This is a genomic window from Sphingopyxis sp. YR583 (assembly GCF_900108295.1).
Classification (GTDB): Bacteria; Pseudomonadota; Alphaproteobacteria; order Sphingomonadales; family Sphingomonadaceae; genus Sphingopyxis.
This window is the reverse complement of sequence record NZ_FNWK01000005.1, coordinates 1-108178: the sequence shown is the minus strand read 5'-3', so window position 1 is coordinate 108178 and position 108178 is coordinate 1. Positions and strand designations below refer to the sequence as shown.

Here is a 108178-nt window from a genome sequence, read left to right as displayed (position 1 = left end):
CGGACCTATGCGCACTTCCCGCACGAGCAATGGGACAGTGATTTCACCGCCATCGCCAGCGACGTAATCGTGCGGCTCGGGTCCATGGGCGTGCGCCTGATCGGCACCGACGCGGCATCGCTCGACCCCGAACAGTCGAAGACGCTCGATGCGCATCAGGCGGTGAAGGCGGCCGATATGCGGATATTGGAGGGCCTCGTGCTCGATGACGTGCCGCCCGGGCGCTACGAACTCGTCGCGCTGCCGCTCCGCATCGTGGGCGCCGACGCCAGCCCGGTGCGCGCCATCTTGAGGGAAATCGCATGACCGATACGCTTCTCGCCGCCGATGTGTCGGCGCTCGACGCCGCCGATCCGCTCGCGCCCTTTCGCGATCGTTTCCATCTCCGCGAAGGCCTGATCTATCTCGACGGCAATTCGCTGGGCGCCTTGCCCAAGGCCACGGGCGACCGGCTCGCCGCGGTGGTCGGCAGCGAATGGGGCGAGGGGCTGATCACGTCGTGGCTTGGCGCCGAATGGTCGACCGCGCCGCGGCGCATCGGCGACAAGATCGGACGGCTGATCGGCGCAAACCCGGGCGAGATCGTCGCAACCGATTCGACTTCGGTGAATATCTTCAAGGCATTGACGGCTGCTCTTTCCTTGCGGCGTGAACGGACGGTGATTCTGTCCGAGGCGACGAACTTCCCGACCGACGTTTATATGATGCAGGGGATCGAGGCGTTTTCGGGCGGGCGCGTCAAGGCGGTGACCGTCGCGCCCGATAAGGTCGTCGAGGCGCTGAACGAGGATGTCGCGGTGCTGCTGCTGACGCAGGTTCACTACAAGTCGGGCCGCGTCCGCGACATGGCCGCGATCACGAAGCGTGCGCACGACGTCGGTGCGCTCGTCGTCTGGGATCTCAGCCATAGCGCGGGGGCGATCCCCGTGGACCTCAACGGCGCGAACGCCGATTTCGCGATCGGTTGCGGATATAAGTTCCTCAACGGCGGCCCGGGTGCGCCCGCCTATCTGTTCGCGGCATCGCGGCACCATGCCGCCACGCCGGTGCTGTCGGGCTGGTTTGGCCATGCGCGGCCTTTTTCCTTTGAGGAAGATTATGACCCCGCCGCCGGGATCGAGCGTTTCCAGTGCGGAACACCGCCGGTGCTCGGCCTCTCTGCGCTCGAAGTGGGTGTCGATCTCATCCTCGAAGCCGATATGGCCGAAATACGCCGCAAGTCGCTCGCGCTCGGCGATCTGTTTATCGAGCGGATGCAGCTTTTGTGCGACGCCTATGGCTTTGAACTGGTGAGCACGCAGGGTCATGCCGAGCGCGGCAGTCAGGTCGCCTACGCGCATCGCCAAGGCTATCAGATCGTGCAGGCGCTCAAGGAATTTGACGTCATCGCCGATTTCCGCGCGCCCGACATTTTGCGCTTCGGGCTGACCCCGCTTTACCTGCGCTATCAGGACATCGTCGAAACGGTCGAACGCCTCAAGGAAGTCTGCGCGACGCGCGCATGGGACAAGCCGCAATATCACCAGCGGGCGGCGGTGACATGAGCGACGTGTCGGCTCCCGTCCTGCCCAAATCGCGCGTCGCCGCCGTACAGGCCGCGCCGGTCTTCCTCGATACCGCGCGAACCGTCGACAAGGCGTACTCGCTGATCGCCGAGGCGGCGGGCAATGGCGCACAGCTTGTCGCCTTTCCCGAAGTGTTCGTGTCCGCCTATCCCTATTGGAACTGGCTGATGACCCCGATCGAGGGCGCCGAATGGCACGAACGCCTCTATCGCGCGTCGCTCCGCATCGACGGCCCCGAGGTCGCGGCGCTGCGCAATGCCGCGCGCGACCACGCCTGCACCGTCGTAATCGGCATCAACGAACGCGACACCGTAAGCGTCGGCACGCTCTACAACACCAACCTAATCCTCGGCGCCGACGGCAGCCTGCTCGGGCGCCACCGCAAGCTGGTGCCGACATGGGCGGAGAAGCTGACGTGGGCGGGGGGCGACGGCAGCTCAATCCGCGTATATGACACGCCCGTCGGGCCGCTCGGTACGCTCGCGTGCGGCGAGAATACCAACACGCTCGCGCGCTTCGCCTTGCTCTCACAGGGGGAACTGGTCCACGTCGCCAATTATATCGCGCTGCCCGTCGCGCCGGCGTCGTACAACATGGCCGAAGCGATCAAGATCCGCGCCACGGCGCACAGCTTCGAAGGCAAAGTCTTCACCATCGTCGCCTGCTCTGCGGTGAGCCCCGAAATCATCGACGCAATGAGCGCCGACCGTCCGCACAACCGCGAGCTGCTGTCGCGCCCGAACAGCGCTTGGTCAGGCGTCATCGACCCGCATGGCAATCTGGTGGGCGAGGCGCTGATCGACGACGAGGGCATCGTTTATGCCGATATCGACCTTGGCGAGTGCATCCGCCCCAAGCTGATGCACGACATCATCGGCGGCTATAACCGCTTCGATATCTTCAACCTGACGGTCGACCGGACTCCCCGCGCGTCGGCCCTGTTCGTCGATGCGCAGCAGCCCGTTGATCCTGACGAGGAGACGCCGTCATGACAGGCAATACGACCATCGACCCGCGCGACGATGTGCTCGGCCGCGCGCGCGTGACCGATACGCCCGAACTCGAAGCCTTTTATCAGGAGCTTGCAGGTCGCAATGCAGGTGCCTTCTGGAAACGTGCGAATGCGATCGAGCCGTGGGAGCCCGAGACGCGCTATCGCCCGACGCTCTGGCGCTACGCCGAGATGCGCGACATGTGCCTGCGCGCGCTCGACCTGGTGAAGCCCGAGGAAGCCGGGCGCCGTGTCGTCACCCTGCTCAACGACAGCGACGCGGGGCGCGAGAATGTCGCGGTGTGCGGCTGGCTGTTCAGCGGCATGCAGGCGATGCGCCCCGGCGAGATCACCCCCGCGCACAAGCATACCGCGTCGGCGCACCGCTTCATCATGGAGGGCAAGGGCGCGTATACCGTTGTCGATGGCCATCACATCACGCTCGGCGCCAACGATTATGTGCTGACCCCGAACGGCGCCTGGCATGACCATGGCGTCGGCGCCGACGGTGAGGTGTCGATCTGGCAGGACGGGCTCGACATTCCGCTGATGAACAGCCTCGAGACCAATTTTTACGCGGTCTACGACCAGCCCGCGCAGACGGCCGCCTTTCCTGCCGACGATCTGCCGCTAAGCTACGGCGGCGCGGCGCTGCGGCCCGAGGGCGTGGCGGCGTGGGAGAAGCCCTATTCGCCGGTGATGGTCTATCGCTGGGAAGCGACGCGCGATGCGCTCTGGAACCTCGCCAAGGTGTCGGACGGCACGCCGTTCGACGGGCATATGGTGCGCTATTCGAACCCACTGACCGGCGGCTGGGCGCTTCAGACGATGGGCGCGCATATGCAGATGCTGAAGCCGGGGTTTCGGGGGCAGGCGCACCGCCACACCGGCAATGTCGTCTATAATGTCGCGGGCGGACGCGGTTATTCGATCATCGGCGGCGAGCGCTTCGACTGGGGCACGCACGACATTTTCTGCGTGCCCGCATGGGTCTGGCACGAGCATGTCAATCTCGACCCGTCCGAAGAGGCTTTCCTCTTCTCGTTCAACGATTTCCCCGTGATGGAGGCGCTCGGCGTCCGGATCGAGGAGCCCTATTCCGAAAATGGCGGCCACCAGTCCGCCTGAGCAGACAGGATAATCCATGCGCTTTGTGACGTATCGCACGGTCGAGACCGAACCGCGGCTCGGCCTTCTCCACGACGGGCTTGTGATTGACGTCGAATATTTCGGCGACGCGATCGGGCATGACATGCCCTCGACGATGCTCGATTTCATCGATCTCGGGCCGATCGCGGTCCGTTTCCTGCAGGAAGCCGTTGCGGCGGCGACCACCGCCGATCTGATCGGCACTTCGCTGCCCGCGGGCAATGTCAGCCTGCTCGCGCCGATCCCGCGTCCGCGCAAGAATATCTTCGGTATCGGTCTCAACTATACCGAGCATGTCGCTGAATCAGCACGCTCACTCGACACGTCGAACGAACTGCCGCAGCAGCCGGTGATCTTCTCGAAGCCGCCGACGGCCGTGGTCGCTTGGAACGATCCGATCCGCCACAATGCGAAGGTGACGCAGCAGCTCGACTGGGAAACCGAACTGGCGGTGATCATCGGCAGCACCGCGCGCCATGTCGCCGAGGCTGACGCGCTGAACCATGTGTTCGGTTACACCGTCATTAACGACGTGTCGGCGCGCGATTGCCGCCGCGCCGGGCAGTGGATCGTGTCCAAGGGTCAGGACAGCTTCGCCCCGATGGGGCCGTGCATCGTCACCGCCGATGAAATCGGCGATCCGCACAATCTCAACATCCTGACGCATATAAACGGGGTCGAGAAGCAGAACAGCAACACCCGATTCATGTTGTTCAATATCAACCAGTTGATCGCCGATATTTCCAGCGTGATGACGCTCGAACCCGGCGACATCATCGCGACGGGAACGCCCGCGGGCGTCGGCGCTGGCCGCACGCCGCAAGAATTCATGTGGCCGGGCGATGTCGTCGAATGCACCGTCGAGGGCATTGGCACGCTGCGTAACCCGATCATCGCGGTCTGACTCCTTCGCCGGGATGGCGACCCAAACTTATGCAGGATGCTACATGACCAGACCGATCCGCATCGGGCAGATCGTGCCCAGTTCGAACGTCACGATGGAAACCGAGATTCCAGCGCTGCTTCGCGTCCGCGAAACCATCGCGCCCGAACGCTTCACCTTCCACTCGTCGCGGATGCGGATGAAGAAGGTGACGAAGGAAGAGCTTGCGGCGATGGACGCCGATTCCGACCGCTGCGCGCTCGAACTGTCCGACGCCGCTGTCGACGTGCTCGGCTACGCCTGCCTCGTCGCGATCATGAGCATGGGCGAGGGCTATCACCGCGTGTCCGAGGCGCGGCTGCATCAGCGCACGGTCGAAAATGGCCGCGCGGCGCCTGTCGTGACCAGCGCCGGCGCGCTGGTCGAGGGGCTGGCCGTGCTGCAAGCTAGGCGCATCGCACTCGTCGCGCCCTATATGAAGCCGCTGACGCAGATGGTCGTGTCTTACATCCAGAATGAAGGTATCGAGGTAAGCGACTGGCTTGCCCTAGAAATTCCTGACAATCTGGAGGTTGCGGCGCAGGACCCGGCGAACCTGCTCGAACATTATAAGCGCCTCGACCTGACCGGCACCGACGCGCTTGTTCTGTCGGCATGCGTGCAGATGCCGTCGCTGCCCTCGGTGCAGAAGATTGAGGATGCGATCGGCTTGCCCGTCGTGTCGGCGGCGATCTGTACCGCCCACCAAATGCTCACGCGGCTGGGATTGTCGACCGAGGTTCCGGGCGCCGGAGCCTTGCTGTCGGGCCGTTACTGATCGGTCGCAGCGGGCGGTGCGATCGCTGCTGCCGCGGCGACATCGTGCGTCACATTGGCGACGGTGCGGAACATGTCGGGAATAACGTCGATCGCGAGCAGGATCGGTAACAGTTCGAGCGGCGCGCCGAGCGCGATCGCGGTCGGCGCGACCGACGCATAGAAGCTGATCTGCCCGGGCATCCCGAGAATCGCGAGCGACGACAGCACCGCGAGCGGCAAGGCCACCGCCAGCTGCAGAGGCGAGACTTCGACCCCCGCCATCCACGCGAGCGACAGTGCCATCATCACCGTGTTCGACGGCGCGGTGATCTTGAACGTCGCGACCGCATCGACAGGATGGCCGCGGCATTGCGTTCCTCAATCCCCACGCGCTCGGCACTCACCATCATCGCGGGCAGCGTCGCGATCGACGATTGGGTGCTCGCGGCGATGGCCTGTGCGGGCGCCATCGCGCGTGCGAACCGCCCGAGCGGCACGCCCCCGGCGAAGCGCGCAATGGCATAGCCGAGGACGATCAGCACCAGCGTCACGGCGATCGAGATCGCGAGATATTGGGCGAGGATCGCGAGCACCGCAGTCCCGACGGTCGCACCGATCACCAGCGCGAGCGCGAAGATGCCGAGTGGCGCAATGCGCAGCACCCAGCCGACGACGACGATCATCGCATCGGCGAGCCCGCGCAGCGGTTGGAGGATGGCTTCGGCGCGGTCGCTGTCGATCTTGCCGACCGCAAGGCCGAGGACGACCGCGAAGATGACGAGCGGCAACACCGCGCCTTCGGCCGCTGACGCGACGACGTTGGTCGGGATCATCGCGCGCAGCGTCTCGGCTGCGCCGGGCACCGCGGGCGCCGGCGGCGCGGGGAAGAGAGTACGCAGCGCAGCGATATCCGCGGGCACGATCGCGACTGCGCCGAGTAGCGGCGGGACCATCAAGGCACCAATGACCGCCGAGACGATCAGCAGCCCGATCAGCACGAGCGGCAGTCGCCGTCCCAGCCGTGCGGCCTCATGATGGTCTCCCATGCCGAGGCTAGCAACGCCGGTCGCGACGAGTGCGAAGATCAGCGGGACGATTGTCATGCGCAACCCGTCGAGCCAGATACCGCCAATCAGTTGCGCGGCCTCGACAACAGGCGAGGAGGCCGCAACGAACGTGCCGATCGTGAAACCGACGACAAGCGCGACGATCATCCACCCCGATCCGGGCATTCGCGTGACCCAGCTCCGTGCGCGCGAAATCACCATGAGTCGAAATCCCCCTGACCCGAGCAGGCCGATGCATGCCGGGGCGGTCAAAGCCTTTGCTGTATCCCGCTTGAGGGGCGTCAGTGCGCCTGCGGCACGCCCAGTTCGGCGAGCAAAGTGTCGCGCAGCGCGTCGAATTCCTCGCCGCCTGCACGGCGCGGGTGCGGCAGGCGGACGCGCGTATCGTATCCGATCCGCCCTTCCTTGAGCACGAGGATACGGTCGGCGAGCAGGATCGCCTCCTCGACATCGTGCGTGACGAGCAAGGTCGCGGGGCCGTGCGCCTGACACAGCTCGCCGATCAGCCGCTGCATCTTGAGCCGCGTCAGCGCATCGAGCGCCGCAAAGGGCTCGTCGAGCAGCACCAGGCGCGGCTCGCGCACCAATGCCCGAGCGAGCGCGGCGCGCTGCGCCTCGCCGCCCGACAAGGTCGCGGGCCAGGCATCGGTGCGATGATCGAGCCCGACCTCGGCGAGCGCCGCCTCGGCACGCTCGCGCGATGCGTCCTTGCCCGACAGGCCGATTACGACATTCTTCCACACAGACTTCGACTGGACGAGGCGCGGTTCCTGAAAAACCACGGTGCGGGCTTCCGGCACCCAGGCTTCGCCTTCATCGGGGGCATCGAGCCCGGCGAGGATGCGCAGCAGGGTTGTCTTGCCGCTGCCCGACGCGCCGAGCAGCGCGACGAACTCGCCGCTGTGGATCGTCAGGTCCAGGCTGTCCAGGACATTGGTGCCGGTGAAATTGCGGCTGACATCGCGAACCTCGACCGCGACCGGGCGGTGCGAAAAGTCGGGCGCGGCCACGCGCTCGGCGGCGGCGAAGTCGATCGAAAGAACGGTGGACATCGATAAATCTCCTATCGGATGGCGACGCCCGCGCGCCACGGCATGAACAGCCGTTCGAGCGAGCGGACGATCAGGTCGGCGCTGAGGCCGAGCACGGCGTAGATGGCGATGCAGATCAGGATCACGTCGACCTGCTGGTACATTTGCGCGCTATTGAGCAGGTAACCGAGTCCTGCCGAGGCGTTGATCTGTTCGGCGGCGATCAGCACGAGCACCGAGACGCCGAGCGCGAAGCGGAGCCCCGTGAAAATTTGCGGCAGCGCGAGCGGCAGGACGACCTCGAGGATCAGGCGGCGTCCGCCCAGCCCGAAGCTGCGCATCGCCTCGATAACCTTGCGGTCGACGTTGCGCACCCCGGCATATGTGTTGAGATACATCGGGAACATCGTCGCGAGCGCGATGAGGAGAAGCTTGGGCGCTTCGCCGATCCCGAACCAGACGATGAACAAGGGGACGAGCGCGAGAAAGGGGACGGTGCGCAGCATCTGGAGCAAAGCGTCGAACACTTCCTCGCCGAGCTTCGACAGGCCCGCGATCGTCCCGAGGATCAACCCGAAGACGATGCCGACCGCGCCGCCGACGAGCGCGCGGGTCAGCGAGGTTCCTATCTGCGACGGGAGCCCTTGTTCGGTCCAGAGCTGCTGCCATCCCGTAACGAGCCCGGCGGGCGAGGGGAGGATCGACGGATCGATCCACCCTGCGCTCGTCGAGATCGCCCAGATCGCGATGATGAGCAGTGGGCCCGTCGCGCGGCGCGCGAAGGAGAAGCGCTCGGAGCGATTGCCAGCCTGACGGACGACCGGCTGGACGAGCCGGCCGGGATCGCCCGCGAGGGCAATGGGCGTCGGCGCGCTCACTTCGCCGCCTCCTGGGCCGCGACGATATCGTCGTAACGTTTGTCGAAGATCTGTGATGCGTCGAGCTTCTTGCGGATGAGCCCTTCTTTGAAGAACAGATCGGCCTCGTCCTGATGCGCCGCGACGATCGCCTCGCTGATCGGCGCATAGCCGGCGGGCGCGCGCAGGATGATCTTTTCGGCGATCTTTGCATCGACATTATAGCGTTTGGCGAGCGCGGGGGCGGCCTTGGCGGGGTTCTCGCGCTGCCAGCGCGTTGCACGGGCCGCGCGGGCGACAAGGTCGCCGATTGCCTTTGCCTTTGCCGGATCGGCGAGCGCGGCGTCCGACGCGACGAGGTAGAAGAGGCCCGGTGTATTGGGCGGCGTCCCGCTTGCGAGAACGCGCACCTTCCCGGCGTCGAGCGCCTGCGTCAGATAGGGCTCACCGATGGTGATCGCGTCGGCCGATCCCTTGTCGAGCAGCCCGGTGCCGAAACCCGTTGCCTGCACCGACTTGATGTCCTTCAGCGACAGGCCCTGCTTGTCGAGCAGGCGCGCGACGAAATAATGGAGAACCGTGCCCTTCATGAACGACACCGACTTGCCCTTCAGGTCGGCGATGCTGCGGATCGGCGAGTCGGGCTTGACGACGAGGGCGTAGGGCGAGCCGCCGCTGTCGACGGCCTTGTTCACAGCGACCACCTTTACCGGGCTGCCCGCCGCCTGCGCGAAGATCAGCGGCGTTTCGGCCATCCAGCCGACATCGAGCGATCCGCCCGTCTGCGCCGCGATGATCGGTGGCCCGCCGACGAAATTGGCCCATTCGATCTTGTAATCGGTGGGCTGGCCTTCGCCAGAGACGTCGAGCGACGATTTGAGCGCGTGAAGCTGGTCGCCGATCTTGATCGTCGTGCCGCTGTCGGGCGCGCCGCCGCACGCCGCGAGCGAGAGGAAGGCGCCGGCTGCGAGCGTGCGCAGCGGGGTGAGGGAGAGTGTCATGGGTTCGCCTGTCGTTCTGGGTCAGGCAGGAATGGTTTTGGAACGATGCCCTGGGGCTCGCTCGGAACTGGTTCGAAGAATGTGCATCGTATCGCCTCATTGCATGAGGGGAACACGATACCTGGCGCTGTCGCCTGAGCATCGCGCGCTTTAGCTGTTGTTAACGCGGAGCAAGCTGCTTCCCGGTCAAAAGCCGCGGACCCCTGTATATGCTCACCGGACGGGGGCAGACCGGAAACTCAACTTTATCGGTAGAGTTGGTGGCGTCAAGCGTAGTTTCGCTTTCATCGCCAAAAGCGCCGCTCGGTTCGAACGGGTTGTCGTAGGGCGGCATAAGCTTTCGTTGCGGCCACCCGAAAAGCGTCATTATGGCACTTAATCCCGGCGGTATCGCACCGTAAATTATGTAAAATGCGAAAGCATCGCTGCCTAATGACCAGACGGGCCGCCCACGCTTTCGTATTTTTCAACCGGCGCGACGTTAACTATGATCCGCACCCTGATTGAATTACGGGCCTGATTCAAGTAATGCGACAAGGTGGGGATTGTGTATTTTGCAGTATAGATAGGAAGTTATGCTTCCGTTCCGTGCTGCTTCGATAGGGTATATGACATGAACCAACGTCCCCTCTCCAATCCGGTAGAGGAACAGCACAGCGGAGCCGACGGCGATCGTCGTGGCGGTGATCGCTATCGCACGGTCTGGCGGATCGCCAAGATCGTCCGCAACGGCGACGCGGGGCTGTGGCGGGTACGCAATATTTCGGACAAGGGCATGATGCTCGCGGCCGACGTGCCGATCAGCGTCGGCGAAAAGCTGGAGATTTCGCTGTCGGATACGGTTGTGATCCGCGGTGAAGTCGTGTGGTCCGACGCGGGCCGCTGCGGTGTGTCTTTCGACAAGGAAGTCGACGTCGCCGATGTGCTGAAGCAACTGGCGGCCGAACAGCGCGGGACGGGCTATCGCCAGCCGCGCCTGCCGGTCAGCACCAAGGCGCAGGCGATCAACGATGAGGGCACAAGCCAGATCGAACTCGTCGACCTGTCGCAGAACGGCGCCGGTTTCATCCACGACGGGCATCTGGAGGTCGGCAAGGAATTCGATCTCGTGCTCGCCGGCGGGGTCAAGCGCCGCGCGATCGTTCGCTGGTCGCGCGCCGGGCGTGGCGGTCTGTGGTTGACGCAGCCGCTCGACCGCGCCGACCTCGAGAGCATCCACCGCTTCGAAGGCTGAGGCTCAAGCCGCGCCGCGGACGATCTTGGCCCAGGGGTTGAGGTCGGGTTCGGCGATCTTGGTCAACCGGTTATGGTCGCGATGCCGGAACAGTTCGTCGCGGCCCTTCACCATGAGCATTGTGTCGGAGACATAGCTCCACGATCCATCGTCGTGAAAATCGATCGTCAATTCGTAGCTGTCGGTCCGAAAGGCGAGATCGAGGAAGCTTGTCGAGCAGATGCCATATTCGGTCTGCCCACGCTCCGCCTTGACGGCGAGTTGCCTCGCGTTGGGTTCGGCATGGCCCGACGCGATCGCGATCTGGGCGCGCGGGATCGCCAAAGTCTGGATGATCAGCCCGGTCGACACTTCGTAAAGCCAGTAACCCACCTGATCGTGGAAGGTTATGTCTTCCTCGCGGGTGTTGACCTGCTGATGATAGCGCAGGCCATAGAATAGTTGCGGGCCGTTCGCCTGCGGGTCGATCGGCTGCATCTCGATCCGCTCGTAATATTTGCGCGTTTCGGGGCCGTCGGCCTTCGGATTGACGTCGACCCCGCGTTCGCCTTCCCATATCCCCGCAAGCCGCGCGAGTGGGCCCAGATTGGCGAGCGTTTCAGGATCGACATCCTCGGGCTCGGTGAAAATGTCCTCGGGTAATTCCATCGCTTGCTCCCTTTGCTGGCGATCAGATGTCTTCGACCAGCCGCCCGTAGAGCTGCGGCCGGCGATCGCGGAAGAAGCCCATGCCGGCGCGGTGCTTCGCGGCGCGGTCGAGGTCGATCGTCTCGATCAGCGCACCCGTCTCCGCGGCGCCGAACGCCTGCGTCATGTCGCCCCATTCGTCGGTGATGAAGCTGTGGCCATAGAAATTGGCATCACCCTCAGCCCCTATGCGGTTCGCGGCGATCACCGGCATGCAGTTCGACACGGCATGGCCGTGCATCGCGCGGCGCCACATGCGGCTGGTGTCGAGATCGGCGTCATAGGGTTCGCTGCCGATCGCGGTCGGATAGAAGAGCAGCTCGGCACCCATCAGCGCCATCGCGCGCGCACATTCGGGATACCATTGGTCCCAGCAGACGCCGACGCCGATGCGCGTCCCAAAGACGTCCCAGACCTTGAAGCCGGTGTTGCCGGGGCGGAAATAATATTTCTCTTCATACCCCGGACCGTCGGGAATGTGACTCTTGCGATACGTGCCCATGATCGCGCCGTCGGGGCCGATCATCGCGAGCGTGTTGTAATAATGGTGCCCGTCGCGCTCGAAGAAGCTGGTCGGGATAGCGACCTTCAGCTTTGCGGCGAGCGCCTGCATCGCGATAACGCTGGGGTGTTCCGCGGTCGGCCGTGCCGTCGCAAACAGCGCTTCTTCTTCGACCTGACAGAAATAGGGGCCTTCGAAGAGTTCGGGGGGCAGGACGATCTGCGCGCCTTTTGCCGCCGCTTCCTCGACGAGCGCGGTAACGGCGTCGATATTGGGCTGGACGTGGCCGGGCAGGGGAAGCTGCAACGCGGCGACGGTGATGGTGCGGGTCATGGGCGGGTCCGTGGTGAGCTTAGAATCGAGCCGGAATATAAGGGGCTTCGTGCCCGATACTAGGCCGGAAGCTGCTGGCTTGAGCAGTGGAAGCTGCCGCCGCCGACAATGATGCCGCGCGCGGGCACGCCGACCGCGCGGCGATCGGGGAAAAGCGCGGAGAGCGTTTCGACCGCGGCCTGATCGTTGGGAACGCCATAGGTCGGCACCGCCACGGTGCTGTTGCCGATATAGAAATTCATATAGCTCGCCGCCGCGATCTCGCCGTCGATCTCCACGCGGCCGGGCGAGGGGAGGTCGACGATCTCGATCCCGCCGAACGCTGCGGCGCGGGCGCGGGCATCGGCATAGATATGCGCATTGGGGTCATCCGATCCCGCCGCGACGGGCAGCGCGAGGCGCCCTTCGCCGACGAAGCGCGCGAGATTGTCGACATGGCCGTCGGTGTGATCGCCGACCAGCCCGTTACCAAGCCACAAAATCCGGTCGATCCCAAGCGACTGGTGCAGCCGCGCCGCGATATCCTCGTGCGTCAGTGCCGGATTGCGGTTCGTGTTGAGCAGGCATTCCTCGGTGGTCACGCACAGGCCGGTGCCGTCGACGTCGATGCCGCCGCCCTCGAGCACCCAGTCTAGGTGCTGCGTCGGCAGGTTCGCGTGCGCGGCGAGGATCGCCCCGACCTCACGGTCGCCGGGCATCACAAACTTGTTGCCCCACCAGTTGAAGTCGAAATTGCGCGCCTCGCGCCGGGTGCCGGCGCCGACGATGATCGGGCCTGTGTCGCGCAGCCAGATATCGCCGAAGGGAACGACGAACAATTGCACGCCCTCATCGACGAGCGTCTCGGCAATGTCGGCATTGTCATGGTCGCGAACGAGAAGATGCACCTTTTCGCCACGCCCACCGTCGTGGACGGCGTTGGCGAAGGCTGCGATATCGCGCCGCGCGGCATCGATCTGGCCCGACCATTCGTCCACCATATGTGGAAAACCGATCCAGACGGCGTCGTGGGGTGCCCATTCGGCGGGCATGCGGTGGGTCATCGCGTGATAGTCCTTTGCGTCGATGCCCGTGACATCGATCAACTCGTCCAGAACGCAGCAATCCAGAATGACTACTGCCATTCTGGATTGCCGGAACATGATGCTCCCCGCAACTGCGGAGGAGCGGTTGTCGTCGTTACTTGCCGGCGCGCGACTTGTCGCGGGCGGCACGAAATTCGTCGCCCTCAACCCAGTTCGGCCATGCGTCGGTCATCGCGAGCATGCGGCCCGCGGCGTAATAGAGGCGGAGGTCGGACATCATGCCGCCCCAGTTGGTGATCGCCTCATATTCATCGCCCGGCGCGTGATAGCGGTTCTTTTCATAGTCTTCGGCCGCCTTCTTGCCGGCTTCGACGCCGCCTTCGACCAGCTCGTCGCCGCTGCCGAAGTTGAACATCGGCACACCGAGCTTCGCGAAGCTGAAATGATCCGACCGATAATAGAAGCCCTTTTCGGGGGTCGGTTCGGCCTTGATCGTGCGGCCCTCCATCTTCGCGAGCTTTTCGACATAGGCGTCGAGCTCTGACTTGCCGCCACCGACGACGACGATATCCTTTGCCGGGCCGATCGCGTTCAGCGCGTCCATGTTCACGCCGCCGACGGTCTGCGCGAGCGGGAAGATCGGGTTTTCGGCGTAATATTTCGAACCGAGCAGGCCCGATTCCTCTGCCGTCACGGCAAGGAAGACGATGCTGCGATCGGGCGCGCCCGCCTTGTGGAACGCCTGCGCCAGCGTCACGAGACCGGCGATGCCGCTCGCATTGTCGACCGCGCCGTTACAGATGTCGTCGCCCGCGACCGGCGTGCAGCGGCCAAGGTGATCCCAATGGCCGGTATAGAGCACATATTCGTCGGGACGCTTGGCGCCCGGCAGCACACCGATGACGTTGCGCGACATTTTCTTCGCGATTTCATTGTCGAAGCCGAAGTTCGCCTTCACGCCCGTGAGCGCGACGGGCTTGAAGCCCTTCTTGCCCGCGGCGGCGCGCAGCTTGTCGAAATCCTGTCCGGCGCTCGCGAAGAGTTCCTTGGCCTTCGGAAGCTGGATCCAGCCGTTGGCGACGGTCTGGTCGGCGCCGCCATTTTTGCTTTCGGCAAGATATTGGGTGCCTGTGTTGCTCGATTCGACGACGTTCCAGCCATAGGCGGCGGGTTCGGTGTCGTGGACGATCAGCACGGCGGCAGCGCCCTGGCGCGCGGCTTCCTCATATTTATACGACCAGCGCCCGTAATAGGTCATCGCGCGGCCGTTGAATTCGCCCTTGGCTTCCTTGGTCTGCCAGTCGGGATCGTTGACGAGGACGACGACGGTCTTCCCCTTCACATCGAGCCCGGCATAGTCGTTCCAGCCCTTTTCGGGGGCATTGATGCCGTAACCGACGAAGACGACGTCGCTGTCCTTGACTTCGGTCTTCGGCTGGACGCGCCAGCTGAACGCGACATAGTCTTTGGCATATTGCGCGGTGACCGGCGTCTTGCCGCCGGTGAAGCTGATCGGGGTCGCGTTTTTCGCGGTAATCTCGACCAGCGGCACGTCCTGCGTCCACTTGCCGTTGTTCCCGGGCTTCAGCCCCGCTTCCTCATATTTCTTGATGATATAGGCGACGGTCTTCTCCTCGCCCGCTGTGCCAGGTGCGCGGCCTTCATAGGCGTCCGACGACAATTCCTTCGTCACTTCCTGCAGCGTCGCGAGCGACAGCTCGGGGATCTGGACATCAGGGATTGCGACGGCGGATGTCGCTGCCTTATCGGAGCTGTTGCACGCGGCAACGGTCAAAAGCACCGCAAGGGCTGCGGTTGTTCGGGGGAAACGAAGCATGGAAGTTCCTCGGATTTTCGTATTCGACCGCGGGCTTGTGCCAGCCGCGCCGGGTCGATGCAAGAAGAGGAGCCTTCCGCGCCGCCGCCGTTTGAAACCGCTTGTAAATTTCCCCGCGATGCGCAGTCTGATCGGCATTGCTCTTCCGGGGGGAACAGAATGATTTCAATGAAGTGGACGGGAGCCGGCGTATCGGCGCTGGCGCTTGCAGGCGTGCTGCCGATCGGTGCCCTGCATGCGCAGCAGGCCGACAATGCGGCGCGCTTCGGCGCGCTCGAATCGATCCTCGATGTCAGCCTTTCGCCTGATGGCAATCGCCTTGCATTCATCGAGCAAGGTGGGGGCGCGACGCGCAGCCTCTATATCGTCGATACCGCCGACGGAGCCAAACCCCGTAATATCCTGTCGAGCGACGGCAAGGAGAGCGGCAATCTCAGTTGGTGCGGATGGGTGACCAGCACCCGCCTTGCCTGTCAGACCTTCATTCGCGACGAAGTTAATGGCGAGATTCTCGGGGCGACCAATATCATCGCCATCGACGCCGATGGCGGCAATTTGCGCCTGCTCAGCAAGCGCCGCAGTCATCGGTCGCTCTACGCCGATTTTCGTGGGGGCAGTGTCGTCGACTGGTCGTCGACCGCCAATGGCTCGCTGTTGATGACGCGAAGCTATGTTCCCGAAAGCAGTATGAACACGCGCATCGCCGAACGCGACGAAGGTCTTGGCGTCGATCGCGTCGATACGATCAAGACGACGGCCCGCCGCGTCGTGACGCCCAACCGCGACGCGATTTCCTATCTGTCGGACGGGCAGGGCAACGTCCGGATCATGGCGACACAGGGCTATTTGAGCAGCACCGGGCAATTCGATCCGAAGATACGTTTCTTCTTCCGTCCAAAGGAGGGCGGTTCCTGGCAGTTGCTTTCGCAGACCGATGTCGTTGCCGGGGATGGTTTCGAACCGGCGGCGGTCGATGCTGCGACGAACCGCGTCTACGGATTCGGCAAGGTCGACGGCCGCAAGGCGGTGATCGCCATGGCGCTGGACGGCAGCGGCGCGACGAGCACGATCTACGCACATCCCGAAGTCGACGTCGACGAGATCATGCGAATAGGCCGCAACGGCCGGATTGTCGGCGTGTCCTTTGCGACTGATCAGCGCAAAGCCGTGATAACCGACGCGCCGCTGGCGAAGATGACCGGCGCGTTATCGAAGGCGCTCGGCGGCAAGCCGGTCGTCGTCACGGACGCGTCGGCCGACGAGAGCCGCTATCTCATCCGTACCGAATCCGACACCGATCCCGGCGCCTATTTTCTTTATACGCCGAAGGCGAAGGAACTGCGCCCGCTCCTCTTCTCGCGCGACCAATTATCGGGAACGACCCTGTCGCCGGTGAAGGCGATCACTTATCCGGCGGCCGACGGGACAATGGTTCCCGGATATCTGACGCTTCCCCCGGGGCGCAGCGACGCAAAGGGGCTCCCCGCCATTGTGATGCCGCATGGCGGACCTTCGGCGCGCGACGAATGGGGTTTCGACTGGCTGGCGCAATATTTCGCCCAGACCGGCTATGCCGTGTTGCAGCCCAATTATCGCGGATCTTCGGGCTATGGCGATGCATGGTACCAGAACAACGGCTTCCAGTCGTGGAAGACCGCGATGGGCGATATCACCGACGGCGGGCGCTGGCTGACCGCGAGCGAGGGCGCCGACCTGGGCAAGCTTTCGATCGTCGGCTGGTCCTATGGCGGATATGCGGCGCTGCAATCCGGCGTCATCGCGCCCGACCTGTTCAAGGCGATCGTCGCGATCGCGCCGGTGACCGATCTGCAGCAGCTCAAGGTCGAGGCCAGTCGCGAAGGTTCGGGCCGGATCAACGCCAGGTTCATCGGCGCGGGACCGCATATCCGCGAAGGGTCACCCGCGCAAAATGCGGGCGCGATCAAGGCACCTGTGCTGATGTTCCACGGCACGTTCGACCAGAATGTCGATGTCGCTCAGGCGCGAACGATGCGCCGGGCGCTGGAAAGTTCGGGGAAGCGCGTTGAACTCGTCGAATATCCCGAACTCGCGCACAGCCTCGAAACCGGTGAGGCGCGAACCGATATGCTGCGCAAGATTTCGGCATTCCTGCCGCATTGAATGAAAAGGGGCGGCCCGTTGCCGGACCGCCCCTTTTTTGAATTCGATAGCGAGCTCGATCAGCGCGAATAGAATTCGACGACCAGGTTCGGTTCCATCTTCACCGGATAGGGCACTTCGTCGAGCGTCGGAACGCGGACATAGGTCGACTTGGTGCCGTCGACGGCCAGATATTCGGGCAGGTCGCGCTCGGGCAGGCTCTGCGCTTCGGCAACCAGCGCCATTTCCTGCGCCTTCTTGCCGAGGGTGATTTCGTCGCCCGGCTTCACGAGGCGGCTCGCGACGTTGCACTTCACGCCGTTCACATAGACGTGGCCGTGGCTGACGAGCTGGCGTGCCGAGAAGATCGTCGGGGTGAACTTCGAGCGGTAGACGACGGCGTCGAGGCGGCGCTCGAGCAGGCCGATCAGGTTCTGACCGGTGTCGCCCTTCATGCGCGACGCTTCGAAATAGTTCTTCTTGAACTGCTTTTCGGTGATGTCGCCGTAATAGCCCTTGAGCTTCTGCTTCGCGCGGAGCTGGATGCCGAAGTCCGACATCTTGCCCTTGCGGCGCTGACCGTGCTGGCCGGGGCCATATTCGCGGCGGTTGACCGGGCTCTTCGGGCGACCCCAGATGTTTTCGCCCATCCGGCGGTCGAGTTTATACTTGGCGCTCTGGCGCTTCGACATATGTCGTCTCCAATATGCTGTGTGCCGAAGGATTTCGGCGTGTCCCGGGTCGCACCATATGGAGATTTCCATATGCGACCGCCGCTTCACCGGGGTGCGGGGTCCATTGCGAAGGCGCGCGGTTAGACGGGCCGCCGCGTAAAGTCAAGTATCGAGCCACCCGCTCGACAGCGGCGAAAAAGCCGCTAAAGGCAGCGCGCATGACGTCCGCCAAAACTCCCGAACAGTGCGAAACGATGATCGATGTCCGCGCCGGGGTCGACGAGGTCGATCGCGCGCTCGTCGCGCTGCTCGTCCGCCGTTTCGGCTATATGGATGCCGCTGCGCGCATCAAGCCCGATCGCGGCGCCGTCCGCGACGAGGCGCGCAAGGCGCAGGTTCTCGAAAATGTCGCGCAGGAAGCGATTGCGGCGGGGCTGGAGCCCGACCGGCTGCGCGCGGTGTGGAACGAGCTGGTCGAGCAATCGATCGCCTATGAAGCGGTCCGCTGGGACCGCCTGCGCGCCGAAATCTGACCGGCTGAGGATATGGCGGCGTTATCGCTGCCTCGGTGTCCGGCCGAGCGACGTGATGATCCCATGCATCATCCTGATATCGTTATGCGACCAGCCCGTCTTGGTCAGTGCGGTGCGCAGGGTGCGGAGCGTCATTTCGCGCCGTTCGGGCGGAAAGAAATAGCCACTTTTGTCGAGATCGCGCACCAAGTGGCCGATAAATTCCTCGAGTTCGGCATGCGGTGCGGGCGGATCGAGCGGCACTTCGGGCGGGCTCGCGAGGACAACCCCTTTTGACCATTCATAGGCGAGCAGGATCACCGCCTGCGCAAGGTTCAGCGACGCAAATTCGGGATTGATCGGCACGGTCACGATCTTGTGCGCCAGCGTCACATCGTCGGTTTCGAGCCCCGACCGTTCGGGACCGAAGATATAGGCCGAGCGGCCCGCGCTGGCGTGAACCTCGCGCGCGGCTGCCTCGGGCGTAAGGACCGGCTTGGTCACGCCGCGCTTGCGCACCGTGGTCGCATAGATCGTCGTGCAATCGGCGACGGCGTCGGCCAGCGTGTCGAAAACGCGCGCTTCCGCCAGCACGACGTCGGCTCCCGACGCCGCCGGACCCGCGTCGGGATTGGGCCAGCCGTCGCGCGGGGCGACAAGGCGCAATTCGGTCAGCCCGAAGTTGAGCATCGCGCGCGCGGCCTTACCGATATTCTCGCCAAGCTGCGGGCGGACAAGGATGATGATGGGCTTTTGCATAGCGGGACTCTGGATGACCGTCGGCCGCGTCAGTGCGAATTGCGCGTTTGAGGTGCGCGGGTCCGCTCGTAATCCTTGCGAGCCTCCTCTTTTTCCGCTTCCCATTGCACGCGCGTCCGGCACACCCGCTTCGAACGGGCGGGCGAACCCGTGACGGCCGATTTGGTGCAGATCAGCTTCTCTTTCGGCGCAGGTGGCGTTTCGTTTGTTTCTCCGGGCGCCGCGATCGGAGTGGCGGCCGAAATCATCAGCGCAAAAAGATGAACGATCATGAAAAACTCCCGCCCTCGTAAGCGAATGCAGCAAGGCTCAAGAGCCAGTCTAAATTTGGGCCGCGCCTAGCGCAATATGAGGCGTGGTGGAACAATCCTGTCCCAAAGGATATCGTGTCCGACAGGTCGGGCCTAGCCGTTGCCGAGATCGCCAACCTGGCTCGCGAACTCCTCGAAATCTTTGGCTTCGGTAAAGTCGCGATAGACGCTGGCAAAGCGGATATAGGCGACGTTGTCGAAGCCTTTGAGAGCTTCCATCACCATTGCGCCGATTTGCTGCGCGTGGACTTCGCTTTCGCCCGAGGTTTCGAGCTGGCGCTGGATGCCCGAGACCAGTCGTTCGATCCGCGCACCGTCGATCGGCCGCTTGCGGCACGCGATCTGGACGCTGCGCATCAATTTCTCGCGGTCGAAGGGTTCGCGACCGCCATCGGCCTTGAGCACCGCAACCTCGCGCAGCTGGATGCGCTCGAAGGTCGTGAAGCGCGCGCCGCAATCCTCGCACTGGCGTCTGCGGCGAATCGCCGCGCCGTCCTCGGTCGGACGGCTGTCCTTCACCTGGCTGTCTTCATGTCCGCAATAGGGGCAGCGCATCGGTTAGCGTTTCACCCTGGAATATAGTGCGATCGCGGCCCCGGCGAACAGGCCGACCGGCCAGGAAACGACAGGCAGCACGGCGCCGGCGATCGCCCCGACAACGCCGCCGGTCAGAACAGGGCGCGTCGAGGGGTGGGCCATGCCTTGCTTGCCCATCGCCTTGACCTCTTCAATCGTCACCTCCACCAGCGTCGGTTCCTCGGGGTGCTGCCGCGCCATCGCCTTATCCCTGATAAATGGGGAAGCGTTCGCAGAGCGCGCGAACGCGGCCACGGACATTCGCCTCGACATCGGCGTCGCCATGCTCGCCCTTGTCGCGCAGCGCCTCGAGCACGTCGGCGACCATGTCGCCGATTTCCTCGAATTCGGCGACGCCGAAGCCGCGCGTCGTGCCGGCGGGCGATCCGACGCGGATGCCGCTGGTCTTGACCGGCGGAAGCGGATCGAAGGGAACGCCATTCTTGTTGCAGGTGATCGCGCTGCGCTCGAGCGCCTCATCGGCGTCGCGGCCGGTGATGCCGAGCGGGCGAAGGTCGATGAGTGCAAGGTGCGTGTCGGTGCCGCCCGCGACGACGTCGGCGCCGCGCGCCTTCAGCCGGTTCGCGAGCGCCTGCGCATTGGCGATCGTCGCCTTGGCGTAATCCTTGAACTCGGGGCGCAGCGCTTCGCCGAACGCCACGGCCTTGGCGGCGATGACGTGCATCAGCGGGCCGCCCTGCAGGCCCGGGAAGACCGCCGAATTGATGCGCTTCGCGATCGCCTCGTCATTGGTCAGGATCATGCCGCCACGCGGGCCGCGCAGCGTCTTGTGCGTCGTCGTGGTGACGACATGCGCATGTTCCATCGGCGAGGGGTGCGCGCCGCCGGCGACTAGGCCTGCGAAATGCGCCATGTCGACCATCAGCAATGCGCCGACGTCATCGGCGATCGCACGGAAGCGCGCGAAGTCGAGCGTGCGCGGATACGCCGAACCGCCCGCGATGATCAGGGTCGGACGATGCTCTTTCGCCAGCGCCTCGACCTGGTCGAAATCGACGAGATGATCGTCAGGGCGCACGCCATATTGCACGGCATTATACCATTTGCCCGACATCGCGGGCGCCGCGCCGTGGGTCAGGTGCCCGCCGGCGTCGAGGCTCATGCCCATGATCGTCGCGCCGGGCTTGGTCAGGGCGAGCATGACCGCGCCGTTCGCCTGCGCGCCCGAGTGCGGCTGGACATTGGCATAGCCGCACTCGAAGAGCTGCTTGGCGCGGTCGATCGCGAGCGTCTCGACCTCGTCCGACGGCGCACAGCCCTGATAATAACGGCGACCGGGATAACCCTCGGCATATTTGTTGGTGAAGACGCTGCCTTGCGCCTCAAGTACCGCCTTCGAGACGATATTCTCCGACGCGATCAGTTCGATCTGATGTTGCTCGCGGTCGAGTTCATGCTTCATCGCCGCAGCGACGGCGGGGTCGACCTTGTCGACGCCGTCGGTGAAATAGCCGGCCGATTTGATGGGCTTGTCGAGCGTTTCGGTGGTCATCGGCTGGTCTCCAGTTGAGGCGGATTCGAAAGCTTGTCGACGCGGCGCGCGTGGCGATCGCCGGCAAAGTCGGTGGTCAGGAAGGCGTCGAGGCAAGCCTTCGCCATGTCGATGCCGGTCAGGCGCGCGCCCATCGCAATGACGTTGGCGTCATTATGCTCGCGCGACAGCTTCGCTGACAGCGGTTCGGAAACGAGCGCGCAGCGCGCGGCGGGGTTGCGGTTGACCGAGATCGAAATGCCGATGCCCGATCCGCACAGCGCAACACCCTTTTCGGCGCGGCCGTCGGCGATCGCTTCGCCGAGCCGGTAGCCATAATCGGGATAGTCGACGCTTTCGGGGCCGTTGGTGCCGAGATCCTCGACCTCGTGCCCTTGTTCGCGCAGCCAGTCGGCAAGCACGGCTTTCAGCTCGTAAGCGGCGTGGTCGGAGGCGATGGCGATGCGCATGGTGCGGCTCCCGCGGGGTCTAAGGGAATCGATGTCGGCCCTTTAGGCGAAGCCGCACGGATTGGCCATAAGCGAGGTGGCAAATTTGTGACGGCCCCGATAAAGCCGCCTCATGTCCGACACGATCATCTCCATCCTGATGCTGACCGGTGTGCTTTTGACCGGCGGCGCCGTCATCGTTTTTCGCAAGGGCGACCGTCGCCGCGCGCTGCTGATGTTCGTGGCTGCGCTGGTGATGTTCGCCAATGTGACGATCTGGCTGGTGCCGATAAAATAATCCTCCCCATCGCGCCGCGACAGGGAGGAGGGTTTCGTCAGCGGATCGGCGAATCGGGCGCGAGCCGCATATCCAGATAGTTATCCAGCGACTTCATCAACTGGTCGAGTTCATGCTCGAAGAAGTGGTTGGCGCGCGGGATTTCGTCGTGATGGATCGTGATGCCCTTTTGGGTGCGCAGCTTGTCGACCAGCTTCTGCACCGCGCTCGGCGGCACGATCTCGTCCTGTCCGCCCGCGACGATGATGCCCGACGAGGGGCAGGGCGCGAGGAAGCTGAAGTCGTACATGTTCGCCGGTGGCGCGACCGATAGGAAGCCGCGGATTTCGGGGCGACGCATCAAAAGCTGCATTCCGATCCACGCGCCGAAGCTGAAGCCCGCGACCCAGGTGGTCTGCGCCTCGGGATGGATCGACTGGACCCAGTCGAGCGCCGATGCGGCATCGGAGAGTTCGCCGATACCATTGTCGAACGTGCCCTGGCTGCGGCCGACGCCGCGAAAGTTGAAGCGCAGCACTGCAAAGCCACGCGCGACGAAGCTCTTGTACATCGCCTGCGTGATGCGGTCGTTCATCGTGCCGCCGCCCTGCGGGTGCGGGTGAAGGATCAGCGCGAGCGGCGCGCGCGGGCGCGGCGGGGGCGAGAAACGGCCTTCGATGCGGCCCTCGGGGCCGGGGAAAATAACGTCGGGCATCAAAGCACCTTCCATGTTTCGTGAGCTTGCCAGTGATTCGCCGAGGGGCGGGGTGGCGGAGCGAAGATGGCGCCTATATAGAAAATAGGTATCAACATGCAACTTTTGCGAATCGTTCGCAATAAGGACTCTCTCGTTCGATGATTTACCTCGATTATCAAGCCTCTACGCCGCTTGCTCCCGAAGCGCGCGAGGCGATGCTGCGCTGGCTTGCGGACGATGGCTTCGCCAATCCGTCGAGCACGCACAAAGCTGGCCGCGCCGCCGCAGCCGCCGTAGAGGTCGCGCGCGATCAGGTCGTGGCGCTGTTGCCGAAGGGCGGGCGCGTCTTCTTTACGTCGGGCGCGACCGAGGCGCTCAACTGGGCTTTGCTGCGCGGGGCCGAGGCGATGCCGGGCGGCGTCGCGGGGCTCAGCATCGAACATGCGGCAGCGCTGCAATGCCTCGAGCGGCTGAACGCGCATATCCTGCCGGTCGACGGCGAAGGGCTGGCGCTGGCGCCCGACGATGCGCTGATCCCCGACGGTGGAATCGTCGCGACGATGCTCGTGAACAACGAGGTCGGGACGATCCAGCCGGTCGCCGATTTCGCCGCCGCCGCGCATGCGAAGAACAGCCTGCTGCTCTGCGATGCGGTGCAGGGCTATGGCCGCGTCGCCATCCCCGAGGGCGCCGACCTGATAGCCGTCTCGGCGCACAAGATCCATGGTCCCAAGGGCATTGGCGCGCTGTGGGTGAAGGACGGTGTCGACCTGCCGCCGCTGATGTTCGGCGGCGCACAGGAGCAGGGGATGCGTTCGGGCACCGTATCACCCGCGCTCTGCGCCGGTTTCGGTGCCGCCGCCGCACTCGCGGCCGACCGGTTCGATGCCGACGCCGAGCATGTCGACCGGCTCTGGTCGCTCGCGCTCGACATGCTGCCCGAATGGACGATCAATGGCGATGCGGGCTCCCGCTACCATGGCAATCTCAACGTCCGGCGCGAGGGGGTGAACGGCCTTCGCCTGATGTCCGACGCCCGCGAAGTCGCCTTTTCGCTCGGCAGCGCGTGCGGCAGCGGGTCGGGCAAGGTCAGCCATGTACTGCGCGCGATGGGCGTCAGCGAAGCCGATGCGCGCGCCTCGATCCGGCTCGGCTGGGGGCGATATACCAGCGAGCAGCAGGTACGCGGCGGGCTTCAGGCGATCAGGGACGCCGCGCGTTTGCAGGGGGTGGACTGATGCGCGTCACCTTCGTCCACGCCGACGGCAAGCAGCGCACCGAGGCCGAAGCCGTGCCGGGTTCGATCCTGCTCGATGTCGCGCAGGCGCATATGATGCCGCTCGAGGGGACGTGCGAGGGGCAGATGGCCTGTTCGACCTGTCATGTCATCGTCGCAAAAGAGGATTTCGACCGTCTGCCGCCCGCGAGCGAGATGGAGGAGGATATGCTCGACCTCGCCGCCGGGGTGCGCCGGACGAGCCGCCTGTCGTGCCAGATCGTGCTGACGCCTGATCTCGAAGGCCTCACCGTTCACATCCCGGCGGAAAGCCGCAACATGCAGGGGCCGCGCTGATGCGGGCGGTTCTCGCAGGCGTCGCGATGGTCGCGCTTGCGGGTTGTGCGGCCACGTCCGGCGAACCGTTGGGCGATTCGGTGATCACGGCGAAGGCGATCCGCGACCTCGAACGGCGCAGCGGCGGCCGGCTGGGTATCGCCGTGGTCGATGGCGGGGGGAGGCTGGTGTCGGCCGGTCGCGGTCACGAACGCTTTGCGATGTGCTCGACTTTCAAGCTCCTGCTTGCGGGACAGCTACTCGAACGCGCCGCGAAAGGCGTATCGCTACGCACGCCACTTGCGTTTACCCGCGCCGATCTTGTTTCCTATTCGCCGGGCACCGAAAGGCTGCTCGGGCCTGACGGCAGGGGAGAACAACGGCTCGGTCTCGCGGCGCGCGATGCCGTTGTGCTCAGCGACAACACCGCAGCGAACCTGATTTTGACGCAGATCGGTGGCCCGTCTGCTTTCACCGCCGCGCTGCGCCGTGCAGGCGACAGCGTGACGCGGCTCGACCGCAACGAACCCGAACTCAACGAAAATGCGCTCGGCGACGAGCGCGATACCACCAGCCCGATCGCGATGGCGACAAGCGCCGCATCCTATGTCTACGGAAATCGGCTGCAGCCTGAATATCGCAAGCAATTGCGCGGCTGGATGATCGAAAGCCAGACGGGGCTCAAGCGAATCCGTGCGGGCTTGCCGCAAGGCTGGATCGCCGGCGACAAGACCGGGTCGTGCGGCAACGCGTATAATGACGTCGCCTTTGTCGAGACGCCGGGCGGCAGGAAATATGTGATCGCCGTCTATCTCGACCGCCCCGCCGTCAAGGGCGATGCAGCCAGCGCGATCATCGCCGAAGCGACGCGAATTACTGTGACCGACCTGCCCGACTGAGCAGGCCGCTTGCATTTCGCTGCATCCGCCGCCATATGCGCCGCGGAAGTCGGGCGGACGTGGTCTTCGCCAACCCGGTCAGGTCCGGAAGGAAGCAGCCGCAACGAATTCGCCGCGGGTCGTTCCGGCTTCCACCTTCACCACATTTCGAACGAATGGGCATTCCCGTTCTTGCGCCGGTACTCCGGGCGAATGCGCCGGATCGCGCGAAGGCGCGTGTAGGGCAGCCGGGTTGCAAATTTGCCAAGCTCGAACGCCGCTTCCGTATCACCCAACCGCGCGGCGCGGCGCAGCCAGCGCCGATAGCCTTGCAGATCATTTGCCGCGAAACAGTTCATTGCCATATGCTGGGCCGCGTTCGCGTTGCCGCTTCGCCAGGCTTTCCGATACCAGTAAGCCGACGATGCGGGGTGATTGCCGCGCATCTTTTCGACCGTGAAGTCGCATGCCAACAGCACTTGTCCATGGCCGTAATTCCGGATCGCGAGCGCACGGAATATGGGCGCACAAAAACCATTCCGCAGCCCCGCCTGAATATGCACGGCGCGGTCGTACAGGCGGTCGAGTTTGTCCGTGTCGCGAAACATCGGGCTAAGGTGCATCTTGCTTTCGACAAAGGCAAGCCGAGCCCCTAAGACGGGGCCATGAGCGATTCCGCCGACGACGAACCGACGATGCTGGGTATGGACCTGCCGGAGACGCCTGCTCCCCCCGCGTCGAGCGGCCCGTACCGCGTCCTGGCCCGCAAATATCGCCCGCAAACCTTCGCCGAGTTGATCGGACAGGACGCGATGGTGAAGACGCTGGGCAACGCCATCGCGCGCGACCGGCTGGCGCACGCCTTTCTGATGACCGGGGTGCGCGGGGTCGGCAAGACCTCGACCGCACGCCTGATCGCGAAGGCGCTCAACTGCATCGGGCCCGACGGGCAGGGCGGGCCGACGATCGATCCCTGCGGCGTGTGCGAACCGTGCCGCGCGATCACCGAGGGCCGCCACATCGACGTGATCGAGATGGACGCCGCATCGAACACCGGCGTCGACGATGTGCGCGAGATTATCGAGGCGGTGCGCTATGCTGCCGTGTCGGCGCGCTACAAGATCTACATCATCGACGAAGTGCATATGTTGTCGCGTAACGCCTTCAACGCGCTTCTGAAAACGCTCGAAGAACCGCCGCCGCACGTCAAATTCCTGTTCGCGACCACCGAAGTGAACAAGGTGCCGGTGACGGTGCTGTCGCGTTGCCAGCGCTTCGATCTCCGCCGCATCACCCCCGACATGCTGTTCGCGCATTTCAGCGCGATCCTGCAGAAAGAGGGCGTCGAGGGCGAGGCGCCGGCGATCTGGCTGATTGCCAATGCCGCCGAGGGTTCGGTGCGCGACGGTCTCTCGATTCTCGACCAGGCGATCGCGCACGCCGACCTTGATGGCGGCGGCCGGATTGGCGCCGATCAGGTGCGGACGATGCTGGGGCTGTCGGATCGCACAGCGATTACGCAGTTGATGGCGACGATCCTCGACGGCGACGCGGGTGGCGCGATCGATCTGGCGCGTGCCCAATATGCGCTCGGCATCGAACCCGTCGCGATGGTGCGCGGGCTGATGGACCTGACGCACGCGATTACGCTCGCCAAGGTCTCGCGCCACGACGATCCCGCACTTGCCGCATCGGATCGCGAACGAATCGGCGACTGGGCGCAAAAGCTTGGCTTCGCGCCCTTGAACCGCCTCTGGCAGCTCTTGCTCAAGGGGCATGACGAGGTGCTGCGCGCGAACAATCCGCTCGAACATCTCGAGATGCTGCTGCTGCGCGTCATCTACGCCGCATCGATGCCCGACCCCGGCGAACTGGCGAAGTTGCTCGAAAAGGGTGTGGTGCCGGTGACGCCGATGGTCGCACCCGCCGCTCCGGCTGGCGAAACGGCCATGGCCTCGTCACCCGATGCTGCTGCGGAGGCGCCTGTCGCCGAGACGCCGGCTTCGGCGTTGACGGTTGCGCAGATCCACCAGCTTCTCGAAAGCTCGGGTAATCATCAGCTTGCACGGCAAGTTTATGACGACGTCAGGCTGATCGAGCTCGAACCGGGGCTGCTGGTCTATGCGCCGGCCCCCGCGCTAGACGGCGATTTTGCGCGGCGGCTCGGCGAAGCGCTGCTGGGCCAGACCGGCAGCCGCTGGCAGGTTCGCGCGGGCGAGGGGGACGCGCGCCCGAGCCTTGGACAGGTGCGCCAGGCGAAGCTCGACGATAATGATGCGCGAATCCGCGAATTGCCCGTCGTAAAGGCCGCTTTGGCCGCTTTTCCCGACGCGAGGCTTGTCGAGGACGACGACAATCGCCATAGGTCGAACCCATGAAATCGATCGAAGAAATGATGAAGGCGGCTCAGGAAGCCGCCGCGACCGTTCAGGCCCAGATGCAGGAGGCGCAAGCGAAGCTCGACAGCGTCGAGGTCGAAGGCGTCTCGGGCGGCGGACTGGTGAAGATCACCGCGACCGCGAAAGGCCGGATCAAGGCGATCCATATCGACGACAGCCTGATGGTTCCCTCGGACAAGCAGATGCTCGAAGACCTGCTCGCCGCCGCGTTCAACGATGCGCGCGAAAAGGCCGATGCGGCGAGCAACGAGGAAATGGGCAAGATGACGAGCGGCCTGCCGCTCCCTCCGGGTTTCAAGCTGCCGTTCTGAGCCGGCCCCGACACCGGTCAGGGCCGCGCTGTTCAGCGCAGCGACATTGAATGCGTGCGAAGTTACGCCATATTATTAGCGATGAACCACCTATAAGAAGGGCGGTGCGCCCGGTCGCGGGGCCCGTCCAGGAGCCGTAATGACGCAATCTTATCCCCTTCTTCCGCTGCGTGACATCGTCGTTTTTCCGCACATGATCGTGCCTCTCTTTGTCGGACGCGACCGCTCGGTCGCCGCGCTCGAAGCCGCGATGGAATCCGACAAGGAAATCTTTCTCGTCGCCCAGCTCGATCCGGGTGAAGACGATCCGCAGCGCGACGATCTCTATGACGTCGGCGTGATCGCCACCGTTCTCCAGCTTCTGAAACTGCCCGACGGCACCGTCCGCGTGCTCGTCGAAGGCAAGGAGCGCGCCAAGCTGCTCGGCCTGACCACCGAAGACAAGGCCGTGATGGCGAGCGTGAAGCCGGTTGGCGACACGATCGATGACAGCGTCGATACCGCCGCGCTGATGCGCTCGGTCGTCGACCAGTTCGAAAATTACGCCAAGCTCAACAAGAAGATGCCCGCCGAAACCGCGGTGCAGCTGTCGCAGATTGAGGACGCCTCGCGCCTCGCCGACTCGGTTGCGGGCAATCTCAACATTAAGGTGTCCGACAAGCAGTCCCTGCTCGTCGAGGATGCGCCGTCGAAGCGGCTCGAAATGGTCTTCGCCTTCATGGAAGGCGAGCTTGGCGTGTTGCAGGTCGAAAAGAAGATCCGCGGCCGCGTGAAGCGCCAGATGGAAAAGAGCCAGCGCGAATATTATCTGAACGAACAGCTCAAGGCGATCCAGCGCGAGCTGGGCAACGACAATGGCGAGGGCGGTGACGATCTCGCCGAGCTTCAGCTCAAGATCGACGGCCTCAAAATGTCGAAGGAGGCCAAGGCCAAGGCGAACGCCGAGCTCAAGAAGCTGCGCGCGATGGCGCCGATGTCCGCCGAAGCGACGGTGGTTCGCAACTATCTCGATACGCTGATCGGCCTGCCGTGGGGCAAGAAGTCGAAGCTGAAAAAGGATATTGCCAAGGCGCAGTCCGTTCTGGACGACGACCATTATGCACTCGAAAAGGTCAAGGACCGGATCGTCGAATATCTGGCGGTGCAGGCGCGCACCAACAAGTTGAAGGGGCCGATCCTCTGTCTCGTCGGCCCTCCGGGCGTCGGCAAGACCTCGCTCGGCCGCTCGATCGCGAAGGCGACGGGTCGCGAATTCGTGCGCCAGTCGCTGGGCGGCGTGCGCGACGAGGCCGAAATTCGCGGCCACCGCCGCACCTATATCGGCTCGCTGCCGGGCAAGATCGTGACGAACCTCAAAAAGGCCGGCACGATGAACCCGCTGTTCCTGCTCGACGAGATCGACAAGCTGGGCCAGGATTTCCGCGGCGATCCGGCATCGGCGCTGCTCGAGGTGCTCGACCCCGAACAGAATGGCAAGTTCCAGGACCATTATCTGGAGGTCGATGTCGACCTTAGCGACGTGATGTTCGTGACCACCGCGAACTCGCTCAACCTGCCGCAGCCCTTGCTCGACCGCATGGAGATCATCCGCCTCGAAGGTTACACCGAGGACGAAAAGGTCGAGATTGCCAAGCTGCATCTGATCGCGAAGCAGGTCGAGGCGCACGGGCTGAAGGCCGGTGAATTCGAGCTGACCGAAGACGGGCTGCGCGATCTTATCCGCTATTACACCCGCGAAGCCGGCGTTCGCACGCTCGAGCGCGAGATTGCGCGTCTGGCGCGCAAGGCGCTGCGCCGCATTCTCGAGGGCAAGGCGACCAGCGTCACTGTAACGCCGGACAACCTCTCCGAGTTCGCGGGTGTCCGTAAGTTCCGCCACGGCATGGGCGATCTCGAGGATCAGGTCGGTGCCGTCACGGGCCTGGCGTGGACCGAGGTCGGCGGCGAATTGCTGACGATCGAAGCCGTCACCGCGTCGGGCAAGGGGCAGGTCCGCACCACCGGCAAGCTCGGCGAAGTGATGACCGAATCGGTGCAGGCGGCGCTGTCATTCGTGAAGGCGCGCGCGCCGGCCTATGGCATCAAGCCCAGCCTGTTCGCGCGCAAGGACATCCACATCCATCTGCCCGAAGGCGCGGTGCCGAAGGATGGTCCGTCGGCGGGCGTCGGCATGGTGACCGCGATGATTTCGACGCTGACCGGGATTGCGGTGCGCCGCGATGTCGCGATGACCGGCGAAGTCACACTGCGCGGCCGTGTTCTTGCGATCGGCGGTCTCAAGGAAAAGCTGCTCGCGGCGCTGCGCGGCGGCATCAAGACGGTGCTGATCCCGGAAGAAAACGAGAAAGACCTCGTTGAAATTCCGGCGAATATCACGAGCGGGCTGAAGATCATTCCGGTCAGCCATGTCGATGAAGTGCTTGCCGTGGCGCTCGTGTCCCCGGTCGTTCCGATCGAATGGACCGAGGCCGACGAGCTTGCCGCTTCGCCGCCGGTTCCCGCCGGAAGCGACCCCGAAACGACGATTCGGCACTGAGTCGGACCCGCTTCGCGATAAAACGCCCCAAATTCGTCGCAAAATCGACGTTTTGGGGCGTTTTTCGCCCTTTTTTGCTTTGACAAGCCGGGGTCAAACATCGTTAGTGACGCGCCATGGCTTCGGGCCATGAGAATCATGAAACCAACCAATTGCAGGGGTTCCTTAGGCATGAACAAACAAGACCTGATCGCCGCCGTCGCTGACTCGAGCGGCCTGACCAAGGGTGACGCGAGCAAGGCTGTCGAGGCCGTGTTCGACGCAATCACCGGTTCGCTGAAGAAGGGCGGCGAAGTCCGTCTCGTTGGCTTCGGCACCTTCGCGGTCAGCAAGCGCAAGGCATCGACCGGTCGCAACCCGCGCACCGGCGAAACGATGACCATCGCGGCGTCGAACCAGCCGAAGTTCAAGGCCGGCAAGGCCCTCAAGGACGCCGTCAACTAAGTTGACAGGCACCTTCTGGTGAATACATCTCGGGCCGTGGCGCAAGCTGCGGCCCGTTTTGTATCTGCCAGATGGAATCTGCGGTTTGTGCGTGAAGAGTGAGCAAATGCCCGTTGCAATCACCGTCGCAGCGGCTATGGACGTCCGACTTTCGGACGCCGGGTTTCCGGCATGCACCGATCGGGCGCGTAGCTCAGCGGTAGAGCACACCCTTCACACGGGTGGGGTCACAGGTTCAATCCCTGTCGCGCCCACCATGGTCCCGGCCATGGCGGAAACCGGAACCGGGGATGACCCGGCCATTCATCGCATATTCAATGCCTTCGCGTTAGAGAAGCGGCCATGATCCGTATCCTGACCCTTTCCCTCGCTTCCGCGCTGCTGATATCGGCAGGCTCGCCCGCCGTCGCGCGCGGCGATCGCGACCAGGACAATCTGCGCGAAGCGGCGGCGCAGGGGCAAGTCATCCCGCTCAACCGATTGATCGCCGATGTCCGTTCGCGGGCGCCTTATAATGAGATGACCTATCTCGGCGGTCCGCAATTCGATGCGGGACGGATGATCTACGCCCTGAAATTCATGGACGGCAGCCAGGTCGTCGTCGTCTATGTCGATGCCCGCACCGGCCGGATCGTGGGACGCAAACCCTGAGATTTTGCCCGCAACGACATTTTGCGATGATCGTTCGGAATTGATACACAGTCGATATATGCGGCCGACATCGTGCGGCACGCAAAGGAAAGGCGCCTGAATGCGGATTTTGATTGTCGAAGACGAACCCACGCTGGGCCCGCAGCTGAAGGCGACGCTGGAAGGGGCCGGCTATGCCGTCGATCTCGCGACCGATGGCGAAGACGGCCATTTCCTCGGCTCGACCGAAAATTATGACGCGGCGATCCTCGATCTTGGGCTACCCGAGATCGACGGATTGACGGTGCTCGACCGCTGGCGGCGCGAAAAGCGCAACTTTCCCGTGCTCGTGCTGACCGCGCGTGACAGCTGGTCGGATAAGGTGGCGGGTCTCGACGCCGGCGCCGACGACTATCTTGCCAAACCGTTTCAGACCGAGGAACTGATTGCCCGCCTGCGCGCGTTGATCCGCCGCGCGGCGGGTAACGCATCGAGCGAGCTGATTGCGGGTCCGGTGCGGCTCGACACACGCTCGGGCCGCGTCACGCTCGATGGCGCGCCGGTGAAGCTGACCGCGCAGGAATATAAATTGCTGTCGTACCTGCTCCACCACAAGGGCAAGGTCGTGTCGCGCACCGAACTGATCGAGCATATTTATGATCAGGATTTCGATCGGGATTCGAACACGATCGAGGTGTTCGTGACGCGCATCCGCAAAAAGCTGGGCGCCGATATCATCACGACGATCCGCGGGCTCGGCTACCAACTCGACGATCCGCAGGGCTGATCCGTGGCGGAGGCCGACGCCCCGGCCGTTGTCGCGGAGACCGGCGCCGACAAGCCGCAAGCGCTGACCAGCCGGATCACCGGCTCGCTCGCGCGGCGCATGATCGCGATCGCGGCGCTATGGATATCTGTGCTGCTGATCGGCGGTGGTTTCGCGCTCGACCGGGTGCTGACCGGTGCGATCACGCGCAACTTCGATTCAGGCCTCGAATATGTGCTGATCGCGATGATCCGTTCGTCCGAAATCGGCCCCGACGGCGAGGTGCGACTGGTCGAACCGCTTGGCGACCAGCGCTTTCTGGAACCTTATAGCGGTCTCTATTGGCAGATCAGTGGCGGCAATCAGGAGCCCTATCGATCGCGTTCCTTGTGGGAGCGCACGCTGAAGGCGCCGGTGCCGCATATCGATAACGATATCCACACCTATGACAGCAACCAGTTTCCCGAAGAGGAACTGCGCGTGCTCGAACGCAATGTCATCCTGCCGGGCAGCAAGACCAATTGGCGGTTCCAGATCGCCCAGTCGCGAGAAGCGCTCGACACGCAGAACCGCGCGGTGCGGGCAACGTTGATCCCCAGCCTCGCCTTGCTCGGGCTCGGGCTCATCATCCTTGCGGCTTTACAGACCTTTTACGGTCTATGGCCGCTGCGGCATATCCGCCGTGCGATCGCCGCGATGCGCGGCGGGCAGAACCGGCGGGTCGATGCGCCGCTGCCGCTGGAAGTGCAGCCGATGGTCGACGAGCTTAACGCGCTTCTCGCGCATAATGAGAAGCAGGCCGAAGAGGCGCGGCTCCATGCCGGCAATCTCGCGCATGCGCTCAAGACGCCGCTCACCGTTCTCGTCAACAGCGCGACGAGTTCGACATCGGAGCTGGCCGAAACCGTGCGGCGCGAAGCTGCGACGATGCAGCGGCAGGTCGACCATCATCTCGCGCGCGCACGCGCGGTCGGGCGGCGCGGCGCCGCGCAGGCAAGGGCGGTTGTCTGGGATAGCGTCCACAGCGTGTCGCGCGCCGTCGCCGCGCTTTATCCCGACGCAAGGCTCGATGCCGAGGGCGACAAGACGCTGATCGTGCGCGTCGAGCGGCAGGATCTCGACGAACTCGTCGGGAATTTGCTCGAAAATGCCGCCAAATACGGCGGCGGCAGCGTCTTTGTGACGGTGCAGCGTGACGGAAATATGGCCGAAATCATCGTCGAGGATGATGGCACGGGTATCTCGCCCGACGACCGCATTCGCGTGATCGATCGCGGCGTGCGTCTCGACAGCGGCAAGCCAGGAACGGGCCTTGGCCTCGCCATCGTGCGCGATGTCGCGGAGATTTACGGGGGTAGCGTCACGCTTGAAGAGAGCGAGGATCTGGGTGGCCTGCTGGTGCGGCTGCGGCTACCGGCGGGATAGTCCGGTCATTTGACCGGCGCTTCCGGCTCGGCTTTGCCTGCATCCCCTGTATAGCCTGGTCCGACAAATGTCAGCTTGGCCAAGGCGGGCTCTTTCGCCATCGCCTTTGCCAAGGCGATTAGGCCTCGTCGCGAATTGACTCCGCAATATCGGGTGCTCCAGACGTCCATCAATGGGCCTTCGCGTCTGTTCGCGGCGGGGCATCGTCGTTGCAGGACATCGAAGGATTCGATCAGACTGTTGCTGGGCGGGCGAGCGAGCAAGAGATAGTCGCTGCCGGGCCGCATTCCCGACTGCAGAATCCACAGTTCGACTGGCTTGCCTGCGACACGTGTCGTTCCGATCTGGACAAAAAAGGAATAGCGGTAGCCGCTCTTTTCCAGCCGATCGCGATCCGCGGGACCGCTTTCGACAATTGCGCAATGAAAAACGCCATAATTGCCAAAGCGCATCCACTCCGAGGCGTCGTTTTCGTCCGCATCATTGCGCCTGAGCGTCCAGTCGCCGGTCGCGACGCGGCTTATGCAGCCGAAGCTGCCGTCGTCATCGGAAAAATGCTTGGGGATCAGATCATCTTCATAGCCATAGAGCGGCACGTCGGAATGGATCTGCTCGTCGTGCAGTTCGGGCAACTCGCGATCTTCATCGCCATTGGGTTGTGCGTTCCCGGCGACCGGAATCGATGTCGCAGCGAGAAGGATCGCGAGCCTCGCGACGAGTTGCTTTCGCGTCAAGTCGCAGTGACTTCCAGCCCGCGCTGGACCGCGGGGCGAGCGAGGCCGCGATCGAGCCATGCCTGGACATGGCCGAACCGGTCGAACCCGACGATCTCGCGCGCGTCGTAGAAGCCGATCAGGTTGCGGACCCACCCGAGCAGCGAGATATCGGCGATGCTGTATTCGCTACCCATCACCCAATCGCGCGTCGCGAGCCGCTCGTCGAGCACCCCAAGCAGGCGCGCCGATTCTGCCGCGTACCGATCGCGCGGACGCTTGTCCTCATATTCGCGGCCGGCGAATTTGTGGAAGAAACCGAGCTGGCCGAACATCGGGCCGACGCCGCCCATCTGCCACATCACCCATTGGATCGTCTCGTAACGCGCGTTCGGGTCGGTCGGGATGAACTGGCCGCTCTTGTCGGCAAGATAGATCAGGATCGCGCCCGATTCGAATAGGGCCAGCGGCTTTCCGTTCGGCCCGTTCGGATCATAGATCGCCGGAATCTTGCCATTGGGATTGAGCGCGAGGAAGGCCGGATCATGGCTTTCGTTCGCCATGATGTCGATTCGATGCGGTTCGTAAGCGAGGCCGGTTTCCTCAAGCATGATGCCCGCCTTCACGCCGTTCGGCGTCGGCGCGGAGAAAAGCTGGATGCGGTCGGGGTGCTGTGCCGGCCAGCGGACGAAGATCGGATGGTCGAGGCTCATGCTTCCTGCTCGCGCTTCGCCTGCTGATGGTGGCGGATCACCTCGTCGATGATGAAGCGCAGGAATTTCTCGGTGAAATCGGGGTCGAGATCGGCGTCGCGCGCCAGTTCGCGTAGCCGCCCGATCTGGCGCTCCTCGCGGCCGGGATCGGCGGGGGGAAGGCCATCGCGCGCCTTGAGTTCGCCGACTGCCTTGGTCACCTTGAACCGTTCGGCGAGCATGTAAACGAGCGCGGCGTCGATATTGTCGATGCTCTGGCGATAGCGGCTCAATTGGTCGTCCATGGGTCGGCGGCTCCTCTCTTCTCCGGCAGGCTTGGCACCGTCGAGGGGGCGGAAGCAAGCCGAAAGTCGTTGCAAAATTGCGACCACGGCGCCAAGGCTCGCCGCGTTATGACTGCGGAAATCCACCAGCTCCACGGCGACCGGCCACCCTCGCTCGACCCGATGATGGCGCTTGTCGCCGCGGATATGAACGAAGTGAATTCGGTCATTCTGGATCGCATGCAATCCGAAGTCCCGCTGATCCCCGAACTGGCGGGTCACCTGATCGCGGGCGGGGGCAAGCGGATGCGCCCGATGCTGACGCTCGCGTGCGGCAAGCTGCTCGACTATCCGGGTCGCCGCCATTGCAAGCTCGCCGCTGCAGTCGAGTTCATCCACACCGCGACCTTGCTCCACGACGATGTCGTCGACAAATCGGACCTGCGCCGCGGCCGCAAGACCGCGAACATCATCTGGGGCAACAGCGCCTCGGTGCTCGTCGGCGATTTCCTGTTCAGCCGCGCGTTCGAGGTGATGGTCGAGGACGGCTCGCTGAAAGTGCTGAAGATCCTCAGCCGCGCCTCGGCTGTGATTGCGGAGGGTGAGGTCAACCAGCTCTCGGCGCAGCGTCGGATCGAGACGAGCGAAGACCAGTATCTTGCGATCATCAACGCCAAGACCGCCGAGTTGTTCGCCGCCGCGTGCAAGATCGCCGCGGTCGTCGCCGAGCGCGATGAGGCGACCGAAGCCGCGCTCGATGCCTATGGCCGCAACCTCGGCATCGCGTTCCAGCTCGTCGACGATGCGATCGATTATGTTTCGGACGCCGAAACGATGGGCAAGGGTGTCGGCGACGATTTCCGCGACGGCAAGGTCACGCTGCCCGTCATCCTCGCTTACGCGCGCGGCAGCGCCGAGGAACGCGAGTTCTGGAAGCAGGCGATCGTCGGGCACCGCACGTCGGACGAGGATCTCGCCTATGCGACTTCGCTGCTCCACAAGCACGACACGATCGCCGATACGCTCGCGCGGGCGCGCCATTATGGCCAGCGTGCGGTAGATGCGATCGGCGGTTTCAGCGCCAGCCAGGCGAAGTCGGCGTTGACCGAAGCCGTCGCCTTCGCGGTCGCGCGCGCCTATTGAGGCGGGTATGGCGATGATGGGCCCCGCGGCGGACAGCCCCGACGCCTATATCGCCGCGCTGTCCGGCTGGCAGCGCGAACGTTGTGAAATGATGCGCACGGCGATCCAGCGTGCGGCCCCCTTTAGCGAGACGATCAAATGGACCAACCTTGTCTTCATGGCGAATGGTCCGTGCATCCTGATCCGCGCCGAGGAGCATCGTGTGCTGCTCGGCTTCTGGCGCGGCAAAAGGCTCCGTGAGGTGGAGCCCCGCATCAAGGCGAGCGGCAAATATGAGCTCGGCAATCTGGTCATGACCGAAGCCACCCAGGTGGCGGAAGAGACCGTCGAGAAACTCGCCGCAGAGGCCTTTCGACTGAATGCCGAACTGGGCAATCCGGCGGCGCGCAGCTGATGCAAGCCTTGCCGATAGATGCGGTGTTGCCCGATATCATGGCGGCGCTGGTGCTGAAGCCGAACGCCGTTGTCGTTGCGCCCCCGGGTGCGGGCAAGACGACGCGCGTCGCCCCCGCAATCCTCGATCAGCCGTGGTGCAAAGGCAATGTCTGGCTGCTCTCTCCGCGTCGGCTTGCGGCGCGTGGCGCTGCCGAGCGGATCGCCGAAGAGATGGGCGAAGCCGTCGGTGGGCGGGTCGGTTATGCGACACGGCTCGACAGCAAGCAGTCGCCCGCGACGCGGCTGCTCGTGATGACCCCGGGTCTGTTCCGTAACCGCATCCTCGCCGACCCCGAGCTCCAGGGCGTGTCGGCTGTGCTGTTCGACGAGGTCCATGAACGCAGCCTCGACGGCGATTTTGCGCTCGCGCTTGCTATCGACGCCCAGCAGGGGCTCCGCGACGACCTACGGCTTGTGGCGATGTCGGCGACGCTCGACGGCGCGCGCTTTGGTGCCTTGCTCGGCAATGCGCCGGTGGTGAGAAGCGAAGGCAAGATCTGGCCGCTCGACCTGCGTCACATCGGTCGCCGTGCCGAGGACCGACTGGAAGCATCGGTGCTCGCCGCCGTGCGTCAGGCGCTCGCCGACGAAGCCGAAGGTGACATGCTCGCCTTTCTGCCCGGTGCGGCCGACATCGAGCGCGCGGCTACGGCGGCGGAGGACGCGCGACTGCCGCTCGCGGTGCACCGCCTCCACGGCCAGATCGATCCGGCCTTGCAGCGCAAGGCGCTCGTCCGCGATGCCGATGGACGGCGCAAGCTGATCCTCGCGACGAGTATTGCCGAAACCAGCCTGACCATTGATGGCGTGCGTATCGTCATCGACGCCGGCCTGTCGCGCCGTCCGCGCTTCGACAAGGCTGCGGGCATCGCGCGGCTTGTCACCGAGCGGGCGAGCCAGGCATCGGCGACGCAGCGCGCGGGGCGTGCGGCGCGGCAGGGGCCGGGAGTGGCCTATCGCCTGTGGGAGGCTGCGGCGACTGCGGGGATGCCGCCGTTCGATCCGCCAGAGATACATGAAAATGACCTGATGCCCGTCGTGCTCGATTGCGCGAGCTGGGGTATCGTCGATCCGCGCCAGCTCGGCTGGCTCGACCCGCCGTCGCCCGTCGCGATCTCGGAAGCGAAAACGCGACTGCAGGCGATTGGTGCGCTGGCCGACGATGGCCGCATTACGGCGCATGGCAAGGCGCTGGCGGCGATCCCGTTGCCGGTTCCGCTCGCGCATATGCTTCTTGACGCGGCGCGTGCGGGTGAGGGCGAGACGGCCGGGCGGCTCGCGGTGCTGCTGACCGAGCCGGGGCTCGGCGGGCGCGGCGTCGATGTCGAAGCGCGGCTTGGGCGCTGGCTCGGGCAGCGGAACGAGCGCAGCGAGGGCGCGTGGCGCCTCGCACGGCGGCTGGCGACGATCGGCGAGAAGTTGGCGGCGGAAGCCAGCGATATCGAACCGCGTTCGATCGGCGGCTGGATCGCGACCGCCTGGCCCGACCGCGTCGCGCGACAACGCGCCGGGCAGCGCGGCGAATATCTGAGCGTCGGCGGGCGGGCCTATCGTATCGACCCGATCGATCCGCTCGCCGGCAGCGAATGGCTGGCGATCGCCGACGCGCAAGGCCATGCTGCGGGCGTGCGTATCCTCGCCGCGGCGCCGATCGATCAGGCCGAGGTCGAAGCGTTGTTCGCCGACCGCATCGTCGCCCATTCGGCGAGCAGTTACGATGGCGCCAACGACCGCGTCGACCATCGCCGCGAGCGACGGCTCGGCGCGATTGCGCTGACCAGGGGGCAGGCGGGGCGCAGTGAAAATGCCGAGGACGATATCGCGGTGCGCATGGCCGCGGTGCGGAGCAAGGGGCTGGGGCTGATCGGTTGGGGGCCGGCTGCGCAGGCCCTACGCCAGCGCGCCTCCTATGCCGGGATCGATGCGCTATCCACCGGCGCGCTCGCCGACAGCCTTGAGCTGTGGCTGGAACCTTTGCTTTCGGGATGTCGCGGATTGCGCGACATGGGTGATCGCAAGCTGGCAGACGCGCTGATGGCGCTGCTCGACTGGCCTGCACGGCAATTGCTCGAGAAGCATGCGCCAGCAGATTACACGACGCCGGTCGGTAGCCGGCACCCAATCGATTATGGTGCTGATGGCGGTCCGACGGTCAGCCTGCGCGTCCAGGAATTGTTCGGGCTTGCGCGCCATCCTACGATCGGCGATCCGCCGGTGCCCTTGGTGCTCGCGCTGACATCGCCGGCGCATCGGCCGATTCAAACGACGCGTGACCTCGTCTCCTTCTGGAGCGGGAGCTGGCATGACGTCGCGCGCGAGATGCGTGGGCGCTATCCCAAGCATAATTGGCCCGACGATCCGGCGAATGCGCGGCCGAGCCTGATGACGAAAGCGGCGCAGGCGCGGCGCGATGCGCAATAGGCCCCTTTTCGAGTGCGCCGGTTGACGCTAAGGCGGCCGCACAGGCCCCAGAACAGGACGACCCCGATGAAAGCGCGTATTTTCCAGAAGCCCAAGAATGCCATGCAGTCGGGGCGTGCCGGGACACAGCGCTGGGTACTCGAATATGCCCCGGCTGAAGCACGCAAGGCCGATCCGTTGATGGGCTGGGCGGGCAGCGGTGACACGCAGCGCCAGCTTCGCCTGGGTTTCGCGAGCCAGGAAGAGGCGGTTGCCTACGCAGAGCGCAATGGCATCGAGGTGGAGGTGACGGCGACGCCGGTACGGACGCTGAAGATTCAGGCCTACGCCGACAATTTCCGCTGATAAGAAGACGGCCCCGAAGGGCCGTCATATTCAGGCTTCGCTGTCCGGCTGCAACAGCTTGTGCAGGTGGACGACGACATATTTCATTTCGGCATCGTCCACCGTGCGCTGCGCGGCGCTGCGCCACGCCTTTTCGGCGGACTTGTAATCCGGATAGAGGCCGACGACGTCGAGATTATGGAGATCGACGAAATCGAGACCCTGCGGATCGGCGACGCGTCCGCCGAACACGAGATGCAATTTGCTCATGGTTGCTTTCCTTGCGGGTTAGCGCGGGGGAGGGGAGAAGCCGCGCCCCCTACCAGCGCTTGGCCCTTACGGCAAGTGTGGCTCAGTCTTCGTCCTTGCGGCCCTTTGGCAGCAACGAGCCGAGCAGCGCGCCGATCGCGACGGCGCCCGCGACCAAGGCCAGCGGCTGCTTTTCGGCGACATCTTTCAGCTTGCTGTTCGCGCGTTTCGCCTGCGCCTTGCCCTTTTCATAGGCCTCGCCAGCGGCTTCACGGGCGACGCCGGCCTGTTCGCTCGCCTTGGCGGCGAAATCTTCGGTGGCGGCGCGGGCGCGGCCATAGCCGTCCTGAATGCGCGCCTTCGCCGCCTCGGCGGTCAGGCGTGCGTTTTCGGCGGTTTTCTCCGCAAGTTCACTCGCTTTTGCACGCGTCTCGCGGGCGGTTTCACCGAACGGCTTCATCTTCTTCCTCCACTATTTCGATGTCATGTTCGTCCGCCGGTTCGTCGGCGCTACGGAAATGATCGGCGACATCAGCCGCCAGATCCTGAATTTTTTGCACCAGACGCGGTGCATGCTCCTTGATCGGTTCGCGAAGCAGCCAAGCGACGCCCGCCGCGGCCGCGATCGCGATCGGAAGGCGGTTGTTCCGAAACTGTTCCTGCACGGCATGCGCCGTGTCGTCGACGGCTTCGCCAATCCGGTACTTGCCGCGATCGACGAGTGCGCCGGGTCTGAATGCAGCGCGCGCGACGTCAAGCCGGCGATGCAGTTCGGAACGCTGCAGCATCGAGCGGCGCGCTGCGGCGATCAGGCGATTACGCGTCCGCGGCATCGTCGATCCCTTCGTTTGTGAGGTCGCGCCGAAGTGCGGTGCGAATGTCGCCATAGCTGCGCTGCGCGCGCCAGCCCGCGAAGGCTGCGACCGCAAGCAGAATGGCAACCACGATCAGCGTTGCAATAAAAGGCCCGACATGCGGCGCCAAGGCGAGGATCGCCCCGAAGGCCAATGCCAGCATGGCAATACCCAAAGCAGAGGCGGCAACTGCACCCCAGCCCGCCGTCCACGACGCGCCGTGAAGCGCGAGCTCCGTGCGTGCTTCGAGCAGTGCAAGCTCCGCCTTTGCCGTTGCCGAAAGATTGTCGACGACATCGCCGACGATCTTTTCGAGCGGGACGGGGGGCGGAGCAAGCGGACGTCCGTCGGGGGCGTAACCGTGACTTATGCCATCAAAGCTGCGCGCGTCGGACGTCGGCGGGGTATTCGGATCAGAAGATGCCAAGGTCCGGTCAATCGTTCGAATTGCCCTTGAGCATACGGGCAAGCACGAAGCCGATCACCGTGGCGGCGCCGACGGCGATTGCCGGGTTCTTTTTGACCATGTCGCGCGTCGATGCCGCGAGTTCGTCGAGATCCTTCTTGTCGAGCGTCGTGGCGAGGCCGGCGACGGTCGTTGCGGCTGAGCGGGCATAGTCGCCATATTGTTTGCCGAACTTGCTGTCGACGGTGCCGGCGCTGTCCTCGAGCAGCTTGGCGAGGCTGCCGACGGCTTCGGCCGCCTTGTCCTTGCCCTTGTTCGCGGCATCGCGCGCCTTAGTCGACGCCTGATTCTTCAACGTCGTCGCTTCCTGCTTCAGCGAGGCGGCCTTTTTCGATGCTTCGGATTTGATGGTGTCGCGCGTCGCGGCGATCTGGTCGCGGATCGGGTGATCCTTGGCGGCGGCCTTCACGGTTGCGGGCTTGCGTGCGGGCGCGGCCTTGGTTGCTGCGGCCTTCGCGGGGGCCTTGGGACGGGGAGCTGCGGCTTTCTTCGTCGCGGGAGTAGCGGCTTTGGCCATCATTTAGTCCTCTTCTGTCGTGTCGGGCGCCGCGCATGCGGTGGGCCTCTCTTGGTCCTGCAAGAATATATAGCAAGGCGAGCCGAATGGTTCCATCCCTCCGCAAAATTCCTATGCAGCGGTTGCACTGACGTCACCCTCCCGATAACAGGCGGGCGCCTTTCTCCACCGGCCGCTTCGAGGCCGCCAGCAGGACATATTCCATGACCGCCATCATCGACATCCACGGCCGCGAAATCCTCGACAGCCGGGGCAATCCCACCGTCGAAGTCGATGTGCTTCTGGAGGACGGCAGCTTCGGCCGCGCCGCGGTTCCCTCGGGTGCCTCGACCGGCGCGCACGAAGCCGTCGAACTCCGCGACGGCGACAAGTCGCGCTATCTCGGCAAGGGTGTCATCAAGGCGGTCGCCGCGGTGAACGGCGATATCGCTGAAACGCTGATCGGCCTCGATGCCGAGGACCAGCGCGAACTCGACCAGGCGATGATCGACCTCGACGGCACGCCGAACAAGAGCCGCCTTGGTGCCAATGCGATCCTTGGCGTCAGTCTCGCCGCCGCGAAGGCCGCGGCCGACGCGCGCGGCCTGCCGCTCTATCGCTATGTCGGCGGCGTCTCTGCTCGCACGCTTCCCGTCCCGATGATGAACATCATCAACGGCGGCGAACATGCCGACAATCCGATCGACGTGCAGGAATTCATGATCATGCCCGTCGGCGCCGGCAGCATCGCAGAAGCGGTGCGTTGGGGCAGCGAAATTTTCCACACGCTGAAGAAAGGTCTGTCTGCCAAGGGGCTGGCGACCGCCGTCGGTGACGAAGGTGGCTTCGCCCCGAACCTCGCCTCGACGCGCGCCGCATTGGACTTCATCGCCGCCTCGGTTGACCAGGCGGGTTTCAAGCTCGGCACCGACGTCGTGCTCGCGCTCGATTGCGCCGCGACCGAATTCTTCAAGAACGGCAAATATGAAATCAGCGGCGAGGGACTTTCGCTGAGCCCCGAGCAGATGGCCGAATATCTTGCCGCGCTCGTCAAGGATTACCCGATCAAGTCGATCGAGGACGGGATGAGCGAAGATGATTTTGTGGGCTGGAAGGCGCTCACCGACCTCGTCGGCGACAAATGCCAGCTCGTCGGCGACGATCTGTTCGTCACCAACCCGCTGCGCCTTGAACAGGGAATCAAGGACGGCCTCGCCAACTCGCTGCTCGTCAAGGTCAACCAGATCGGCTCGCTTTCGGAAACGCTCGACGCGGTCGATATGGCGCACCGCGCGCGCTACACCGCGGTCATGTCGCACCGTTCGGGTGAGACCGAGGATTCGACGATCGCCGACCTAGCGGTCGCAACCAACTGCGGCCAGATCAAGACCGGCAGCCTCGCGCGCTCGGATCGGCTTGCGAAGTACAACCAGTTGATCCGTATCGAGGAAGAACTGGGCGACATGGCGCGTTATCCGGGCGCGGCGATATTTGCATAACATAGATTAAGTTATACGCGAATTGTTTAGGTCGATGGGCTGGAACTTGCTACGCTGTGCGTGACGGTTGCGGTTTTCCACTAGATCGGCTTTTCGTGGTCCGGCTTTTTTACCCGCAGTCCCTCCGTTTCTTACGGTCAGCCGATCGAAACATGCCGAAAGTCTGGTCGCACCAGCTTCCGTCATCTAAGGTATTTGATATGCGGTCCTTTCACATCTTGCTCGAGGATGAGTGCTTGGGCGAACCCTCGCGCATCGACTTCCAGGCCGAAAGCCCGGATTTTGCATTGCAGATTGCACAGGGGCAGGCAGCGGGCCGCAGCATCGAGTTGTGGGAGGGCGCGATGCGGCTTGGTACATTCTGTAAATCGGCGCCGCACCTCTGGCGGCTGTCGTGATGCGGTGAACGGTTGAAAAGCGGTGTTTGGCGCCTTGACGCCGCGAATCAACTCTGATTCAAGGGCCGGAATGACGCAGCGCCACAAATTCCGCAAATCGATGCACCGGGCCGCCGGCCCGGCCATTGCGGTGATGGTGGTGCTGGCGATGATCGGTTACATCATCTTCGGTCCGACGGGTCTCTACGCGTGGGGCGATTACGGCCAGTCGGTTGAAAAGCAGCGCGTCATCCTCAGCGAGCTGACAAAGAAACAGACCGAGTTGCAGAACCGCGTCAACCTGCTCGATCGCCGCCGCGTCGATCCCGATCTCGCGGAGGAATATGTCCGTGAAAAGCTCGGCGCCTATCATCCCGACGAGGTGATCATTCCGATGGAGCCCGACGCAAAGCCTTGAGCTTTCGCTGCGGCTTCGCTGCACCCATGCTGCATACGTAAGTTGGACGCGCCCCCATCCATGGTGGGCGTTGCCAAGTGCGTCGCCGCTCTCCTATATGGCGGCTTGCCGTAACGGCTAAATGCAAAGGAACCCGTCTTGGCCAAAGCACCTGCGCGAACCTCCCCCGCGCCCAAAAAGACTGCATCCACTCCGGCCGCCGCGACCAACCGCGAGCAACCGCGCGAACCCGTCCCCTATGACGCGACGCCCGAAGAGCTGGAGAAATTCTATCGCGAGATGCTGCTCATCCGACGCTTCGAGGAAAAGGCGGGGCAGCTTTACGGCCTCGGCCTGATCGGCGGTTTCTGTCACCTTTATATCGGTCAGGAAGCCGTGGCGGTCGGCCTGCAGTCGGCGCTGGACGGCGACAAGGACAGCGTGATCACCGGTTATCGCGACCATGGCCACATGCTCGCTTACGGCATCGACCCCAAGGTCATCATGGCCGAACTGACGGGACGCCAAGCCGGCATCTCGAAGGGCAAGGGCGGCTCGATGCACATGTTCAGCGTCGAGCATAAATTCTATGGCGGTCATGGCATCGTCGGCGCGCAGGTGTCGCTCGGCACCGGGCTCGCCTTCGCGCACAAATATCGCGGCGACGGCGGCGTGGCGATGGCCTATTTCGGCGACGGCGCCGCGAACCAGGGCCAGGTGTACGAGAGCTTCAACATGGCCGAGCTGTGGAAGCTTCCGATCATCTTTGTGATCGAGAATAACCAATATGCGATGGGCACGTCGGTCAACCGTGCGTCGGCCGAGGACCAGCTTTATCGCCGCGGCGAAAGCTTCCGTATCCCCGGCATGCAGGTCGACGGCATGGACGTGCTCGCGGTGCGCGGTGCGGCCGAAGCGGCGCTCGAATGGGTGCGCGCGGGCAAGGGGCCGGTGCTGATGGAGCTCAAGACCTATCGCTATCGCGGCCATTCGATGTCCGACCCCGCCAAATATCGCAGCCGCGAGGAAGTGCAGGCGGTGCGCGACAAGAGCGACGCGATCGAACATCTGAAAAAGCTGATGACCGACGCCGGCATCAGCGAGGACAAGTTCAAGGATATCGACAAGGAAATCCGCCAGATCGTTGCGGATTCGGCCGACTTTGCGGAAAGCGCGCCCGAACCCGAACTTCATGAACTTTATACCGACGTGCTGGTGGAGCAATATTGAGATGGCCATCGAATTGAAAATGCCGGCGCTGTCGCCGACGATGGAAGAAGGCACGCTCGCCAAGTGGCTCGTCAAGGAAGGCGACGCGGTGAAGTCGGGCGACATTCTCGCCGAGATCGAGACCGACAAGGCGACGATGGAATTCGAAGCGATCGACGAGGGCACGATCGGCCAGATATTGGTCGCCGAGGGTACTGATAATGTGAAGGTCGGCACCGTAATCGCGACGATTACCGGTGAGGGTGAGGAAGCGGCCGCTCCGGTGTCGGCCGCCGCACCTGCCGCTGCGCCTGAACCGAAGGCCGAAGCACCGGCGCCAGCTCCGGCACCGGCGGCCGCACCGGTTGCGGCGCCCGCCGCCGCAGAGCGCGCGTCGGACCCTGCGATCCCGGAAGGCACCGCGATGGTCAAGCTGACCGTCCGTGAAGCGCTGCGCGACGCGATGGCGGAAGAAATGCGCAAGGACGACCGCGTCTTCGTGATGGGCGAGGAAGTCGCCGAATATCAGGGCGCGTACAAGGTCACGCAGGGCCTGCTCCAGGAATTCGGACCGCAGCGCGTCGTCGATACGCCGATCACCGAATATGGCTTTGCCGGTCTCGGTGCGGGCGCGGCGATGGGCGGTCTTCGCCCAGTCATCGAATTCATGACCTTCAACTTCGCGATGCAGGCGATCGACCACATCATCAATTCGGCGGCGAAGACCAACTATATGTCGGGCGGCCAGATGCGCTGTCCGATCGTGTTCCGCGGTCCGAACGGCGCCGCAGCGCGCGTCGGTGCGCAGCACAGCCAGAATTATGCGCCCTGGTACGCCAGCGTTCCCGGCCTGATCGTGATCGCGCCCTATGACGCGGCCGATGCCAAGGGGCTGCTGAAGGCCGCGATCCGCACCGAAGACCCCGTCGTCTTCCTCGAGAACGAACTGCTCTACGGCCGCAGCTTCGACGTGCCCGAAGTCGATGATTTCGTCCTGCCGATCGGCAAGGCGCGGATCATGCGTCAGGGCAGCGACGTGACGATCGTCAGCTATTCGATCGGCGTCGGGCTCGCGCTCGAAGCCGCCGACCAGTTGGCAGGCGAGGGCATCGACGCCGAGGTCATCGACCTTCGCACGATCCGCCCGCTCGACACTGCGACGGTACTCGCCAGCCTCAAAAAGACGAACCACCTCGTCATCGTCGAGGAAGGCTGGCCGACATGCTCGATCGCCAGCGAACTCGCGATGGTCGCGATGGAGCATGGCTTCGATGATCTCGATGCGCCGGTGATGCGCGTGTGCAACGAGGATGTGCCGCTGCCCTATGCGCACAATCTCGAAAAGGCCGCGTTGATCGATACCCCGCGCGTCGTCGCAGCCGTGAAGGCGGTCCGCAATCGCGCCTGACGACCAAGAGACGGCCTTCTATCCCGATATGCGCGATCCGCGCGTGCTGGTCTCCGTGCCGCACGCGCGGCGCGCCGCCATGTCGGCGTTGTGGGGATTTGCCGCGCGGCTGACCAAGCTGCTGCTCGATGCTCGCGAGCCGCTGATCGGGCAGATCAAGCTTGCCTGGTGGCGTGACATGGCGGCGATGATCGCGAGCGATCCGGCGTCATTGCCCAAGGGCGAACCGTTGTTGGCGGAGCTTCAGGCGACATGGGCGGGGCAGGGCGGTCTCGATACGCTCGTCGACGCCGCCGAAGCGATGCTGCTCGCCGAGACGGACGAGGAACGGCAAGCCGCGTCCGAAAGCTTTGGCGGGCAGCTTTTCACGCTGTCCGGCGGCGACGAAGCCGGCGGAAAACGCTGGGGTTTCGTTTGGGGCGCGGGTGTAGAGGAAGGTGAGCGCGAAGCGCGCGATCTTCTGGGCCATGCCAAGATTCTGGCCGCGCCGCCACGCCGCGGTTTTGTCGGAAACCGGTCGCTCCTGATGCTTGACCGCTGGGCCGCGGAGATTGCGGCGAACGACGGCGAACGGCACCTGCGCAGCGAAGGCCTGCTGCTGCTGCGCATCGGCCTTTTCGGCCGCTGACGACTAAAAATGCGTCGGGGGTGGAAATAGCACCTCCAAACAACTATCTTCGCCAGAACAAACGGGGTCGCAGGGGACAATGCGATGTTCAACGGGCTGGTCGCCTATCTCGATTCGATCAAGGCGCGCGACCCTGCGCCGCGGTCGCGTTGGGAAATTCTACTCTATCCGGGCCTGCTTGCGGTCGGGATGCACCGTATCGCGCATTGGCTTTTCGAGGCGCAGCTGTTTTTCCTCGCGCGCTTCGTCAATCATCTCTCGCGCTTCCTGACCGCGATCGACATCCATCCGGGCGCGACGATCGGCGAGCATCTGTTCATCGATCATGGTTTCGGCGTCGTGATCGGCGAAACCGCCGAGATTGGCGACAATGTCTCGATCTATCAGGGCGTGACGCTCGGCGGTACCGATCCCGCGAACGGTGTCGGCGGCAAGCGCCACCCGACGCTTGCCAATGATGTGATCGTCGGATCGGGCGCGCAGATCCTGGGGCCCGTCACCGTCAACGCGCGCGCGCGCGTCGGCGCGAACGCCGTGGTGACCAAGGATGTGCCCGAGGGTGCGGTGATGGTCGGCATCCCGGCGCGCTCGACCCTGCTCGACGCCACCGAATATGCGCGCGAGTTCGTGCCTTATGGTACGCCGTGCAGCGAAACCTTCGACCCCGCGACGCAGAAGATCGAACTGCTGCAATGCCAGCTTGATCAGATGCAGAAGCAGCTCAAGGCTCTGCTCGACGAACGCGAAATCGCCGAGGAACAGGCGCCGCGGCGCAAGGGGAGCCGGACCGGCGCCTGATGGGGACCGTGACACCCCTGCCGTTCGGAAATAACCGGGCGGTTCCGCAGCAGACCGGTTTCGAGCGTCCCGAGCTCATGCGTATCCTCGATCTCTACGGCCGCATGGTCGCGGCGGGACACTGGCGCGACTATGCGATGGATTTCCACCGCGACGCCGCGATCTTCTCGGCCTTTCGCCGCGCCGCCGAGCGCCCCGAATATCGCATAGAAAAACGCCCCGCCTTGCGGAGCCGGCAGGGCATGTGGGCCCTTGTCTCCGAAGCCGGGGCGATCCTGAAACGCGGGGACGAGCTTGCCAATGTGCTCGCCCCCGTCGAACGCAAACTTATGAAGCTGGTTGGAGACTGACGGTCCGCGTTGTCGCGGGCAGCTGGTTCGCGAGATTGTCGGGCAGGAAGCCCACGACCACCGCTCGGGCATTCTGCCAGAAGGCCGAGAGCAGCAGCAGCGCCGATCCGATCACGAACGCCGTCAGCGCGACATTGAGTTCGACCGCGCCAAAGGTGTTGAACAGCTGCGTCATCGCGAACAGCACATAGGCGAGCGCCGAGACGAGCAGGGCGCGGCGGTCGATCGCGAGCGCGATCAGGCCGAACAGGATGTAGACGCCGATCACCATCACCGCCGCGGCGCTGCCGATGTCGTCACCGCGCGTGACGCCGAGCAGATGGAAGATCGGATGCGCGATCATCGGCGCGGCGAGCAGGTGAAGCCAGAAGGCGACATCGCTGCGGCGCGTTTGGCGTACGCGGTCGCTACGGTCCCACCACATCGCAAGCGTGAAGACGCCGAGCCCCGCGATCAGCACCAGCGTCATCGGCAGCGTGCCGTCGGGGCCCGGGGCGCCGGTGATGGCGAGGACGAGTGCGACGGCCGTGGCTGCTAGCGCCGCGGTGCCGGCGGCGACGGTGATCGGCACCATGAAGCGTTTCCAATGGAGCCAGGTCGCGCCCGCGGTAACCGCGGCGATCGCGCCGGCGACGACGGCCAGCGTCGTCTCGCCCGGATTATGGCCGAAAATATCCTCGCCATGCTTGACGAGGAAGCCGATCATCGTTGCGCATACGCCGCCCGAAAAGGCCAGCACGAGTACGATGCTGGGCAGCGCCATACGGCGCTGACGGGTGAAATATTCGGCGAGGAGCCACGCCGAGCCGGCGACGAACGCTCCGCCGAGCGCGGGATGGATCGAAGCGCCGATCCAGCCGACCGCAACGAGCAGGATCACCGCGGCGATGCTGACGAAAATATCGTTGAAACCCGTGATCAGGCGGAATGATTCCTCATCCGCTCCAGGGGCGGCGCGCACCGATGCGATATGCGACCGGAAAGCCAGTGCGGCCTCCGGCGTCAATACCTTTGCATCGACCGCGGCTTGCAGGTCGCTTTCACTATACATCGGGGTCGTCCTTCTGTCCGATCCCCTTGCCCCAACGACCTATTATCCGAACTGTATTGGTGATGCAATACAATAAGTCAGGAAAATATATGCGATGCTGTCAGCTTTTCGCGCTGCGCGATTGTGATGCGATCGACCAGCCGTAGCGCCGAGGGATAGAGTATCAGGCTGACGACCGAACCCACGATGCCGAACATCGTCGCCAGTTGAGCGTCGTCGATCGTGTCGGCGCGCAGCGACAATCGGGTCGATATATTGTTGGCAATGTTCGAAACCAGCCAGGTCGCCCACCATATGGTGAGCAGACCGTTGCCGTGATCGAGGGCATCAGCCCGATGGCCGTGACTGGCGTTCCAGATCTGCCGCATCGCCTGAAACGGTTTCACGAGATTGGCGATGGGGATGAAGAACCAGCCAACCGACCAGCCCGGCGTATAGTCGAAACCGACAACTTCGGCCGCCGCGACATTGGCCGCGGCGCGGTAGATCCACATCGAAAAGAATATGATCGTCGCGATCGTGACCGCGACGCTCAACAGTGCGACGCTCGCGTATAGCTGCGCCGGGGGCGAAAGCTCGACTTCGTCGAGGCTGATGACCCCGCCATATTCGGCGATTTCGCCGACCATCACCGCGATAACGAGCACAAAACCTGCGATCAGCAGGGCTTTGACGAGTTTTGCCCGTTGTTGCAGCAGGTCGATGCCGCTGCCCAGATCCATTTCTGCCATACTCCATCCCCCGCACGGGAACGCCGCCCCGGCATTCCCATGCGGAAAGATGTATCAGGCTCAGCCCAGCGCCTGCAAGGCGCGCATGACGGCCATCGACTGCTCGCTGCCCGACTGCGGGACGGTTTCGCCGTTGCGGTCGATAATCTTCTCCCACGCTGCGGCGACCCCCTCCGGGGTGCGTTCGCCTTCGGGAAGCGCGACACCCGGGGTCATGGTGACATAAGCGGCGTGGAACGCGCCCGCGCCCGCGCCGACGATCATGTTGGTCGGTGCGTCTTCGCTGACCAGGTAGAGCGCGGCCGGCACGACATTCTCCGGCGTGAACTTTTCGAACAGCTCGGCAGGGAAAATGTCTTCGGTCATGCGCGTGCCCGCGACCGGAGCGATCGTGTTGCAGCGGATGTTATATTTCGCGCCTTCAAGATGCAGCGTCTTGGTCAGGCCGGCAAGGCCCAGCTTCGCCGCGCCATAGTTTGCCTGGCCGAAATTGCCATAGAGGCCGGTCGACGAGGCCGTCATCAGCAAGCGGCCATAGGCCTGTTCGCGCATCGTGTCCCACACTGCCTTGGTGACATTGGCGCTGCCGCTGACATGCACCTTCAGCACGAGGTCGAAATCGGCGGGCTCCATCTTGGCGAAGCTCTTGTCGCGCAGGATGCCGGCGTTGTTGATGACGATGTGGATGCCGCCCCATTCTTCCTTCGCCTTGGCGACCATTTCGACCATCTGCTCATATTCGGTCACGCTGCCGCCGTTCGACATCGCGGTGCCGCCCTCGGCGCGGATTTCCTCGACGACCTGCAGCGCCGCGTCCGAATGGCCGGTGCCGTCACGTGATCCGCCGAGGTCGTTGACAACGACCTTCGCGCCGCGGCGTGCGAGTTCGAGCGCATAGGCGCGGCCAAGGCCGCCGCCGGCGCCGGTAACAATTGCAACGCGTCCGTCAAACTTGATCGTCATGATGGTCTCCCGAAAGGGGCCGCACCCAAAGAAAGGTTGCCCGAAAAAACCGGACCGTCCTTAGCCGTTCGCGCTCGACTGGCAAGAGGGCGAAAAAAAACGGCAACCGAAACAAAAATGTCATGCAAATGACGTGCATCTGTCATCTAAGCGTCATAGCAGCGCCCTCAGATTGTAACCTTTCGCACCGGAGCAACTCTATGCGCCATGTCCTCACTGCCACCTTGCTGGCAACGTCGATGCTCAGCTTGCCAACCGCTGCGCATGCGCAGGCCATGACCGCCGAAGAGGCCGCGCAGCTTCGCGCCGAACTTGCCGCGCTGAAGGCGCAGGTGCAAATGCTCGAAACGCGGCTGGATGCCGCGACGGCGCAGCCGGCTCCCGCGCCGGTGCCGACACTCGTGCCGCCGTCGGTGACCGCCAAACCGGCGACCGAAATCAGCTGGAAGGGTGCGCCCGAGATCAAGACCGCCGACGGCTGGAGCTTCAAGCCGCGCGGGCGGATGCAGTTCGATGTGGCCAGTGTCGATGCGCCCACCGGCGTGCTGGGACCGCGTGGCGGTTTGACGACCGAAATCCGGCGCGTATTCCTGGGCGTCGATGGCAAGATTCCGGGCGGTTTTTCGTACCGCGTCGAGGCCGATTTCGCCGGTGGCTCGGCCGAACTGACCGACGTCTATTTGACTTATGGGCAAGGGCCGCTGTCGGTGACGGTGGGGCACATCAGGCATTTCACCTCGCTCGAAGATGTAACGAGCGACCTGTTCACCAGCTTTACCGAGCGTGCGGCCTTTGTCCCGGCCTTTGGTTTCGAACGCCGCGTCGGCCTGGGCGCGCAATATAAGGGCAAGCAGATTCTCGCGCAGGCGGGCGTGTTCGGCGACAATGCAAACGACCTGCTGGACGATGCGAACAACAGCGTGAGCGCTGACGGACGGCTGGTGTGGATGCCCAAATTCGGCGAAACCCAGCTGCATCTGGGCGGGTCGCTCCACATTCGCGATTTCAATGACCAGTCGCCCACCGCGCGCTACCGTGCCCGGCCCTATGTCCATACGACCGACGTGCGTCTGGTCGATACCGGCAACATCAGCGCCAAGGGCGAGCGCGGCTATGGGTTGGAGGCTGCGCTGGTCTCGGGCCCGTTCCATGCGTCGGGTGAGAGCTTCTGGCAGACGATGAAGCGTCCCGGCTTTGCCGACCCGACTTTCTTCGGCGGTTATGCGGAGGTCGGCATGGTGCTGACCCCCGGCGACAGCCGCAGTTACAGGGATGGCGCGTTCGACCGGCTAAAACCGTCGAAACCGATCACTGCCGGCGGGATCGGCGCGATCGAGATCAACGCGCGCTACGATCATCTCGATCTCAACGACGCCGGAATCGTCGGCGGTCAGCAAAGGGCGGCGCTGATTGGCCTCGTCTGGGCGCCGATCGACTATATCCGCATCATCGCCAATTACGGCAAATTGTGGATCGACGACGCGCGCATCCCGACTGTCACGGGCGATCGCAACTATACGGCGGATACGTTCGGCCTGCGGACGCAGATGGATTTCTGATTTATCAGTGAGTCTGTTTAGGGTGGGGGGCGGACGTTCCTTATTTCGTCATCCCGGGCTTGACCCGGGATCCGCCTTCCTCCCGCCTGACGTTGAAAAGATAAGGCAGGCCCCGGGTCAAGCCCGGGGTGACGAAGAGGGTGATGTCCGCAATCGGTCGTTTGCCGTCGTCTTGATCAGACGCTCTTGCCGGCATCCAGCGCATAGCCCGCCGAGCGCACCGTACGGATGATGTCACTCGTGCCGGGCAGGTTGATTGCCTTGCGCAGGCGGCGGATATGGACGTCGACCGTTCGCAGTTCGATGTCGCTGTCCTGGCCCCACACGCTGTCGAGCAATTGCCCGCGTGAGAAGACGCGGCCCGGATGCTCCATGAAATGGCGGAGCAGGCGGAATTCGGTCGGGCCCATGGCGACGATCTGGCTGTTGCGCACGACCTTGTGTGCGACCGAATCGAGTTCGATATCGGCATAGGTCAGCATCTCGCCGGCCAGCGCGGGGCGCAGGCGGCGTAGCACCGCTTGCACACGCGCGACCAGCTCGCGAGGGCTGAACGGCTTGGTGACATAATCGTCGGCGCCGGTTTCAAGGCCGCGGATGCGGTCCTCTTCCTCGCCGCGCGCGGTGAGCATGATGATCGGGACGTTCGCCGATTTGGGGTTGCGGCGCAGGCGCCGGCAGACCTCGATGCCGGGCAGGCTCTCGATCATCCAGTCGAGCAGGACGATATCGGGCACACGCTCCTCGACGAGGACGAGCGCCTGCTCGCCGTCGGGGGTCTGGCGGACCGAAAAGCCCTCGCGCGCGAAATGCCAGACGATGAGCTCGGCAATCGCCTCGTCATCCTCGATGAGCAACAGGTCGGGCTGCGGCATCAGCCTTGCTCCTGCTCCGCGGCGCCATCTTCGGGCTGTTCGCCGCGCTCGCGTTCTTCCATCCGCTCGCCGGTCACGACATAATAGACCATCTCGGCGATGTTGGTCGCATGGTCGCCCATGCGTTCGAGGTTCTTGGCGACGAACAGCAGGTGCGCGCTTTCCGAAATATATTTCGGATTTTCCATCATGAAGGTGACGAGCGTCCGGAAGATGCTGTTGTAGAAATCGTCGACATTCTTGTCGCGGACGGTGACGCGGATCGCGAGTTCGGCGTCGCGTGCAGCGAAGCTGTCGAGCGCGTCGTGGATCAGCTCGACGACGATGTTCGACATCGACATCAGAAGCGGGATCGCCTCGATCGACCGCGTCTGGTCCATCAGCGCGACGCGCTTGGCGATATTCTTGCCATAGTCGCCGATACGCTCGACGACCGACACGATCTTTAGCGCCGCGATCATTTCGCGCAGGTCGTCGGCCATCGGCGCACGGAGCGCGATGGTCTGGACCGCGAGCTGTTCGACCTCGGCTTCCAGCGCGTCGATTTTCTTGTCGTCGCGCACGACCTGTGCGGCGAGATCGAGGTCGCCCTTGTTGAGCGCGGTCATCGCCTGGAGCAGCGCCTGTTCGGCGCGGCCGCCCATTTCGCTGATCAGCCCGCGCAGGCGATTGAGGTCTTCGTCGAAAGCCTTGACCGTATGATCGTTGGTTAGTGCCATCACTCTTGTCCTTTTGCGCTGCGGATCAACCGTAGCGGCCAGTGATATAGTCCTTGGTGCGTTCCTGCTTCGGGTTGGTGAAGATGTCGGTCGTCTTTCCATATTCGACCAACGTCCCGAGGTGGAAAAAGGCGGTGCGCTGCGACACGCGGGCCGCCTGCTGCATATTGTGGGTAACGATCACGATCGCATATTTGCCGCGCAGTTCGTGGATCAATTCCTCGATCTTCGCCGTGGCGATCGGGTCGAGCGCCGAGCAGGGCTCGTCCATCAGGATCACTTCGGGGTCGACCGCGATCGCGCGCGCGATGCACAGGCGCTGCTGCTGGCCGCCCGACAGCGCGGTGCCGCTCTCGCCGAGGCGGTCCTTTACCTCGTCCCACAGGCCGGCGCGCACCAGCGCGCGCTCGACGATGACGTCGAGGTCGGCCTTCGACGGCGCGAGGCCGTGGATGCGCGGACCATAGCCGACATTGTCATAGATCGACTTGGGGAAGGGGTTCGGTTTCTGGAACACCATGCCGACGCGGGCGCGGAGCTGTACGACGTCCATCGACGGTGCGTAGATGTCCTCGCCGTCGAGTTCGATCTGCCCGGTGACGCGCGCGCTGGCGACCGTGTCGTTCATGCGGTTCAGCGAACGCAGGAAGGTCGACTTGCCGCAGCCCGACGGGCCGATGAAGGCGGTGACGAGGTCGGTGCCGACGTCGATCGACACGTCGTTGATCGCCTGTTTTTCGCCATAGAAGACGTTGACGCCGTGCGCCTTCATCTTGGGGTCGGCGATGGTAAGATCGTCTTGGGTCATTGGGGTCACCAGCGTTTTTCGAATTTGTTGCGAAGATAGATCGCAAAGGCGTTCATCGACAGCAGCACGATAAGCAGCACGATGATCGCGGCGGAGGTTTTCTCGACAAAGCCCCGGTCGACTTCGTCCGACCAGAGGAAAATCTGCATCGGCAGCACGGTCGAGGGCGAGCAGATGCCGCCCGGAACGTCGCCGATAAACGCGCGCATGCCGACGAGGAGCAAAGGCGCGGTCTCACCCAGCGCGCGCGCCATGCCGATGATCGTGCCGGTCAGGATGCCGGGCAGGGCGAGCGGCAGGACATGATGGAACACCACCTGCACCGGGCTGGCGCCGACGCCGAGCGCCGCGTCGCGGATCGACGGCGGCACCGACTTGATCGCGTTGCGGCTGGCGATCACGATCACCGGCATCGTCATCAGCGCCAAGGTCAGCCCGCCGACGAGCGGGCTCGCCTGACAGAGGCCGAACCAGTTGATGAACACCGCGAGCGCGAGCAGGCCGAAGATGATCGAGGGCACTGCGGCGAGGTTGTTGATCGACACTTCAATGAGGTCGGTCCAGCGGTTCTTCGGCGCATATTCTTCCAGATAAAGCGCCGCGAGCACGCCGGTCGGGAAGGCGATGAGGAAGGCGATGAAGATCGTCAGCACCGATCCCTTGAGCGCGCCCCATATGCCCGCGACCGCGGGGTCGGTGGCGTCGGCGTTCTTAAAGAAGGGCCAGTGAATGCCGGTCGACAGCTTGCCGTCCTTCTCCAGCGCGTCGACCTTTGCGCCGAGCGCGCCCTTGGCGCCTTCCTTGGCGGTGATGTCGACTTCGGACGAGGCGGGCAGCTCGAACACCGTCTTGCCGTTGAGCAATTCGGGATCGTCCTTGATCGCGCTGCGCACTTCCTTCCACGCATTCTCGCTGATCAGCTTCGATCCGTCGGTGCCCAGCGCCTCGTCGGCGGCAAAGGCAACGATGTCGGAGAGGCCGGCATTCGCGATGACCTGATCGGCGTCGGCATCGCCGAGGCGCGCCTTGTCAATCGTCAGCGGCATCGCCTTGAAATCGACTGGCACTTCGACATGCGTATACATGAAGCCGCGTGCGCCGTTGCCGACCATCACGAACAGCAGGAAAGCGAGGAAAGCGCCCGAGAGCAGCACCGCGCCCAGCCCCATCAGCTTGAAGCGGCGTTCGGCGGCGTAGCGCTTCGCGATGCGCGTCTGCATCACGGAGCCTTTCCAGTCGGTGGGGGCGGTCTGCCTATTCATAAGCTTCACGATACTTTTTGACGATGCGCAGCGCGACGATGTTGAGCAGCAGCGTAACGATGAAGAGGACGAGGCCGAGCGCGAAGGCCGCCAGCGTTTTCGCGCTGTCGAACTCCTGGTCGCCGGTGAGCAGTTTTACGATCTGCGCGGTCACCGTGGTGACGCTGGCAAAGGGGTTGGCGGTCATGTTCGCCGACAGGCCGGCGGCCATGACGACGATCATCGTCTCGCCGATCGCGCGGCTGACCGCGAGCAATATGCCGCCCATCACGCCGGGAAGCGCGGCGGGGATCAGCACCTGGCGGATCGTCTCGTTCGGCGTCGCGCCCAATGCGAGCGATCCGTCGCGCATCGCCTGCGGCACCGCGTTGATGCTGTCGTCGGCCATCGAGGAGACGAAGGGGATGATCATCACGCCCATCACGATACCCGCGGCGAGCGCGCTTTCGGTCGAGGCGTTGGGAATACCCAGCATCACCGCGAATTCGCGCAGCGCCGGGGCCACCGTCAGCGCGGCGAAATAGCCGTAGACGACCGTGGGCACGCCCGCGAGGATTTCGAGCAGCGGCTTCACCCATTTGCGCACCGTCGGCGCGGCATATTGGGTGAGGTAGACCGCGGTCATCATCCCGATCGGGATCGCGACGATCATCGCGATGATCGCGCCGATCAGGATCGTGCCCCAGAACAGCGGAATGCCGCCGAAGGTGTCGGGCTGCGGCGCGCCGCTGGTCGGAGCCCATTCGGTCCCGAACAGCAGTTCGGCCGGCGAGACGAGACGGAAGAAGCGGATCGATTCAAAGAGCAGCGACAGCACGATGCCGAATGTCGTGAGGATCGCGACGAGCGACGCGAGCAGCAGGAACAGCATCACGATCTTTTCGACCCGCGTGCGCGCTCGGAAATCGGGCTTGATCCGCGTGAAGGCGTAGAGTCCGCCCGCGAGCGCCAGCGCGAGCATCGCGGCGATGCCGATCCACGCATATTTGTGGCTGGCGTCGGCATAGGGCTTCACCAGCGGCGCCGCGGCGGGCAAGCGCACCGCGGCCTGCTTGCCCTCGGCGACGCTGCGCGCGTCCGACAGGATCGCGCCGCGCTCGAAGCCGAAAGAGGGGAGACCTTGCGCCGCCTCGGTCGCGAGCACCTGATTGGTGACCAGCGCGGGCGAGACCGACGACCAGACGGCCAGGAACAGCGCGGCGGGGGCGAAGAGCCACAGCGCGACGTACCAACCATGATATTGCGGGCGCGAATGGAGCTTTTCACCGGCGCGGCCGGCCAGCAGGTTTGACCGCGCGCGACCGGCGAGCCAGCCGATCAGCGCGAGACCCGCGATCAAAAGCAGAAGGGCGGCGGCGTTGAAGGTCACGTCGCTATTTCCGTCCTCAGAAAAATCAAAAAGGCGGCGGCCGGACCGGGCGAGCCCGCCCGGCCACCAGCGGGAGGAAACTTATTTGAGTTCGGCGCCGTTCAGCGCGGTCATCGCCTTGCCGTTCGACGCCGCGATGTCGGCAATCGCTTTCGGCGACACGATCAGGCCCTTGGCGTTCAGATAGCCGCCGTCACCCGCGCCCTTCAGGAACTCGGCGACATATTCGGCGAGGCCCGGGACGACGCCGACGTGCGCCTTCTTGATATAGATGAACAGCGGACGCGAGCCGGGGTAGCTGCCGTCGGCGATCGCGGCATAGGTGGGCGAAACGCCCTGCACCGGAACCGCCTTGATCTTGTCCTTGTTCGCATCGAGATAGCTGAAGCCGAAGATGCCGAGGCTGGTCGGGTTCTTGTCGAGCTTCGAGATAATGAGGTTATCATTCTCGCCCTGCTCGACATAATAGGGCGCGCCGCGCAGCGTGGTGCAGGTCGCTTCGTGCTTTTCCTTGTCGCTGTCCTTCAGCGCCTTCATCTCGGCATTGGCATCGCAACCCTTGCCAAGGATCAGTTCCTTGAACGCATCATAGGTACCGCTGGTCGACGGCGGGCCGAAGACCGAGATCGCCACGGCGGGGAGGGCCGGGTTCACGTCCTTCCAGGTCTTGGCGGTGTTCGGCTTGCCATAGGGGTTCGCCGCCAGCGCCTTGTAGACATCTTCTTCGGAGAGCTTGAAGCCCGGGCCACGCTGCGCTTCGCCCAGCGCGATGCCGTCAATGCCGATCTGGACTTCGACGATGTCCTTCACGCCATTTTTGACGCAGGTGTCATATTCCTTCTTCTTGATGCGACGCGAGGCGTTCGCGATGTCGGGCGTGTCGCCGCCGACGCCGCTGCAGAAACGTTCAAAGCCGCCGCCGGTGCCCGTGCTGTCGATCTTCGGCGTCTTGTTGCCCGTCGCTTCGGCGAACTTTTCGCCGACCGCGGTGGCAAAGGGATAGACGGTCGAAGAGCCGACCGCGCTGATATAATCGCGCGCGCCGCCGCCCGAAGATGCCTGATCCTGGCACGCGGAAAGCGCGAGCGCGCACGTCGCAGCGCCAGCAACAAGGGCAAATTTCTGGAACATCGGGTAATCCTGTCGGGGGTCGTTACCGAACCAAGCCGCCACCCCCGCGGCGACTCGCTGAGCCGCCAATGAGGGAGTTGTGTGACGTGTTTGTGACATTTCGTGTCACATAAGTGTCATGCTGCCCGCTCGTCTGAACCCGACATCTCGGTGTGGGCCATGCCTGCGCGGCGTGGCCGCCTTAAAGCTTGGGCAGGGTGACGCCCTTCTGGCCCATATATTTGCCCGCGCGGTCGGCGTAGCTCGTCTCGCACGGCTCGTTGCCCTGCAGGAACAGGAACTGGCAGGCGCCCTCATTGGCATAGATTTTGGCGGGCAGGGGTGTCGTGTTCGAAAATTCGAGCGTCACATGACCTTCCCAGCCGGGTTCGAGCGGCGTGACGTTCACGATGATGCCGCAACGGGCGTAGGTCGATTTGCCGAGGCAGATGACGAGCACGTCGCGCGGAATACGGAAATATTCGACCGTGCGCGCAAGCGCGAAGCTGTTCGGCGGGATGATGCAGACATCGGTTTCGCGGTCGACGAAATTCTTCGGATCGAAATCCTTGGGATCGACGATCGTCGAATCGACGTTGGTGAAAATCTTGAATTCGGGCGCGACGCGGGCGTCATAGCCGTAGGAGGACAGGCCATAGCTGATACAGCCGTCGCGGCGCTGTGCCTCCACGAACGGTTCGATCATGCCCTGCGTCTGGGCGGCTTCGCGAATCCAGCGATCGGAAAGAATAGCCATGGTGTCTCTTGTCGGTCCTGTGGGTGTTGCGCAAGCGGTCAGTCGATGAGGCCGAGGTCCTTGGGCCCGAAGGCCGCGGGGAGCAGTTCGCTGAGCTTATAGGTCTTCACCGCGCTGCCGTCGCCCGAGGCGCAATGGACGAGAATGTCGGTCTGCGACCGCTCGGCGGCCTCGTTGAGGATCTGGCGGCAACGGCCGCAGGGGTTGACCGGGTCAGAGCCGAGCAGCGCCTCGCCGTCGGGGCGCCCGCCGACGATGGCGACCTCGGCAAGCTCGCCGATCCAGCCCTCGTTCGCGATTTTCGCAACTGCGGCGGTCTCGGCGCAGAGGGTAAGGCCATAGCTCGCATTTTCGACATTGGCGCCGGTAACGACGTCGCCATTTTTCAGGAGCAGCGCGGCGCCGACATGGAAGCCTGAGTAGGGTGCATAGGCACGACCCGCCGCGTCGCGAGCAGCGTCGATCAAGGCATCACGTGTATCGGTCATCGCATCTCTCCTTGCGGGCGCAGCGCGTTCCAGCCGACGGTGCCCTCGGCGCCCGACAGGCGCACATAGTTATTGGCTTGCCACATCGTCCAAGGGTGCGCGCCATAATCGGGTTCGAAAAAGTCGCGGCGCAGCCAGGTCGTGCGCGCGATTCCCTGGGTTACCTTGTAATCACTCTCGAACGCCGGGCCGGGCGCGATCACGCTCTGCTTGCCCATATGCGCCTCGATCTGTGCCAGAAAGGTTGCGAGTTCGGAGAGCAAAAGCGCGCGCGTCGGGCGGTCGGGGCAGCGATCGTCGTAATCGAGCCAGACCACGGCGGGCAGCGCGTCGGCGCGGCGGGGAACATGGCGGATGAAGTTCGCGGCCTGATCGGTCGCGAGCTGGCAGAGGCTATAACGGTGGATCGCGCCCGCCTGCACGCCGGCCTCGCGTGCGGCCGCCATATTGCGCGCGAATTGGGGATCGACCGCCGAAGAGCCGTCGGTGCCCATAATATAAGCGAAATCGGCGCCCGCCGCCTTGATCGAGCCCCAATGCACATCGCCATTGTCCGCATCGATCGTGACACCCTGCGTCGGATAGAGGGCGCGGTCGGGAATCCAGCGGGCGGCCCACCATAATGCAAGGCCCGCGGTGAGCAGCAGCAGCACGATGGCGGCGCCGATCTTGCGCAAGGTGCGCGTAATCGCCGCGCCCCAGTCGCCGCCGGCTTTCCCCGGTTTCCTGCTTCTGATTGCCCCCGATGCCATCGTCAGCCCTTGATGTGGAGCACGCAGATCAGCGTGAACAGTCGTCGCGCGGTAGCGAAATCGACTGCGATCTTGCCGTCGAGCCGGTCCATCAGCATCTCTGCCGCTTCATTGTGCAGCCCGCGGCGCGCCATGTCGACGGTTTCGATCTGCTGCGCGGTCGAGGTCTTGATCGCCTGATAATATGAGTCGCAGATCGCGAAATAGTCACGGATCGGGCGACGGAAACGGCCGAGGCCAAGGATGATCGCCTCGAGCGGTGTGCCGTCTTCGCGGCTGATTTCAAAGATCAACCGCCCGTCCTCGACGCGCAGCATCAAACGGTACGGGCCGGCATAGCCATCGGCATGCCCCCGCTGCGGAACGAATTTATTGTCCTCGATCAGATCGAAGATCGCGACGCGGCGCTCCTGCTCGACGTCGGGATTGCGCCAGACGATCGAACCCTCGTCGAGTTCGATCGAAATGATCCGTTGTTTCGAGGGGTCTGCGTCGGCCATGCTGTCCGTGCTTCTACTTGGACGGGGGCGAAGGGCAAGAGGGCTGACGCGGCCCTCTCGCCGCTCGACCACCGGGATTAGAGACTTATCCCCAGAAGCACCCCCGACGCTGCCGATCAGCATATCCAAGCCCGTTGCACCTGCCGAGCGATCGGAGCATGAAGACATCAATGCCCGAACTAGCCCTTATCCCGACCGCCGTCCCCACTGGCGACGAGCGCCAGATGCCGCGTAATATCGAGGCCGAGGCCGCGTTTCTCGGAGCGATCCTGATCGACAACCGAGTCGTCGAGGATCTGCCCGTCGCACTGACGCCCGACCATTTCTTCGAACCGCTGCACGGCCGCATCTTTCAGCAGACGATGGCGCTGATCGAGCGCAACAGCATCGCGACCCCCGTGACGCTGAAACCCTATTTCGAGGCCGATGAAGCGATGAAGGCGGTCGGCGGGGTCGGCTATCTGGCGCAGCTCACCGGCAGCGGCGCAGGGCTGATCGGCGCGCGCGATTTTGCGCGGCAGATTTTCGACCTGGCGCTGCTACGCGAACTGGCCGGGGTTGGGCGCACGCTGGTCGACAATGCGCTCGACACCAGCGAACGCGTCGATCCGCAGGCACAGATCGAAGAGGCTGAAACCGCGCTCTATCGCGTCGCGGGCGGTGAGGCCGAGATGGGGTCGGTCAAAAGCTTCAATCAGGCCAGCCTGACGGCGCTGCAGGCGGCCGAGCGCGCGCTTAATTCGGGCGGTCATCTGTCGGGTATCACGACCGGCATCGCGAGCATGAACGCCAAGATCGGCGGCATGCACAATTCGGATTTGATGATCCTCGCGGGCCGACCGGGTATGGGCAAGACCTCGCTTGCCACCAATATTGCCTACAACGCCGCTGAACGCTGGCGGCGGGACGAGGATGACGGCATTCCGCCCGAGAAGAATATGGGCGCGAAAGTTGCCTTCTTCAGCCTCGAAATGTCCGCCGACCAGCTCGCGACGCGCGTGCTCGCCGAGCAATCGGGCGTTTCGGGTGAAGCGCTGCGCATGGGCAAGATCAGCAAGGAGCAGTTTCAGCAACTGAGCCGCGCGGCGCAGCAACTTCAAACGCTGCCGCTGTTCATCGATGACACGCCGGGGTTGACGATCGCGGGCCTGCGTACCCGCGCGCGGCGTCTGCAGCGCCGACACGGCATCGGCTTCATCATCGTCGACTATCTTCAGCTGTTGCAGGGCACTTCGAAAAGCGGCGACAATCGCGTGCAGGAAATTTCAGAAATTTCCCGCGGTTTGAAGACTCTGGCAAAGGAACTTCATGTTCCGGTGATGGCGCTGTCGCAGCTCAGCCGCGCGGTTGAAAGCCGCGAAGACAAAAGGCCGATGCTGTCCGATCTGCGTGAATCGGGATCGATCGAACAGGACGCCGATATGGTCATCTTCGTGTTTCGCGAGGATTATTATGTCGGTTCGCGCGAACCAAAGCGCCCGATCGAGGGCGACGATGTCAAAATCCATGCGCAGCACGAGGAATGGGCGGCCGAGATGGAACGAGTCTTCGGCCTGGCGGAAGTGATCATCGCAAAGTCACGCCATGGCTCGATCGGCAAGGTGCGCCTGCACTTCGAGGCGAAGACGACGAAATTCAGCGACCTTGCGGACGGCAGTCAGGCATTCGAAGATTATGAGTGACGACGCGGCCTAGAACGCCGGGTCGTTCGCCGGATCGTCGCCCAGCGGCGTCACTTCGGCGTGAATGCCGCATTCGGTCTTGTCCCAGCCGCGCCAGCGGCCCGAGCGCGGGTCTTCGCCCGGCTTGACCTTCGATGTGCATGGAGAACAGCCGATCGATGGATAGCCTTCGGCCTCCAGCGGATGCCGCGGCAAGTCGTGCGCCGCAAAATAGGCGTCGAGTTCTTCGCGTGTCCAATTGGCGAGCGGGTTGAATTTGAGGCGGCCGGTCGTGCCGTCGAGTTCGAAGCGGGCGAGTCCCTGACGTGTCGACGACTGGAAGCCCTTGCGCCCGGTGATCGAGGTGTCGAAATCGGCAAGCGCCTTTTCGAGCGGCTTCACCTTACGGATTTCGCAGCAACCATCGGGGTCGTACGACCAGCGCAATTCGGTCGCGTCCTTTTGCGCGAGGTCTTCGGCATCGGGCGTCAGGTTGACGATGTTGAGCTTCAGCTTCGCGGCGAGCGTATCGCGATAGGCGAGCGTTTCGGGGAAATGCTTGCCAGTGTCGAGGAACAGCACCGGCATGTCGGGCGCGGCGCGAGCGACGAGGTGCAGCAGCACCGCGCTTTCGGCGCCGAAGCTGGATACGATCGCGGTCTCGCCGAGCAGCCCCGCGCCGATCACGCTCGCGACAACCTCGGCGGCATCCTGACCGCGAAAGAGGTTGTTGAGGCGTATGACATCGGCCTGCGTGAAGCGCGGCGCGACATCGATCCGGTCGCGGGTGCGGTCCGCGCGCGAAGAAGAGGCCTTCAGATCAGCCATGCCTTAATTTCCAGATTGGCACCGCACCGTCGGCGGCGCCCTGATAATGTTCGGGCCAGCGCGTCAGCGCCGCTTCGACATCGGCCGGATTGAGCGCCTTTTCGGGCGCGAAGGTGTCGAAACCGCAGCGCTTCATATAGGCAATCTGGTCGACGAGGACGTCGCCCTGCGCGCGCAGTTCGCCGATATATCCCGCCTCGCGAAGGATACGCGCCGACGAATAGCCGCGGCCATCGCGGAATTTGGGAAAGGCGACTTCGATCAGCGCGAGCCGGTCGAGGTGCGGAATCAGCGCCCGCGCATCCTCGTCGGGTTCGAGCCGCACTGCGGTCGCGTTCGACTGCGACAGGAAGGCGTCGAGGGTGACCGCGGGTTCTTCGCCATCGGCGTGCAGATGCTCAACCATAGATAGCCTCCTTGAAGGGAGCCATGCCGATACGGCGGTAGGTGTCGACGAAACGCTCGCCTTCGGTCCGTTCGGCGAGATATTTGTCGGTGACGCGCTCGATCGCATCGACGACGCCATCCTCGTCGAAACCGGGACCGGTGATCGTGCCGAGGCTGACGTCCTCCGCGCCCGAGCCGCCGAGCGACAGCTGGTAATTTTCGGTGCCCTTACGATCGACGCCGAGGATGCCGATGTGGCCGGCGTGGTGATGCCCGCAGGCGTTGATGCAGCCCGAAATCTTGAGCTTGAGTTCGCCCAGTTCCTTCTGGCGGCCGAGGTCCGAGAAGCGCGTTGCGATCTTCTGTGCGACCGGGATCGAGCGCGCGTTGGCAAGGCTGCAATAATCGAGGCCGGGGCAGGCGATGATGTCGCTGATGAGGTCGAGGTTCGGCGTCGCGAGACCCGCGGCGTCGAGCGCCTGCCAGATAGCATAGAGATCGGCCTTGCGGACGTGCGGCAGCACGATGTTCTGCGCGTGGGTGACGCGGAGCTCGTCGTGGCTGTATTTCTCGCCAAGGTCGGCCATCAGGTCGATCTGCGCCGACGACGCATCGCCGGGGATGCCGCCGACGGGCTTCAGGCTGATGTTGACGATGGCATAACCGGGCGCCTTGTGCGCAGCGACATTCTGGTCGACCCAGACAGCGAAGTCGGGATCGCTGCGGTCGATGGCATCGGGTGCCGACGTGTCGAGTGCAGGCGGCGCGAATTGTGCCGCGATGCGGTCGAACTCGGCCTTCGGCGGGTCGATGCCCAGCGACTTCACATGCGCGAACTCTTCCTCGACTTGGCGGCGATATTCGTCGGCGCCCAGCTCGTGGATCAGGATCTTGATGCGCGCCTTATAGATATTGTCGCGGCGGCCGTAGCGATTGTAGACGCGCAAGCACGCCTCGGCATAGCTCAGCATATCCTCGAGAGGCACGAAATCCTTGATCAGCGGTGCGATCATCGGGGTGCGGCCCATGCCGCCGCCGACGTAGAAGGCGGCGCCATGGACGCCATCTCGTTCGACGATCTGAATGCCGATGTCGTGAAGGCGCATCGCGGCGCGATCTTCCTCGGCAGCGATCACCGCGATCTTGAACTTGCGCGGCAGATAGCTGAATTCGGGGTGGAAGCTCGACCATTGGCGGAGCAGTTCGGCCCACGGGCGCGGGTCGGTGATCTCGTCGGCGGCGGCGCCCGCCCACTGGTCCGAGCTGATGTTGCGGATGCAATTGCCGCTCGTCTGGATCGCATGCATCTCGACCGACGCGAGGTCGGCGAGGATCGCGGGCGCATCCTCGAGCTTGATCCAGTTATATTGAAGGTTCTGGCGCGTGGTGAAATGGCCGTAGTCGCGGTCATATTTGCGCGCGATATGCGCCAGCATCCGCATCTGACGGCTGTCGAGCGTGCCATAGGGCACCGCTACGCGCAGCATATAGGCGTGAAGCTGGAGATAGAGGCCGTTCATCAGCCGCAGCGGCTTGAACTGGTCCTCGGTGATTTCGCCCGCAAGGCGGCGGCGCACCTGATCCGAAAATTCGGCAACACGGGCGTCGACCATCTGCTGGTCATATTCGTCATATTTATACATGTCAGATCACCCAGTCGCCGGCCGCGGGATCGGCGGGTTTCAATGTCAGGTCGGGGCGCACGGTCGGGCCCAAGGCGCGGATGCGATCCTTGATATGCGCGGGGCGCGGGCCCTCGGCCGTCTGTTCGCCGGCGATGATATAGGGGGCGTTGACGCGCCGCGCGCCTTCCTCGGCGGCGAGGATCGCCTCACCATGTTCGCCGACGTCGGCGGCGTCCTCGATATGCAGCGACCAGTCGGCGCCGGTCCACCAGGTGACAAATCCTGTTTTCAGGTCATTGCCCGTGAGCAGTTTCATGTGAAGTCCCTTATTTGAGCCGCGACGCCCGGGGCGCCGAGGCAATCGAGCGCGTCTGCGCGCGCTGCTACCTTGCCGACGACGATCAGCGCCGGACTCGCTACTTTCTCGCGTGCGACGAGGTCGCCGAGATCGGTCAGAAGCGTGCGCAACATGCGCGCATCGGCGGTGGTGCCGCGTTCGACGACCGCTACCGGAAGGTCCGGCGAAACGCCGTCGGCGATCAGCTTGTCGGCGATGGCGCTGGCGGTCGCGAGGCCCATGTAAATGACGAGTGTGCGCCCATGTCCTGCGAGCCCCGACCAATCCTGATCGGTCAGATCCTTGCACTGCCCCGCGACGAAGCTGACTGCGCTCGCATCCTCACGGTGGGTGAGGGGGAGGCCGGCCTGCGCGGCGCAGCCGGCCGCGGCGGTGATGCCGGGAACGACCTCGCATGCAACGCCCGCTTCGCGCGCGGCATCGAGTTCTTCGCCGCCGCGGCCGAAAATGAACGGATCACCGCCTTTGAGGCGGACGACCTGCTTGCCCGCAAGCGTCTCGCGAACCAGCAATTCGTTGATCAGTTCCTGCTTCATCGTGTGGCGGCTGCGCTGCTTGGCGACGCTGATACGCTCGACGTGGGGCGGGATCAGCGCCAGCACACCGTCGCCGACGAGGCCGTCGTGCACGACGAGATCGGCGCTTTCGAGCAATCGCGCGGCGCGCAGTGTCAGGAGGTCTGAGTCACCCGGACCGGCACCGACGAGCCAGAGCTTGCCTGAAAGAAGCGAAATCTTTTCCATGATGCCGAACATGGTTTGCGCGCCCCGAAAGCGCAAAGCAGGCTTTATTGACGACGGTGAAGGTAAAATTGCTGCACCGTCATCCTCGCCAGTCCGGGCTTGATCCGGGGACCAATGGATGCCGGATCAAGTCCGGCATGACGCAATGCAGCTAAAGATACTTCTTTGTCACCAGTTGCGACCCTTCGGGATCGCGCAGGCCGACGCCGATCGAAGCACGCATCGTATCGCTTTCGGCCGATGCCACCGGATAGGCGCAATAATCGGCGGCATAGAAGGCGCTTGGTCGATGATTGCCCGAAAGCCCGATGCCGCCGAACGGTGCAGCCGAAGATGCTCCGTTGGTCGGCCGGTTCCAGTTGATGACACCGGCGCGCGCATTGGCCCAAAACTGGTCGTAAAGCTGCGGCGTCCCGCCGATCAGCGACGCCGACAGGCCGAAGGAGGTGTTGTTCGCCTCGGCAATTGCCGCCTCGAAGCTGTCGACACGAATGACCTGGAGCAGCGGGCCGAATAGCTCGATATCGGGCCGTTCGGGCATCGCGGTGACGTCGATGATGCCGGGCGTCAGGAAGGGGCGTCCCGCAATCGGCCGCGTCATGTGCCGGATCACCTTGCCGCCATTCGACATCAGGACGAGGAAGCTTTCGGTCAGGCCGTCGGCCGCCTCATTGTCGATGACGGGCCCCATGTAGGGCGCCGGGTCGGCATGGGGATGGTCGACGATCAGCCGGTTGGCGAGCTGGCAAATCTCGTCGATCAGCGCGTCGGCGAGATTGTCCCTGACGATCAGGCGGCGCGCATTGCTGCACCGCTGTCCGGCGCTGAGGAAGGCCGACTGGACGACGATGATCGCGGCAGTACGGATGTCGGCGGTGTCCCACACGACGATCGGGTTGTTGCCGCCCATTTCGAGCGCGAGCATCTTGCCCGGCTGGCCTGCGAACTGGCGATTGAGAGCCAGGCCGGTACGCGCCGAGCCGGTGAAAAGCAGTCCGTCGATGCCTTCGTGGCCTGCGAGCGCCTTGCCCGTTTCGGGGCCGCCGACGATGAGGCGAAGCACCTCTTGCGGTACGCCCGCGCTGTGAAAGAGTTCGACGAGCCGCGCGCCGACGGCGGGGGTCTTTTCGGACGGTTTGAACAGCACCGAATTCCCGGCGATCAGCGCCGGAACGATATGGCCATTGGGTAGATGGGCCGGGAAATTATAGGGGCCAAGCACCGCGAGCGCGCCATGCGGCTTGTGCCGAACCGCGTTGCGCAGCCCCATCGCACCCTCGATGCGGCGGTTGGGGGTTCGCTCGGCATAGGATTTGACCGAAATATCAACCTTGTTCGCAACCGATTCGACTTCAGTGCGCGCTTCCCAGAGCGGCTTGCCGGTTTCGTGTGCGATCAGATCCGCGAGCGCCTCGCCCTCGGCCTTCACACGGTCGACGAAGCGGCGGAGCGTTTCGGTGCGGAAAGTGACGGGTTTTGCGGCCCATTCGGGCCAGGCGCGGCGGGCAATCTCGACTTCGGCATCGACGTCGCTGACCGGTCCGCGCCAGAGCTCTTCGCCGGTTGCGGGTTCGAAGGAAATCAAGGGCTCGCTCATGGTCGTCCGCGTCTTATCGGTGAAAGCGGGCAGGGGCAACCTGCGCCGCGCCGGCGCCACGGATTGCTTGCGCCGCGCGGCGCGGTTGGCGATAGACGGATATGAGTCCCGCGCAGCAGATACGCGGAACGGAGCAAGGGGACGTGCCATATTGGTCCAGCAGGATGTAAAGCAGGACGGGCGCCGCGACTGGTCGGACCAATATTGGTGGTCGCACGACGGCGTCCGGCTGCATGCGCGCGTCTATGCCGGGCCCGAAGGAAGCGCCAAGGCGCCGCCGGTGCTGTGCATGCCCGGGCTTGCGCGCAATGCGCGCGATTTCGAAGCACTGGCGCCGCATGTGGCGCAATATCGCAAGGTTATCGTCATCGAGTTCCGCGGACGGGGCGAGAGTGCTTATGCCAAGGATCCGATGACCTATGTCCCGCTGACCTATGTGCAGGACGTGGTTGCGTTGCTCGACGAGTTAGAGATCGCGCAGTTTGCAGCGATCGGCACTTCGCTCGGCGGGCTGGTGGCGATGCTGATGGCGGCGACGATGCCGGGACGACTCGTCGGTGCGGTGCTCAACGACGTCGGACCCCAACTCGAAACGGCGGGGCTTGATCGCATTCGCGATTATATTGGCGCGGGCGGCAGTCAGCCGACCTGGATGCACGCGGCGCGCGCTTTTGCCGAGCTCAACGGCTCAGTCTATCCGGCCTATGGCATCCACGACTGGCTTCGACTGACCAAGCGCACACACAGGCTGACGCCCGAGGGGCGCATCGTCACCGATTATGACAAGCAGATCGCGGCGCCGCTGCGGGTACCGAATGGCGGCGATGCCGGGGTCGACCTGTGGCCCGCATATCGCGCGCTCGGCGACGTTCCGCTGCTGATCCTGCGCGGGGCGCTGTCCGACATATTATCCCGGCCGGCGGGTGAGAGAATGGTGGCTGAACTTTCAGGCGCGCGGCTGGTCGAGGTGCCCGGGGTCGGCCATGCGCCGACGATGGACGAGACCGAAGCACGCGCCGCTATCGACGCCTGGGTCGCGGAGCTTCCGCAAACGTGAGCGACGACGAGCCCGAGACACCCTGGCCCATTCGCATCCTGCACCTCCATTCGAGCTTCTCGCTCGGGGGGAAGGAGGCGCGCGCCGTCCGGTTGATGAACCTGATGGGCGACCGGGCGCATCACACGATCCTGTCGGCGATGCCCGAAGCGCTCGGCGCGCGCGATGCGATCGATCCCGGGATCAAAGTCGATTTCCCGAAAGATGCGCCGCCGCTGCACGGCAAGCCGGCGCCCGGACGCTATCGCGATCTGATGCGCTATATGCTGAATTTCGAGTTGGTGCTGAGCTATAATTGGGGCGCGATGGACGGGGTGATGGCCCATCGTCTCTACTGGAATCGTTGGTGGGACCAAATGCCGCCGAGCCTGATCCATCACGAGGATGGCTTTAACGAGGACGAGAGCGTCAAGCGCAACTGGAAGCGCAATCTGTTCCGCCGCGTCGCGCTCAAACATACTCTCGGTCTGGTGGTTCCCTCGACTTCGCTGCAGCGCATTGCAAAGGAAGAGTGGCGCGCCGATCGCGTTCACCTGATCCGCAACGGCATCGAGGTCGCGGCTTATGCGAGCGGGCCGAGCGTCCCGATCGCCGGCTTTGAGCGTCGCGAAGGCGAAGTCGTGATCGGCACCGTTGCCGGGCTGCGCAAGGTGAAGGATTTGCCGAGGCTGGTGCGCGCGGTTGCGACGCTGCCGCAAAATGTCCGGCTGGTGATCGTGGGCGACGGGCCCGAACGCGACGCGATCCGGGCCGAAGCGGCCGCGTGCGGTCTCGCCGACCGCCTTGTCATGCCCGGCTTCATGGCCGAACCCGCACGTTGGATCGGTCATTTCGACCTGCTCGCCCTGTCGTCGCGCAGCGAGCAGATGCCAATTGCGGTTGTCGAGGCGATGGCGGCAGGGCTGCCCGTCGTCAGCCCCGCTGTCGGCGACGTCGCCGCGATGGTGTCGGATGCGAACCGGCTCTATGTGGCTGCGGACGAGGCTGCTTTCCGCGCGGCGCTGGCGCAAATGACCGACAGCACCGCGCTGCGCGCCGAGGTTGGCGCGGCGAACCGGCGTGTCGCGGCCGAACGGTTCGACGAATCAAATATGGTCGCCGCCTATGAAAAGCTCTATGCTCGTGCGCTTAGCGGCTATGGGCCATTCAGCGGCGGATGGGTCGGCTCCGATTGACAAGAGGGCCGAATTTCCGCTTACGCAAGCGGCAACGGGGGCCGGTTCGCGGGCGCGAAGCGGCGGAGAGAGAGAAGGTTTAGAGTGTTCAAAGGTTTGAAGCCCATCCTTTACGGCGGGCGTGAAGTCTGGCCGCTGGTCGAAGGCGGTAAGGGCGTGTCGGCGACCAACCATATGTCGAGCGGCGCCTGGGCCGCGGCGGGCGGGATCGGCACCGTGTCGGCGGTAAACGCCGACAGCTATGACGCCGAAGGCAAGATCATTCCGCAAATCTATCGCGCGCTGACGCGCAAGGAACGCCACGAAGAGCTGATCCAGTACGGGATCGAAGGCGCGGTCGCGCAGGTCCAACGCGCCTATGACGTGTCGGGCGGCAAGGGTGCGATCAATATCAATGTGCTCTGGGAAATGGGCGGCGCGCAGCAAATTCTCGAAGGCGTGCTGGAACGGACCAAGGGCCTTGTCGCAGGCGTCACTTGCGGCGCGGGCATGCCGTACAAGCTGAGTGAAATCGCCGCGCGGCATAATGTGTTGTATTTGCCGATCATCAGCTCGGCGCGCGCTTTCCGCGCGCTATGGAAGCGCGCTTACAGCAAGGTTCCGCATTTGCTGGGCGCCGTGGTTTACGAAGATCCCTGGCTTGCCGGTGGCCATAACGGCCTATCGAACGCCGAGGATCCGCTGGTTCCGCAGGATCCCTATCCGCGTGTTGCCGCGGTTCGCGAAACGATGCGCGCCGAGGGGATCGCCGACGACGTGCCGATCGTGATGGCGGGCGGCGTCTGGTATCTCCGCGACTGGGAAAACTGGATCGACAATCCCGAACTCGGCCAGATCGCCTTCCAGTACGGCACGCGGCCGCTGCTGACCGAAGAAAGCCCGATCCCCCAGCAGTGGAAGGATCGTCTGCGCACCCTCGACGACGGCGACGTGCTGCTCCACCGCTTCTCGCCGACGGGTTTCTATTCGAGCGCGGTGCGCAACCCGTTCCTGTGCGACCTCGAAGCGCGCGCGGAGCGCCAGATTCCCTATTCGAAGCAGGAAGCGGGCGATCACATCGTCCAGCTCGACGTCGGGGTGAAGGGCAAGAATTTCTGGGTCACGCCGCACGATCGCGCCCGGGCGCGCGACTGGTTCGCCGAAGGCTATACCGAAGCGCTGAAGACCCCCGACAATACGGTGGTCTTCGTGACCGAGGCCGACAAGGCGATCATCCGCAAGGATCAGACCGACTGCATGGGCTGTCTGTCGCATTGCGGTTTTTCGTCGTGGAAGGACCATGACGATTACACCACCGGCTACCTCGCCGATCCGCGCAGTTTCTGTATCCAGAAAACCTTGCAGGACATCGCGCATGACGGCGACGTCGAACAAAATCTGATGTTTGCGGGCCATGCCGCGTTCAATTTCAAGACCGATCCCTTTTATTCGAACAACTTCACCCCAACGGTGAAGCAGCTCGTGGATCGGATTTTGACGGGGGATTGATCGCTTTAACGGGGTATGAATGGGGAGCGATGTTAGCTCGGCGAGCCGCGTACTTCGCTTGCCTGATGAGGATTTGATAGAGATCGTTTCGACGGAAAATTCGGGTGGTTTCGAATCTCACGTGTTCGAGGCCGCAAAGGCAGAGCTGGAACGTCGAGGCTTGCCGGAAACTGTTGCCGCCAGCATTGCAGAGGCGGCTCAAGGACGGCGGGAAGAACACAATGAACGCGCGACAGAGCCACTCAGCAATGCAGGGTGGGTCGCGTTTATTTTGTGTGGTCCGATATTGCTCGGGACGATCGCGGTCGTCATAATTTTTGCGTCGATTGGACAAACGCAAAAGGCGAAGGATGCGCTTGGAGCTATCTTCCTGTCTTTTGTCTTCTGGGCGCTGGTGGTGGCTGTTCTGACTTTCGTCTTTGGCTGATCCAGCCTCGGCTTAAGCCCACCCCTCCAGCACCTGATCAGGCGGACGGTGGCCGTCGCACCAGGCGCGGATATTGGCGATGACCTTTTCGCCCGACGCTTCGCGGCCCTCGATCGTTGCCGAGCCGAGGTGCGGGAGCAGCACGACATTGTCGAGCGCGAGCAGCGCGGGGTCGACTGCGGGTTCGTGGGTGTAGACGTCGAGCCCGGCGCCGGCGATGCGTCCGGTCTGAAGCGCCGCGACCAGCGCCTTTTCGTCGACGATCTCGCCGCGTGCGGTGTTGATGAGGTAAGCTGTCGGCTTCATCGCGCCGATGCGGGCGGCGTTGACCATCTCGTGCGTTTCGCTGGTGTGCGGGCAGTGGATCGTGACCACGTCGCTGATCCGCAGCAGCGTGTCGACGCTGGCGTGATAGCTTGCGCCCGATTCCTCCTCGAGCGCTTCGGGCAGGCGGCGGCGGTTGTGATAATGGATCGACAGGCCGAAGGCGCGGGCGCGGCGCGCTACCGCGAGGCCGATGCGGCCCATGCCGATGATGCCGAGCAATTTGCCGCCGACGCGGTGGCCGAGCATCGCGCTCGGCGCCCAGCCGGCCCATTGGCCCGAGCGCATGAGTTTCTCGCCCTCGGCAAGGCGGCGCGGGACGCTGAGGATCAGCGCCATCGTCATGTCGGCGGTATCTTCGGTGAATACGCCGGGCGTATTCGACACCATAATGCCTTTTGCCCGCGCGGCGGCGAGGTCGATATGATCGACGCCGGCACCGAAATTCGCGATCAGTTTCAGCCGGTCGCCCGCGGAGTTGATGATATCCGCATCGATTTCGTCGGTCACCGTCGGTACGAAGACGTCGCAGTCGGCTACGGCGGCCTTCAACTGGTCCCGGGTGAAGGCTTCGTCGCGTGCTGACAAAGAGACATCGAACAATTCGGCCATGCGGCCTTCGACATGCGGCATCAGTTGGCGGGTGACGATGACGCGCGGGCGTTTGGGACGGGATGAATCGGGCATGGCGCCGATAGAGCGCGCCGCGCAAGGACGGTCAAGAGCGTCCGCGATGAAAAAGGCTGGGGACGAACGCAGCCTTTTGCGCGGCGAACGGTTGAAATGCGGGTATGAGTTTGACAAGGCAGAGCAATGACCAGCCGCCATATCTTGATCGCCGCCGTGCTGATGGCCACCGTGGGACCGGCCGCCGCACAATCCGATGTCGAATTGCCTTATTGGGCGTCGATCAACGTCGACGAAGCGCGGATGCGCAAAGGGCCGTCGCCCGATGTCCCTGTGACGTGGGAATATCGGCGCAAGGACCTGCCGGTAAAGGTCGTCGCGCGCTTTGAAACCTGGCGCAAGATCGAAGACCCCGATGGCACGCAAGGCTGGATGGCGGCCCGGCTTCTTAGCCGGACGCGCACCGCGATCGTCACCGGCGAAATCCGTCCGATGCGTGAGGATGCGAGCGCGTCAGCGGCGGTTGCCTATCGCGCCGAGCCCGGCGTCGTCGGCCGGATCACCGATTGCAAGAACGGCTGGTGCCTGTTCGACGTCAAGGGTCGCAAGGGCTGGATCCAGACCGACCATATCTGGGGCGACTGATCGCGCTTCCAATATCGGCCGGTCCTGAATCCGCCGCTTGATCAGCTCTTTTTGGGCGTAACCGTCACGGCCATTTGGTCGGGCGCGGTGGCGGTGAAGCTGCCATCCGCGGCGACGGGCGACAGGCTCCAACACACTTCGGCCTCATCGCCGTCGGGGTCGAAACAGTCCTTGCCGTCCTTGTGCGTGAACTTGCCTTTATTGACGGTCTTGCCTGCCGCGTCGGTGTCGACATAGGTGCCATCGGCGTTGATGACCGTCGAAGCCATCGTCCCATCGGCCATTTTGACGTCATAGCTGCCCGGCGCGGTGCCCGGATTGGCTGCCGGGGCGGGGGCGGCCGTTTCGGTCGGCGCGGCGGCGGTATCCTTCGACTCTTGGGCTTTTTGCGAACAGGCTGACAGCGCGGTCAGCGCGGCAAGAAGAACGAGCTTTTTCATGTCGATTTCTCCCAACAGGAATGGGCGCAGGCTATGCTTTCCGCGCGTTTCCAGCAACGACAATCGCGCCACGAAAAAGGGCCGATGGTTGCCCATCGACCCTCTTTGAAACGAAAGGATATTATCGTTTAGCGGCGCCAGTTGAAGTGGTTGCGGTATACCTTCACCACCCGGCCGTTACGCTCGTTGACGAGCAGCAGGTCGTTATAGTGGCGGACGTAGGTCAGGTTGCGGCCCGCGCGCGGCACGCCCCAGCGGCTGTCCCATGCCGGGCGATAGCTGGGCGCATAATAGTTCGAACGTAGGGTCGAGCCGACGCGGAACGACTGATATTTGAACGGCGCGCGATAATTCTGGTAGCGCGTGTCGCGGCGCCAGTCGCGCTGGCTTTCGCGCAGATCCTGACGGGCATCGCGCACGTCGCGGCGGGCATCGCGAACGTCGCCGCGGTCGCCATAGCGTTGCGCATTCCGCAGGTCGCGCTGTTCCTCGCGCAATTCCTTGCGATCGTTGCGGATCTCGCGGTTCTGTGCCTGCGCGGCGGCCGGGATCATCATCGCGGCGATCAGGCCGGCGGTGAGAAATTTGCTCTTCATTGTGCCATTCCTTTTCAATCGGTCAGGGGGAGGGGATCTGCCCGATGACAAATATGGAATAGGCGATTCGATTTGAACGGAGCCGGAATGCGCCGTTTATTTTCAGGACATTAGTGTCGCAAATTGTCGCGGCTAGGCGACGAAACGGCGCCGTCTTGCGACGGCGCCGTGGAACTTTTCGAAAATGGGCGGTTCAGACCAGTTCGACCGCAACTGCCGTCGCTTCGCCGCCGCCGATGCACAGGCTCGCGATTCCGCGCGTCTTGCCGTGGCGCTGGAGCGCCGCGATCAGCGTGGTGATGATGCGCGTGCCGCTGGCGCCGATAGGGTGGCCGAGCGCGGTTGCGCCGCCATGGACGTTGATCTTCTCGTGCGGGATGCCGAGGTCGTGCATCGCAAACATCGCGACGCAGGCGAAGGCTTCATTGACTTCGAACAGGTCGACGTCGCCGATCGCCCAGCCGGTCTTCGCGAGCAGCTTGTTGATCGCCCCGACGGGCGCGACGGTGAAGTCCTTCGGTTCCTGTGCGTGCGCAGCGTGCGCGACGAGCTTAGCCACGGGCTTGGCGCCCTTGGCGTCGGCAACCGACTGGCGCGTCAGTACTACGGCGGCCGCGCCGTCCGAAATCGACGAGCTGGTCGCCGCGGTGATCGTGCCGTCCTTCGCGAAGGCGGGCTTCAGCGTCGGGATCTTGTCGGGCATGCCCTTGCCGGGGGCTTCGTCGGTGTCGACGACCACGTCGCCCTTGCGGCCCGAGATGGTGACCGGAGCGATTTCACTGGCGAAGGCGCCAGCAGCGATCGCGGCCTTGGCGCGGCTCAGCGATTCGATCGAATAATCGTCCTGCGACTGGCGGCTGAGCTGGTACGCATCGGCGGTATCCTGAGCAAAGGTGCCCATCGCGCGGCCGGCTTCATAGGCATCTTCCAGACCGTCGAGGAACATATGATCATAGGCGGTGTCGTGCCCGATGCGCGCGCCCGAGCGGTGCTTCTTCAGAAGGTACGGCGCGTTGGTCATCGACTCCATGCCGCCCGCGACGACCAGGTCGACGCTGCCCGCGGCGAGCGCTTCGGCGCCCATGATCACGGTCTGCATACCCGAACCGCACACCTTGTTGACGGTCGTCGCCTGCACCGACTTGGGCAGGCCCGCCTTGATCGCGGCCTGGCGCGCGGGTGCCTGGCCGAGGCCGGCGGGAAGCACGCAGCCCATATAGATGCGCTCGATGTCGTCGCCCGACACGCCGGCGCGCTCGACCGCTGCCTTGACCGCGGTCGCGCCGAGATCGGTCGCGCTCGCGTCCGACAGGCTACCCTGCATGCTGCCCATCGGGGTGCGCGCGTAGGAAAGGAAAACGACGGGATCGGTGGCGGTCATATCGAGAGACTCCGTAGGGGAAAGATACGTCGGCGGGTCGCTTAGCGTCTTTGCTGCACTTGCGAAAGGGGGCGTGCCTATTCGACGGTCGACGGCGGGCGGTCGCGCGGCCGCCTGGCCATGAGGCAGCCGATTAGGAAATCCTCAACAGTGGGTATCTAGAAGCGCGGGCGCAACAGGGAGGTCGGCTACCATGCTGAGAACATTGGTCTATGTGATTGCGGTTCTTGCGATGGCTGCCGCGGGCGTCATGGCCTTCCGCGAGCCACTGACCGTCGCGCTGATCGACCAGGTTGCACCCAAACCACCCGGGCTTTTGAAGAATGCATCGCTCGACGACCCCTATGCCGCGACCGAGTTCCACCGCGCCTTTCCCGAAGGAAGCGATGAGGCTGCCCTGCGCAAATGGCTGGTCGCCGAGAAATTCGAAATTACGGAAGGGGGCACCGAACGCCGGTCGGCGTTGCTCGAGATACTCGACAGCAAATGCGGAAAAGAGTTCAAGATAAATTGGTTCGTCAATTCCGACGGGACGATCCGCAATGTGCGGGCCTATGGCGGCGACGCGCTTTGCTTCTAGCGCCCGACTTGCCAGCCCGGGGATAACCATTGTGCCGCCAACGGAAGATCGATCGATCCGTTTCACCTTGCAACCCGACGCGCGGCATGATCAAACGTCGCCCGCACAGCTTTAGGGGAGATGGGTCATGGCTACCGCGATCAAGCAGGATATTGCCGGCGAAACGGCGCGCATGCACGAAGTGCTCGCGGCGCAGAAGGCGAGCTTTACCGCTGCCATGCCCGAAAGCCTGAGCGTCCGCACCGACCGCATCGACCGCGCGATCGCGCTGCTCGTCGATCATAGCGAGGACTTCGCAAAGGCGGTGAGCGAGGATTTCGGCCATCGCAGCCGCGAACAGACGCTGATGACCGACATCATGCCGTCGGTGAGCGCCCTGAAACACGCGAAAAAACATATGGCCGCGTGGTCGAAGGGCGAGAAGCGCAAGCCGACCTTCCCGCTCGGCCTGCTCGGCGCGAAGGCCGAAGTCGTGTACCAGCCGAAGGGTGTCGTAGGGGTGGTGAGCCCTTGGAATTTTCCCGTCGGAATGGTCTTTGTGCCGATGGCGGGCATTCTGGCAGCGGGCAACCGCGCGATGATCAAACCGTCGGAATTCACCGAAAATGTCTCGGCGCTGATGGCGCGGCTGGTGCCCGACTATTTCGACGAAAGCGAAATGGCGGTGTTCACGGGCGATTCCGACGTTGGCGTCGCGTTCTCGAAGCTTGCTTTCGACCATATGATCTTCACCGGCGCGACCAGCGTCGGCAAGCATATCATGCGTGCGGCGGCCGATAATCTCGTGCCTGTCACGCTCGAACTCGGGGGCAAGTCGCCCACCTTCATCGGACGCAGCGCAAACAAGGATCTCGTCGGCCAGCGCGTCGCGCTCGGTAAGATGATGAATGCGGGGCAGATCTGCCTCGCGCCCGACTATCTGCTCGTCGCCGAGGACCAGGAAGGCGCGGTGATCGACAGCGTAACCAAGGGCGCGACCGCGCTGTACCCGACGTTGCTGGCGAATGACGACTACACGTCGGTTGTGAACACGCGCAATTACGACCGGCTTCAGAGCTATCTCGCCGATGCACGCGAGAAGGGCGCCGAGGTGATCGAGGTCAATCCGGGCGGTGAGGATTTTGCAAGCTCGAACGGCCACAAGATGCCGCTCCACATCGTGCGCAACCCGACCGACGACATGAAAGTGATGCAGGAGGAAATCTTCGGCCCCATCCTGCCGGTGAAAACCTACAAGAGCATCGACGACGCGATCGATTATGTGAACGCGAACGACCGCCCGCTCGGCCTTTATTATTTCGGTCAGGACAAGAGCGAGGAAGATCGCGTGCTGACGCGGACGATCTCGGGCGGCGTCACGGTCAACGACGTGCTTTTCCATAACGCGATGGAGGATCTGCCCTTCGGCGGGGTCGGACCGTCGGGCATGGGCAATTATCACGGGGTCGACGGATTCCGCACCTTCAGCCATGCGCGCGCGGTCTATCGCCAGCCGAAGCTCGACGTTGCGGGATTGGCGGGCTTCAAGCCGCCCTATGGCAAGGCGACTGCAAAGACGCTGGCGAAAGAGCTCAAGAAATAGCTTGGCAAGATGCGGCGCTTCGCCCTAGGGGAAGCGCCGCGCTGTCCGGCGCCCCATGATCATGGGCCCCTGTGGTGAAATTGGTAGACGCGCTCGACTCAAAATCGAGTTCCGCAAGGAGTGCTGGTTCGAGTCCGGCCAGGGGCACCACTTTCCGTTCTCATGACGACCCACCGCCATCGACAAAACGGCGGAAATCTGCCATTTTCTCCTTGGTCTTGTCTTTTGACGTCCGAGAATATTTCACTCGATCTCAGTGGAAATGGGGCCACCGGATAGGGCGATGGCCCCAACATCAATTTCCGGTGGCCCCATTCATCTCCGAGATGTCGTGTCGATGATCCGACGCTGGCCAAGGCCTGCTTGCAGGAGTTGAGTCGATGTCTCTTACTGATGTTATGATCCGGTCGTTGAAGGCCAAAAGTAGACCCTACAGCCGGACCGACGGGAGGGGCCTTTATTTGGAAGTGCGACCGAGTGGGGCGAAGCTTTGGCGGTTTAAATATCGCTTTCTCGGAAAGACGAACCGGATCGCCTTGGGTGCTTATCCCGAAGCGCGGCTGGCGGAGGCGAGGCAACTGCGGGATGATGCGCGGCGAAAACTACGCGATGGCATCGACCCGCTTGCCGATCGCAAGCGCGATAAGCTCGTCGCGCAATTCAAGGCCGCAAACACCTTCGGTGATCTTGCGAAGGAATATATCGAAAAGACGGTTGCGGAGGGCCGCGCTGAGGCAACCACGACAAAAGCCATTTGGCTTTTGGATCAGCTCAAGCCCATTGCGGGCATGCCGGTAGCCGACATTAAACCGATCGAGATACTTGCAGCATTAAAGAGGATCGAGGCGCGCGGAAAGCACGAGACCGCGCGCCGCGCGCGATCATTCGCCAGCCGCATCTTTCGCTACGCTGTGGCAACGGGCAGGGGCGAGTCTGATCCAACTGCAGTCCTGCAGGGGGCACTAATTACGCCTCGCGTGACGCACCATGCGGCGTTGCTCGAACCTGGCGCGGTAGGGGGACTCCTCCGCGCGATCGACAGCTATCCCGGCAATGCCATCACCCGCCTCGCCTGCCAGATCGCGCCACATGTAATGGCGCGGCCGGGCGAACTGCGACAGGCGTTGTGGGGCGAGATCGACTTCGACAAAGCTGTTTGGACCGTGCCGCTGGAGCGCATGAAAATGCGGCGGCCCCATGCCGTGCCGTTATCGCGGCAGGTGCTTAACTACCTTAGGACTCTGTACGACCTGACCGGTCCCAAGGGTTTTGTCTTCCCCGCCTTCCACACCTCGCGTCGGCCCATGAGCGAGAACACGATGAACCAAGCCTTCCGTAGGATGGGATATGCCACGGGTGAAGTGACGGCGCACGGCCTCAGAACGACGGCTTCCACGCTGCTCAACGAAAGCGGAAAGTGGCATTCCGATGCGATCGAGCGTTCGCTCGCGCATGCCGATGCAAACGTGATCCGCGGAATTTACAATCGCGGACGCTATTGGGACGAGCGTGTCGCCATCCATCAGAAGGATGCGATGGCCAGGGCGGCAAGGGAACTCGACGGGGTTCGGCCCGACGGTGCGCGCGATCTTGGCGCCGCGATCGCGAGGGACCCGGCGCTCACCGCCGAGGCGGCGAGCGGCCGTACCGAGCGGGCGGTTCAGGCGATGCGCGCCGAGCGGGCGCTTCGCATCGATACGCAGGCCCGCGCCGACCGGTTCGTTGCCGAATGGCAGGGAGCCGCGAAACGGCTCCAGCAGCATAAACGCGCCCATGATCATGTCGGCGCTGAGCGGGCCGGCAAGCAGCTTGGGGATATGGCCAGGAGCCTGCACCGCGACCCGCAGCTCGAGTCGCTGCTCCAGAATCGCCGCGCCCAGCTCGGTCTGGACGCCATGAGCAAGAAACCGCTGTCTCAGGATCTCCAGCAGTGGCTCGTCCCCTCGCGTTCGCGCGGACTTGGACTTTAGGGTTGCCCCATGACACAGGACACACCCCCCGACATCCTCTCCGCCGATCAGGCGTTCGATGCGATGGGACAGCGGCTTGCCGGCCTGACGGCTTCCGTCGATGGCTTTGCCGCGCGCCAGCAGGAGCTCCATGCGCGCGACTATAGCCCGGAGCTTGGACGCATCCATGATCGCTGCGACGCGATCGCCAAGGAAATCGCGGCGATGAAAGATCGCCCGGCGCTGGCCCTGTCGCCGCAGTTGATCGCTGGTCAGATTGAGGCGGCGGGCAAGAGCGTGCGCCAGGATGACCACCGCGCATGGGACAATGCGCAGCAGCAGCTCGAGGCCGCGGCGCGCGGCATCACCGCGGTCACTGCATCGGCGAACAGCGCGCAGCAGCAGAAGTACTGGTTGGTTGTTGTCGCGATCGTAGCGGCCATCCCCAAGGCCGTAGGAGAAAGCCAACACTCATGCCCGCGCCTGCGCGGTCCGGCGAGGTCGTATTACTCCGGCCTTCGACTGATTCTATGACTCTCCACCGTCGGTCCCGGCATCTGCAATGTGCAAAGAATAGCCTTCCCGCCGCTTAGCCGCGACGATCGCACGGTTGGTGACCGCCGACAGGCTCCGGCGAAGCGCACTGGCACAAGCGTCCAAGGCGTTATCGGTAACGATAGATTCGCCCCAAATTTCGTCCAGCAGTTCGTCTCGACTTATTACGCCGCCGCGCGCCCGGGCGAGCGCCAACAGCATGGCGAAGCTGCGCCCCCCTAGCTCGATCGTTCTTCCATCCCATGTTGCGACGTCGACGTCGGCATCGATACGGAGCGGGCCGATCACGACGGGATCCGGCTTACGCAGCTGGTCGCGTGCGAGAAGGGCTTTCACTCTGGCTACCAGCTCAAGGAACGCAAATGGTTTGCCAAGATAGTCGTCCGCTCCGGCCGAGAAGCCGTCAAGCCTGTCATCGAGGCCGGTTCGAGCGGTCAGAACCAGGATGGGAATGCCGAGTTCCGCCTTGCGGATTGCACGGCAGAGATCGAGCCCGTCGCTGTCGGGTAACAGGAGATCGAGAATGATGGCATTGAAGCGACCGGAGGCTGCCAGGTTTTGCACCCGACTACCCACGCGTTCCCACTGTACGGAAAGGCCGCGAGCCCTGAGACCATGGCTGATAAAACGTCCGATGCCGACATCGTCTTCGACCAAGAGGACATTCACTATGCTCGCTCCAGCTTGATTGCGACCGTCACGGCGCAGCCATCGGGGCGGCGCCACGATCCGATGTTACGGGCAATGGCGCGACCGTTGTGCTGTTCGGCGACCCATCGTGTCATCGCGAGGCCCAAGCCGCTACCGCCACGCGCTTTACCAGCGTCGGTTTGATAATAGGCGTCGAAAAGCAACGGCAACTCATCGGGCATGACCCCTGGACCGTTGTCAGTCACGGTGATCTCGGCCATTCCGTTGTTCTCTGCAAGAGTAAGGGTCACTTGTCCGCCCATCGGAGAAAATTTCAGAGCGTTCTCTATCACTGCGAGAAGCGCCCTTTTCAGCCAGATGGCGTCGCCGACAACATCGACAGGGCTGTTAGGCATGGTTATCTGGATCGAAACGGAAACCGACGCGGCGAAAGAACTGGCATCCGCTACCGCGTCTTCTGCGATGGTGCGCAGATCAACACGTGCAGCGTCTAGGTGTAATTTTCCGTCGGATGCACGCGCGATACCAATCATCTCCTCGATTCGGTGATTAAGGAATTTCGCGGTCGCGTTGATGTGCTCGAGCGATTGACGGATCGCCTCGATGTCCTCTGCATCTGCCAGCGCCATCTCGGCCTCGCCCCTGATCGCTGTTACGGGAGTGCGGAGTTCGTGGCTGGCTTTCGCAAAGAATAGCCGTCTGGAAGCATCGACCTCGTCAAGTTCCACAGCCCACTGCTGAAGCAAATGCTCAAGGTGCCGCGATCGTCTCAAGAAGAGCAAACCACCGACGAATACACAAAGAATCACGGCGACGCCTAGCAGTGCCGCATAGCCCTTTACCGCAAGGTTTGACCGCTCCAGATGTTGATTGGCTCTCGCGGCGGCCGCCATTTCAGCGTCGGCCCACGCCTTTGCAAGCGCGATGATGGTCGTGCGCGACTTTCCTTGCCGATGTGCTTCCAAAAGCGCGGTTGGAGCATCGCGGGAAGCCAATGCGTCGGGACGTGCCATGCCGACGGCCGGATCGCCAACGTAGCGCACCTCGTAGCGCGAGATGGCTTCGATCATCTCGTCCCGAGACACCCCGCTGTTCAACCCGTGAAGAAGTTGCGCGGTGGCCGCGGTATCCTGCGCATACAAGCCAGCGCGATGAGCATCAGTGTCGTAACGCTCGAAAAGAATTAGGAACTGCACCAGCGCGAAGAGAATTACTGCGCCGAAAGCATAGGTTACCAGCACTGCAATCCACGAACCATGCCCTCGCTCGAGCTCGGATCGAAGCCTGAATAGCTGCCTATCTCCCTCTGCCACCGGCCAAATCCCCGCTTAGGCGGCTTCGGCGAAGGCGAAACCGATTGCACAGCCGAGTTATCAGGCTGCATTTTGCGAAACCTGACGAGCTGATCAGGTAACGTTGTTGCATAATTGGTAAAACACAGCCCTTCACGAAGGGCAAGCGAGCATGCAAGGCAAGTACCAAACTGAAACGATCCGCGACCCTTTTCCGCATCAGGTTGCCTTTGGGGCAAGATTGCGGGGACTGCGTGAGCAACGCCGTATAGGGCTTCTATCCTTTGCGCGTCTGGTGGGGGTGAGCAAACCAACGGTATGGAAGTGGGAAAGTGGCGTGGTGCGTCCACGTCAGAGATCGATCGAAGCGGTCGCCTCTATCCTTGGAGTGTCGGAGAAAGAACTAATATTTGGTCGGGGGGACGGACAGGAAGTAAAGCCAAGGCCAGTCCATGCATCTTCGCAGCGATTGAGCGAGGTGATCAGCGCTTGCAAGGAACAAATTGCCGACGCTGCAGGAACCGACGCGGACAATATTGCGATTACCATTCAGATTTAGGTCCCGATTCGGACACGTTCGGCTTTGCGGCTTGGGTCAATAGCGAAGTGTGATTGTAACATTATTCGCATGTGTTCCCGCTAATTCAGCGATGCGCTCTTTGCATTCCTCTACGGTTCCGGCTAACGAGGAGGGGAGCGACGGTGTGATCGGAACGGTGACGGGTTGCTCTACCGTCACCCATTTTCCCGTCAACAGCTCACGCTCGGACACGCCAAGTGTAGCGCGCAGCCTATCCAACGATTTTTGGCGCGGACGCACGTCGTCATTTTCCCACTTCCATAATGTCGGCTTGCTCACGCCAACGGCTTTCGCGAGGGCAGTCAGGGTGAAGCTTCGGGCCAGCCTCAGCCGCCGCAGCCTCGAACCGAATGTCTCTAAAGCCTCGGCAGAACCGGGCGTCCCTTCTCCATGGCCGGCATGGGTTGGCCGCTGAGCGAACTGCCCGTCATGCGCGGGCGCGCTTTGCAGCAGCGCAGCACTGAGTGCCGAGCGGCTCAGCGGTGTCGTGAACTTGCATCCCGAGAGCCCGTCGCTGGCCCACATCACGACCGCGGTTGTCGCCTCGCGATGAGGCAAGAGAATCGCAAGGGTTTCGCCGATCTCCAAATTTGCGCTGCTCTCCAGCAAGAGACCGGTTTCCGAGATGTTATGGATCAGAGCTTGAGCCGATGGCCCATTTGGCTTGGAGGTCGTTATCGAAAGATGCAGCAGGTGCCGAGGATAGCCGCGCAGGTTGGCGACATCGCTCGTTTCAAGTCTTGCTCCAATCGTCATCGCCGTTTCTCCATCGTGAAACGGAATCTGTAACGAAAGCCGTAAAGTATCAGTAAAGAAGCAACCCGGAAACGCTTGGGGATTGGTCGATCAGGGTATCAAGCGATGTGCATCCGCTCCTCAAATAGCCAGCACGACACGATCGGACGGCGCGTCATAACGTACCTCCACGCCCCGACGACGGATCTCTTCGAAGCTGACGAACCCACCGGAACGGGGTCCGCCAAGCCGTCGGGCCACATCGTTGCGACCGAGCCTGACCAGAATTTCATTCAGCTTGTCGCGTGCGATGGACAGCGTTGAATCTTCGCTGACTCGAATCGCGGCAGGGCCGATATCCACACCGTTGACGCGCAGTTCTTTGCGCATATCGATCGCCGAACCGCCTTCGCCGGCCCATGAATAGGGATCGGACAGGTCGAACTTGACGCGCACCAGGTCGGCGGGATGCGTGGAACGGGCATCATGCCCCGCGCCAGTCGGAATTTCCGTTCTGGCGAAAATGTGGCTGGCGTCCGTCGGCAGGGCGGCGGCATCGGCACGCAACTGCGCCGCCTCCTCGTGCTTGAAAGGAGTAGGGGGAAGCAAATCGACACTGACGGACTTACGAAAACGGTCCCGGGCAGTGAGACTGTCGGGCACCAGCGTCAGGTACGAGACGCACAGGAGGGCCGTCATTGCGATCCCAAACGCGAAGTAGAACGCGATGGCTCCGAATTCCGTTTTCGGCTCTGTCAACGCTCAACGCCCCTTTCTCGACGGCGGCAATATCGGCCAAAAGCAACCAGAGGTAAACTTGCAATATCATTCGGCGGTTTCGGATCGCTTCGATGTGCTTCCGCCTCAGTCCACTGGCGCCTTTCCTTTTGATCGCAAAGCAGAACGGCCAACCTCTTTCCGGGTTTATCAAATTCTAACCAATTTGCGGCAAATCGCCGACATGACCCAGACGCTTTCCTCTTTCGTCGGCCTTGCCCTGAAGGCTGGAGCGGTGCTGCTCGTCTTGAACGAGGTTCGCGGGCTTATCCTCGCCGTGCCCGTGCTTTTCGCGATGTACGAAGCGGGAGGCACCTGGATGGCGATCTGGATCGCCCTCTGTTCGCTCGGCGGAATCGCGCTTTCGGTCGTGGTCCCGTTGATTGTTGCCCGAAAACTGCTGCGCCGAATCCCCGCTGCCTAGGCCATTGCCGGCGACCGTTGGCCTGCCGCGGCACTGCGCCGCACAAATTGGCCCGCGAGGACCCATAGCAAGCCTGTGACCGCGATCGAGACGTAACCGTCAACGGCATAGTGGTAGGCCAGATGAACCGAACCGATCAGGATGGCGACAAAGAAGGTGCCGAAGAACAGGCCTGCACGCCTTGAAACATGCCGCATCGCGAGAAAGAACAAGAAAGCCAGCGATACGTGCATCGACGGCATCGCGCTGATGCCTCTGCCCAGCCCTTCGTTTCCGGCCTGATGCCATGCGGCGAGCTGGTCCTGCACCTGCAGCACCATTATTGGGAAATGGGTGTTGGCGTGCCGCAGATATGCCATCTGTTCCTCGAACCTTGAATCGCCCAGCATCGGCGCCAGAAAGCAAGGGCCGACTGAAGCCAGCGCCGTCGCCATGACCACGCCGATCAGGGTCCAGCATGCGAAATAGGAGATCAGGAAGCGGGCGCGCAGTTTGCGATCGTCCACGAAAAAGCAGAACCAGATACCACCGGCATAGATCAGCAGAATCCATAGATGATAAAGAATGGAAAGCGCGGAACTCACGATCGGATAGCCGACGATCGGTTGCAGCAACCTCCAGGCGTCGGCGCCGTGCAGCGCCCGGTCGAGCGCGATCCAGCTATCGTCCCAGACATAGGCGTTGAAAAGCGGTATGGCGCCTTTCATGGCCGAGAAGGCGGGCATGAATACAGCCAGCGCGATCAGCATCGGCGCGCCGCGAGCGAGCCTGACGCCAAGATCGTCCGTCGTGAACAGCTGACCAAGAAAAGCCAGCGGACGGTCAGGGCGATGCCGCCACAGCCGGGCCGCGATCACGACCACGACGGCGAACAGCAAGGCCGAGAGATACAGGATCAGGTTTGCGATAACGCCGACCGGTCTGAACCCGTTGACCCCCTTCGTTGCCAGCAGGCCCATGAACAGGGCCCAGATGATCAGGCCCCCGGTCAGAATGGCGCGATCTTCTGTAAGGCCGCGGCGAAGTGAAGAGGCCGGTCCCGACATAACAATGATTTCCCCCAAAAGCCTTCCTAGTCCGCCGCGACCCGCGAGCGATAGGTGACATTGACCCGCTCCGAAAGCAGCAGATAAGGTATCCAGATCGCCATGCTGATCAGCACCTTAGTGACATTGCCGCTGAGCAGTTCGCCCAGCGCCGCGGCGATCGGCGCGGGCAGATGCGGAGCGTCGGAGACCCGATACGCGATCGCCACTTGCAACAGCAGGTCCATCGACCAGGCGAGCAGCAACATGCGTGGAAACAGCGGAATCGAACGCAGAGCCGCCACGAAGCAGGCTGCGTACAGAAAGTTCATCGCGATCACGTCGAACGCCATCATATGGAAAATGGTCGTAGCCCAGGCTGGGCCGTGCTGGCTTACCGCAGGAACGGCCAGCAGGAATTCGAAGCTGCGTACGGGAACGTTGAGCAACATGCCGAGCAGCAGCGACGCCATGAAACCGAACGGGCCGAAGGCTGGATGCGCGCGGGCGGCAAGCGGATCGAGCCGTCGCCAGCGACCATAAAAGGCCAGGCGAATGCCGGTCGGTTCGGGCAAAAGATTGGAGGGGAAAGCGGCCATGGCAATGCGATATCCCGCAATCGGGGCAAGGGCGATCAGACCATAGAACATAAAAAGCTGAACATGATCATTTGCGGTGCGACTCGGCCCGGCGGCCGAACCGACTCGCACTGCCGCAGCAATGCCGAACAGAAGCAACCAAAACGGAATCGCGGTCTCGATGCGCCGTTGGATAACAAGCACGAAACCGCGCGACCGGTCGCCCAGACGTTTTCCCGCGCGGTGCAAAACCGCCTTTAAGCCTGAAAGTTTCGCAGCCTGTGACATCAGAACCGGATCGTGCCTCCCATATGTAAATCGATCGCGCGACGGTTGCCTCATGTGAAACGAATCGCGCGCGATTTCGCCATTTTTCGCCTTCGGACGCTGGGTCAACTTCCGATCAACTGGACTGACGCGCATCGCGCTTCGGGCCGCTGTCGGCCGGGAGGAGCCGGAATGCAAGCTGGGTTAACTCCGTTGCTTTATAAAGTGCCATTACGGAACGCAATCGCGGCTGGTTGCATTTGCGATTGACTGTCGTTGCAATTCGGGAAAAGATGACCGGGCTTGCAAGGGGGGCTGCTTTTCGGAGTCCAGTGCAAAGCCGGATCATCACGGGTCGCACCGGTTTTCCGAAAGACATCATCCCAAGCAGCGGGCCAGCCGGAAATCGAGGCCGGAGCCTAGGTGTCATTTCCGTGACCTCCGGGGGGAGGGAACGGGACCCATTGGGGGATATGTAACATGAAGACCTTTCTGAAGACGTTCCTTGCGGACGAATCGGGCGCTTCGGCGGCCGAATATGCGCTGATTCTCGCCGTTCTTGGCGTCGCAATCGTTGCAGGCGCCATCACTCTTGGCGGTGCAATCGGCGAAGCCCTTAGCGATGCCGGCGAATGCGTACGTGAAGGTACGTCCACAGCCTGCGCCTAATATGTAGCTCAGCCTGTATAGGCCCACCTCGTGTCACGCGGGGTGGGCCCTTGGCTGCGGATCGTTTCACTATGGGGGCGGCATGGAACGGCGCAATCTGCTTATTATCGGCGCGGCCGTATTGTTCGGCCTCATCGCGGTTTATTTTGCGAACGCCTGGTTCAGCGGGGTCGAGCGACAGCAGGAGCAGGTGACGGAGGAACGCGTTCTGACGCGCATCGCTGTTGCCGATCAGGACCTGGCTTTCGGCACCGCAATTTCGAGCGCCAATGTCCGGCTGGTTTCCTGGCCTGCCGATTCGGTGCCGCAGGGCGCCTATCGCGATGGCGAGGCGCAGCGGTTGCTGGCTGAGGGCAAGGTCGCCATCCGTCCGATCGCGCGGGGCGAGCCCATCCTGCTATCACGAATTTCCAAACGCGCGGTGCTGTCGGCCAATATCCCGCCCGACATGCGCGCCGTCACCGTGCCGATCGACGCCGTCAGCGGCGTGGCCGGTTTTGTTACGCCCGGCGATGTCGTCGACGTGCTGCTGACGCGGCAGATCCCCGGTGACGGGTCGTCCAACGATGACAAGATGACCACCGTGGTGCTGGACAATGTCCAGGTGCTGGCGGTCGATCTGCGCACTGGCGAACAGAATACCAACGCCACCGAAAGCAAGACCGCGACATTGATGGTCCATCCCGAAGGCGCGCAGCGGATCGCGCTTGCTACCCAGATCGGGCGGCTCAGCCTGGCCCTGCGCAACGTAGAAGATCCAGGAATGGGCGCGCGGCGCGCTGTTACCAGCCGTGAACTTGGCGGCGGCCTTTTCATTCCCGCGAAGCGGAGCGCCGGGTCGCCCGCGCCGCCGATGCGGGGCGACGCCGTGGCGGCGCCTCCGAAACAGGTGATGGCGCCGCCACGGCCCAGCGGCCCCGGCATGACCGTCGTTCGCGGGACCGAAACTAGCTTCGTGGGGGTGCAGCGCTATGGCTATTAATCTCTTCCGCTGCGCCATTCAGATGGCGCTGCCGCTGGCCTTGGCCTGCGCAACCGCGCCCGCCTCGGCGCAATCGGCCGATGGCGGCCTGCACGGCGGCACGCTGGAAGTGCCGATCAATAAGAGCCAGATCGTTACCGCCGACCGCGCGATCGCCAAGGCGATGGTGGGAAGCTCCACGATTGCCGACATCGTGCCGCTAACCGACCGCTCGGTCTATGTGCTCGGAAAGGGCATGGGCACGACCAGCCTGACACTCTATGATGCCGGCGGGCGCGTGCTGGTGGTGATGGATGTCGCGGTCGGACCCGATGCGGACGGATTTCGCCAGCAGGTTGCCCGGCTGATCCCTGACGCAAAGATCGATGCACAGATTTCGGGCGACTCGCTGGTCCTGACCGGACTTGCCAACGATCCCGGCATGATCGACCGCGCCGTCCAGCTCGCGCGGACCTATGCGGGCGAGAAAGTCGTCAACATGATAGGGCTCGGCGCCAGCCAACAGGTCATGCTCGAGGTGAAATTCGCCGAAGTAAAGCGTAGCGTTGGCGAGGATATCGGCGTGCGCGCCTTTATGAACGACGGGTCGTTTCGCGGCGTGACGGGACCTGGATCGTCGCTGACGCCGGATCCCGCGGATGGCAGCGCACTGCTCCGTGTAGGGAGCGTTGCCAATGGCTTTGGCATCTTCGGCGATACCTTCAGTCTACTCGGTATTGATTTTGAGGCTTATCTCAACGCGCTTGAGAGCAAGGGCTTTGCCAAGACGCTGGCCGAACCGACGCTGATCGCCCTGTCGGGCGAAAAGGCCTCATTCCTTGCTGGCGGCGAATTTCCGATCCCGGTAGTGCAGTCGGGCCGCTCGGGTGGCGGCGGCGAGGGTAGCATCGGAAGCGTGACCGTCGAGTTCAAGCCGTTCGGGGTCAGCCTGGGCTTCACCCCGACTGTGCTGGGTGACCGGACCATCAACCTCAAGGTTGAGCCGGAGGTCAGCTCGATCGATCCGGCGGCGTCGATCCAGCTCAACGGTATTTCCATTCCGGGCCTGCAGACCCGCAGGGCGAGCACCACGATGGAATTGCGCGACGGGGAGAGCTTTGCGATCGCCGGCCTTTTGCAGCGTGATTTCCGCACCACCATCAACCAGGTTCCACTGCTTGGCAGCATTCCTATCATCGGCTCGCTGTTCCGCTCGACCGAGTTCCAGAAGGGAGAAACCGAGCTGCTGATTGTGGTCACGCCGCGGCTGGTGCAGCCGATCCGACCCGATCAGGTGCGGATGCCAACCGACCGCGTGGCGGATCCAGATGCGGCCTCGTCGGTGCTGCTCGGCGAAGCCTATGATCCGAAGCCCCTGTCGAAGGAGGGCGACTATGATTATTGAACCCATGCGCAAGCTGGCCTGCCTGGCGCTGCTGCCGCTGATCGGGAGCTGCGCCAGCATCCCCTCGATCCATGAACAGCCGGGGGATTCGCAGTTCGGCGAAGCCAACCGGCAGACGATGATGGCGCAGGTTATAGACCCGGACCCGGTATATGATGCGCCGATGACATCCAGCGGCGACACGGCGCAAAAGGCGATCGAGCGTTATCGTACAGACGCCGTGAAGCAGCCCGACAGCATCCGCACGACCAACGCGGGCGCGGAATCCGGGCCGGAATGACGTTTGAGCGGTAGCGATGAGCGAGCCGGAAATGAAGCGCAGCCAGTCCAGCTTTTGGCGTAACGAAACCGCGGCCGCCGCTGCGCTCTATGCGCTGGCGCTGCCGGCGCTGGTCGCGGTGGCAGGTATTGCGTTCGATTATGCTCGCCTGGCGGCGATGGACACCGAACTGCAGAATGCCGCAGACCAGGCGGCACTCGCGGCCGCGACGCAACTCGACCGGCGAGCGGGCGCGATAAGCCGTGGCAACGCGGCCGCAACGCTCTTAATCGGTAACGAAAGTCGTTTCGCCAACGACGGACAGGGACGGGACGTGTCCGACCTGACAGTGCGTTTCTACGCCAACCAGGCGCAGGCCGAAACTTGCGGAGCTGCGGGTGCGCTGGCGGAAACGGCGTTTGCCCAAGCGGCTTTCGTTTGCGTGCAGGTGAATACCCGCACCGCGAATTATGCCCTGACGCCGGTGGTCGGCGCGTTGCGAGGCGATATCTTCGCGCAGGCGGTGGCCGGCGTTGGTTCCGCGCTTTGCCGGACGCCTCCGCTGATGCTGTGTAATCCCAGCGAACCCCCGAGCGGTAATGTTAACGCCGACTTCGACGCCAATTCCTATAAAGGCGTCGGCCTGCTTGCCAAGGGCGGCGGGGGGAGCAGTTGGGCTCCGGGAAATTTTGGGTTTGTCGACACCTTTCCCGGCACGGGCGGTGGCACGCCCGACCTGATGAAGGCGTTTGCGTGGGATTCGACGCCGGGCACCTGCATTTCTCAATCGGGCAATACGACGATTGACAGCGAGCCGGGCAATGTCGCCAGCGTCGCCGACGCGATCAACATGCGCTTCGATATCTACGATGGTGCCTGCCCGAGCGGTGGCAACTGCCCGGCATCGGTCAATAGCGTGAAGGACGCGGTTCATCCGAACAGCTTCAGCGGGAATCAAGCCTGCAAGCTTCACAATCAAGGCTGGCGCTGGCCAAGCGGGGCCTATCAGCCTGTCGATCCCAACAACCCACTTCCATTAAATCAGACACCGACGGTCATGGGGCACCCACGCGACATGTGCCATGCTGTTTCGGAGAACGGTTCATGCGCGGGCGGCCCCTTTGGCAACGGCGCCTGGGATCGTGACGCCTATTTCCGGACCAACTATCCGGCGTGGACGAACGGCGACGGAACGTCCCGCTGGCGGACGAATACCGGCCTGTCGGCCAGCGCGACGCGCTACGAGGTCTACAAGTGGGAGATCGGCGCTGCGCTAGCGGGCAGTCCGGTTGACGGACAAGTAGTGCTTGGCTCGCGGGCCATCAGCGGATCCCTTAGCTCCTATGGGCGGCCGCAGTGCGGTGCCTCGTCGACCCCGACCGCGACGACCGCGGATCGCCGGCGCCTGTCCGTTGCGGTGGTCAACTGCGTCGGGAACAATGTCCGGGGTAATTCGACCGGGGTGCCGGTGCGGCGCTGGATTGACGTGTTTCTGGTGGAGCCTTCACTGGATCGGGGGAGCAGGACCAAGAAGGATCAGATTTACGTCGAAATCGTCGGCGAAACGACGTCGGGGGCGGCGGGCGAGACGGCAGGTTCGGTAATCCGCCGTGACGTGCCGCACCTTGTCAAATGATGCCGCGTCCTTCCCTTTTGTCCTGCAAGCGCGGCGCGGTGGCCGCCGAGATGGCGCTGATCCTTCCTTTTCTCGTTGTGCTGCTGTTTGGCTCGGTCGAACTTGGCTATTATTTCTATAACGAGCATCAGGTGGTGAAAGGGGTTCGCGACGGTGCTCGCTTTGCTAGCCGCCAACCCTTCACTGCGATCGGTTGCAACGGAACCACCCCGATTGTCGATGCGGGGGCAATTGCCGCTATTCGCGAAATCACCCGAACGGGAGCAATCTCCGGCGGCTCGCCGCGGGTGCCCGGCTGGGCGGCTGCCGACATCCAGATCGACGTGGCTTGCGATCCGCATGACCTTTCCAATCTAGGCGTTTACAGGGACAAGGGAAATCCGCCGCGGATTACCATCTCCGCAAGCGTCGACTACAACGCGCTGTTCGGCGGGTTGGGGGTAATCGATTCGACCTTCTCCCTGAATGCCAGCCAGCAAGCAGCGGCGATGGGCATATGAAGGTGCTAGGCTTCCTTGGCCGCATCGCGCGCGATGGGCGGGGTGCCAGCGCGGCGGAGTTTGCGTTGATCCTGCCGCTTTTCCTGCTGTTCTTCATCGGCCTGATCGACGCGGGGCGGTTCCTCTATGAGGTGAACCGCGGCGAGAAGGCGACACAGATCGGCGCGCGCATGGCGGTGGTGACCGATCCGGTGGCGCAGAGCCTGTCCACCGCGAGTTATGTCGGCACATCCGTGGGCGGAGCGACGCTGACGCAAGGCGACCGGATTCCCGCCGGTGCGTTGGGCTCTCTGGTCTGTAACCAGACTAATTGTGTCGGCACCAGCCCCCATCCCGGGACCACCCGCAACGCGACCGCCTTCACCAACCTGCTGGCCCGCATGCAGCAGATCATGCCGGCAATCCAATCGGACAATCTTGTCGTCGAATACCGTGGCTCCGGCCTCGGTTTTGCGGGCAATCCTGACGGCATGGACATCTCGCCGCTGGTCACGGTAAGACTAACCGACTTGAACTTCTCGCCGATTCTGCTCTTCGGCGGCAATATCAGTCTCCCCGATTTTTCCTATACGCTGACGATGGAAGACGGGGACGGAGCAGGTTCGAATTGACATGGGGCGCCCAGACCACCCTTCGCACCCCGGAAAGGAACAGCGTTTGCAACTTCCCGCGCCACTGACGGTCATTGCCGCCAGCGAGCATATTGATACCCTGACTGCAGACAGCGCCATGCCTCGGCTTCGTGATGCGGCGTTGGTTCCATTGGGTCTGAAGGATGCAATTACTGCTGCGCATTTGGCGGGCGCTGGCATATTGGTTGTGCAGATAGATCCTGCAGTTCCGGAGTCGATGCAACGGATCGAGTGGGTGCGTCAGCTTCGGCCCGACTTGCCGCAAGTGGTGGCGCTGGAAAGCGCAAATGTCAGTTTGGTGCGCACGCTGCTGCGCGAGGGTGTCGCCGACGTTGTGTCCTTGCCATTTTCGTCAAAGGAACTGTTGCAGGCATCCGTCTCGGTGATGGAAGCGCGAGCGGCGCAAGCCGGCGCGCCGACCGTCCTTTCGCCTCTGGTGGCGGTGGCGCGAACGCCGGGGGCTTCCGGCGCGACAACGCTTGCGACCCATTTGGCGGCAAAGCTGACTGAAGAAGGAACGGGTGTTTGCTTGTTCGATCTCGACATTCAATCTGGTCGGGCGGCGGAGGTCTTGGGATTGCGTCCGCGCCGCTGCCTGACCGATTTGCTCGACGCCGGGATCCGCATAGATCAGGCCATGCTTCAGTCGGTCGTGGAACGGCATAGCAGCGGGGTGTCGCTGGTCGCCGCCCCGCAAGATATTGGCCCCTTGGAGTCCATCGACAGCGAGCAATTGCACAAAGCCATCGAACTTGCACGGCGATCCTATGACGTCGTGTTGATGGACCTGCCGATGGCACTCACCAACTGGAGCCTGTCGATGTTGGCCGATGCTGGTGCGATCGTCATGATTGTTGAACAGAATCTGGAGAGTCTTCGCCAGGCAAAGCGGCGACTGGACCTTCTGCGCAGCGTGGGGATCGATCGGCAGGCTATCTCCATCGTCGTGAATCGCGTCGAGCGCCGGCTCTTTGGGTCGATCAGACTGGCCGATGTGGAGGAAGCACTGGGGCATGACGTCCTGTGCGCGATCCATGCCGATACCCAGAATCTCGGCGCAGCCCAGGATCAGGGGCTGCTCGTGCACGAAGTTCGGACGAAGAGTCCCTATGCTGCGGATGTCGACAAGCTTGCCGATGCATTGCGCCGAAAACTTGAGACGAGGAGCCTCGCCTGATGTGGCAGATCGGAAAGGCCAAGGCAGGCAATCGCAGCGAGTCCGCGAGCGGAACCGGATTGATTCAACCCATATTCGGCAACGCGGTTGATACCGAGGCCGACCGCTTCCTTGGGCTGAAAAGCGCGATCCACCGCAAGCTGCTGGACCGGATCAATCTTGGTCTGCTCGACAAGCTCTCGCGCGAGCAGATCCAGGAGGAAGTGGGCGATATCGTCCTCTCGCTGCTGATCGAAGAGGACGCCGCGCTGAATGCACGCGAGCGTGAGCGTCTTGTCGGTGAAGTGCTCGACGAACTGCTGGGACTTGGGCCGCTGGAGCCGCTGCTCGCAGACGAGTCGATCACAGACATATTGGTCAATGGGCACAAGACGGTTTTCGTGGAGCGCTTCGGGCTGCTCGAGAAGGCTCCGACGCGCTTTCAGGATGAACGACACCTGCTGCGTATCATCCAGAAAATTGTTAGCGCGGTCGGGAGACGAGTAGATGAGTCGTCCCCCTTCGTGGACGCACGGCTCGCCGACGGGTCGCGTGTGAATGCCATCGTTGCGCCGCTGGCAATCGACGGATCATTGTTGTCGATCCGCAAGTTTGCCAAGCAGCGCATCGGCATGGCGCGGCTCATAGAACTTGGCAGCGTGCCGGCTGAAGTGGCCGAGGTGATGTCGGCGATCGTACGTTCGCGTCGCAACGTGCTCATTTCCGGCGGCACGGGTTCGGGCAAGACCACGTTGCTGAACGCGCTCTCCTCGTTCATTGACGGGCGCGAACGTATCGTCACCATCGAAGATTCAGCCGAATTGCAGCTTCAGCAAGAGCATGTTGCGCGTTTGGAAACCCGGCCGCCGAACATCGAAGGGCGCGGCGAGATTACCCAGCGGGACCTTGTAAAGAACGCGTTGCGAATGCGACCGGACCGAATCATCGTGGGCGAGGTGCGTGCCGGTGAGGCATTCGACATGCTCCAGGCGATGAACACGGGTCACGACGGGTCCATGACGACCGTTCACGCCAATACGGCGCGTGACGCCTTGTCACGTGTCGAGCAGATGATCGGTATGAGCGGCATTGAAATTTCGCCAACGTCCGCTCGCGCGCAGATCGCTTCCGCAATTAACGTCGTAATCCAGATCGGTCGACAGGCCGATGGTCGCAGACGCCTTCTCAGCCTGTCCGAAGTAGCGGGGATGGAAGGACAGACCATAACCATGCAAGATATCTTCCGCTTCAAACTGGCGGGCCGTTCGGACTCCGGCGACGTACTTGGCCATTTCGAGGCCACCGGCATTAGACCGAAGTTCCTCCAGGATGCGACCGATCATGGCATCGACCTGCCGAGCGATCTGTTTCGTCCATCGCTGAAGCTTGGAGAAAGCCGGTGATCGGCGGGGAAGTCGCCAGATTTCTGGTGCTGCTGGCGATCTTTGCGTTTGTTTTCCTGATTATGCAGGTGGTGCTGCGTACATCCATCGAGCGGCGTGCTCATGTCGGCGCCGTCAACAAGCGGTTGAAGATGATCGCCAGCGGCACGACGCGCGAGAACCTCGTTAACATTCTGCGCAAAAATGATCCATTGTTGCTGGGTGATGCGGCAAACCCCTGGGGCAGATTCTATTTCAGCTTCCGCCGCAACTTGTCGATGGCCGCAGTGCCTTGGACAGCTTGGCAAGTATCTACGGGCATGGCCGCGCTGTTCGCAATTCTGGTGCTGATCGTGACCATGGCGGTATGGAGTGCGGCCTATCCGATTACATCGGGCGTCATCCAGTTGATCCTCGCATTTGCTGCCGCCGCTGCCGTCGGAGTGCCACTGATGGTGATTTCGCTCCTTGCCCAGAGGCGGCGCAAACGGATGCAGGAACAATTTCCCGTAGCCCTTGATATCTTTGTCCGTTCACTCCGCTCGGGTCACCCGATTGCCGGCGCGCTCGAACTTCTGACTCAGGAAATGGAAGACCCGATAGGTTCGGAGTTCGGATTGGTGACCGACGAAATCGCTTACGGTGCTGATCTGACGCACGCTTTGAACGATATGGCAGAGCGGTGGGACCTCGATGACCTCAGAATGTTCGTCGTATCATTGTCGGTGCAGAATGAAACGGGCGGCAACCTTGCTGAGATCCTCGATAATCTATCCAAGGTCATTCGCGAGCGCGCCTCGCTATACCTCAAGGTTCGCGCGCTATCGTCGGAGGGTCGGATGACCGGACTGATGCTGACAGGCCTGCCGATTTTTACATTCGTCATGCTCTTCATTCTGAACCCGTCATTCTATCTCGATGTAGCGGGTGATCCGATCTTCTACATCGGCTTTCCCCTAATGCTGGTGTGGTATGCAATGGGGGTGGTTGCCATCCGGCGCATGGTGAACGTCAAGGTCTGATATGATAGATTTTCTCGCCACAAATCTGGTTGCGCGGAGCGCTTTCCTGCTGCTGGTGTTCATGCTCGCGGTGTTTTTGGTAATTGCGGTCATACGCATCGCAACACGGCGCGCGGTGTTGAGGTCAGGCATCAAGGCGATCGCCCAATCGCAGCCGTCCGAAAGAAGCACGCGATTGCAGGACCACAGGGATGACGGATGGACGAAACTGGCTGCACAGATCGAGAAGGCGGGCCTGAATCTGGCCGATACTAAAGGCGATCAACTGCGCGAGAAAATGATCGCGGCGGGATTTACCTCCCCGGCGGCACCGAAGCTGTTCACGCTCGCTCGTCTCGTCCTGGTGCTGCTTTTGCCGACAATCTATGTTCTGCTGGCGAGTGCGGGCGGGAACGAACTGTCGTTTTTCAGGCTTTACCTGTTCGGTTCCGCTCTGGCGCTGTTGGGCTTGTATTTTCCAAACCTTTTCGTGACCGCGCGCGCCGACCGGCGGCGGGAGGCCATAACCAACGGCTTTCCCGACTGCCTTGATCTCATGCTGGTCTGTGTAGAGGCCGGACTTGGCCTTGAGGCTGCAATGGACCGCGTTGGACGCGAGATGCTGCATTCGCATCCTTTGGTTTCGGCCTTGCTTTCCGGTGCGACGTTGCAATTGCGGGCGGGAGCGCCGCGCGACGAAGCACTGCGAAAAATGGGTGACAGAAGCGGTGTGGAGGAAGTGCGAAGCTTCGCTACCCTGCTGATCCAGTCCGACAAGCTGGGGACAAGCATCGGTGAAACGCTTCGTGTTTATGCTGATGAGATGCGCGAAAAACGACGACTGCGGGCTGAAGAAAAGGCGCATCGTTTGCCCGTGCTCATTTCGATCCCGCTTGTGGTTTGCATGCTGCCGACAATGGTCGGCGTACTGATGCTGCCTGGTGCGGTGCGTATCGTTCGGGAAATGGTTCCGGCTCTTACAGGGGGAGGGTGACATGAAAAAGTCCATCAGATTGGTTGCGATATTCGGCGCAACCGCAGTTTTGAGTGGTTGTCAGTCGTTTCCGTTGACCAGTTGGATGTTCAAAGACCGGCCGGCCGTCGGCCCCAAACAAGGCGCGCTTGTGGGAAACACGTCGGGCACTCTCGATGAAGGCAAGCGGTTTCTGCGGGCCGGCAATATTTCGGCTGCCGTCGCCTCATTCCGTATCGCGCTGGTCGACCCTTCGGCGCGTGGCGAGGCCAACAACGGTCTAGCCGTGGCCTACGCCAAGCTGGGGCGTGTCGACCTCGCCGAACGTTATTTCCGCGCCGCAATCGAGAATGATCCGGACAATTCGAAATTCGCTGCCAACCTGCTGCGGTTGCAGGGGCAGGTTCTGCTCGCGCGGGAGCGCGAAGCTCGGGCGTCGGAACGACAGGCGCTCGCGATGCCTACAAACCCATCTCGCGTTGACGTTCGGGAAGCCCTGACCGGACAAGCCCGGCGCATTTCGCGCGCCGAAGTCCTGGTCCGATCGGCGCCGGGCCGGGCTCCGGCTATGGCGGTGATCTATCGTGATGCTGAAGCAACTCCAGAAGCAACCGATCGGAATGGCAAAGGCGAACGTCTGGCGATGGTCCCCGCGGCAAAAGTCCATCCGATCACTGCGACGTTGGGTGAGTGATGCCCGACATCGAATGGTGGCTGGCGCTGATGCTTGCGGCGCTGGGAGCATGGTTCGACCTTACTTCAAGGCGCTTGCCTAACTGGCTTTGCGCCGTCTTTGCAATTGCCGGAGCCTCGGGGTTGATAGCGACGCAGGGGGTGGAACTGTTGCCGTGGGCACTGTTCCATGCCGTGGTTGCGCTGATTCTCGGCATGCTCTTGTTCCGGTTGGGCATGATCGGAGGCGGCGACGCCAAATTCTATGCGGCCGCCGCCTGCGCCGTGCCGGCGGCGCCCGCTGCCGGGCCGCTTACACTGCTCGGATGGACGTCCGCTGCCGGCTTGGCCCTGCTGCTGGCGATGCTTGTCGGGCGACAAGTTGGTAAACATGCCGGTAGAAGGCATATCCTCAAGGGGTGGGAAGTCCCTTACGGATTGGCCATTGCTGCTGGCTTCTGGGTAACCCTGATCGCCGTCTGATCTTGCCCGGCAGACAGCCTAAAGTCTTCCGGATACGATGAGACTTCGAATTCCGAAACAGAGTCTTGGATGATCGAAATTGCCTCGGGCAATGCGCCCTTTGCTACGCGTGTGGGAAGTAGTTGATCTGCCCCCTATAGTGGTCCAGAATCGATGATATTTTGGATGACTGAGATCATGAGTGCCGAGCAAGAGGCGTCGCCCGGATAACCCGCTTAGCGGGGCAGGGGATTGGTCGCCAGCCCGTCTATCCTGACTTCGTAATGGACGTGCGGACCCGTCGACCGGCCGCTGGAACCGACTAATCCGATGACGTCTCCCTGCTGCACGGACCGACCAGCTTCGACACTGATTGCGGACATATGAGCGTAGCGTGTCTCCACGCCGTTCCCATGGTCCAGAACAACCATATACCCATAATTTCCTGACCAGCCGGCGCTCGCCACCGACCCGCTCTGGGTCGCTCTGATAGGAGAACCGGCCTGAGATGCAAGATCGACGCCGGCGTGGAAACGAGCCGCTCCATGCATGGGATCCCTCCGCCAGCCGAATGCGCCCGTAAGGCGTCCGGTGGTCGGCAAAAGAAACGGCGATGCTCCCGTTGGCCGGAACGTCTGCGTTGGACTTGACGAAAAGGAGACGACCAATGCCGAACCTGCGACGTTTGCTCGCACCGCGTAACGTGGATTTCCGCCCGCGACGGCCTGTGGGCCGATCGAGATAATTGCCCTGTCGGGAAGCGGGGTCTCGTCGTTGGTCGCGGGCGTGTGCTCCTTGAGCGGAGGCTCAGCCAATGTTGTGGCGTCGTTGTGCGCGAGGCTCGCGCGGTAATCGTTTGAAGCAACCCCAGCTCGGGCGGAGGCAGACCAGAACGTCTCTTCGGCGGCGGACGGCGCGGCCGCAAACGTCGCAACAAGCATAAACACCGGCTTAGCTAAGCACGCATTCATCGCTGTTCCCCCTTACCGTTGATTTTACTATGCTATGCCGCGTAATCCAAGTCCTATCCTAAATCATATTGGGACAGTCTGAGCTCTAGGCCGCTAGGGTCAGAACCGATTTATTTCGGGTGGAGGCAATGTTCAGGCAGCCGCGGAGGAGCTCGAATTTCAACGATTTGATCTGGCTGACGAATGAGCAGGTGATGCGTCTTCAGCCCTATTTCCCGAGAAGGCATGGGCGCGAGCGGTTTGACTATGGGCCTGTTCGAGCGTGCCGGGCAAGCGATTTGCAGCTTGCTCGGCAAAAGCATGTCAATCGAAAACTTACCTAACCCCGCATTGCAAACTGAGTCACCACCTTCGAAAGCAGACGGGCAGCTAACGTCCGTTTCATGACGGAGGCGGTCAAGACTTATCTGCGCGAATAGGAACGGTGGTCTGGTTTCGTATGTGGGAGTCCATAAGCTGACATTCCGCATCAGGCCAGATAGGATAGCATGTCCATTGCTGAATTGATCGTTCAGCGATCGTTCGGACTCGCGATTCAATATGGCCTCACACAGTAGGAGAATTTGCCATGAAGAAGCTTCTTGCTGCTGCGGTTCTTGTGGCCGTCGCTATCCCGAGCCCGCCGGCTCTGGCGGACCCGCCGCCTTGGGCGCCCGCGCATGGCAAACGCGCGAAGGACCGGGGCTTGTATGACAGTTACGGCCGCTATTACGAGCCGCGCAAACTCTCGCGCGGCGACCGCATCTGGCGCGCTGACGATGGTCGCTACCATTGCCGCCGCGACAACGGAACCACCGGCCTTATCATCGGCGGCGCTGTCGGCGCCCTTGTTGGCCGCGAACTTGATGGCGGGCGTGATCGCACGGTCGGGACGATCATCGGCGCTGCAGGCGGAGCCTTGCTCGGGCGAGCAATCGATCGCGGCGAACTGAAATGCCGCTGATATAGCGGGACGGTTTGAGAGGGATCAGTCTGCTCGCGCCGTCCCATGACACCGCACCCCGGAAGCGCGAAGGGCAATGAGATTCGGAATGGCTTGAATTTAAGATCCGGCGACGTCTGCACGCCCGGTCGGCGCGATATTTTGTGAACGGCTTGCCGTCGACACCACCTCGTTGAGATGCTTCATTTTCATTAGATAGCTGTCGTGCGAAATCGCTTTATGCTCCTCCAGATAGCGCAAAGCCGTTTCAGCGATCTCTCGAAGGTTCTGTCCGTGGATACCAAGTGTACCGCGATGGCAGTGGAAATTACCCGTCGCGAGCTGTCGCTCCACATATCTTGCAAGGACAGAAACCACAAACTTGGCCGCGGTTTCATCGTCGACGACGATAGCGTCGCGGATGTCATTGCTCTGTTCGATCATCGGGAACATCGCAGCGCGGACATTTTCCCACATATGGTTCTTCGCAAAAATCTCGTCACACCGAGAGAGAGCCTGGAATGAAAGTTCGACCGCATCCACGAACATGTCTCCCACTTAACGATCGATCGACGTCACCGGCCCCGGTCCTGGGCCCATGCGGTTGGATTTGAGCACCACCCTACATTCACTTCGGTTAGTTATCTGATAACATAGATCAAGGCTATGTGGGCGAGTGGCTGGTACCTTGTCCGCCTTACATGTCCTAGCCTGCGACGCCCGGCTTTGTAGGACATTTTCTTTCGGTATTCAAAAGGGGGTGTGAAAGGCTCTGCCTTGGGGCAGGGCCTTTCGTTTGAAAACTTGTTCGCGGCAGTCGGGGGTGGTTCTATTTTTTAGACTGCCCGGTCCTCCCTGGGCCGCCCCCGGATCATGATACTGCAACCCACATAACGAGGATCGCGTGAATCATGAAGCGAGCCGCGCATGCGCCGCGCGTACAATATCGCTCTGACTACTGAAAAAGCCGACGCGTGCATATGCCGCACGGAGCCCACCGAAGCGCCTGCGAAAGAGATTCTTCGCGGGAACCTCAGGATCCGCGTCGATTAGTGGCACGGACAAATAACCATGTTCCCGTAGAAGACGCCGTAGATGACCCAGAAGCTGGTCATCCGTGAATGCGGAGCCATCAAGGTTTCGGCGTGCCGCCTTCTTGGGTGGCTTGTGGGATAACCCGTTCTCGTCGCGAAATGCGATCGCCGCTCGTCGCTTTTCCGTTGAGGTGACTTCGACGCCCGCCAGTTCGAACGCCTTCGCCAAAGAACCAAATCGTCGGACGAAGTATTTTTTGCTGGGGGAGTTGGAATCGGCGTCGACCGCATGCCCACTTAAATAACCCCGGTCTTGGTAGATCCGACGCAAATCGTTGAGGAGTTCATCATCCGAGTAGGGAAGGCCGGCCGGGTTCTTCTTGATCCGAGAGGGGATTTCGAAGCCGACCGTTCGAAACGCGGCCGCTAGACTGCCGTATCGGGTGTCGATAGCCTCCGGCGACGGCAGATAGCTGCATTGTTGAATAAAACGCCCCGATAAATGGCCTCTTTCTGCAAGCAAGCGCTCGAGCCCGGTCTCGATCTCCTCGGTCGAATAGACTCTGCGGGTGATGGATTTCAACCGGCGCTCAGCGGCGCGAAAGATTTCGTTCGTCACGACTGGTACCATCACGTCCGCCGTAACCCAGTGACTCGGTGGCGTATATGATGGTCGGCCGAGGTTATTGGATCTCTTTCCAAATACATAGCGGCCGGCATAGAGATCTTGCATTAGTAGTCGGCGCACGGCGCTGGTGGTCCACGGTTTCCCGTTTGCTTGCCGCTTGTCTCGAGCGTTCAGCCATTTCTCGATCTGCCCGAGGCGGAGTTTCTCTTCCACGAAGAGCCGGAATATATTGCGAACGAGCGCAATCTCGCTTGCAGGGCCCCGGACATAGACAACCTTGTCGGTGCTTAGGGCTTTGCGCTGACCGCGAGCCAAAATCATTCGGGGTGCGCCGCTCTCGTCCACGACCTGGCGCCTTAGCCCCAAGGGGGGATCTCCGCCCTGCTTGTACCCCAAGCCCGCCTGCTGCCGCTGGGCGCGAGAGATTTTCACCGACAGTTCCCGGCTATATTCGGCGGCCATAACCCTTTTCATATGTTTCATCATTGACGACAAAGGGTCGCCGTCGTTGTCAAAGGGCTCGGTGCAATAATGAACCTGCACCCCTGCGGCACGGCACATATATTCGTAATGCGCCGATTGATCGGTATCCTGAAATCTACCCCAACGGCTGACATCAAGAACCAGAATTGCACGAAATTTCGCCTGACCGGAAAGCACATCTGCGAAAAGCTGCTTCAAGGCCGGGCGCCGTGCTAGCGTTAGACCGCTGCGCCCAGCGTCTATGTAAGTCTCTACAATATCAAAACCGCGACGGGCAGCGAAAGCGGCAATCGCTGTACGTTGATTGTCCGGCGAGTAGCGCTGATGCTCGGTGGACATGCGGATATATTGCGCTGCCGGAGTTAGCTCACACGCTGACCCGGCGATGAAGGTATGTTGCGACATATAGTCTCCGCTATATAGGAACCGCTCGCCTTTCGAAGGTGATCCTCTTCGGCCGACACGGTCCGCGACCATCGCATGCGATATTGACAGTTTGATTTTGAGTTTCGGGCCTCCAGTCGGCCTGCTACTGGACGACATGGTGAACGTCCTTCAGATGGCGACTTTCAGATAACGAGGCTGGGGAGGCGGTCGAAGCCGATGGAAAAAGACATAGCAATACGCGCTGCACGTGACGCATTATACGCGCAGCTTTCGGTTCTGGATCGGCTTGGCGAAATCGAGGCCGCGGTAGAGGTCAACGCGGGCATCGAAATATTGAATAAGCGGCTGGGCGACGAGGTGACGCCGGACGAGTTGGATCAACTTGCCCATCGTTTTCTGCCTGACTAGTGCGCCATCGCAACCGCGGCGCATCTGAACTTGCATTGTCGCCGATACATCGCTGATCGCAGCGAGCAGCAAACCGATGGGTTCAACTGCTCCCTCCGCGCTGCGTAACCGACAAGTGGCAGTGGATATAGGAGTGGCCAGCGACGAAAGAACGAGATCCGAGAGAGTCATCTCGCCGCAGGCTCTGGCGGATCGCGTAAAACGCCTAGGACGGATTGTTGCGGTTCATGGCGATCATGGAGCGGTCTTCACCCAGCCGGGTCACCGGGGGCAAGTGCGTGCGTATGCCGGGTAACCCGGAGTCCCGGAATTCCGGCACGGCCAACCGTTTCTCGCCAAGCGGCAAGCTCCTCCGAAGTTAGCCGGTACTCTTCTAAGGCTTCGGCAAGGCCGATGAGGCCGCCGTCGATCGCCGCCATCAGTTCGGCTTTTCGGCGGCTCGTCCAATGCGTCGTATTTGAAGAAGGCAAATCCGCTCGTGTCAATCGACCTAAAGGTCCGATGATCGATTTTTCGCCTGCTACATCATTGAGCACCGCGAATTCTCCCGCCTTGGGCAATTCCGTTCTGGAGCTTTCAAATAGTAAGCTGAGGTTAAATTGCCGTTACGAGGACGGCCACGAACTCGCGCCGTATGGCTAGCTCCTCCATCAGCAGGGAGGCATCGCTTCTTGCTGTAGAAGGCGGAGCGCGCATGGCGATCGGCGACGCTCATCCAATTGGGTTCGGCCGATTGACCGCGATGGCCGCGGATTGCGCCAAGAATCCCGAATCGGGACATGTTTTTGATTTTTGACTCGCCAACGGCGCGAATCGAGTTAATGATTAGTAACTATTAACACGACAGGGCGAGTCGCACGGCCTGTTTCCGCTATGGAGATACCGACGATGCGTACTTTTATTACAAAGTTAATGCTGGTTTCCGCTGCCGCTCTGGCGCTCCCCGCTGCGGCAAATGCCGCGATCACGCTGGGAACCGTCACGCCGGGCACCAATCCCTATTCGGGCCCGACCCCGACCTATAATTTCGAGACGGCCGCACCGGTAACGGGCGGTCTCGTAACCAGCGGCTCGCTTGACGGTATCCGTGCACAGCCGTTTGGAAGCACCGGCAACTATTGGACCGTCGGCCCGGCCGATGGCCCATCGGGCGTGCTGGATCTGTCGTCGATCGGCGACATATTCAATGTAAGCTTTCTCTGGGGTTCGGTAGACTCCTACAATACACTCGAATTCCTCGATGGCGGCGGCAATGTTCTCGCAAGCTTCACCGGCTCGAACATTTTTAACCCGGCGAATGGCAGCCAGACGGACCCGAATCTCAATCCGCTTGTTCGGTTCGACGTCACGGGTAGCGATGTCGGGGCCCTTGCTTCGCTCCGTCTGAGCTCGACCGGAAATGCGTTCGAGGCCGACAACTTCACCATCAACGCTGTGCCGGAACCCGCAACCTGGGCGCTGATGATGCTCGGCTTCGGTGCGGTCGGCTTTGGTATGCGCCGGCGCCGTCAGGTCGGCGTGCTCAAGTTCGCCTGACAAACAAACCACACGGGTTTCGAGGGGCGGCCATTGGTCGCCCCTTTTTTTTGTCGATCGCGTGTGCGGCCCCCCCTTATTCAGACACTATCAAGGCGCCTCAGGTCGGAACTGAACATGAGCAAGATTGGCTGCTCGACTTTCGGCCAGCCTCCAGTATGGATATGCGTCTAACGATAGCGTGAGCGGCCGTTACCGCTGCGTTTGCGTGACGGCGAGTGCGGCAAGGCTGGGATTATGAGCTGGCCCGTTTGGAAGCGAGGGTTCGCCGGCGAGCGGGCATAGCTGCGGCACGCCTCTCTGTTCTGGATCGCGCGGCCCCTGTTGGCGCCATTCTGCGTCGGGTTGGGGTCCCCCGTTCGCCCCTAGGAAACAAACAAATTCGCATCGCCCGGACGGGCAGATCGCAATGCGACGGCGGCCGGGATCCAGTTACCCGGCCAATTCAGTTGGCGAAGTTTAGTGGGAGTAGGAATTGGCCGGTGTTCGCGATGGGGTGAAGGCGTCCGCGCGCGCCATACTTGGATCCGAGCATCGGTATTCTCCGCACCAAAGCGTTCGACCAGTAGCTCACAATTTGCTGCTCGGATCACCCCGGGGGACTATATCCCCAAACGAAGCGTCCCCGGCAGTTACATCCGTGGACCAGATGCAACTGCCGGGGCGGGGGTACTTCGTCGGCATTGAGAGAAGGTGGTGCCCTCAAAATCATGCCGAGCCAATCTGCCCCCGAGGGGGCAGCCGATTATGCGTAGCGGACGCGGACGTCCTGCTTGCGGCGACGTACCGAGAAGCCGATCGCGCCGAAGCCGAGCATCATCAGCGCCCAAGTGGCCGGCTCAGGCACAGCCGCAACAGCCTGTGCGGAGTTGAGGCGGAATTGGCCGACATCGGAAACCGTGGCGCCATCAGCAAAGGTCATCGTGACGCTCGAGAAGGTGCCGTTGAAGGCATTGAAGAAGTTGCTGCCGTTCTGGCCAATGGCGTAGGCGCTCGTCACGAGGCCATTGCTATCGCCGCCCGAGAACGAGAAGATAACATTGCCGCTGGTAAGTGCGTCGATGTTGAACTCGAGTGCGGTGATCAAGCCGCCCGTCAGCGAGAAGGTCAGGGGGTTGTTGAGGACGCCGTCAACGGCGCCCACACGAGCCTGTCCGTTAGCGAGGCCGATGAGCTGTTCGGTCGACGAAAAGTTCACAGTCCCAGGGGCGTTGTTAAGCGTGCCCGTGACATTGAGTCCGGGGACACCCTCCGTGACCAGAACGTTCGAACCCGGCTGTGCAGCGCAGCCGCCGCCGAGGCAAATGGTGACGGCAGCCGATGCCGGAACGCTTGCTCCGACCATCGCGATTGCCGCGGTAAGTTTAATCAAATTACGCATAGTCGCGCTCCTGCCCGAAAAGGTTGCGACCCCAGTCCGTTGCTTAATTAGTAACATAATAGTTACACGCATTGCGCGCGGGAGTCGAATCGTAAGAGACCGTTTTTGAGCTGCTTGTCCCGATTCGAGACGAGCCGCCGAATGGGTGATTCTTTTGCGTTTCGGGGTGTAGGATTATATCCTGCCGCCGAGGCCACAGTTCAGTGATGCGTGCCTGCCGCGCTCAGCTCGCCCTGCGGCTAACTGCTGGAAATGTGGTGCATTATGGTCACGGTCGGGTGTGTAATTGGCGAAGTGATTGTTCCGCAGCAGCATGCCGGGCGACTAAATCACGCGCTGCTCGATGCCGTCCCCGTCGTGCTGAGGTTGGAGGCTTTGCCGTGCCAACGGGTGCGTCTCTACGATCTAATCGCACAGCGTGCCGCATATACGTGAGTTTAATGTGCCCGAAACCTTTGGCGAGAAACGCAATATCCTCGCCGAGTCGTTTCCTGAGTCGGTGGCCTCCGATCGCGCCGCGCGCCAGCCGGGGTTTTGTGCGAATTTGGCAGCGGGTTGCATTTAAGTTGCATTGTGGCGCAGATCGTTACCGGCGGCGCTCCAGCAGATCGACCGCAAAGGCGCGAACTTCGTCCGCCATGTCGGGCCGTCCGAGCGCCACTGCCAGATTGGCCTGAATATATCCGGCCTTCGATCCACAGTCGTAACGCGCACCGTCGAAGGTAACGGCGTGAAAGGGCTGGGTGCCGATCATCGTCGCCATCGCATCGGTCAGCTGAATTTCCTCGCCCGCGCCCTTTTCCTGTTTTTCGAGAACGCGCATCACTTCGGGTTGCAGGATATAGCGGCCCGAAATGATCAGGTTCGACGGTGCTTCGGCGACCGGCGGTTTTTCGACGAGGCCCTTTAC

At 62.8% G+C, this 108178-nt stretch carries 122 protein-coding genes, 2 tRNA genes and 1 other RNA gene (1 of these 125 cut by a window edge); 64 read left to right on the top strand and 61 right to left on the bottom strand.

Annotated elements, in window-relative coordinates:
• The 6 genes in view from kynB to BLW56_RS19440 are tightly spaced (at most 43 nt apart) and all read left to right on the top strand, a layout consistent with a single transcriptional unit that may run on beyond the window.
• On the top strand, positions 1-306 hold the 3' end of the coding sequence (kynB, locus tag BLW56_RS19465) for an arylformamidase (protein ID WP_093512835.1). The gene continues 324 nt to the left of window position 1, outside the view; the window shows 306 of its 630 coding nt (coding positions 325-630); the start codon falls outside the window, past its left edge; it ends in the stop codon at positions 304-306.
• Positions 303-1544, top strand: a complete 1242-nt coding sequence (kynU, locus tag BLW56_RS19460) for a kynureninase (protein WP_093512833.1) — start codon at positions 303-305, stop codon at positions 1542-1544. The genes kynB and kynU overlap by 4 nt, the downstream gene beginning before the upstream one ends.
• Positions 1541-2557, top strand: coding sequence for a carbon-nitrogen hydrolase family protein (locus tag BLW56_RS19455; RefSeq protein ID WP_093512832.1), 1017 nt, complete (start codon positions 1541-1543; stop codon positions 2555-2557). Before kynU ends, BLW56_RS19455 begins: the two co-directional genes overlap by 4 nt.
• Positions 2554-3684, top strand: a complete 1131-nt coding sequence (locus BLW56_RS19450) for a cupin domain-containing protein (RefSeq protein WP_093512830.1) — start codon at positions 2554-2556, stop codon at positions 3682-3684. Before BLW56_RS19455 ends, BLW56_RS19450 begins: the two co-directional genes overlap by 4 nt.
• 16 nt (positions 3685-3700) lie before the next feature.
• Complete coding sequence (locus tag BLW56_RS19445; RefSeq protein ID WP_093512828.1) at positions 3701-4609, top strand: fumarylacetoacetate hydrolase family protein; 909 nt, start codon at positions 3701-3703, stop codon at positions 4607-4609.
• Between the two features lie 43 nt (positions 4610-4652).
• Positions 4653-5405 carry a maleate cis-trans isomerase family protein gene (locus BLW56_RS19440; RefSeq protein WP_093512826.1) on the top strand — a complete coding sequence of 251 codons (753 nt, stop codon included), beginning with the start codon at positions 4653-4655 and terminating at the stop codon, positions 5403-5405.
• Here the strand turns inward: BLW56_RS19440 and BLW56_RS19435 are convergent.
• From BLW56_RS19435 to BLW56_RS19415, 5 genes are all read right to left on the bottom strand, one after another.
• Positions 5399-5692: a cation:dicarboxylate symporter family transporter gene (locus BLW56_RS19435; RefSeq protein ID WP_093512824.1), complete on the bottom strand. Its 294-nt coding sequence runs from the start codon at positions 5690-5692 to the stop codon at positions 5399-5401. The genes BLW56_RS19440 and BLW56_RS19435 overlap by 7 nt on opposite strands.
• A complete protein-coding gene (locus tag BLW56_RS19430; RefSeq protein WP_093512822.1) occupies positions 5692-6654 on the bottom strand; it encodes a dicarboxylate/amino acid:cation symporter in 963 nt (320 codons plus the stop codon). Before BLW56_RS19430 ends, BLW56_RS19435 begins: the two co-directional genes overlap by 1 nt.
• A gap of 80 nt (positions 6655-6734) precedes the next feature.
• Entirely contained in the window at positions 6735-7505 is a 771-nt protein-coding gene (locus BLW56_RS19425) for an ABC transporter ATP-binding protein (protein ID WP_093512821.1), read from the bottom strand.
• Positions 7506-7516: 11 nt separating this feature from the next.
• Complete coding sequence (locus BLW56_RS19420; protein WP_218140563.1) at positions 7517-8362, bottom strand: ABC transporter permease; 846 nt, start codon at positions 8360-8362, stop codon at positions 7517-7519.
• The gene (locus BLW56_RS19415) at positions 8359-9342 is read right to left on the bottom strand and encodes an aliphatic sulfonate ABC transporter substrate-binding protein (RefSeq protein ID WP_093512817.1); all 984 of its coding nucleotides are present in this window, start codon (positions 9340-9342) and stop codon (positions 8359-8361) included. The genes BLW56_RS19420 and BLW56_RS19415 overlap by 4 nt, the downstream gene beginning before the upstream one ends.
• A gap of 613 nt (positions 9343-9955) precedes the next feature.
• Here BLW56_RS19415 and BLW56_RS19410 point away from each other — a divergent pair.
• Positions 9956-10576: a PilZ domain-containing protein gene (locus tag BLW56_RS19410; protein ID WP_093512816.1), complete on the top strand. Its 621-nt coding sequence runs from the start codon at positions 9956-9958 to the stop codon at positions 10574-10576.
• A 3-nt stretch (positions 10577-10579) separates the two neighbouring features.
• On the opposite strand, the gene BLW56_RS19405 is transcribed toward BLW56_RS19410, so the two are convergent.
• The 4 genes from BLW56_RS19405 to BLW56_RS19390 form a co-directional block, all read right to left on the bottom strand.
• Entirely contained in the window at positions 10580-11224 is a 645-nt protein-coding gene (locus BLW56_RS19405; protein ID WP_093512814.1) for an FABP family protein, read from the bottom strand.
• Between the two features lie 22 nt (positions 11225-11246).
• Complete coding sequence (aguB, locus tag BLW56_RS19400; RefSeq protein WP_093512812.1) at positions 11247-12098, bottom strand: N-carbamoylputrescine amidase; 852 nt, start codon at positions 12096-12098, stop codon at positions 11247-11249.
• Between the two features lie 59 nt (positions 12099-12157).
• Complete coding sequence (locus BLW56_RS19395) at positions 12158-13141, bottom strand: agmatine deiminase family protein (RefSeq protein WP_093513111.1); 984 nt, start codon at positions 13139-13141, stop codon at positions 12158-12160.
• Between the two features lie 136 nt (positions 13142-13277).
• On the bottom strand, positions 13278-14960 hold the full coding sequence (locus BLW56_RS19390) for a M28 family metallopeptidase (protein WP_093512810.1): 1683 nt from the start codon (positions 14958-14960) through the stop codon (positions 13278-13280).
• Between the two features lie 159 nt (positions 14961-15119).
• Here BLW56_RS19390 and BLW56_RS19385 point away from each other — a divergent pair, with 159 nt between their 5' ends.
• Positions 15120-17102: a S9 family peptidase gene (locus BLW56_RS19385; RefSeq protein ID WP_218140562.1), complete on the top strand. Its 1983-nt coding sequence runs from the start codon at positions 15120-15122 to the stop codon at positions 17100-17102.
• Between the two features lie 59 nt (positions 17103-17161).
• On the opposite strand, the gene rpsD is transcribed toward BLW56_RS19385, so the two are convergent.
• Complete coding sequence (rpsD, locus tag BLW56_RS19380) at positions 17162-17773, bottom strand: 30S ribosomal protein S4 (RefSeq protein WP_062181860.1); 612 nt, start codon at positions 17771-17773, stop codon at positions 17162-17164.
• A 200-nt stretch (positions 17774-17973) separates the two neighbouring features.
• On the opposite strand from rpsD, the gene BLW56_RS19375 reads away from it, so the two are divergent.
• The gene (locus tag BLW56_RS19375) at positions 17974-18288 is read left to right on the top strand and encodes a chorismate mutase (RefSeq protein WP_093512806.1); all 315 of its coding nucleotides are present in this window, start codon (positions 17974-17976) and stop codon (positions 18286-18288) included.
• Positions 18289-18309: 21 nt separating this feature from the next.
• Here BLW56_RS19375 and BLW56_RS19370 read toward each other — a convergent pair whose 3' ends face one another.
• From BLW56_RS19370 to rpiB, 6 genes are all read right to left on the bottom strand, one after another.
• On the bottom strand, positions 18310-19026 hold the full coding sequence (locus BLW56_RS19370; RefSeq protein ID WP_093512804.1) for an RNA methyltransferase: 717 nt from the start codon (positions 19024-19026) through the stop codon (positions 18310-18312).
• A 29-nt stretch (positions 19027-19055) separates the two neighbouring features.
• On the bottom strand, positions 19056-19298 hold the full coding sequence (locus BLW56_RS19365; RefSeq protein ID WP_093512803.1) for a hypothetical protein: 243 nt from the start codon (positions 19296-19298) through the stop codon (positions 19056-19058).
• Positions 19299-19430: 132 nt separating this feature from the next.
• On the bottom strand, positions 19431-19892 hold the full coding sequence (gene nrdR, locus BLW56_RS19360; RefSeq protein WP_093512801.1) for a transcriptional regulator NrdR: 462 nt from the start codon (positions 19890-19892) through the stop codon (positions 19431-19433).
• Positions 19893-19895: 3 nt separating this feature from the next.
• Positions 19896-20114 carry a hypothetical protein gene (locus BLW56_RS19355; protein WP_093512799.1) on the bottom strand — a complete coding sequence of 73 codons (219 nt, stop codon included), beginning with the start codon at positions 20112-20114 and terminating at the stop codon, positions 19896-19898.
• A 4-nt stretch (positions 20115-20118) separates the two neighbouring features.
• On the bottom strand, positions 20119-21426 hold the full coding sequence (glyA, locus tag BLW56_RS19350) for a serine hydroxymethyltransferase (RefSeq protein ID WP_093512797.1): 1308 nt from the start codon (positions 21424-21426) through the stop codon (positions 20119-20121).
• Positions 21423-21875, bottom strand: coding sequence for a ribose 5-phosphate isomerase B (gene rpiB, locus BLW56_RS19345; protein ID WP_093512795.1), 453 nt, complete (start codon positions 21873-21875; stop codon positions 21423-21425). The genes glyA and rpiB overlap by 4 nt, the downstream gene beginning before the upstream one ends.
• Before the next feature lie 112 nt (positions 21876-21987).
• On the opposite strand from rpiB, the gene BLW56_RS20710 reads away from it, so the two are divergent.
• The gene (locus BLW56_RS20710) at positions 21988-22152 is read left to right on the top strand and encodes a hypothetical protein (RefSeq protein WP_177176047.1); all 165 of its coding nucleotides are present in this window, start codon (positions 21988-21990) and stop codon (positions 22150-22152) included.
• A gap of 37 nt (positions 22153-22189) precedes the next feature.
• On the opposite strand, the gene BLW56_RS19340 is transcribed toward BLW56_RS20710, so the two are convergent.
• Complete coding sequence (locus BLW56_RS19340) at positions 22190-22846, bottom strand: alpha/beta hydrolase (RefSeq protein ID WP_093513109.1); 657 nt, start codon at positions 22844-22846, stop codon at positions 22190-22192.
• 140 nt (positions 22847-22986) lie between these two features.
• Between BLW56_RS19340 and BLW56_RS19335 the strand changes: the two genes are divergently transcribed.
• The 4 genes from BLW56_RS19335 to ffs all read left to right on the top strand — a co-directional run bounded on the left by BLW56_RS19335 (position 22987) and on the right by ffs (position 25418).
• Positions 22987-24066 (top strand): cysteine desulfurase family protein, encoded by a 1080-nt coding sequence (locus BLW56_RS19335; RefSeq protein WP_093512793.1) that lies wholly within the window; start codon positions 22987-22989, stop codon positions 24064-24066.
• A complete protein-coding gene (locus BLW56_RS19330) occupies positions 24066-24401 on the top strand; it encodes a 2Fe-2S iron-sulfur cluster-binding protein (RefSeq protein ID WP_177176046.1) in 336 nt (111 codons plus the stop codon). The genes BLW56_RS19335 and BLW56_RS19330 overlap by 1 nt, the downstream gene beginning before the upstream one ends.
• Positions 24401-25279, top strand: a complete 879-nt coding sequence (bla, locus tag BLW56_RS19325) for a class A beta-lactamase (RefSeq protein WP_093512791.1) — start codon at positions 24401-24403, stop codon at positions 25277-25279. The genes BLW56_RS19330 and bla overlap by 1 nt, the downstream gene beginning before the upstream one ends.
• Before the next feature lie 41 nt (positions 25280-25320).
• Positions 25321-25418, top strand: an RNA gene (gene ffs / locus BLW56_RS19320) — signal recognition particle sRNA small type.
• Here ffs and BLW56_RS20740 read toward each other — a convergent pair.
• The gene (locus tag BLW56_RS20740; RefSeq protein ID WP_093512790.1) at positions 25417-25866 is read right to left on the bottom strand and encodes a hypothetical protein; all 450 of its coding nucleotides are present in this window, start codon (positions 25864-25866) and stop codon (positions 25417-25419) included. The two genes, ffs and BLW56_RS20740, sit on opposite strands and share 2 nt — an antisense overlap.
• Before the next feature lie 57 nt (positions 25867-25923).
• Between BLW56_RS20740 and BLW56_RS19310 the strand changes: the two genes are divergently transcribed.
• The 8 genes from BLW56_RS19310 to BLW56_RS19275 all read left to right on the top strand — a co-directional run bounded on the left by BLW56_RS19310 (position 25924) and on the right by BLW56_RS19275 (position 33769).
• On the top strand, positions 25924-27636 hold the full coding sequence (locus tag BLW56_RS19310) for a DNA polymerase III subunit gamma/tau (RefSeq protein WP_093512788.1): 1713 nt from the start codon (positions 25924-25926) through the stop codon (positions 27634-27636).
• Positions 27633-27968 carry a YbaB/EbfC family nucleoid-associated protein gene (locus BLW56_RS19305; RefSeq protein WP_062181825.1) on the top strand — a complete coding sequence of 112 codons (336 nt, stop codon included), beginning with the start codon at positions 27633-27635 and terminating at the stop codon, positions 27966-27968. Before BLW56_RS19310 ends, BLW56_RS19305 begins: the two co-directional genes overlap by 4 nt.
• A gap of 139 nt (positions 27969-28107) precedes the next feature.
• The gene (gene lon, locus BLW56_RS19300) at positions 28108-30504 is read left to right on the top strand and encodes an endopeptidase La (RefSeq protein WP_093512787.1); all 2397 of its coding nucleotides are present in this window, start codon (positions 28108-28110) and stop codon (positions 30502-30504) included.
• A 171-nt stretch (positions 30505-30675) separates the two neighbouring features.
• The gene (locus BLW56_RS19295) at positions 30676-30948 is read left to right on the top strand and encodes an HU family DNA-binding protein (RefSeq protein ID WP_037510426.1); all 273 of its coding nucleotides are present in this window, start codon (positions 30676-30678) and stop codon (positions 30946-30948) included.
• A gap of 182 nt (positions 30949-31130) precedes the next feature.
• Positions 31131-31205: transfer RNA gene (locus BLW56_RS19290), tRNA-Val, on the top strand.
• A gap of 85 nt (positions 31206-31290) precedes the next feature.
• Entirely contained in the window at positions 31291-31599 is a 309-nt protein-coding gene (locus tag BLW56_RS19285; protein WP_093512785.1) for a hypothetical protein, read from the top strand.
• Between the two features lie 100 nt (positions 31600-31699).
• A complete protein-coding gene (locus tag BLW56_RS19280; protein ID WP_039573238.1) occupies positions 31700-32365 on the top strand; it encodes a response regulator transcription factor in 666 nt (221 codons plus the stop codon).
• 99 nt (positions 32366-32464) lie between these two features.
• Entirely contained in the window at positions 32465-33769 is a 1305-nt protein-coding gene (locus BLW56_RS19275) for a sensor histidine kinase (protein WP_093513106.1), read from the top strand.
• A gap of 5 nt (positions 33770-33774) precedes the next feature.
• Here BLW56_RS19275 and BLW56_RS19270 read toward each other — a convergent pair whose 3' ends face one another.
• The 3 genes from BLW56_RS19270 to BLW56_RS19260 form a co-directional block, all read right to left on the bottom strand.
• Positions 33775-34401, bottom strand: coding sequence for a hypothetical protein (locus BLW56_RS19270; RefSeq protein WP_143043522.1), 627 nt, complete (start codon positions 34399-34401; stop codon positions 33775-33777).
• A gap of 98 nt (positions 34402-34499) precedes the next feature.
• Positions 34500-35195 carry a glutathione S-transferase N-terminal domain-containing protein gene (locus BLW56_RS19265; protein ID WP_093512781.1) on the bottom strand — a complete coding sequence of 232 codons (696 nt, stop codon included), beginning with the start codon at positions 35193-35195 and terminating at the stop codon, positions 34500-34502.
• A complete protein-coding gene (locus BLW56_RS19260; RefSeq protein ID WP_093512779.1) occupies positions 35192-35479 on the bottom strand; it encodes a chorismate mutase in 288 nt (95 codons plus the stop codon). Before BLW56_RS19260 ends, BLW56_RS19265 begins: the two co-directional genes overlap by 4 nt.
• Positions 35480-35587: 108 nt before the next feature.
• Here BLW56_RS19260 and BLW56_RS19255 point away from each other — a divergent pair, with 108 nt between their 5' ends.
• The 4 genes from BLW56_RS19255 to BLW56_RS19240 all read left to right on the top strand — a co-directional run bounded on the left by BLW56_RS19255 (position 35588) and on the right by BLW56_RS19240 (position 39802).
• Positions 35588-36601 carry a polyprenyl synthetase family protein gene (locus BLW56_RS19255; RefSeq protein ID WP_093512777.1) on the top strand — a complete coding sequence of 338 codons (1014 nt, stop codon included), beginning with the start codon at positions 35588-35590 and terminating at the stop codon, positions 36599-36601.
• A gap of 7 nt (positions 36602-36608) precedes the next feature.
• Positions 36609-36995 carry a DUF1801 domain-containing protein gene (locus tag BLW56_RS19250; protein ID WP_256203706.1) on the top strand — a complete coding sequence of 129 codons (387 nt, stop codon included), beginning with the start codon at positions 36609-36611 and terminating at the stop codon, positions 36993-36995.
• Positions 36995-39457 carry an ATP-dependent helicase HrpB gene (gene hrpB / locus BLW56_RS19245; protein WP_093512775.1) on the top strand — a complete coding sequence of 821 codons (2463 nt, stop codon included), beginning with the start codon at positions 36995-36997 and terminating at the stop codon, positions 39455-39457. The genes BLW56_RS19250 and hrpB overlap by 1 nt, the downstream gene beginning before the upstream one ends.
• Before the next feature lie 66 nt (positions 39458-39523).
• Positions 39524-39802, top strand: a complete 279-nt coding sequence (locus BLW56_RS19240) for an ETC complex I subunit (protein WP_093512774.1) — start codon at positions 39524-39526, stop codon at positions 39800-39802.
• Between the two features lie 30 nt (positions 39803-39832).
• Here BLW56_RS19240 and BLW56_RS19235 read toward each other — a convergent pair whose 3' ends face one another.
• From BLW56_RS19235 to BLW56_RS19215, 5 genes are all read right to left on the bottom strand, one after another.
• A complete protein-coding gene (locus BLW56_RS19235) occupies positions 39833-40051 on the bottom strand; it encodes a DUF4170 domain-containing protein (protein WP_093512773.1) in 219 nt (72 codons plus the stop codon).
• Positions 40052-40133: 82 nt separating this feature from the next.
• A complete protein-coding gene (locus BLW56_RS19230) occupies positions 40134-40490 on the bottom strand; it encodes a hypothetical protein (RefSeq protein ID WP_093512771.1) in 357 nt (118 codons plus the stop codon).
• Positions 40474-40863, bottom strand: a complete 390-nt coding sequence (locus BLW56_RS19225) for a hypothetical protein (protein WP_093512769.1) — start codon at positions 40861-40863, stop codon at positions 40474-40476. The genes BLW56_RS19230 and BLW56_RS19225 overlap by 17 nt, the downstream gene beginning before the upstream one ends.
• Entirely contained in the window at positions 40847-41311 is a 465-nt protein-coding gene (locus tag BLW56_RS19220; RefSeq protein WP_093512767.1) for a phage holin family protein, read from the bottom strand. The genes BLW56_RS19225 and BLW56_RS19220 overlap by 17 nt, the downstream gene beginning before the upstream one ends.
• 7 nt (positions 41312-41318) lie before the next feature.
• Positions 41319-41867: a hypothetical protein gene (locus BLW56_RS19215; RefSeq protein ID WP_062184033.1), complete on the bottom strand. Its 549-nt coding sequence runs from the start codon at positions 41865-41867 to the stop codon at positions 41319-41321.
• Positions 41868-42070: 203 nt separating this feature from the next.
• On the opposite strand from BLW56_RS19215, the gene eno reads away from it, so the two are divergent.
• From eno to BLW56_RS19180, 8 genes are all read left to right on the top strand, one after another.
• A complete protein-coding gene (gene eno / locus BLW56_RS19210; protein ID WP_093512765.1) occupies positions 42071-43345 on the top strand; it encodes a phosphopyruvate hydratase in 1275 nt (424 codons plus the stop codon).
• Positions 43346-43581: 236 nt separating this feature from the next.
• Complete coding sequence (locus tag BLW56_RS20700) at positions 43582-43743, top strand: hypothetical protein (protein ID WP_177176044.1); 162 nt, start codon at positions 43582-43584, stop codon at positions 43741-43743.
• 70 nt (positions 43744-43813) lie between these two features.
• Positions 43814-44140, top strand: a complete 327-nt coding sequence (locus BLW56_RS19205; RefSeq protein ID WP_062181780.1) for an FtsB family cell division protein — start codon at positions 43814-43816, stop codon at positions 44138-44140.
• 138 nt (positions 44141-44278) lie between these two features.
• Entirely contained in the window at positions 44279-45349 is a 1071-nt protein-coding gene (pdhA, locus tag BLW56_RS19200) for a pyruvate dehydrogenase (acetyl-transferring) E1 component subunit alpha (protein ID WP_093512763.1), read from the top strand.
• A 1-nt stretch (position 45350) separates the two neighbouring features.
• Positions 45351-46736 carry a pyruvate dehydrogenase complex E1 component subunit beta gene (locus tag BLW56_RS19195; RefSeq protein WP_093512761.1) on the top strand — a complete coding sequence of 462 codons (1386 nt, stop codon included), beginning with the start codon at positions 45351-45353 and terminating at the stop codon, positions 46734-46736.
• A gap of 28 nt (positions 46737-46764) precedes the next feature.
• Complete coding sequence (locus BLW56_RS19190; RefSeq protein WP_256203703.1) at positions 46765-47364, top strand: hypothetical protein; 600 nt, start codon at positions 46765-46767, stop codon at positions 47362-47364.
• Positions 47365-47448: 84 nt separating this feature from the next.
• Entirely contained in the window at positions 47449-48162 is a 714-nt protein-coding gene (cysE, locus tag BLW56_RS19185) for a serine O-acetyltransferase (RefSeq protein ID WP_093512758.1), read from the top strand.
• Positions 48162-48512 carry a DUF2794 domain-containing protein gene (locus tag BLW56_RS19180; RefSeq protein WP_093512757.1) on the top strand — a complete coding sequence of 117 codons (351 nt, stop codon included), beginning with the start codon at positions 48162-48164 and terminating at the stop codon, positions 48510-48512. Before cysE ends, BLW56_RS19180 begins: the two co-directional genes overlap by 1 nt.
• Here BLW56_RS19180 and BLW56_RS19175 read toward each other — a convergent pair.
• The 3 genes from BLW56_RS19175 to BLW56_RS19165 form a co-directional block, all read right to left on the bottom strand.
• The gene (locus BLW56_RS19175) at positions 48490-49563 is read right to left on the bottom strand and encodes a hypothetical protein (RefSeq protein ID WP_093512755.1); all 1074 of its coding nucleotides are present in this window, start codon (positions 49561-49563) and stop codon (positions 48490-48492) included. The genes BLW56_RS19180 and BLW56_RS19175 overlap by 23 nt on opposite strands.
• Before the next feature lie 77 nt (positions 49564-49640).
• Positions 49641-50294 (bottom strand): DUF4328 domain-containing protein, encoded by a 654-nt coding sequence (locus tag BLW56_RS19170; protein ID WP_093512753.1) that lies wholly within the window; start codon positions 50292-50294, stop codon positions 49641-49643.
• A 60-nt stretch (positions 50295-50354) separates the two neighbouring features.
• On the bottom strand, positions 50355-51257 hold the full coding sequence (locus tag BLW56_RS19165; RefSeq protein WP_093512751.1) for an SDR family NAD(P)-dependent oxidoreductase: 903 nt from the start codon (positions 51255-51257) through the stop codon (positions 50355-50357).
• A 200-nt stretch (positions 51258-51457) separates the two neighbouring features.
• On the opposite strand from BLW56_RS19165, the gene BLW56_RS19160 reads away from it, so the two are divergent.
• Positions 51458-52816: an OprO/OprP family phosphate-selective porin gene (locus BLW56_RS19160; RefSeq protein WP_093512750.1), complete on the top strand. Its 1359-nt coding sequence runs from the start codon at positions 51458-51460 to the stop codon at positions 52814-52816.
• A gap of 176 nt (positions 52817-52992) precedes the next feature.
• On the opposite strand, the gene phoB is transcribed toward BLW56_RS19160, so the two are convergent.
• The 10 genes from phoB to BLW56_RS19110 form a co-directional block, all read right to left on the bottom strand.
• On the bottom strand, positions 52993-53691 hold the full coding sequence (phoB, locus tag BLW56_RS19155; protein WP_037510484.1) for a phosphate regulon transcriptional regulator PhoB: 699 nt from the start codon (positions 53689-53691) through the stop codon (positions 52993-52995).
• Complete coding sequence (phoU, locus tag BLW56_RS19150) at positions 53691-54410, bottom strand: phosphate signaling complex protein PhoU (RefSeq protein WP_093512747.1); 720 nt, start codon at positions 54408-54410, stop codon at positions 53691-53693. Before phoU ends, phoB begins: the two co-directional genes overlap by 1 nt.
• A 25-nt stretch (positions 54411-54435) precedes the next feature.
• Positions 54436-55218, bottom strand: a complete 783-nt coding sequence (gene pstB / locus BLW56_RS19145) for a phosphate ABC transporter ATP-binding protein PstB (protein ID WP_093512745.1) — start codon at positions 55216-55218, stop codon at positions 54436-54438.
• Between the two features lie 5 nt (positions 55219-55223).
• Positions 55224-56480, bottom strand: a complete 1257-nt coding sequence (pstA, locus tag BLW56_RS19140; protein WP_093512743.1) for a phosphate ABC transporter permease PstA — start codon at positions 56478-56480, stop codon at positions 55224-55226.
• Complete coding sequence (gene pstC, locus BLW56_RS19135; RefSeq protein ID WP_093512741.1) at positions 56473-57849, bottom strand: phosphate ABC transporter permease subunit PstC; 1377 nt, start codon at positions 57847-57849, stop codon at positions 56473-56475. Before pstC ends, pstA begins: the two co-directional genes overlap by 8 nt.
• Before the next feature lie 81 nt (positions 57850-57930).
• Complete coding sequence (locus BLW56_RS19130; protein WP_093512740.1) at positions 57931-58980, bottom strand: substrate-binding domain-containing protein; 1050 nt, start codon at positions 58978-58980, stop codon at positions 57931-57933.
• Positions 58981-59161: 181 nt separating this feature from the next.
• Positions 59162-59716 carry a dCTP deaminase gene (gene dcd / locus BLW56_RS19125; RefSeq protein WP_093512738.1) on the bottom strand — a complete coding sequence of 185 codons (555 nt, stop codon included), beginning with the start codon at positions 59714-59716 and terminating at the stop codon, positions 59162-59164.
• Between the two features lie 38 nt (positions 59717-59754).
• A complete protein-coding gene (locus BLW56_RS19120; protein ID WP_093512736.1) occupies positions 59755-60204 on the bottom strand; it encodes a cytidine deaminase in 450 nt (149 codons plus the stop codon).
• Entirely contained in the window at positions 60201-60956 is a 756-nt protein-coding gene (locus tag BLW56_RS19115; protein ID WP_093512734.1) for a GH25 family lysozyme, read from the bottom strand. Before BLW56_RS19115 ends, BLW56_RS19120 begins: the two co-directional genes overlap by 4 nt.
• Before the next feature lie 2 nt (positions 60957-60958).
• Positions 60959-61456 (bottom strand): UPF0262 family protein, encoded by a 498-nt coding sequence (locus tag BLW56_RS19110; RefSeq protein ID WP_093512732.1) that lies wholly within the window; start codon positions 61454-61456, stop codon positions 60959-60961.
• A gap of 170 nt (positions 61457-61626) precedes the next feature.
• Here BLW56_RS19110 and BLW56_RS19105 point away from each other — a divergent pair, with 170 nt between their 5' ends.
• Positions 61627-63138, top strand: a complete 1512-nt coding sequence (locus BLW56_RS19105; protein WP_093512730.1) for a replicative DNA helicase — start codon at positions 61627-61629, stop codon at positions 63136-63138.
• Between the two features lie 9 nt (positions 63139-63147).
• Here BLW56_RS19105 and BLW56_RS19100 read toward each other — a convergent pair whose 3' ends face one another.
• The 6 genes from BLW56_RS19100 to astD all read right to left on the bottom strand — a co-directional run bounded on the left by BLW56_RS19100 (position 63148) and on the right by astD (position 68655).
• Positions 63148-63945 carry a phosphoadenylyl-sulfate reductase gene (locus BLW56_RS19100; protein ID WP_093512728.1) on the bottom strand — a complete coding sequence of 266 codons (798 nt, stop codon included), beginning with the start codon at positions 63943-63945 and terminating at the stop codon, positions 63148-63150.
• Positions 63938-64351 (bottom strand): DUF934 domain-containing protein, encoded by a 414-nt coding sequence (locus tag BLW56_RS19095; protein ID WP_093512726.1) that lies wholly within the window; start codon positions 64349-64351, stop codon positions 63938-63940. Before BLW56_RS19095 ends, BLW56_RS19100 begins: the two co-directional genes overlap by 8 nt.
• A complete protein-coding gene (locus BLW56_RS19090) occupies positions 64344-65975 on the bottom strand; it encodes a nitrite/sulfite reductase (protein ID WP_093512724.1) in 1632 nt (543 codons plus the stop codon). The genes BLW56_RS19095 and BLW56_RS19090 overlap by 8 nt, the downstream gene beginning before the upstream one ends.
• A gap of 1 nt (position 65976) precedes the next feature.
• Positions 65977-66273 carry a DUF2849 domain-containing protein gene (locus tag BLW56_RS19085; RefSeq protein ID WP_093512722.1) on the bottom strand — a complete coding sequence of 99 codons (297 nt, stop codon included), beginning with the start codon at positions 66271-66273 and terminating at the stop codon, positions 65977-65979.
• Positions 66270-67058, bottom strand: coding sequence for a uroporphyrinogen-III C-methyltransferase (gene cobA / locus BLW56_RS19080; protein WP_093513103.1), 789 nt, complete (start codon positions 67056-67058; stop codon positions 66270-66272). Before cobA ends, BLW56_RS19085 begins: the two co-directional genes overlap by 4 nt.
• 151 nt (positions 67059-67209) lie before the next feature.
• Positions 67210-68655 carry a succinylglutamate-semialdehyde dehydrogenase gene (gene astD / locus BLW56_RS19075; RefSeq protein WP_093512720.1) on the bottom strand — a complete coding sequence of 482 codons (1446 nt, stop codon included), beginning with the start codon at positions 68653-68655 and terminating at the stop codon, positions 67210-67212.
• 151 nt (positions 68656-68806) lie between these two features.
• Here astD and BLW56_RS19070 point away from each other — a divergent pair, with 151 nt between their 5' ends.
• The 4 genes from BLW56_RS19070 (at position 68807) to BLW56_RS19055 (ending at position 72802) form a co-directional block, all read left to right on the top strand.
• Positions 68807-69712, top strand: coding sequence for an alpha/beta fold hydrolase (locus tag BLW56_RS19070; protein WP_093512719.1), 906 nt, complete (start codon positions 68807-68809; stop codon positions 69710-69712).
• A complete protein-coding gene (locus BLW56_RS19065) occupies positions 69709-70887 on the top strand; it encodes a glycosyltransferase (RefSeq protein WP_256203700.1) in 1179 nt (392 codons plus the stop codon). The genes BLW56_RS19070 and BLW56_RS19065 overlap by 4 nt, the downstream gene beginning before the upstream one ends.
• A gap of 84 nt (positions 70888-70971) precedes the next feature.
• Complete coding sequence (locus tag BLW56_RS19060; protein ID WP_093512717.1) at positions 70972-72375, top strand: NAD(P)H-dependent flavin oxidoreductase; 1404 nt, start codon at positions 70972-70974, stop codon at positions 72373-72375.
• Between the two features lie 19 nt (positions 72376-72394).
• Positions 72395-72802 (top strand): hypothetical protein, encoded by a 408-nt coding sequence (locus tag BLW56_RS19055; protein ID WP_093512715.1) that lies wholly within the window; start codon positions 72395-72397, stop codon positions 72800-72802.
• Between the two features lie 12 nt (positions 72803-72814).
• Here the strand turns inward: BLW56_RS19055 and BLW56_RS19050 are convergent, their stop codons facing one another.
• A complete protein-coding gene (locus BLW56_RS19050; RefSeq protein WP_093512713.1) occupies positions 72815-73813 on the bottom strand; it encodes a 2-hydroxyacid dehydrogenase in 999 nt (332 codons plus the stop codon).
• Between the two features lie 126 nt (positions 73814-73939).
• Here BLW56_RS19050 and BLW56_RS19045 point away from each other — a divergent pair, with 126 nt between their 5' ends.
• Positions 73940-74398 carry an SH3 domain-containing protein gene (locus BLW56_RS19045; protein WP_093512711.1) on the top strand — a complete coding sequence of 153 codons (459 nt, stop codon included), beginning with the start codon at positions 73940-73942 and terminating at the stop codon, positions 74396-74398.
• Positions 74399-74439: 41 nt separating this feature from the next.
• On the opposite strand, the gene BLW56_RS19040 is transcribed toward BLW56_RS19045, so the two are convergent.
• The 3 genes from BLW56_RS19040 to BLW56_RS19030 all read right to left on the bottom strand — a co-directional run bounded on the left by BLW56_RS19040 (position 74440) and on the right by BLW56_RS19030 (position 76815).
• Positions 74440-74838: a hypothetical protein gene (locus BLW56_RS19040; protein WP_143043521.1), complete on the bottom strand. Its 399-nt coding sequence runs from the start codon at positions 74836-74838 to the stop codon at positions 74440-74442.
• 128 nt (positions 74839-74966) lie between these two features.
• Positions 74967-75434, bottom strand: a complete 468-nt coding sequence (locus tag BLW56_RS19035; RefSeq protein ID WP_093512707.1) for a hypothetical protein — start codon at positions 75432-75434, stop codon at positions 74967-74969.
• 193 nt (positions 75435-75627) lie between these two features.
• Entirely contained in the window at positions 75628-76815 is a 1188-nt protein-coding gene (locus tag BLW56_RS19030) for an acetyl-CoA C-acyltransferase (protein WP_093512705.1), read from the bottom strand.
• A gap of 193 nt (positions 76816-77008) precedes the next feature.
• On the opposite strand from BLW56_RS19030, the gene BLW56_RS19025 reads away from it, so the two are divergent.
• From BLW56_RS19025 to BLW56_RS19005, 5 genes are all read left to right on the top strand, one after another.
• On the top strand, positions 77009-77395 hold the full coding sequence (locus BLW56_RS19025) for a hypothetical protein (protein ID WP_093512703.1): 387 nt from the start codon (positions 77009-77011) through the stop codon (positions 77393-77395).
• 127 nt (positions 77396-77522) lie between these two features.
• Positions 77523-78977 carry a coniferyl aldehyde dehydrogenase gene (locus BLW56_RS19020; protein WP_093512701.1) on the top strand — a complete coding sequence of 485 codons (1455 nt, stop codon included), beginning with the start codon at positions 77523-77525 and terminating at the stop codon, positions 78975-78977.
• A 65-nt stretch (positions 78978-79042) separates the two neighbouring features.
• Positions 79043-79127, top strand: a tRNA-Leu gene (locus BLW56_RS19015).
• Between the two features lie 248 nt (positions 79128-79375).
• Positions 79376-80947 carry a tyrosine-type recombinase/integrase gene (locus BLW56_RS19010; RefSeq protein ID WP_256203699.1) on the top strand — a complete coding sequence of 524 codons (1572 nt, stop codon included), beginning with the start codon at positions 79376-79378 and terminating at the stop codon, positions 80945-80947.
• Between the two features lie 9 nt (positions 80948-80956).
• On the top strand, positions 80957-81460 hold the full coding sequence (locus BLW56_RS19005) for a DUF6118 family protein (RefSeq protein WP_093512697.1): 504 nt from the start codon (positions 80957-80959) through the stop codon (positions 81458-81460).
• On the opposite strand, the gene BLW56_RS19000 is transcribed toward BLW56_RS19005, so the two are convergent.
• Both BLW56_RS19000 and BLW56_RS18995 read right to left on the bottom strand, forming a co-directional pair.
• Positions 81455-82138: a response regulator transcription factor gene (locus BLW56_RS19000; protein WP_143043520.1), complete on the bottom strand. Its 684-nt coding sequence runs from the start codon at positions 82136-82138 to the stop codon at positions 81455-81457. The genes BLW56_RS19005 and BLW56_RS19000 overlap by 6 nt on opposite strands.
• A gap of 11 nt (positions 82139-82149) precedes the next feature.
• Positions 82150-83373, bottom strand: a complete 1224-nt coding sequence (locus BLW56_RS18995) for a sensor histidine kinase (protein WP_143043519.1) — start codon at positions 83371-83373, stop codon at positions 82150-82152.
• Positions 83374-83596: 223 nt separating this feature from the next.
• On the opposite strand from BLW56_RS18995, the gene BLW56_RS18990 reads away from it, so the two are divergent.
• Complete coding sequence (locus tag BLW56_RS18990) at positions 83597-83983, top strand: helix-turn-helix domain-containing protein (protein WP_093512690.1); 387 nt, start codon at positions 83597-83599, stop codon at positions 83981-83983.
• A gap of 36 nt (positions 83984-84019) precedes the next feature.
• On the opposite strand, the gene BLW56_RS18985 is transcribed toward BLW56_RS18990, so the two are convergent.
• Together BLW56_RS18985 and BLW56_RS18980 are read right to left on the bottom strand one after the other, a co-directional pair.
• Complete coding sequence (locus BLW56_RS18985; RefSeq protein ID WP_093512689.1) at positions 84020-84760, bottom strand: helix-turn-helix domain-containing protein; 741 nt, start codon at positions 84758-84760, stop codon at positions 84020-84022.
• Positions 84761-84880: 120 nt separating this feature from the next.
• Positions 84881-85438 (bottom strand): hypothetical protein, encoded by a 558-nt coding sequence (locus BLW56_RS18980; RefSeq protein ID WP_218140561.1) that lies wholly within the window; start codon positions 85436-85438, stop codon positions 84881-84883.
• A gap of 28 nt (positions 85439-85466) precedes the next feature.
• Here BLW56_RS18980 and BLW56_RS18975 point away from each other — a divergent pair, with 28 nt between their 5' ends.
• Positions 85467-85940, top strand: coding sequence for a hypothetical protein (locus tag BLW56_RS18975; RefSeq protein ID WP_093512685.1), 474 nt, complete (start codon positions 85467-85469; stop codon positions 85938-85940).
• Here BLW56_RS18975 and BLW56_RS18970 read toward each other — a convergent pair.
• Positions 85937-86986: a phosphatase PAP2 family protein gene (locus tag BLW56_RS18970; protein ID WP_093512683.1), complete on the bottom strand. Its 1050-nt coding sequence runs from the start codon at positions 86984-86986 to the stop codon at positions 85937-85939. The two genes, BLW56_RS18975 and BLW56_RS18970, sit on opposite strands and share 4 nt — an antisense overlap.
• Before the next feature lie 26 nt (positions 86987-87012).
• Positions 87013-87939, bottom strand: a complete 927-nt coding sequence (locus BLW56_RS18965) for a DUF2569 family protein (protein ID WP_177176043.1) — start codon at positions 87937-87939, stop codon at positions 87013-87015.
• A gap of 351 nt (positions 87940-88290) precedes the next feature.
• Between BLW56_RS18965 and BLW56_RS18960 the strand changes: the two genes are divergently transcribed.
• The 13 genes from BLW56_RS18960 (at position 88291) to BLW56_RS18900 (ending at position 99539) form a co-directional block, all read left to right on the top strand.
• A complete protein-coding gene (locus BLW56_RS18960) occupies positions 88291-88479 on the top strand; it encodes a Flp family type IVb pilin (protein ID WP_093512680.1) in 189 nt (62 codons plus the stop codon).
• A gap of 82 nt (positions 88480-88561) precedes the next feature.
• The gene (gene cpaB, locus BLW56_RS18955; RefSeq protein WP_093512677.1) at positions 88562-89461 is read left to right on the top strand and encodes a Flp pilus assembly protein CpaB; all 900 of its coding nucleotides are present in this window, start codon (positions 88562-88564) and stop codon (positions 89459-89461) included.
• Positions 89451-90845: a type II and III secretion system protein family protein gene (locus BLW56_RS18950; protein WP_093512675.1), complete on the top strand. Its 1395-nt coding sequence runs from the start codon at positions 89451-89453 to the stop codon at positions 90843-90845. Before cpaB ends, BLW56_RS18950 begins: the two co-directional genes overlap by 11 nt.
• Before the next feature lie 4 nt (positions 90846-90849).
• Entirely contained in the window at positions 90850-91125 is a 276-nt protein-coding gene (locus BLW56_RS18945) for a hypothetical protein (RefSeq protein WP_093512674.1), read from the top strand.
• Between the two features lie 16 nt (positions 91126-91141).
• Entirely contained in the window at positions 91142-92740 is a 1599-nt protein-coding gene (locus BLW56_RS18940) for a pilus assembly protein TadG-related protein (protein ID WP_256203695.1), read from the top strand.
• The gene (locus tag BLW56_RS18935; protein WP_177176042.1) at positions 92740-93240 is read left to right on the top strand and encodes a TadE/TadG family type IV pilus assembly protein; all 501 of its coding nucleotides are present in this window, start codon (positions 92740-92742) and stop codon (positions 93238-93240) included. The genes BLW56_RS18940 and BLW56_RS18935 overlap by 1 nt, the downstream gene beginning before the upstream one ends.
• Positions 93237-93851, top strand: a complete 615-nt coding sequence (locus BLW56_RS18930) for a TadE/TadG family type IV pilus assembly protein (RefSeq protein WP_093512670.1) — start codon at positions 93237-93239, stop codon at positions 93849-93851. The genes BLW56_RS18935 and BLW56_RS18930 overlap by 4 nt, the downstream gene beginning before the upstream one ends.
• Positions 93852-93897: 46 nt before the next feature.
• The gene (locus BLW56_RS18925) at positions 93898-95049 is read left to right on the top strand and encodes an AAA family ATPase (protein ID WP_177176041.1); all 1152 of its coding nucleotides are present in this window, start codon (positions 93898-93900) and stop codon (positions 95047-95049) included.
• Entirely contained in the window at positions 95049-96431 is a 1383-nt protein-coding gene (locus BLW56_RS18920; protein WP_093512666.1) for a CpaF family protein, read from the top strand. The genes BLW56_RS18925 and BLW56_RS18920 overlap by 1 nt, the downstream gene beginning before the upstream one ends.
• Positions 96428-97432 (top strand): type II secretion system F family protein, encoded by a 1005-nt coding sequence (locus tag BLW56_RS18915; RefSeq protein WP_256203694.1) that lies wholly within the window; start codon positions 96428-96430, stop codon positions 97430-97432. The genes BLW56_RS18920 and BLW56_RS18915 overlap by 4 nt, the downstream gene beginning before the upstream one ends.
• Position 97433: 1 nt before the next feature.
• Positions 97434-98405, top strand: a complete 972-nt coding sequence (locus BLW56_RS18910) for a type II secretion system F family protein (RefSeq protein ID WP_093512664.1) — start codon at positions 97434-97436, stop codon at positions 98403-98405.
• Between the two features lies 1 nt (position 98406).
• On the top strand, positions 98407-99078 hold the full coding sequence (locus BLW56_RS18905) for a tetratricopeptide repeat protein (protein WP_093512662.1): 672 nt from the start codon (positions 98407-98409) through the stop codon (positions 99076-99078).
• Positions 99078-99539, top strand: coding sequence for a prepilin peptidase (locus tag BLW56_RS18900; RefSeq protein WP_093512660.1), 462 nt, complete (start codon positions 99078-99080; stop codon positions 99537-99539). The genes BLW56_RS18905 and BLW56_RS18900 overlap by 1 nt, the downstream gene beginning before the upstream one ends.
• A 215-nt stretch (positions 99540-99754) precedes the next feature.
• Here the strand turns inward: BLW56_RS18900 and BLW56_RS21075 are convergent, their stop codons facing one another.
• Positions 99755-100069, bottom strand: coding sequence for a M23 family metallopeptidase (locus BLW56_RS21075; protein WP_371262260.1), 315 nt, complete (start codon positions 100067-100069; stop codon positions 99755-99757).
• 988 nt (positions 100070-101057) lie between these two features.
• On the opposite strand from BLW56_RS21075, the gene BLW56_RS18890 reads away from it, so the two are divergent.
• Positions 101058-101432 carry a glycine zipper 2TM domain-containing protein gene (locus BLW56_RS18890; RefSeq protein ID WP_093512656.1) on the top strand — a complete coding sequence of 125 codons (375 nt, stop codon included), beginning with the start codon at positions 101058-101060 and terminating at the stop codon, positions 101430-101432.
• Positions 101433-101531: 99 nt separating this feature from the next.
• On the opposite strand, the gene BLW56_RS18885 is transcribed toward BLW56_RS18890, so the two are convergent.
• Entirely contained in the window at positions 101532-101954 is a 423-nt protein-coding gene (locus tag BLW56_RS18885; protein WP_143043516.1) for a hypothetical protein, read from the bottom strand.
• A 366-nt stretch (positions 101955-102320) separates the two neighbouring features.
• Positions 102321-103961, bottom strand: a complete 1641-nt coding sequence (locus tag BLW56_RS18880) for a recombinase family protein (RefSeq protein WP_177176040.1) — start codon at positions 103959-103961, stop codon at positions 102321-102323.
• Positions 103962-104159: 198 nt separating this feature from the next.
• Here BLW56_RS18880 and BLW56_RS20465 point away from each other — a divergent pair, with 198 nt between their 5' ends.
• Positions 104160-104351, top strand: coding sequence for a hypothetical protein (locus BLW56_RS20465; protein WP_143043515.1), 192 nt, complete (start codon positions 104160-104162; stop codon positions 104349-104351).
• Positions 104352-104599: 248 nt separating this feature from the next.
• On the opposite strand, the gene BLW56_RS18870 is transcribed toward BLW56_RS20465, so the two are convergent.
• A complete protein-coding gene (locus BLW56_RS18870; RefSeq protein WP_256203693.1) occupies positions 104600-104911 on the bottom strand; it encodes a DUF1153 domain-containing protein in 312 nt (103 codons plus the stop codon).
• A gap of 352 nt (positions 104912-105263) precedes the next feature.
• Here BLW56_RS18870 and BLW56_RS18865 point away from each other — a divergent pair, with 352 nt between their 5' ends.
• Positions 105264-105887: an Npun_F0296 family exosortase-dependent surface protein gene (locus tag BLW56_RS18865; RefSeq protein WP_177176039.1), complete on the top strand. Its 624-nt coding sequence runs from the start codon at positions 105264-105266 to the stop codon at positions 105885-105887.
• Positions 105888-106632: 745 nt separating this feature from the next.
• Here the strand turns inward: BLW56_RS18865 and BLW56_RS18860 are convergent.
• Together BLW56_RS18860 and BLW56_RS18855 are read right to left on the bottom strand one after the other, a co-directional pair.
• Positions 106633-107268 (bottom strand): PEPxxWA-CTERM sorting domain-containing protein, encoded by a 636-nt coding sequence (locus BLW56_RS18860; protein ID WP_256203692.1) that lies wholly within the window; start codon positions 107266-107268, stop codon positions 106633-106635.
• 586 nt (positions 107269-107854) lie between these two features.
• Positions 107855-108178, bottom strand: a 324-nt coding sequence (locus tag BLW56_RS18855; RefSeq protein WP_256203691.1) for a sugar phosphate nucleotidyltransferase, incomplete at its 5' end; no start/stop codon positions are given.

Excerpts from the sequence above, each read along its gene's own strand:
- kynU (WP_093512833.1), top strand. The coding sequence starts at position 303 with ATGACCGATACGCTTCTCGCCGCCGATGTGTCGGCGCTCGACGCCGCC.
- BLW56_RS19455 (WP_093512832.1), top strand. The coding sequence starts at position 1,541 with ATGAGCGACGTGTCGGCTCCCGTCCTGCCCAAATCGCGCGTCGCCGCC.
- BLW56_RS19450 (WP_093512830.1), top strand. The coding sequence starts at position 2,554 with ATGACAGGCAATACGACCATCGACCCGCGCGACGATGTGCTCGGCCGC.
- BLW56_RS19445 (WP_093512828.1), top strand. The coding sequence starts at position 3,701 with ATGCGCTTTGTGACGTATCGCACGGTCGAGACCGAACCGCGGCTCGGC.
- BLW56_RS19440 (WP_093512826.1), top strand. The coding sequence starts at position 4,653 with ATGACCAGACCGATCCGCATCGGGCAGATCGTGCCCAGTTCGAACGTC.
- BLW56_RS19435 (WP_093512824.1), bottom strand. The coding sequence starts at position 5,692 with ATGATGGCACTGTCGCTCGCGTGGATGGCGGGGGTCGAAGTCTCGCCT.
- BLW56_RS19430 (WP_093512822.1), bottom strand. The coding sequence starts at position 6,654 with ATGGTGATTTCGCGCGCACGGAGCTGGGTCACGCGAATGCCCGGATCG.
- BLW56_RS19425 (WP_093512821.1), bottom strand. The coding sequence starts at position 7,505 with ATGTCCACCGTTCTTTCGATCGACTTCGCCGCCGCCGAGCGCGTGGCC.
- BLW56_RS19415 (WP_093512817.1), bottom strand. The coding sequence starts at position 9,342 with ATGACACTCTCCCTCACCCCGCTGCGCACGCTCGCAGCCGGCGCCTTC.
- BLW56_RS19410 (WP_093512816.1), top strand. The coding sequence starts at position 9,956 with ATGAACCAACGTCCCCTCTCCAATCCGGTAGAGGAACAGCACAGCGGA.
- BLW56_RS19405 (WP_093512814.1), bottom strand. The coding sequence starts at position 11,224 with ATGGAATTACCCGAGGACATTTTCACCGAGCCCGAGGATGTCGATCCT.
- aguB (WP_093512812.1), bottom strand. The coding sequence starts at position 12,098 with ATGACCCGCACCATCACCGTCGCCGCGTTGCAGCTTCCCCTGCCCGGC.
- BLW56_RS19395 (WP_093513111.1), bottom strand. The coding sequence starts at position 13,141 with ATGACCCACCGCATGCCCGCCGAATGGGCACCCCACGACGCCGTCTGG.
- BLW56_RS19390 (WP_093512810.1), bottom strand. The coding sequence starts at position 14,960 with ATGCTTCGTTTCCCCCGAACAACCGCAGCCCTTGCGGTGCTTTTGACC.
- BLW56_RS19385 (WP_218140562.1), top strand. The coding sequence starts at position 15,120 with ATGATTTCAATGAAGTGGACGGGAGCCGGCGTATCGGCGCTGGCGCTT.
- rpsD (WP_062181860.1), bottom strand. The coding sequence starts at position 17,773 with ATGTCGAAGCGCCAGAGCGCCAAGTATAAACTCGACCGCCGGATGGGC.
- BLW56_RS19375 (WP_093512806.1), top strand. The coding sequence starts at position 17,974 with ATGACGTCCGCCAAAACTCCCGAACAGTGCGAAACGATGATCGATGTC.
- BLW56_RS19370 (WP_093512804.1), bottom strand. The coding sequence starts at position 19,026 with ATGCAAAAGCCCATCATCATCCTTGTCCGCCCGCAGCTTGGCGAGAAT.
- BLW56_RS19365 (WP_093512803.1), bottom strand. The coding sequence starts at position 19,298 with ATGATCGTTCATCTTTTTGCGCTGATGATTTCGGCCGCCACTCCGATC.
- nrdR (WP_093512801.1), bottom strand. The coding sequence starts at position 19,892 with ATGCGCTGCCCCTATTGCGGACATGAAGACAGCCAGGTGAAGGACAGC.
- BLW56_RS19355 (WP_093512799.1), bottom strand. The coding sequence starts at position 20,114 with ATGGCGCGGCAGCACCCCGAGGAACCGACGCTGGTGGAGGTGACGATT.
- glyA (WP_093512797.1), bottom strand. The coding sequence starts at position 21,426 with ATGACCACCGAAACGCTCGACAAGCCCATCAAATCGGCCGGCTATTTC.
- rpiB (WP_093512795.1), bottom strand. The coding sequence starts at position 21,875 with ATGCGCATCGCCATCGCCTCCGACCACGCCGCTTACGAGCTGAAAGCC.
- BLW56_RS20710 (WP_177176047.1), top strand. The coding sequence starts at position 21,988 with ATGTCCGACACGATCATCTCCATCCTGATGCTGACCGGTGTGCTTTTG.
- BLW56_RS19340 (WP_093513109.1), bottom strand. The coding sequence starts at position 22,846 with ATGCCCGACGTTATTTTCCCCGGCCCCGAGGGCCGCATCGAAGGCCGT.
- BLW56_RS19335 (WP_093512793.1), top strand. The coding sequence starts at position 22,987 with ATGATTTACCTCGATTATCAAGCCTCTACGCCGCTTGCTCCCGAAGCG.
- BLW56_RS19330 (WP_177176046.1), top strand. The coding sequence starts at position 24,066 with ATGCGCGTCACCTTCGTCCACGCCGACGGCAAGCAGCGCACCGAGGCC.
- bla (WP_093512791.1), top strand. The coding sequence starts at position 24,401 with ATGCGGGCGGTTCTCGCAGGCGTCGCGATGGTCGCGCTTGCGGGTTGT.
- BLW56_RS20740 (WP_093512790.1), bottom strand. The coding sequence starts at position 25,866 with ATGTTTCGCGACACGGACAAACTCGACCGCCTGTACGACCGCGCCGTG.
- BLW56_RS19310 (WP_093512788.1), top strand. The coding sequence starts at position 25,924 with ATGAGCGATTCCGCCGACGACGAACCGACGATGCTGGGTATGGACCTG.
- BLW56_RS19305 (WP_062181825.1), top strand. The coding sequence starts at position 27,633 with ATGAAATCGATCGAAGAAATGATGAAGGCGGCTCAGGAAGCCGCCGCG.
- lon (WP_093512787.1), top strand. The coding sequence starts at position 28,108 with ATGACGCAATCTTATCCCCTTCTTCCGCTGCGTGACATCGTCGTTTTT.
- BLW56_RS19295 (WP_037510426.1), top strand. The coding sequence starts at position 30,676 with ATGAACAAACAAGACCTGATCGCCGCCGTCGCTGACTCGAGCGGCCTG.
- BLW56_RS19285 (WP_093512785.1), top strand. The coding sequence starts at position 31,291 with ATGATCCGTATCCTGACCCTTTCCCTCGCTTCCGCGCTGCTGATATCG.
- BLW56_RS19280 (WP_039573238.1), top strand. The coding sequence starts at position 31,700 with ATGCGGATTTTGATTGTCGAAGACGAACCCACGCTGGGCCCGCAGCTG.
- BLW56_RS19275 (WP_093513106.1), top strand. The coding sequence starts at position 32,465 with ATGATCGCGATCGCGGCGCTATGGATATCTGTGCTGCTGATCGGCGGT.
- BLW56_RS19265 (WP_093512781.1), bottom strand. The coding sequence starts at position 35,195 with ATGAGCCTCGACCATCCGATCTTCGTCCGCTGGCCGGCACAGCACCCC.
- BLW56_RS19260 (WP_093512779.1), bottom strand. The coding sequence starts at position 35,479 with ATGGACGACCAATTGAGCCGCTATCGCCAGAGCATCGACAATATCGAC.
- BLW56_RS19255 (WP_093512777.1), top strand. The coding sequence starts at position 35,588 with ATGACTGCGGAAATCCACCAGCTCCACGGCGACCGGCCACCCTCGCTC.
- BLW56_RS19250 (WP_256203706.1), top strand. The coding sequence starts at position 36,609 with ATGGCGATGATGGGCCCCGCGGCGGACAGCCCCGACGCCTATATCGCC.
- hrpB (WP_093512775.1), top strand. The coding sequence starts at position 36,995 with ATGCAAGCCTTGCCGATAGATGCGGTGTTGCCCGATATCATGGCGGCG.
- BLW56_RS19240 (WP_093512774.1), top strand. The coding sequence starts at position 39,524 with ATGAAAGCGCGTATTTTCCAGAAGCCCAAGAATGCCATGCAGTCGGGG.
- BLW56_RS19235 (WP_093512773.1), bottom strand. The coding sequence starts at position 40,051 with ATGAGCAAATTGCATCTCGTGTTCGGCGGACGCGTCGCCGATCCGCAG.
- BLW56_RS19230 (WP_093512771.1), bottom strand. The coding sequence starts at position 40,490 with ATGAAGCCGTTCGGTGAAACCGCCCGCGAGACGCGTGCAAAAGCGAGT.
- BLW56_RS19225 (WP_093512769.1), bottom strand. The coding sequence starts at position 40,863 with ATGCCGCGGACGCGTAATCGCCTGATCGCCGCAGCGCGCCGCTCGATG.
- BLW56_RS19215 (WP_062184033.1), bottom strand. The coding sequence starts at position 41,867 with ATGGCCAAAGCCGCTACTCCCGCGACGAAGAAAGCCGCAGCTCCCCGT.
- eno (WP_093512765.1), top strand. The coding sequence starts at position 42,071 with ATGACCGCCATCATCGACATCCACGGCCGCGAAATCCTCGACAGCCGG.
- BLW56_RS19205 (WP_062181780.1), top strand. The coding sequence starts at position 43,814 with ATGACGCAGCGCCACAAATTCCGCAAATCGATGCACCGGGCCGCCGGC.
- BLW56_RS19195 (WP_093512761.1), top strand. The coding sequence starts at position 45,351 with ATGGCCATCGAATTGAAAATGCCGGCGCTGTCGCCGACGATGGAAGAA.
- BLW56_RS19190 (WP_256203703.1), top strand. The coding sequence starts at position 46,765 with ATGCGCGATCCGCGCGTGCTGGTCTCCGTGCCGCACGCGCGGCGCGCC.
- cysE (WP_093512758.1), top strand. The coding sequence starts at position 47,449 with ATGTTCAACGGGCTGGTCGCCTATCTCGATTCGATCAAGGCGCGCGAC.
- BLW56_RS19180 (WP_093512757.1), top strand. The coding sequence starts at position 48,162 with ATGGGGACCGTGACACCCCTGCCGTTCGGAAATAACCGGGCGGTTCCG.
- BLW56_RS19175 (WP_093512755.1), bottom strand. The coding sequence starts at position 49,563 with ATGTATAGTGAAAGCGACCTGCAAGCCGCGGTCGATGCAAAGGTATTG.
- BLW56_RS19170 (WP_093512753.1), bottom strand. The coding sequence starts at position 50,294 with ATGGCAGAAATGGATCTGGGCAGCGGCATCGACCTGCTGCAACAACGG.
- BLW56_RS19165 (WP_093512751.1), bottom strand. The coding sequence starts at position 51,257 with ATGACGATCAAGTTTGACGGACGCGTTGCAATTGTTACCGGCGCCGGC.
- BLW56_RS19160 (WP_093512750.1), top strand. The coding sequence starts at position 51,458 with ATGCGCCATGTCCTCACTGCCACCTTGCTGGCAACGTCGATGCTCAGC.
- phoB (WP_037510484.1), bottom strand. The coding sequence starts at position 53,691 with ATGCCGCAGCCCGACCTGTTGCTCATCGAGGATGACGAGGCGATTGCC.
- phoU (WP_093512747.1), bottom strand. The coding sequence starts at position 54,410 with ATGGCACTAACCAACGATCATACGGTCAAGGCTTTCGACGAAGACCTC.
- pstB (WP_093512745.1), bottom strand. The coding sequence starts at position 55,218 with ATGACCCAAGACGATCTTACCATCGCCGACCCCAAGATGAAGGCGCAC.
- pstA (WP_093512743.1), bottom strand. The coding sequence starts at position 56,480 with ATGAATAGGCAGACCGCCCCCACCGACTGGAAAGGCTCCGTGATGCAG.
- BLW56_RS19130 (WP_093512740.1), bottom strand. The coding sequence starts at position 58,980 with ATGTTCCAGAAATTTGCCCTTGTTGCTGGCGCTGCGACGTGCGCGCTC.
- dcd (WP_093512738.1), bottom strand. The coding sequence starts at position 59,716 with ATGGCTATTCTTTCCGATCGCTGGATTCGCGAAGCCGCCCAGACGCAG.
- BLW56_RS19120 (WP_093512736.1), bottom strand. The coding sequence starts at position 60,204 with ATGACCGATACACGTGATGCCTTGATCGACGCTGCTCGCGACGCGGCG.
- BLW56_RS19115 (WP_093512734.1), bottom strand. The coding sequence starts at position 60,956 with ATGGCATCGGGGGCAATCAGAAGCAGGAAACCGGGGAAAGCCGGCGGC.
- BLW56_RS19110 (WP_093512732.1), bottom strand. The coding sequence starts at position 61,456 with ATGGCCGACGCAGACCCCTCGAAACAACGGATCATTTCGATCGAACTC.
- BLW56_RS19105 (WP_093512730.1), top strand. The coding sequence starts at position 61,627 with ATGCCCGAACTAGCCCTTATCCCGACCGCCGTCCCCACTGGCGACGAG.
- BLW56_RS19100 (WP_093512728.1), bottom strand. The coding sequence starts at position 63,945 with ATGGCTGATCTGAAGGCCTCTTCTTCGCGCGCGGACCGCACCCGCGAC.
- BLW56_RS19095 (WP_093512726.1), bottom strand. The coding sequence starts at position 64,351 with ATGGTTGAGCATCTGCACGCCGATGGCGAAGAACCCGCGGTCACCCTC.
- BLW56_RS19090 (WP_093512724.1), bottom strand. The coding sequence starts at position 65,975 with ATGTATAAATATGACGAATATGACCAGCAGATGGTCGACGCCCGTGTT.
- BLW56_RS19085 (WP_093512722.1), bottom strand. The coding sequence starts at position 66,273 with ATGAAACTGCTCACGGGCAATGACCTGAAAACAGGATTTGTCACCTGG.
- cobA (WP_093513103.1), bottom strand. The coding sequence starts at position 67,058 with ATGGAAAAGATTTCGCTTCTTTCAGGCAAGCTCTGGCTCGTCGGTGCC.
- astD (WP_093512720.1), bottom strand. The coding sequence starts at position 68,655 with ATGAGCGAGCCCTTGATTTCCTTCGAACCCGCAACCGGCGAAGAGCTC.
- BLW56_RS19055 (WP_093512715.1), top strand. The coding sequence starts at position 72,395 with ATGGGGAGCGATGTTAGCTCGGCGAGCCGCGTACTTCGCTTGCCTGAT.
- BLW56_RS19050 (WP_093512713.1), bottom strand. The coding sequence starts at position 73,813 with ATGCCCGATTCATCCCGTCCCAAACGCCCGCGCGTCATCGTCACCCGC.
- BLW56_RS19045 (WP_093512711.1), top strand. The coding sequence starts at position 73,940 with ATGACCAGCCGCCATATCTTGATCGCCGCCGTGCTGATGGCCACCGTG.
- BLW56_RS19040 (WP_143043521.1), bottom strand. The coding sequence starts at position 74,838 with ATGAAAAAGCTCGTTCTTCTTGCCGCGCTGACCGCGCTGTCAGCCTGT.
- BLW56_RS19035 (WP_093512707.1), bottom strand. The coding sequence starts at position 75,434 with ATGAAGAGCAAATTTCTCACCGCCGGCCTGATCGCCGCGATGATGATC.
- BLW56_RS19030 (WP_093512705.1), bottom strand. The coding sequence starts at position 76,815 with ATGACCGCCACCGATCCCGTCGTTTTCCTTTCCTACGCGCGCACCCCG.
- BLW56_RS19025 (WP_093512703.1), top strand. The coding sequence starts at position 77,009 with ATGCTGAGAACATTGGTCTATGTGATTGCGGTTCTTGCGATGGCTGCC.
- BLW56_RS19020 (WP_093512701.1), top strand. The coding sequence starts at position 77,523 with ATGGCTACCGCGATCAAGCAGGATATTGCCGGCGAAACGGCGCGCATG.
- BLW56_RS19010 (WP_256203699.1), top strand. The coding sequence starts at position 79,376 with ATGATCCGGTCGTTGAAGGCCAAAAGTAGACCCTACAGCCGGACCGAC.
- BLW56_RS19005 (WP_093512697.1), top strand. The coding sequence starts at position 80,957 with ATGACACAGGACACACCCCCCGACATCCTCTCCGCCGATCAGGCGTTC.
- BLW56_RS18990 (WP_093512690.1), top strand. The coding sequence starts at position 83,597 with ATGCAAGGCAAGTACCAAACTGAAACGATCCGCGACCCTTTTCCGCAT.
- BLW56_RS18985 (WP_093512689.1), bottom strand. The coding sequence starts at position 84,760 with ATGACGATTGGAGCAAGACTTGAAACGAGCGATGTCGCCAACCTGCGC.
- BLW56_RS18980 (WP_218140561.1), bottom strand. The coding sequence starts at position 85,438 with ATGACGGCCCTCCTGTGCGTCTCGTACCTGACGCTGGTGCCCGACAGT.
- BLW56_RS18975 (WP_093512685.1), top strand. The coding sequence starts at position 85,467 with ATGGCTCCGAATTCCGTTTTCGGCTCTGTCAACGCTCAACGCCCCTTT.
- BLW56_RS18970 (WP_093512683.1), bottom strand. The coding sequence starts at position 86,986 with ATGTCGGGACCGGCCTCTTCACTTCGCCGCGGCCTTACAGAAGATCGC.
- BLW56_RS18960 (WP_093512680.1), top strand. The coding sequence starts at position 88,291 with ATGAAGACCTTTCTGAAGACGTTCCTTGCGGACGAATCGGGCGCTTCG.
- cpaB (WP_093512677.1), top strand. The coding sequence starts at position 88,562 with ATGGAACGGCGCAATCTGCTTATTATCGGCGCGGCCGTATTGTTCGGC.
- BLW56_RS18950 (WP_093512675.1), top strand. The coding sequence starts at position 89,451 with ATGGCTATTAATCTCTTCCGCTGCGCCATTCAGATGGCGCTGCCGCTG.
- BLW56_RS18945 (WP_093512674.1), top strand. The coding sequence starts at position 90,850 with ATGCGCAAGCTGGCCTGCCTGGCGCTGCTGCCGCTGATCGGGAGCTGC.
- BLW56_RS18940 (WP_256203695.1), top strand. The coding sequence starts at position 91,142 with ATGAGCGAGCCGGAAATGAAGCGCAGCCAGTCCAGCTTTTGGCGTAAC.
- BLW56_RS18935 (WP_177176042.1), top strand. The coding sequence starts at position 92,740 with ATGCCGCGTCCTTCCCTTTTGTCCTGCAAGCGCGGCGCGGTGGCCGCC.
- BLW56_RS18930 (WP_093512670.1), top strand. The coding sequence starts at position 93,237 with ATGAAGGTGCTAGGCTTCCTTGGCCGCATCGCGCGCGATGGGCGGGGT.
- BLW56_RS18920 (WP_093512666.1), top strand. The coding sequence starts at position 95,049 with ATGTGGCAGATCGGAAAGGCCAAGGCAGGCAATCGCAGCGAGTCCGCG.
- BLW56_RS18910 (WP_093512664.1), top strand. The coding sequence starts at position 97,434 with ATGATAGATTTTCTCGCCACAAATCTGGTTGCGCGGAGCGCTTTCCTG.
- BLW56_RS18905 (WP_093512662.1), top strand. The coding sequence starts at position 98,407 with ATGAAAAAGTCCATCAGATTGGTTGCGATATTCGGCGCAACCGCAGTT.
- BLW56_RS18900 (WP_093512660.1), top strand. The coding sequence starts at position 99,078 with ATGCCCGACATCGAATGGTGGCTGGCGCTGATGCTTGCGGCGCTGGGA.
- BLW56_RS21075 (WP_371262260.1), bottom strand. The coding sequence starts at position 100,069 with ATGCATGGAGCGGCTCGTTTCCACGCCGGCGTCGATCTTGCATCTCAG.
- BLW56_RS18890 (WP_093512656.1), top strand. The coding sequence starts at position 101,058 with ATGAAGAAGCTTCTTGCTGCTGCGGTTCTTGTGGCCGTCGCTATCCCG.
- BLW56_RS18880 (WP_177176040.1), bottom strand. The coding sequence starts at position 103,961 with ATGTCGCAACATACCTTCATCGCCGGGTCAGCGTGTGAGCTAACTCCG.
- BLW56_RS20465 (WP_143043515.1), top strand. The coding sequence starts at position 104,160 with ATGGAAAAAGACATAGCAATACGCGCTGCACGTGACGCATTATACGCG.
- BLW56_RS18865 (WP_177176039.1), top strand. The coding sequence starts at position 105,264 with ATGCTGGTTTCCGCTGCCGCTCTGGCGCTCCCCGCTGCGGCAAATGCC.
- BLW56_RS18860 (WP_256203692.1), bottom strand. The coding sequence starts at position 107,268 with ATGCGTAATTTGATTAAACTTACCGCGGCAATCGCGATGGTCGGAGCA.